This window comes from Sphingomonas pseudosanguinis (assembly GCF_014196255.1).
Lineage (GTDB): Bacteria > Pseudomonadota > Alphaproteobacteria > Sphingomonadales > Sphingomonadaceae > Sphingomonas > Sphingomonas pseudosanguinis.
The window spans coordinates 1-113,043 of sequence record NZ_JACIDH010000010.1 but is presented as its reverse complement, the minus strand read 5'-3'; the positions used below and the strand labels follow the sequence as shown (position 1 = coordinate 113,043).

111 protein-coding genes, 1 tRNA gene, 2 other RNA genes and 1 pseudogene (1 of these 115 only partly in view) are annotated in these 113,043 nt (G+C 66.9%); 52 read left to right on the top strand and 63 right to left on the bottom strand.

Features of this window, described 5'->3' with window-relative positions; translation table 11 throughout:
- The 4 genes from dnaG to GGR48_RS11980 all read left to right on the top strand — a co-directional run.
- Window positions 1–345, top strand: the final stretch of a protein-coding gene (dnaG, locus tag GGR48_RS11995) for a DNA primase (protein WP_183952119.1). The gene continues 1,503 nt to the left of window position 1, outside the view; the window shows 345 of its 1,848 coding nt (coding positions 1,504–1,848); the start codon falls outside the window, past its left edge; the stop codon is at window positions 343–345.
- Window positions 346–487: 142 nt separating this feature from the next.
- Window positions 488–2,515 (top strand): RNA polymerase sigma factor RpoD, encoded by a 2,028-nt coding sequence (gene rpoD, locus GGR48_RS11990; RefSeq protein WP_183952118.1) that lies wholly within the window; start codon window positions 488–490, stop codon window positions 2,513–2,515.
- Between the two features lie 136 nt (window positions 2,516–2,651).
- Window positions 2,652–3,110, top strand: coding sequence for a GNAT family N-acetyltransferase (locus tag GGR48_RS11985; protein WP_183952117.1), 459 nt, complete (start codon window positions 2,652–2,654; stop codon window positions 3,108–3,110).
- Window positions 3,111–3,183: 73 nt separating this feature from the next.
- Window positions 3,184–3,825, top strand: a complete 642-nt coding sequence (locus GGR48_RS11980; RefSeq protein ID WP_183952116.1) for a peptidylprolyl isomerase — start codon at window positions 3,184–3,186, stop codon at window positions 3,823–3,825.
- Between the two features lie 224 nt (window positions 3,826–4,049).
- Here GGR48_RS11980 and rplS read toward each other — a convergent pair whose 3' ends face one another.
- The 4 genes and pseudogenes from rplS to GGR48_RS11960 all read right to left on the bottom strand — a co-directional run bounded on the left by rplS (window position 4,050) and on the right by GGR48_RS11960 (window position 5,818).
- Window positions 4,050–4,442 carry a 50S ribosomal protein L19 gene (gene rplS, locus GGR48_RS11975; RefSeq protein ID WP_175310865.1) on the bottom strand — a complete coding sequence of 131 codons (393 nt, stop codon included), beginning with the start codon at window positions 4,440–4,442 and terminating at the stop codon, window positions 4,050–4,052.
- Between the two features lie 15 nt (window positions 4,443–4,457).
- A pseudogene (gene trmD, locus GGR48_RS11970) lies at window positions 4,458–5,173 on the bottom strand (tRNA (guanosine(37)-N1)-methyltransferase TrmD); the annotation flags it as partial.
- The gene (locus GGR48_RS11965; protein ID WP_183952114.1) at window positions 5,170–5,553 is read right to left on the bottom strand and encodes a PIN domain-containing protein; all 384 of its coding nucleotides are present in this window, start codon (window positions 5,551–5,553) and stop codon (window positions 5,170–5,172) included. The pseudogene trmD and the gene GGR48_RS11965, both read right to left, overlap by 4 nt.
- Window positions 5,546–5,818 carry an AbrB/MazE/SpoVT family DNA-binding domain-containing protein gene (locus tag GGR48_RS11960; RefSeq protein WP_183952113.1) on the bottom strand — a complete coding sequence of 91 codons (273 nt, stop codon included), beginning with the start codon at window positions 5,816–5,818 and terminating at the stop codon, window positions 5,546–5,548. Before GGR48_RS11960 ends, GGR48_RS11965 begins: the two co-directional genes overlap by 8 nt.
- A gap of 86 nt (window positions 5,819–5,904) precedes the next feature.
- Here GGR48_RS11960 and GGR48_RS11955 point away from each other — a divergent pair, with 86 nt between their 5' ends.
- Window positions 5,905–6,813, top strand: a complete 909-nt coding sequence (locus GGR48_RS11955; RefSeq protein ID WP_183952112.1) for an NAD(P)/FAD-dependent oxidoreductase — start codon at window positions 5,905–5,907, stop codon at window positions 6,811–6,813.
- On the opposite strand, the gene rimM is transcribed toward GGR48_RS11955, so the two are convergent.
- The 4 genes from rimM to ffh form a co-directional block, all read right to left on the bottom strand.
- Window positions 6,803–7,291, bottom strand: coding sequence for a ribosome maturation factor RimM (gene rimM / locus GGR48_RS11950; RefSeq protein WP_183952111.1), 489 nt, complete (start codon window positions 7,289–7,291; stop codon window positions 6,803–6,805). The genes GGR48_RS11955 and rimM overlap by 11 nt on opposite strands.
- Window positions 7,269–7,409, bottom strand: coding sequence for a hypothetical protein (locus tag GGR48_RS11945; RefSeq protein WP_183952110.1), 141 nt, complete (start codon window positions 7,407–7,409; stop codon window positions 7,269–7,271). The genes rimM and GGR48_RS11945 overlap by 23 nt, the downstream gene beginning before the upstream one ends.
- Window positions 7,410–7,518: 109 nt before the next feature.
- Window positions 7,519–7,902 carry a 30S ribosomal protein S16 gene (gene rpsP, locus GGR48_RS11940; protein WP_183952109.1) on the bottom strand — a complete coding sequence of 128 codons (384 nt, stop codon included), beginning with the start codon at window positions 7,900–7,902 and terminating at the stop codon, window positions 7,519–7,521.
- A gap of 57 nt (window positions 7,903–7,959) precedes the next feature.
- Window positions 7,960–9,480, bottom strand: coding sequence for a signal recognition particle protein (ffh, locus tag GGR48_RS11935; RefSeq protein ID WP_183952108.1), 1,521 nt, complete (start codon window positions 9,478–9,480; stop codon window positions 7,960–7,962).
- A gap of 244 nt (window positions 9,481–9,724) precedes the next feature.
- Between ffh and GGR48_RS11930 the strand changes: the two genes are divergently transcribed.
- Window positions 9,725–11,272, top strand: coding sequence for a putative bifunctional diguanylate cyclase/phosphodiesterase (locus tag GGR48_RS11930; RefSeq protein ID WP_206362524.1), 1,548 nt, complete (start codon window positions 9,725–9,727; stop codon window positions 11,270–11,272).
- Here the strand turns inward: GGR48_RS11930 and GGR48_RS11925 are convergent.
- Entirely contained in the window at window positions 11,247–11,822 is a 576-nt protein-coding gene (locus GGR48_RS11925) for a DUF924 family protein (protein ID WP_183952106.1), read from the bottom strand. The genes GGR48_RS11930 and GGR48_RS11925 overlap by 26 nt on opposite strands.
- Window positions 11,823–11,844: 22 nt before the next feature.
- On the opposite strand from GGR48_RS11925, the gene mtaB reads away from it, so the two are divergent.
- From mtaB to GGR48_RS11910, 3 genes are read left to right on the top strand one after another with little or no spacing between them, the layout of a single operon-like run.
- Window positions 11,845–13,080 (top strand): tRNA (N(6)-L-threonylcarbamoyladenosine(37)-C(2))-methylthiotransferase MtaB, encoded by a 1,236-nt coding sequence (gene mtaB, locus GGR48_RS11920; protein WP_183952128.1) that lies wholly within the window; start codon window positions 11,845–11,847, stop codon window positions 13,078–13,080.
- Window positions 13,077–14,012, top strand: coding sequence for a signal recognition particle-docking protein FtsY (ftsY, locus tag GGR48_RS11915; protein ID WP_183952105.1), 936 nt, complete (start codon window positions 13,077–13,079; stop codon window positions 14,010–14,012). The genes mtaB and ftsY overlap by 4 nt, the downstream gene beginning before the upstream one ends.
- The gene (locus tag GGR48_RS11910; protein WP_183952104.1) at window positions 14,009–14,623 is read left to right on the top strand and encodes a septation protein A; all 615 of its coding nucleotides are present in this window, start codon (window positions 14,009–14,011) and stop codon (window positions 14,621–14,623) included. The genes ftsY and GGR48_RS11910 overlap by 4 nt, the downstream gene beginning before the upstream one ends.
- A gap of 32 nt (window positions 14,624–14,655) precedes the next feature.
- Here the strand turns inward: GGR48_RS11910 and GGR48_RS11905 are convergent, their stop codons facing one another.
- The 3 genes from GGR48_RS11905 to pspF form a co-directional block, all read right to left on the bottom strand.
- Complete coding sequence (locus GGR48_RS11905; protein WP_183952103.1) at window positions 14,656–16,383, bottom strand: SEL1-like repeat protein; 1,728 nt, start codon at window positions 16,381–16,383, stop codon at window positions 14,656–14,658.
- 255 nt (window positions 16,384–16,638) lie between these two features.
- Complete coding sequence (locus GGR48_RS11900; RefSeq protein ID WP_058753306.1) at window positions 16,639–17,250, bottom strand: superoxide dismutase; 612 nt, start codon at window positions 17,248–17,250, stop codon at window positions 16,639–16,641.
- Window positions 17,251–17,316: 66 nt separating this feature from the next.
- Entirely contained in the window at window positions 17,317–18,363 is a 1,047-nt protein-coding gene (gene pspF, locus GGR48_RS11895; RefSeq protein WP_183952102.1) for a phage shock protein operon transcriptional activator, read from the bottom strand.
- Between the two features lie 175 nt (window positions 18,364–18,538).
- On the opposite strand from pspF, the gene GGR48_RS11890 reads away from it, so the two are divergent.
- Genes GGR48_RS11890 through GGR48_RS11845 form a run of 10 tightly spaced genes read left to right on the top strand, consistent with a single transcriptional unit; the run spans window position 18,539 to window position 22,384 of the window.
- Entirely contained in the window at window positions 18,539–18,691 is a 153-nt protein-coding gene (locus tag GGR48_RS11890; RefSeq protein ID WP_183952101.1) for a hypothetical protein, read from the top strand.
- 29 nt (window positions 18,692–18,720) lie between these two features.
- Window positions 18,721–19,389 (top strand): phage shock protein PspA, encoded by a 669-nt coding sequence (pspA, locus tag GGR48_RS11885; protein WP_183952100.1) that lies wholly within the window; start codon window positions 18,721–18,723, stop codon window positions 19,387–19,389.
- 1 nt (window position 19,390) lies between these two features.
- Window positions 19,391–19,684 carry an envelope stress response membrane protein PspB gene (gene pspB / locus GGR48_RS11880; protein ID WP_183952099.1) on the top strand — a complete coding sequence of 98 codons (294 nt, stop codon included), beginning with the start codon at window positions 19,391–19,393 and terminating at the stop codon, window positions 19,682–19,684.
- Between the two features lies 1 nt (window position 19,685).
- Window positions 19,686–20,069, top strand: a complete 384-nt coding sequence (pspC, locus tag GGR48_RS11875) for an envelope stress response membrane protein PspC (protein ID WP_183952098.1) — start codon at window positions 19,686–19,688, stop codon at window positions 20,067–20,069.
- Between the two features lie 42 nt (window positions 20,070–20,111).
- The gene (locus GGR48_RS11870) at window positions 20,112–20,408 is read left to right on the top strand and encodes a hypothetical protein (RefSeq protein ID WP_058717805.1); all 297 of its coding nucleotides are present in this window, start codon (window positions 20,112–20,114) and stop codon (window positions 20,406–20,408) included.
- Between the two features lie 12 nt (window positions 20,409–20,420).
- On the top strand, window positions 20,421–20,699 hold the full coding sequence (locus GGR48_RS11865; RefSeq protein WP_183952097.1) for a hypothetical protein: 279 nt from the start codon (window positions 20,421–20,423) through the stop codon (window positions 20,697–20,699).
- A 28-nt stretch (window positions 20,700–20,727) separates the two neighbouring features.
- The gene (locus GGR48_RS11860; protein ID WP_183952096.1) at window positions 20,728–20,985 is read left to right on the top strand and encodes a hypothetical protein; all 258 of its coding nucleotides are present in this window, start codon (window positions 20,728–20,730) and stop codon (window positions 20,983–20,985) included.
- Between the two features lie 33 nt (window positions 20,986–21,018).
- The gene (locus GGR48_RS11855; protein ID WP_183952095.1) at window positions 21,019–21,258 is read left to right on the top strand and encodes a hypothetical protein; all 240 of its coding nucleotides are present in this window, start codon (window positions 21,019–21,021) and stop codon (window positions 21,256–21,258) included.
- Window positions 21,259–21,260: 2 nt separating this feature from the next.
- On the top strand, window positions 21,261–21,929 hold the full coding sequence (locus tag GGR48_RS11850) for a hypothetical protein (protein WP_183952094.1): 669 nt from the start codon (window positions 21,261–21,263) through the stop codon (window positions 21,927–21,929).
- A gap of 53 nt (window positions 21,930–21,982) precedes the next feature.
- Window positions 21,983–22,384, top strand: coding sequence for a SufE family protein (locus GGR48_RS11845; RefSeq protein ID WP_183952093.1), 402 nt, complete (start codon window positions 21,983–21,985; stop codon window positions 22,382–22,384).
- Between the two features lie 350 nt (window positions 22,385–22,734).
- Here the strand turns inward: GGR48_RS11845 and GGR48_RS11840 are convergent, their stop codons facing one another.
- Complete coding sequence (locus GGR48_RS11840) at window positions 22,735–23,031, bottom strand: (2Fe-2S) ferredoxin domain-containing protein (RefSeq protein WP_183952092.1); 297 nt, start codon at window positions 23,029–23,031, stop codon at window positions 22,735–22,737.
- Window positions 23,028–23,567, bottom strand: a complete 540-nt coding sequence (locus tag GGR48_RS11835; protein ID WP_183952091.1) for a DnaJ domain-containing protein — start codon at window positions 23,565–23,567, stop codon at window positions 23,028–23,030. Before GGR48_RS11835 ends, GGR48_RS11840 begins: the two co-directional genes overlap by 4 nt.
- Before the next feature lie 185 nt (window positions 23,568–23,752).
- On the opposite strand from GGR48_RS11835, the gene GGR48_RS11830 reads away from it, so the two are divergent.
- On the top strand, window positions 23,753–25,333 hold the full coding sequence (locus GGR48_RS11830) for a SulP family inorganic anion transporter (protein ID WP_183952090.1): 1,581 nt from the start codon (window positions 23,753–23,755) through the stop codon (window positions 25,331–25,333).
- Window positions 25,330–25,968: a carbonic anhydrase gene (locus GGR48_RS11825; RefSeq protein ID WP_183952089.1), complete on the top strand. Its 639-nt coding sequence runs from the start codon at window positions 25,330–25,332 to the stop codon at window positions 25,966–25,968. Before GGR48_RS11830 ends, GGR48_RS11825 begins: the two co-directional genes overlap by 4 nt.
- A 48-nt stretch (window positions 25,969–26,016) precedes the next feature.
- Here the strand turns inward: GGR48_RS11825 and GGR48_RS11820 are convergent, their stop codons facing one another.
- From GGR48_RS11820 to GGR48_RS11775, 10 genes are all read right to left on the bottom strand, one after another.
- A complete protein-coding gene (locus tag GGR48_RS11820; RefSeq protein ID WP_183952088.1) occupies window positions 26,017–28,011 on the bottom strand; it encodes a hypothetical protein in 1,995 nt (664 codons plus the stop codon).
- A 58-nt stretch (window positions 28,012–28,069) separates the two neighbouring features.
- Window positions 28,070–28,452: RNase P RNA component class A (gene rnpB, locus GGR48_RS11815), an RNA gene on the bottom strand.
- Between the two features lie 391 nt (window positions 28,453–28,843).
- Window positions 28,844–29,533 carry an N-acetylmuramoyl-L-alanine amidase gene (locus GGR48_RS11810; RefSeq protein ID WP_183952087.1) on the bottom strand — a complete coding sequence of 230 codons (690 nt, stop codon included), beginning with the start codon at window positions 29,531–29,533 and terminating at the stop codon, window positions 28,844–28,846.
- A gap of 70 nt (window positions 29,534–29,603) precedes the next feature.
- Window positions 29,604–30,491, bottom strand: a complete 888-nt coding sequence (locus tag GGR48_RS11805; protein ID WP_183952086.1) for a CheR family methyltransferase — start codon at window positions 30,489–30,491, stop codon at window positions 29,604–29,606.
- A complete protein-coding gene (cheB, locus tag GGR48_RS11800; RefSeq protein ID WP_183952085.1) occupies window positions 30,491–31,555 on the bottom strand; it encodes a chemotaxis-specific protein-glutamate methyltransferase CheB in 1,065 nt (354 codons plus the stop codon). The genes GGR48_RS11805 and cheB overlap by 1 nt, the downstream gene beginning before the upstream one ends.
- Window positions 31,556–31,592: 37 nt before the next feature.
- Window positions 31,593–31,958 (bottom strand): response regulator, encoded by a 366-nt coding sequence (locus GGR48_RS11795; protein WP_183952084.1) that lies wholly within the window; start codon window positions 31,956–31,958, stop codon window positions 31,593–31,595.
- A gap of 82 nt (window positions 31,959–32,040) precedes the next feature.
- Complete coding sequence (locus tag GGR48_RS11790) at window positions 32,041–32,469, bottom strand: chemotaxis protein CheW (RefSeq protein ID WP_183952083.1); 429 nt, start codon at window positions 32,467–32,469, stop codon at window positions 32,041–32,043.
- On the bottom strand, window positions 32,469–34,793 hold the full coding sequence (locus GGR48_RS11785) for a chemotaxis protein CheW (protein WP_183952082.1): 2,325 nt from the start codon (window positions 34,791–34,793) through the stop codon (window positions 32,469–32,471). The genes GGR48_RS11790 and GGR48_RS11785 overlap by 1 nt, the downstream gene beginning before the upstream one ends.
- Window positions 34,794–34,853: 60 nt before the next feature.
- Window positions 34,854–35,498, bottom strand: a complete 645-nt coding sequence (locus GGR48_RS11780; protein ID WP_183952081.1) for a histidine phosphotransferase family protein — start codon at window positions 35,496–35,498, stop codon at window positions 34,854–34,856.
- Window positions 35,495–35,947 (bottom strand): M67 family metallopeptidase, encoded by a 453-nt coding sequence (locus GGR48_RS11775; protein ID WP_183952080.1) that lies wholly within the window; start codon window positions 35,945–35,947, stop codon window positions 35,495–35,497. The genes GGR48_RS11780 and GGR48_RS11775 overlap by 4 nt, the downstream gene beginning before the upstream one ends.
- Before the next feature lie 17 nt (window positions 35,948–35,964).
- Between GGR48_RS11775 and GGR48_RS11770 the strand changes: the two genes are divergently transcribed.
- Together GGR48_RS11770 and rpoH are read left to right on the top strand one after the other, a co-directional pair.
- Window positions 35,965–36,912 (top strand): RluA family pseudouridine synthase, encoded by a 948-nt coding sequence (locus GGR48_RS11770; protein WP_183952079.1) that lies wholly within the window; start codon window positions 35,965–35,967, stop codon window positions 36,910–36,912.
- 67 nt (window positions 36,913–36,979) lie between these two features.
- Entirely contained in the window at window positions 36,980–37,885 is a 906-nt protein-coding gene (gene rpoH / locus GGR48_RS11765) for an RNA polymerase sigma factor RpoH (RefSeq protein ID WP_007404166.1), read from the top strand.
- A 358-nt stretch (window positions 37,886–38,243) separates the two neighbouring features.
- Here rpoH and GGR48_RS11760 read toward each other — a convergent pair whose 3' ends face one another.
- The 4 genes from GGR48_RS11760 to GGR48_RS11745 form a co-directional block, all read right to left on the bottom strand.
- A complete protein-coding gene (locus GGR48_RS11760) occupies window positions 38,244–38,849 on the bottom strand; it encodes a hypothetical protein (RefSeq protein WP_206362523.1) in 606 nt (201 codons plus the stop codon).
- A complete protein-coding gene (locus GGR48_RS11755; RefSeq protein ID WP_183952077.1) occupies window positions 38,840–40,093 on the bottom strand; it encodes a PAAR domain-containing protein in 1,254 nt (417 codons plus the stop codon). Before GGR48_RS11755 ends, GGR48_RS11760 begins: the two co-directional genes overlap by 10 nt.
- A 31-nt stretch (window positions 40,094–40,124) precedes the next feature.
- Complete coding sequence (locus tag GGR48_RS11750; protein WP_206362522.1) at window positions 40,125–40,577, bottom strand: DcrB-related protein; 453 nt, start codon at window positions 40,575–40,577, stop codon at window positions 40,125–40,127.
- Window positions 40,578–40,761: 184 nt separating this feature from the next.
- Complete coding sequence (locus GGR48_RS11745; protein ID WP_007404127.1) at window positions 40,762–41,418, bottom strand: alpha/beta hydrolase; 657 nt, start codon at window positions 41,416–41,418, stop codon at window positions 40,762–40,764.
- A gap of 89 nt (window positions 41,419–41,507) precedes the next feature.
- Here GGR48_RS11745 and GGR48_RS11740 point away from each other — a divergent pair, with 89 nt between their 5' ends.
- The 8 genes from GGR48_RS11740 to GGR48_RS11700 all read left to right on the top strand — a co-directional run bounded on the left by GGR48_RS11740 (window position 41,508) and on the right by GGR48_RS11700 (window position 47,198).
- Complete coding sequence (locus GGR48_RS11740; RefSeq protein WP_420854075.1) at window positions 41,508–42,575, top strand: cysteine desulfurase family protein; 1,068 nt, start codon at window positions 41,508–41,510, stop codon at window positions 42,573–42,575.
- On the top strand, window positions 42,572–43,849 hold the full coding sequence (locus GGR48_RS18170; RefSeq protein ID WP_338110531.1) for a cysteine desulfurase family protein: 1,278 nt from the start codon (window positions 42,572–42,574) through the stop codon (window positions 43,847–43,849). The genes GGR48_RS11740 and GGR48_RS18170 overlap by 4 nt, the downstream gene beginning before the upstream one ends.
- A complete protein-coding gene (locus tag GGR48_RS11725) occupies window positions 43,846–44,151 on the top strand; it encodes a 2Fe-2S iron-sulfur cluster-binding protein (RefSeq protein WP_183952075.1) in 306 nt (101 codons plus the stop codon). Before GGR48_RS18170 ends, GGR48_RS11725 begins: the two co-directional genes overlap by 4 nt.
- Window positions 44,152–44,248: 97 nt before the next feature.
- Entirely contained in the window at window positions 44,249–44,563 is a 315-nt protein-coding gene (locus GGR48_RS11720) for a hypothetical protein (protein ID WP_183952074.1), read from the top strand.
- 74 nt (window positions 44,564–44,637) lie between these two features.
- Window positions 44,638–44,735: signal recognition particle sRNA small type (gene ffs / locus GGR48_RS11715), an RNA gene on the top strand.
- Window positions 44,736–44,853: 118 nt separating this feature from the next.
- Window positions 44,854–46,545, top strand: coding sequence for a DNA polymerase III subunit gamma/tau (locus GGR48_RS11710; RefSeq protein WP_183952073.1), 1,692 nt, complete (start codon window positions 44,854–44,856; stop codon window positions 46,543–46,545).
- A 1-nt stretch (window position 46,546) separates the two neighbouring features.
- Window positions 46,547–46,870 carry a YbaB/EbfC family nucleoid-associated protein gene (locus GGR48_RS11705; RefSeq protein ID WP_058718319.1) on the top strand — a complete coding sequence of 108 codons (324 nt, stop codon included), beginning with the start codon at window positions 46,547–46,549 and terminating at the stop codon, window positions 46,868–46,870.
- 73 nt (window positions 46,871–46,943) lie between these two features.
- Window positions 46,944–47,198 (top strand): hypothetical protein, encoded by a 255-nt coding sequence (locus tag GGR48_RS11700; protein WP_076716850.1) that lies wholly within the window; start codon window positions 46,944–46,946, stop codon window positions 47,196–47,198.
- A gap of 527 nt (window positions 47,199–47,725) precedes the next feature.
- Here the strand turns inward: GGR48_RS11700 and mtgA are convergent.
- The 3 genes from mtgA to GGR48_RS11685 form a co-directional block, all read right to left on the bottom strand.
- On the bottom strand, window positions 47,726–48,400 hold the full coding sequence (gene mtgA / locus GGR48_RS11695; protein WP_183952072.1) for a monofunctional biosynthetic peptidoglycan transglycosylase: 675 nt from the start codon (window positions 48,398–48,400) through the stop codon (window positions 47,726–47,728).
- 167 nt (window positions 48,401–48,567) lie between these two features.
- A complete protein-coding gene (locus GGR48_RS11690; RefSeq protein WP_183952071.1) occupies window positions 48,568–48,732 on the bottom strand; it encodes a hypothetical protein in 165 nt (54 codons plus the stop codon).
- On the bottom strand, window positions 48,732–49,640 hold the full coding sequence (locus GGR48_RS11685) for a threonine ammonia-lyase (protein WP_338110532.1): 909 nt from the start codon (window positions 49,638–49,640) through the stop codon (window positions 48,732–48,734). Before GGR48_RS11685 ends, GGR48_RS11690 begins: the two co-directional genes overlap by 1 nt.
- 195 nt (window positions 49,641–49,835) lie before the next feature.
- Here GGR48_RS11685 and GGR48_RS11680 point away from each other — a divergent pair, with 195 nt between their 5' ends.
- The 4 genes from GGR48_RS11680 to GGR48_RS11665 all read left to right on the top strand — a co-directional run bounded on the left by GGR48_RS11680 (window position 49,836) and on the right by GGR48_RS11665 (window position 53,561).
- A complete protein-coding gene (locus GGR48_RS11680; RefSeq protein ID WP_183952069.1) occupies window positions 49,836–51,071 on the top strand; it encodes a type III PLP-dependent enzyme domain-containing protein in 1,236 nt (411 codons plus the stop codon).
- A gap of 186 nt (window positions 51,072–51,257) precedes the next feature.
- Window positions 51,258–52,307, top strand: a complete 1,050-nt coding sequence (locus GGR48_RS11675) for a 1,9-bis(guanidino)-5-aza-nonane synthase (RefSeq protein WP_183952068.1) — start codon at window positions 51,258–51,260, stop codon at window positions 52,305–52,307.
- The gene (locus GGR48_RS11670) at window positions 52,307–52,453 is read left to right on the top strand and encodes a hypothetical protein (protein ID WP_183952067.1); all 147 of its coding nucleotides are present in this window, start codon (window positions 52,307–52,309) and stop codon (window positions 52,451–52,453) included. The genes GGR48_RS11675 and GGR48_RS11670 overlap by 1 nt, the downstream gene beginning before the upstream one ends.
- 115 nt (window positions 52,454–52,568) lie before the next feature.
- A complete protein-coding gene (locus GGR48_RS11665) occupies window positions 52,569–53,561 on the top strand; it encodes an alpha/beta hydrolase (protein WP_183952066.1) in 993 nt (330 codons plus the stop codon).
- 567 nt (window positions 53,562–54,128) lie between these two features.
- Here the strand turns inward: GGR48_RS11665 and GGR48_RS11660 are convergent.
- The 12 genes from GGR48_RS11660 to GGR48_RS11605 form a co-directional block, all read right to left on the bottom strand.
- Complete coding sequence (locus GGR48_RS11660) at window positions 54,129–56,012, bottom strand: XrtA/PEP-CTERM system amidotransferase (protein WP_183952065.1); 1,884 nt, start codon at window positions 56,010–56,012, stop codon at window positions 54,129–54,131.
- A gap of 6 nt (window positions 56,013–56,018) precedes the next feature.
- A complete protein-coding gene (gene xrtA, locus GGR48_RS11655; protein ID WP_338110530.1) occupies window positions 56,019–57,524 on the bottom strand; it encodes an exosortase A in 1,506 nt (501 codons plus the stop codon).
- Window positions 57,521–58,675 (bottom strand): TIGR03087 family PEP-CTERM/XrtA system glycosyltransferase, encoded by a 1,155-nt coding sequence (locus GGR48_RS11650; RefSeq protein WP_183952064.1) that lies wholly within the window; start codon window positions 58,673–58,675, stop codon window positions 57,521–57,523. The genes xrtA and GGR48_RS11650 overlap by 4 nt, the downstream gene beginning before the upstream one ends.
- On the bottom strand, window positions 58,672–59,709 hold the full coding sequence (locus GGR48_RS11645; protein ID WP_183952063.1) for a FemAB family XrtA/PEP-CTERM system-associated protein: 1,038 nt from the start codon (window positions 59,707–59,709) through the stop codon (window positions 58,672–58,674). Before GGR48_RS11645 ends, GGR48_RS11650 begins: the two co-directional genes overlap by 4 nt.
- Window positions 59,706–60,572 (bottom strand): XrtA system polysaccharide deacetylase, encoded by an 867-nt coding sequence (locus tag GGR48_RS11640; protein ID WP_183952062.1) that lies wholly within the window; start codon window positions 60,570–60,572, stop codon window positions 59,706–59,708. Before GGR48_RS11640 ends, GGR48_RS11645 begins: the two co-directional genes overlap by 4 nt.
- Window positions 60,562–61,920 (bottom strand): ExeA family protein, encoded by a 1,359-nt coding sequence (locus tag GGR48_RS11635; RefSeq protein WP_183952061.1) that lies wholly within the window; start codon window positions 61,918–61,920, stop codon window positions 60,562–60,564. The genes GGR48_RS11640 and GGR48_RS11635 overlap by 11 nt, the downstream gene beginning before the upstream one ends.
- A 19-nt stretch (window positions 61,921–61,939) precedes the next feature.
- Complete coding sequence (locus tag GGR48_RS11630) at window positions 61,940–63,640, bottom strand: porin family protein (RefSeq protein ID WP_183952060.1); 1,701 nt, start codon at window positions 63,638–63,640, stop codon at window positions 61,940–61,942.
- Between the two features lie 2 nt (window positions 63,641–63,642).
- Entirely contained in the window at window positions 63,643–64,782 is a 1,140-nt protein-coding gene (locus tag GGR48_RS11625; RefSeq protein ID WP_420854074.1) for an AAA family ATPase, read from the bottom strand.
- Window positions 64,779–66,287 (bottom strand): XrtA system polysaccharide chain length determinant, encoded by a 1,509-nt coding sequence (locus GGR48_RS11620; protein WP_183952059.1) that lies wholly within the window; start codon window positions 66,285–66,287, stop codon window positions 64,779–64,781. The genes GGR48_RS11625 and GGR48_RS11620 overlap by 4 nt, the downstream gene beginning before the upstream one ends.
- A gap of 15 nt (window positions 66,288–66,302) precedes the next feature.
- Window positions 66,303–66,941 (bottom strand): XrtA/PEP-CTERM system exopolysaccharide export protein, encoded by a 639-nt coding sequence (locus tag GGR48_RS11615; RefSeq protein ID WP_183952058.1) that lies wholly within the window; start codon window positions 66,939–66,941, stop codon window positions 66,303–66,305.
- Between the two features lie 118 nt (window positions 66,942–67,059).
- Window positions 67,060–68,274 carry a pyridoxal-dependent decarboxylase, exosortase A system-associated gene (locus tag GGR48_RS11610; RefSeq protein WP_183952057.1) on the bottom strand — a complete coding sequence of 405 codons (1,215 nt, stop codon included), beginning with the start codon at window positions 68,272–68,274 and terminating at the stop codon, window positions 67,060–67,062.
- A complete protein-coding gene (locus GGR48_RS11605) occupies window positions 68,271–69,770 on the bottom strand; it encodes an AMP-binding protein (RefSeq protein ID WP_420854073.1) in 1,500 nt (499 codons plus the stop codon). The genes GGR48_RS11610 and GGR48_RS11605 overlap by 4 nt, the downstream gene beginning before the upstream one ends.
- A gap of 513 nt (window positions 69,771–70,283) precedes the next feature.
- On the opposite strand from GGR48_RS11605, the gene GGR48_RS11600 reads away from it, so the two are divergent.
- From GGR48_RS11600 to GGR48_RS11575, 6 genes are all read left to right on the top strand, one after another.
- Window positions 70,284–70,556 carry an acyl carrier protein gene (locus tag GGR48_RS11600; RefSeq protein WP_183952055.1) on the top strand — a complete coding sequence of 91 codons (273 nt, stop codon included), beginning with the start codon at window positions 70,284–70,286 and terminating at the stop codon, window positions 70,554–70,556.
- Window positions 70,553–71,248 (top strand): alpha/beta hydrolase family protein, encoded by a 696-nt coding sequence (locus tag GGR48_RS11595; RefSeq protein ID WP_240456126.1) that lies wholly within the window; start codon window positions 70,553–70,555, stop codon window positions 71,246–71,248. Before GGR48_RS11600 ends, GGR48_RS11595 begins: the two co-directional genes overlap by 4 nt.
- The gene (locus tag GGR48_RS11590; RefSeq protein WP_183952054.1) at window positions 71,236–72,060 is read left to right on the top strand and encodes a hydrolase 1, exosortase A system-associated; all 825 of its coding nucleotides are present in this window, start codon (window positions 71,236–71,238) and stop codon (window positions 72,058–72,060) included. Before GGR48_RS11595 ends, GGR48_RS11590 begins: the two co-directional genes overlap by 13 nt.
- A 74-nt stretch (window positions 72,061–72,134) precedes the next feature.
- Entirely contained in the window at window positions 72,135–72,992 is an 858-nt protein-coding gene (locus GGR48_RS11585; RefSeq protein WP_183952053.1) for an SDR family oxidoreductase, read from the top strand.
- A 23-nt stretch (window positions 72,993–73,015) separates the two neighbouring features.
- Window positions 73,016–73,537 carry a ferritin-like domain-containing protein gene (locus GGR48_RS11580; RefSeq protein ID WP_183952052.1) on the top strand — a complete coding sequence of 174 codons (522 nt, stop codon included), beginning with the start codon at window positions 73,016–73,018 and terminating at the stop codon, window positions 73,535–73,537.
- A 28-nt stretch (window positions 73,538–73,565) separates the two neighbouring features.
- Complete coding sequence (locus GGR48_RS11575; protein ID WP_183952051.1) at window positions 73,566–74,432, top strand: manganese catalase family protein; 867 nt, start codon at window positions 73,566–73,568, stop codon at window positions 74,430–74,432.
- 179 nt (window positions 74,433–74,611) lie between these two features.
- Here the strand turns inward: GGR48_RS11575 and GGR48_RS11570 are convergent, their stop codons facing one another.
- Window positions 74,612–74,989 carry a hypothetical protein gene (locus GGR48_RS11570; protein WP_183952050.1) on the bottom strand — a complete coding sequence of 126 codons (378 nt, stop codon included), beginning with the start codon at window positions 74,987–74,989 and terminating at the stop codon, window positions 74,612–74,614.
- 224 nt (window positions 74,990–75,213) lie between these two features.
- Window positions 75,214–76,182 (bottom strand): thioredoxin-disulfide reductase, encoded by a 969-nt coding sequence (trxB, locus tag GGR48_RS11565; protein ID WP_183952049.1) that lies wholly within the window; start codon window positions 76,180–76,182, stop codon window positions 75,214–75,216.
- A gap of 122 nt (window positions 76,183–76,304) precedes the next feature.
- Between trxB and GGR48_RS11560 the strand changes: the two genes are divergently transcribed.
- From GGR48_RS11560 to fdhD, 3 genes are read left to right on the top strand one after another with little or no spacing between them, the layout of a single operon-like run.
- A complete protein-coding gene (locus tag GGR48_RS11560; protein ID WP_183952048.1) occupies window positions 76,305–78,593 on the top strand; it encodes an FdhF/YdeP family oxidoreductase in 2,289 nt (762 codons plus the stop codon).
- Complete coding sequence (gene mobA / locus GGR48_RS11555) at window positions 78,590–79,096, top strand: molybdenum cofactor guanylyltransferase (protein WP_183952047.1); 507 nt, start codon at window positions 78,590–78,592, stop codon at window positions 79,094–79,096. Before GGR48_RS11560 ends, mobA begins: the two co-directional genes overlap by 4 nt.
- A gap of 52 nt (window positions 79,097–79,148) precedes the next feature.
- Entirely contained in the window at window positions 79,149–79,910 is a 762-nt protein-coding gene (gene fdhD, locus GGR48_RS11550; protein ID WP_183952123.1) for a formate dehydrogenase accessory sulfurtransferase FdhD, read from the top strand.
- Window positions 79,911–79,937: 27 nt separating this feature from the next.
- On the opposite strand, the gene GGR48_RS11545 is transcribed toward fdhD, so the two are convergent.
- The 4 genes from GGR48_RS11545 to GGR48_RS11530 form a co-directional block, all read right to left on the bottom strand.
- Window positions 79,938–81,128 (bottom strand): diguanylate cyclase domain-containing protein, encoded by a 1,191-nt coding sequence (locus GGR48_RS11545; RefSeq protein ID WP_183952046.1) that lies wholly within the window; start codon window positions 81,126–81,128, stop codon window positions 79,938–79,940.
- Between the two features lie 350 nt (window positions 81,129–81,478).
- Window positions 81,479–81,555: transfer RNA gene (locus GGR48_RS11540), tRNA-Met, on the bottom strand.
- Between the two features lie 56 nt (window positions 81,556–81,611).
- Complete coding sequence (locus GGR48_RS11535) at window positions 81,612–82,115, bottom strand: 2'-5' RNA ligase family protein (RefSeq protein ID WP_183952045.1); 504 nt, start codon at window positions 82,113–82,115, stop codon at window positions 81,612–81,614.
- Between the two features lie 17 nt (window positions 82,116–82,132).
- A complete protein-coding gene (locus tag GGR48_RS11530) occupies window positions 82,133–84,055 on the bottom strand; it encodes a potassium transporter Kup (RefSeq protein ID WP_183952044.1) in 1,923 nt (640 codons plus the stop codon).
- A gap of 387 nt (window positions 84,056–84,442) precedes the next feature.
- Between GGR48_RS11530 and GGR48_RS11525 the strand changes: the two genes are divergently transcribed.
- Window positions 84,443–85,720 (top strand): threonine ammonia-lyase, encoded by a 1,278-nt coding sequence (locus GGR48_RS11525; RefSeq protein WP_221211491.1) that lies wholly within the window; start codon window positions 84,443–84,445, stop codon window positions 85,718–85,720.
- A gap of 146 nt (window positions 85,721–85,866) precedes the next feature.
- Window positions 85,867–86,664 carry an arginyltransferase gene (locus GGR48_RS11520; RefSeq protein ID WP_183952043.1) on the top strand — a complete coding sequence of 266 codons (798 nt, stop codon included), beginning with the start codon at window positions 85,867–85,869 and terminating at the stop codon, window positions 86,662–86,664.
- A 175-nt stretch (window positions 86,665–86,839) separates the two neighbouring features.
- Here GGR48_RS11520 and GGR48_RS11515 read toward each other — a convergent pair whose 3' ends face one another.
- The 4 genes from GGR48_RS11515 to GGR48_RS11500 all read right to left on the bottom strand — a co-directional run bounded on the left by GGR48_RS11515 (window position 86,840) and on the right by GGR48_RS11500 (window position 92,266).
- Entirely contained in the window at window positions 86,840–87,601 is a 762-nt protein-coding gene (locus tag GGR48_RS11515) for a transglutaminase family protein (RefSeq protein ID WP_183952042.1), read from the bottom strand.
- Complete coding sequence (locus GGR48_RS11510) at window positions 87,601–88,536, bottom strand: alpha-E domain-containing protein (RefSeq protein WP_183952041.1); 936 nt, start codon at window positions 88,534–88,536, stop codon at window positions 87,601–87,603. The genes GGR48_RS11515 and GGR48_RS11510 overlap by 1 nt, the downstream gene beginning before the upstream one ends.
- Window positions 88,536–90,035, bottom strand: a complete 1,500-nt coding sequence (locus GGR48_RS11505; RefSeq protein WP_183952040.1) for a circularly permuted type 2 ATP-grasp protein — start codon at window positions 90,033–90,035, stop codon at window positions 88,536–88,538. Before GGR48_RS11505 ends, GGR48_RS11510 begins: the two co-directional genes overlap by 1 nt.
- 206 nt (window positions 90,036–90,241) lie before the next feature.
- Complete coding sequence (locus GGR48_RS11500; protein ID WP_183952039.1) at window positions 90,242–92,266, bottom strand: protein-disulfide reductase DsbD family protein; 2,025 nt, start codon at window positions 92,264–92,266, stop codon at window positions 90,242–90,244.
- 67 nt (window positions 92,267–92,333) lie between these two features.
- Between GGR48_RS11500 and GGR48_RS11495 the strand changes: the two genes are divergently transcribed.
- Window positions 92,334–94,052 carry an alkaline phosphatase family protein gene (locus tag GGR48_RS11495; protein WP_183952038.1) on the top strand — a complete coding sequence of 573 codons (1,719 nt, stop codon included), beginning with the start codon at window positions 92,334–92,336 and terminating at the stop codon, window positions 94,050–94,052.
- Window positions 94,053–94,185: 133 nt separating this feature from the next.
- Here GGR48_RS11495 and GGR48_RS11490 read toward each other — a convergent pair whose 3' ends face one another.
- From GGR48_RS11490 to GGR48_RS11460, 7 genes are all read right to left on the bottom strand, one after another.
- Complete coding sequence (locus GGR48_RS11490) at window positions 94,186–94,785, bottom strand: DUF1989 domain-containing protein (protein WP_183952037.1); 600 nt, start codon at window positions 94,783–94,785, stop codon at window positions 94,186–94,188.
- Window positions 94,782–95,501 carry a guanitoxin biosynthesis heme-dependent pre-guanitoxin N-hydroxylase GntA gene (gene gntA / locus GGR48_RS11485; RefSeq protein WP_183952036.1) on the bottom strand — a complete coding sequence of 240 codons (720 nt, stop codon included), beginning with the start codon at window positions 95,499–95,501 and terminating at the stop codon, window positions 94,782–94,784. Before gntA ends, GGR48_RS11490 begins: the two co-directional genes overlap by 4 nt.
- Window positions 95,502–95,592: 91 nt before the next feature.
- Window positions 95,593–96,768: an EAL domain-containing protein gene (locus tag GGR48_RS18400; protein WP_183952035.1), complete on the bottom strand. Its 1,176-nt coding sequence runs from the start codon at window positions 96,766–96,768 to the stop codon at window positions 95,593–95,595.
- 209 nt (window positions 96,769–96,977) lie between these two features.
- On the bottom strand, window positions 96,978–99,575 hold the full coding sequence (gene metH / locus GGR48_RS11475; protein WP_183952034.1) for a methionine synthase: 2,598 nt from the start codon (window positions 99,573–99,575) through the stop codon (window positions 96,978–96,980).
- 143 nt (window positions 99,576–99,718) lie between these two features.
- Window positions 99,719–100,765 carry a homocysteine S-methyltransferase family protein gene (locus GGR48_RS11470; protein ID WP_183952033.1) on the bottom strand — a complete coding sequence of 349 codons (1,047 nt, stop codon included), beginning with the start codon at window positions 100,763–100,765 and terminating at the stop codon, window positions 99,719–99,721.
- Window positions 100,766–101,078: 313 nt separating this feature from the next.
- On the bottom strand, window positions 101,079–102,020 hold the full coding sequence (gene metF, locus GGR48_RS11465; RefSeq protein ID WP_183952032.1) for a methylenetetrahydrofolate reductase: 942 nt from the start codon (window positions 102,018–102,020) through the stop codon (window positions 101,079–101,081).
- Window positions 102,017–102,979: an ArsR/SmtB family transcription factor gene (locus GGR48_RS11460; RefSeq protein WP_183952031.1), complete on the bottom strand. Its 963-nt coding sequence runs from the start codon at window positions 102,977–102,979 to the stop codon at window positions 102,017–102,019. Before GGR48_RS11460 ends, metF begins: the two co-directional genes overlap by 4 nt.
- 125 nt (window positions 102,980–103,104) lie before the next feature.
- Between GGR48_RS11460 and GGR48_RS11455 the strand changes: the two genes are divergently transcribed.
- Window positions 103,105–103,482 carry a hypothetical protein gene (locus GGR48_RS11455; RefSeq protein WP_221211490.1) on the top strand — a complete coding sequence of 126 codons (378 nt, stop codon included), beginning with the start codon at window positions 103,105–103,107 and terminating at the stop codon, window positions 103,480–103,482.
- A gap of 73 nt (window positions 103,483–103,555) precedes the next feature.
- On the opposite strand, the gene mqo is transcribed toward GGR48_RS11455, so the two are convergent.
- Together mqo and GGR48_RS11445 are read right to left on the bottom strand one after the other, a co-directional pair.
- Complete coding sequence (mqo, locus tag GGR48_RS11450) at window positions 103,556–105,280, bottom strand: malate dehydrogenase (quinone) (RefSeq protein ID WP_240456124.1); 1,725 nt, start codon at window positions 105,278–105,280, stop codon at window positions 103,556–103,558.
- Window positions 105,270–105,413 carry a hypothetical protein gene (locus tag GGR48_RS11445; RefSeq protein WP_183952129.1) on the bottom strand — a complete coding sequence of 48 codons (144 nt, stop codon included), beginning with the start codon at window positions 105,411–105,413 and terminating at the stop codon, window positions 105,270–105,272. The genes mqo and GGR48_RS11445 overlap by 11 nt, the downstream gene beginning before the upstream one ends.
- 337 nt (window positions 105,414–105,750) lie before the next feature.
- Here GGR48_RS11445 and GGR48_RS11440 point away from each other — a divergent pair, with 337 nt between their 5' ends.
- Genes GGR48_RS11440 through GGR48_RS11430 form a run of 3 tightly spaced genes read left to right on the top strand, consistent with a single transcriptional unit; the run spans window position 105,751 to window position 108,214 of the window.
- Window positions 105,751–106,641: a 2-dehydro-3-deoxygalactonokinase gene (locus GGR48_RS11440; RefSeq protein ID WP_183952028.1), complete on the top strand. Its 891-nt coding sequence runs from the start codon at window positions 105,751–105,753 to the stop codon at window positions 106,639–106,641.
- Window positions 106,638–107,267 carry a 2-dehydro-3-deoxy-6-phosphogalactonate aldolase gene (locus tag GGR48_RS11435; protein ID WP_183952027.1) on the top strand — a complete coding sequence of 210 codons (630 nt, stop codon included), beginning with the start codon at window positions 106,638–106,640 and terminating at the stop codon, window positions 107,265–107,267. Before GGR48_RS11440 ends, GGR48_RS11435 begins: the two co-directional genes overlap by 4 nt.
- A 5-nt stretch (window positions 107,268–107,272) precedes the next feature.
- Entirely contained in the window at window positions 107,273–108,214 is a 942-nt protein-coding gene (locus GGR48_RS11430; protein WP_183952026.1) for a Gfo/Idh/MocA family protein, read from the top strand.
- A gap of 894 nt (window positions 108,215–109,108) precedes the next feature.
- On the opposite strand, the gene GGR48_RS18395 is transcribed toward GGR48_RS11430, so the two are convergent.
- On the bottom strand, window positions 109,109–111,496 hold the full coding sequence (locus GGR48_RS18395) for a TonB-dependent receptor plug domain-containing protein (protein ID WP_338110529.1): 2,388 nt from the start codon (window positions 111,494–111,496) through the stop codon (window positions 109,109–109,111).
- 332 nt (window positions 111,497–111,828) lie between these two features.
- Between GGR48_RS18395 and GGR48_RS11420 the strand changes: the two genes are divergently transcribed.
- A complete protein-coding gene (locus GGR48_RS11420; protein WP_183952025.1) occupies window positions 111,829–112,860 on the top strand; it encodes a glycosylasparaginase in 1,032 nt (343 codons plus the stop codon).
- Window positions 112,861–113,043 lie beyond the last annotated feature (183 nt).

Genomic DNA, 113,043 nt, shown 5'->3' with positions numbered 1-113,043 from the left:
GAGGCGGAAAGCCTGATCGAACAGATCATGGCGACCACCGACGTCCACCCGATCGACGCGCGCGACTATACCCGCGACCTGGCGTTCAGCTTCTTCAGCAAGGCGAGCGATCCGGCCATTGCGGTCCGCGATCTGGAAAAGATCATCGAGGTCATGCTGGAGGAAAGCGAGACGCGCGCGAACCGCGAGCGCGCGGTGCAGGCGTTCCAGACCGACATGACCGAGGATCGCTTCGCCGAGCAGACACGGTGCCATGCGGCGCATGCGCAGTCGCTCGACCAACTCTATCGCTGGCTGGAGGCGGCGCGCGATCTGGCGGAGAAGCAAGCCGGGGAGGCCGCTTGATACAGGCAACCCCGCGCCCCATATGCGGGGCATATTGGGCGTACGGCGCTCACACTGGAAAATTACGCATGGCCCCCTCACCCGCTTGCCAAACCGGCGGTGTGCGTGAAAGAGGCCGGGCATTGAGACCCGAGGGCATTTGATGGCGAAGGCGAATATGGCGGCGGATACGACCGATACCACGGAAACGGGCGATGCGCCGCTGATCGACCTGAACGAGGCGTCGATCAAGAAGTTGATCGCCCGCGCCAAGAAGCGCGGCTACATCACCTATGACCAGCTGAACGAAGCGCTGCCGCAGGACCAGATGTCCTCCGATCAGCTCGAAGACATTATGGCCGCCCTCAACGAGATGGGCGTCAATATCGTCGAGAATGAGGAACAGGGCGAGGACGGCGAGTCCGAGGAAGAGGCCGACGACGCCGAGACCACGGACGCCGACGGCGATTCCGGCCCTCAGCCCGAGGCGAAGAAGAAGGAAACCGTCGATCGCACCGACGATCCGGTCCGCATGTACCTGCGCGAGATGGGTGCGGTCGAGCTGCTGAGCCGTGAGGGCGAAATCGCCATCGCCAAGCGGATCGAGGCGGGTCGCGACACGATGATCCTGGGGCTGTGCGAAAGCCCGATCACCTTCAACGCGATCATCGACTGGTCGACTGCGCTGAACGAAGGCACGATGCAGCTGCGCGAGATCCTCGATCTCGACGCCATGCTGTCCAAGGACGCCGGCCCGGAAAATCTGGGTGAGGAAGACGAAGAGGACAATGGCGAGATCAGCGCCAAGAACGCCGGTCCCCAGTTCAAGGAAGAAGAAGAGCCCGAGGAACCCTCGATCGACGACGAGGATGGCGAGGGCGGCGAGCGTCGCGGCCCGCGCGCTGAGGACGAGGAAGAGGACAACACCCTCAGCCTCGCCCAGATGGAGGAAACGCTCAAGCCGCAGGCGCTGGAGAAGTTCGCCAACATCACCGCGATCTACAAGAAATTCTCCAAGATCCAGCAGCAGCGTCTGGAGTCGATGGCGCTGGGCGGCGAGCTGTCGTCGGCGGACGAGCGCAAGTACCACAAGCTGCGCGAAGAGCTGACCGCCGAGGTTGAGAGCGTTCAGTTCCACAACGCCAAGATCGAATTCCTGGTCGATCAGCTCTATGCCTATAACCGCCGCCTGACCGCGCTGGGCGGACAGATGCTGCGTCTGGCCGAGCGGCACAAGGTAAACCGCAAGGACTTCCTCGACCGCTATCTGGGTCATGAGCTGGACGAGAACTGGCTCGACACGGTGCGCGGGCTCGACAAGAAGTGGGGCAATTTCGCTAGCAACGAAGCCGCCACCGTCGACCGCATCCGCAGCGAGATCGCTGAGATTTCGCAGCAGACCGGCATGGCGCTGACCGAATTCCGCCGCATCGTGAACATGGTGCAGAAGGGCGAGCGCGAGGCGCGGATCGCCAAGAAGGAAATGGTCGAGGCCAATCTGCGCCTCGTCATCTCGATCGCCAAGAAATACACCAATCGCGGCCTGCAATTCCTGGATCTTATCCAGGAGGGCAATATCGGCCTGATGAAGGCGGTCGATAAGTTCGAATATCGTCGCGGTTACAAATTCTCGACCTATGCCACCTGGTGGATTCGTCAGGCGATCACCCGCTCGATCGCGGACCAGGCACGGACCATCCGCATCCCGGTCCATATGATCGAGACGATCAACAAGCTGGTCCGCACCAGCCGCCAGTTCCTGCACGAGCAGGGCCGCGAGCCGACCCCGGAAGAGATGGCCGAGCGCCTCTCCATGCCGCTGGAGAAGGTGCGCAAGGTGATGAAGATCGCCAAGGAGCCGATCAGCCTTGAAACGCCGATCGGCGACGAGGAGGACAGCCACCTGGGCGACTTTATCGAGGACAAGAACGCGGTCATCCCGGTGGATGCGGCGATCCAGGCGAACCTGAAGGAAACGGTCACCCGCGTCCTGGCCAGCCTGACGCCGCGCGAGGAGCGCGTGCTGCGCATGCGCTTCGGCATCGGCATGAACACCGACCACACGCTGGAAGAGGTCGGTCAGCAGTTCTCGGTCACCCGCGAACGCATCCGCCAGATCGAGGCCAAGGCGCTCCGCAAGCTGAAGCACCCCAGCCGCAGCCGCAAGATGCGCAGCTTCCTCGACCAGTAAGGTCGGACGCCACGAAACGGAAAAGCCGTCGACCGCCCGGTCGGCGGCTTTTTTGTTGACCCATACCATGTCGCGCCCGCCGGAACCGCGATAAACTGGGGCGACCCGGGCCACGGCGCGCCGGGCGAGGAGTGACATGGATATTCGCCTGGACGATCCGACCTCACCACATGTCGCAGATCTGCTGGCCTATCACCTGCGCGATCTCTGCAGTGTCATGAGCGAATTCGCCTTCGCGCTCGGCGCGTCCGCGCTGGCCGCGCCCGACATCACGTTCTGGACGATATGGGATGGCCCTACGCTCGCCGGTTTCGCCGCGCTGAAGCAACTCGCCGCCGCGCATGGCGAAGTGGAATCCATGCGGGTCGCCCCGGCATTTCTGGGCAAGGGAGTCGGTCGCAAGCTGCTGAACCACATCATCGCCGAGGCGCGGCACCGGCGCTATCACCGGATCAGCCTGGAAACGGGCACCGCACCGCTGCACCAGCCCGCCGTCGCGCTGTATCGCAGCGCGGGGTTCCAGTCCTGCGATGCCTTCGCCGACTATCAGCCTAGCCCGCACAATCAGTTCTTTATGCGCAATCTGATCGCCTGATCGGGGCCGCCACTCGGCGCATCGCATGGGTTGGGGCTCCACAATCGCGGCCGGGGGCGATAATCCCCGGCGGATGAAACGTCTGCTCCCGCTGATCGCCCTGCTGGTCGCTGCCGCGCCCGCCAACCAGAATGTCCCCCGCCCCGGCTATGTTCGGGTGCAGCTCAATACCTCGGAAGGCCCGATCGTCGTCGCGCTCGATGCGCGCCGTGCGCCGGCGACGACGAAGAACTTCCTGGCCTATGTCGATGACGGGCGGTTCGACGGGACGGTGTTCTACCGCGCCGCGCGCGACAAGCGGAACCCGAAGGAGGGCTTCGTCCAGGGTGGCATCCGCACCGATGCGCGCCGCATCCTGCCCCCCTTCCCGCTGGAGACGACCGCCAAGACCGGGATCAAGCATCTCGACGGCACCATCTCGATGGCGCGTGGGCAATCGGCCAGTTCGGCGGGCGGCAATTTCTTCATCACCGTAGGGCCGACGCCGGGCATGGACGCGCGGCCGGGCTATGACGGCTATGCCGCCTTCGGGCGTGTGGTGGCGGGAATGGACACGGTGAAGAAAATCCTCGCCAAGCCCTCGGGCGGTGGCCTGGACGCCATGAAGGGGCAGATGATCCTGAAGCCCGTCGCGATCCGCTCCGCCAAGCGGCTCGACGGCACGCCCAAGCCGACCGGTGAGCCGAAGATGTGGCTGTATAATTTCGGGGGATAAGCGCCCCCTACCCGCCCCACTTCCCAACCTCCGTTCAGCCTGAGCGAAGTCGAAGGCCACGCCGCAACCATAACCACGCGCCATGCAGACGCTCGTGGCCAAGGGCGTCCCTTGGCCTTCGACTTCGCTCAGGCTGAACGGAGCGCGGTCAAAGAAAAAGGGCGGCGACACCGTGGTGCCACCGCCCCTTCCCTGTCGAACCGCTATAGGGTCCGCCGCCCCGATTACTCGGCGGCTGCGGTGCCCTTGGCCGGACGCGTGTCGCGACGCTCGGCGATACGCGCCGACTTACCAGTGCGGCCGCGCAGATAGTACAGCTTGGCACGACGCACGGCGCCCTTGCGGACGACATCGATCGAGTCGACGTTCGGCGAGTAGAGCGGGAAGACGCGCTCCACGCCCTCACCGAAGGAGATCTTGCGGACGGTGAACGACGAGCCCATGCCCTTGTTCGAGCGGGCGATGCAGACGCCCTCATAGAACTGGACGCGGGTGCGCTCGCCTTCGACGACCTTCACACCGACCTTCAGCGTGTCGCCGGGGCGAAATTCCGGGATCTTCTTCGTCTCGTTGAACTTGGCGATCTGCTCAGCTTCGATCTGCTGGATCACGTTCATGACTTCATTCCTCAATCGTCGCCGCGCGCCAGAGGGCGACCGACCCGAACGCCCTCATGACGTTCCCAAAGGTCCGGCCGCCTTGACCGTGTATCCTCGCAAGCCCTGGCATGACGCCATTTTGCGATTTTCGCATGATCCCCCGATCGCAGCACTTCAGGGATCGTGCGCCCTTCCCACTCGGCGGGTCGGGTATATTGCGGATATTCGAGGAGGCCGCTTTCGAAGCTTTCCTCGACTCCGCTTGAAGCCGCGCCCATTACGCCGGGAAGCAGCCGAACGCAAGCGTCGAGGAGCACCAGCGCCCCCATCTCGCCACCCGACAGGATATAGTCGCCGATCGACACCTGTTCGATGCCCCGCGCCTCGAACAAACGCTCGTCGAAGCCCTCGAACCGGCCGCACAGCACGGTGACGCCCGGTCCCGCCGCCAGTTGGCGAACGCGCGGCTGGGTCAGCGGGTGCCCACGCGGCGTCATCGCCAGCACCGGCCGGTCGTCGGCGACCGAGTCCACCGCCGCCGCCAGTATATCGGCGCGCAGCACCATGCCCGCGCCACCACCTGCGGGCGTGTCGTCGACCGAGCGATGCTTGTCGGTCGCGAAGTCGCGGATCTGCACCGTCTCCAGCGCCCAGCGATCCTCACGCAATGCCCTCCCCGCCAGCGAATGGCCCAGGGGTCCGGGAAACATTTCGGGGTAGAGCGTCAATATCGTCGCGCGGAAGGTCACAGCGTCCAGTTCTCGATAGTCAGGCCGGGAATGTCGGCGAAATCGGCTTCGTTGTTCGTCACCAGCGTCAGGCCCGAGGCCAGAGCATGGGCACCGATCAGACGATCAAAGCGCCCTCGCCGGAACGGAATATCCGCATAAGCGGATGCCGCCCTTTGGTCGAACGGCAATATCGGCACACGGTCAAAAAAGCGGTCGAACGCCGCCACGGCTTCGGTGCCGTGGCGCTCCAGTCCACGCATGATCTCCGCATAGGTGATCGCGGAGGCCATGACGCTGCCCGGTTCGCACGTCGCGAGCCGCTGCGCCGCGCGACCGCTGGCATCGCGAAGGACATAGATGCAGATATTCGAGTCGAGCAGATAGCGCGGTTCAATCACGGCCGAGCAGCTTTCCGTCCCAATCCAGTTCGCGCGGCTCCATGTCGAAGTCTTCCCGCTCGATCGGCTTCAACCACGGCATCGAGCCCGCGATGCCGGTCAGGTCGATCGTCTTGCGCGGCGCCTGGACGGGTTCGAACACATAGCGGCCCTGCTCCTCGCGCAACGTCATCTCGGTGCCCTCGGCCAGCCCCAGTGCGGCGGGCAGGCGCAGCGCAAGCGAGTTGCCCGAGCGGAAGACCTTCGCCTGATAGTCCTTACCCATATCGCCTCCGTATATACGCCATGTATATACATGATCCGCGATCAAAGGCCAAGGAACGTTGCGCCGCCTGACGCTTTGCCCCCGCCATGGACGATTGCATCATCATCGGGGCGGGCCCCGCCGGGTTGACGGCGGCGATCTATCTCGCACGCTATCACCTGCGCATCCACATGTTCGACAGCGGATCGAGCCGCGCGGCGATGATCCCCTGCACCCACAATCATGCCGGCTTCCCCGAGGGGATCAGCGGCGAGGCGTTGCTGGCCCGGATGCATGACCAGGCACGTCGTTACGGTGCGCATTGCACGCCGCACCGGGTCACCGCGATCCGGCCCGAAGGGGATCATTTCCGCGTCATCACCGATGATGCCGAATACCGGACCCGCACGGTCCTGTTGGCCACGGGCGTGGTCAATCACCGCCCCAAGCATCTTCTGCCCGATGTGCACGACCCGGCGCTGGAGCGCGGGTTGATCCGCTATTGCCCGGTCTGTGACGGCTATGAGGTCACCGACAAGCGGGTCGGCGTGATCGGGACCAGCGACCATGGCATGCGCGAGGCGCTGTTCCTGCGCGGCTTCACCCGTGACGTGACGTTGATCGCGCCCGATGCCGCGCATGACCTCGATCCCGAATGCGCCCAAGCGCTGGACGATGCGGGCGTACAGCGCGTGGACGGCCCCTGTGGCGGCTGGGCGATCGAGGGGGACCGGATCGCGCTCGACACCGCCAGCGGGCGGATGGCGTTCGACAGCGTCTATCCGGCGATGGGGTCACGCATCCGGTCGGAGCTGGCGGTATCGGCGGGCGCCAAGGCGGACACGAGCGGATGCCTGGAGGTCGACGACCATCAGCGGACCTCAGTTCCCGGCCTGTTCGCCGCCGGAGATGTGGTCAAGGGGCTGGATCAGATCAGCCATGCCATGGGGGAGGCCGGCGTCGCCGCGACGACGATCCGCAATCTGCTGAACGAGCAACGCCCGATCAGGCGATGAAGGCGCGCTCCACGATCAGGCGATCCTGATCCCATTCGGGCACCGCCTGCGCATTCATCGGCACCATGAAACGGCGGCCATCGGGCCGTTCGATTTCCAGCACGTCGCCCGCACCGAAATTCTCGATCAGCGCGACATGGCCCAGCTCTTCGCCATCGCTGGCGATCGCCGACAGGCCGATGATGTCGGCGTGATAATATTCGCCCTCCTCCAAGGGAGGCAGGGCAGAGCGCGCCACCGTCAGTTCGGTCCCACGCAACGCCTCGGCGGCGTTGCGATCGGTGACTTCGGCGAAACGGGCGATGACGCCGTTCGAGCCATCCCGCGCCGACTTGAGCGTCAGCGCGCCGTCATTGAACGAACGATAGTCCGACAGATCGTCGGCAAAGACCTTCAGCCGAACCTCGCCCGTAATGCCGTGCGCGCCGATGATCACCGCCAGCGTGACGCGCGGCTCACCCGTTGGGCGATCCGGCATTGCCGTCGGGGGTGTCGTCGTCGCCTTCGGCGGGGTCTGGCGCGGAGACGCCTTGGTTGGTCGCGTCGTCATGATCGTCGGGTGCGGTCCGGGGGTCGGGTTCGGTCGGCGGGGTCATGCGTCATCCTCCTCAAGCCATTGGCTTTCAGAAACGCACGGCCCCGCATTCCGATGCCATGGGCGGGCTCGATCGTGACCGACCGTGGCCCACCCAGGACCAAGACCAATTAGGCCTCGGCGGTTTCGGCCGGCGCGTTGGCGGCTTCCTCGGCGGCCTTCAGCTTCTCGGCACGCTCCTCGGCGCGCTCCTTGGCCTTCTCGCCCGGCTCGGCCTTCTTCGGGTTGTTGCGCGCGGCGCGCTCACGGACGCCGGCGGCATCCAGGAAACGGGCGACGCGGTCGGTCGGCTGCGCGCCATTGGCGAGCCAGTGCTTCGCGCGCTCGGTGTCGAGCTGCACGCGCTGCTCATTGTCCTTGGCGAGGAGCGGGTTGTAGTTGCCGATCTTCTCGATGAACTTGCCGTCGCGCGGCGCACGGGCGTCGGCCACCACGATGCGGTAGTAAGGGCGCTTCTTCGAGCCACCACGCGACAGACGAATGCTGAGAGCCATATTTCAGTCCTTGGAGTAAAAAGTTCAAATTACCGGCAATTCCGTCCGGCGCGGGGGTTATTTCTTCTTCAGAAGATTTTCGAAACCGGGGGGCAGCTTGGGCATCCCGTCGGGCAGCTTGCCGCCGCCCATACCGCCGAGACCGCCACCGGGCAGACCGTTCGAGCCCGCCTTGTTGAGCATCTCGCCCATCTGCGGGCCGCCCAGCGCATTGCCCAAGCCGCCAAGGCCGCCCTTGCCGAGCATCGACATCATGCCCTTGATGCCGCCCATCTTCTTGATCTTCTTCATCGCCGTGGACATTTCCTGATGCATCTTCAGGAGCTTGTTGACGTCCTGCACGGTGGTGCCGGACCCCTTGGCGATGCGGATCTTGCGCTTGGCGTTGACCAGCTCGGGCTTGGCCCGCTCCTTGACGGTCATCGAGGTGATGATCGCGTCCATGCGAAGCAGGATCTTGTCGCCACCGGCATCATTGAGGGCATTCTGCGCCTTCTTCATGCCCGGCATCATGCCCGCCAGCGCACCCAGGCCGCCCATGCGGCGCATCTGGGCCAGCTGGCCGCGCAGGTCGTTCAGATCGAACTGACCCTTGGCCATTTTCATGGCCATGCGCTCGGCATCTTCCTGCTGGATCGTCTCGGCGGCGCGCTCGACTAGCGACACCACGTCGCCCATGCCGAGGATGCGCCCTGCGACACGCTCCGGATGGAAGGCTTCCAGCGCATCCATCTTTTCGCCGACACCGGCGAACTTGATGGGCTTGCCGGTAACCGCGCGCATCGACAGCGCCGCACCACCGCGCGCGTCGCCGTCCATACGGGTCAGCACCACGCCGGTCAGCGGCACCTGCTCGGAGAAGCTGGTTGCGACGTTGACCGCATCCTGGCCGGTCAGCGAGTCGACGACGAGCAGAATTTCCTGAGGCTGGGCGATCTCCGCCACCGCCTTCATCTCATCCATCAACGCCTGATCGACGTGCAGGCGACCGGCGGTGTCGAGCATCAGGACGTCATAGCCCTGCAGCTTGGCGGCCTGGAGCGCGCGGCGCGCGATCTCGACTGGCTGCTGCCCGGCGATGATCGGCAGGGTCGATACCTCGACCTGGGTGCCCAGCGTCGCCAGCTGTTCCTGCGCGGCCGGGCGATTGACGTCGAGCGACGCCATCAGAACCTTCTTGCGTTCGCGGCCCATCGCACCGCTCGACAGCCGCTTGGCGATCTTGGCGGTGGTAGTGGTCTTACCCGAGCCCTGAAGGCCGACCATCATCACGACGGCGGGCGGCGTGACGTCGAGCAGCAGCTCGCTGGCATCCGCGCCCAGCATCGCGACCAGCGCGTCATGGACGATCTTGACGACCTGCTGGCCCGGCGTGATCGAACGAAGGACGTTCTGGCCGATCGCCTGTTCGGTGACCTTGTCGACGAAATCGCGCGCGACGGGCAGCGCGACGTCGGCTTCCAGCAACGCCACGCGCACTTCGCGCATCGCGGTGCGGACATCCGCCTCGGTCAGCGCGCCACGGCCGCGGAGGCGGTCGAATACGCCGCCAAGCCGATCGCTCAAGCTGTCGAACATCGCCTCACCTCGTCAAACCCGAGCCGGAGAGTCCGGCCCAAAAACCTGTGTCGCACCGCCAAACGCAAAAGCGCCGGCGGGCGAAACCTCGCCGGCCAGCGTGCACCCTTGGGCGCTTCACTTTCACATTCCGAAACGGAACTTGGAGGCGCCCTTACGGCAGAATGCGGCCCGGCGCAAGTCGAGGGCGGCGAGGCGCGCAATTAACCTCTTGTACATAACTGACATGGCACCACTTTCTGCCATGCAAGGGCCGCCCGCCACCCCCATTCCAACGCCCGTTCCGGCACGCCTGTTCGCGCTGGGACTCGTTGGCGGCGCGCTCATGGTGGCGGTCGCGATCCTGCTGATCCAGTTGGGCCTCGATCTGCCCGCGAAGACCATTTTGTTCCTGACCGCCGCCGGGCTGACCTTCCTCTACTGGCGGATGCCGCCGGCGCATCGGCACGAGGCCGATCGCGTGGATCAGGCCGACGCGCTGACCGGATTGACCAACCGCCCGCATTTCCAGCGCGCCGGGCAGGCGATGATCGATACCGCCTTTGCCCGCAAGCGCGGCGTCACGCTGTTGCTGCTCGACATCGATCGGTTCCGTGCCATCGCCGGGTCGTTCGGGCACGAAGCCGGCGACGCGCTGCTCCAGCATGTCGCCAAGACCCTGCGCAGCGAGGCCTCGTCCGACGCCATCGTCGCCCGGTTCGAGGGCGATTGCTTCGGATGCCTGATCCCGGTCGACGCGCGCGGACGCGACCGCGTCAACCGGCTCGCCGAGCGGCTGGCGATCCGCATCGCGCAGCCGATCCGGCTGGCCGATCAGGATTTCGCGCCCCGCGCGGCCATCGCGCTGGCGCATGTCGAGGGGCCGACCGCGACGATCGACCAGCTGGTCCGCCGTGCCGATCTGGCCCTGATCGCCGCCAAGGCGCGCGGCGACGGGCGCCCCTTGTGGTTCGACCCCGCGATGGAAACCGCCATGGCCGAACGCAACATGATCGTCAGCGATCTGCGCGCCGCTTTGGCGCAGGGCGACATCCAGCCGCGCTTCGTGCCGCAAATCGATCTGGGCAATGCCCGGCTGACCGGGTTCGAGGTGCTGGCGCATTGGGAGCATCCCACCTTGGGTGCGATGGCGGCCGATCGGTTCATGCCGGTGGCCGAGGCGTCGGGCCTGTCGGGCGACGTCTCGCTGGCGCTGATGCGACAGGCGATGGCGGCCGCGCGCGACTGGGACCCGTCGCTGACCCTGTCCTTCCCGCTCAGCACCGCGCAGTTTCACGACGCCTGGCTGGCGCAGAAGGTCATCAAGACGCTGACCGAGAGCGGCTTCCCCGCCCATAGGCTGGAGGTCGAGATCACCGAAAATGCGCTGTTTGCCAATCTGGCGCTGGCGCAATCGATCGTCGTCAGCCTGAAGAACCAGGGCATCGCGCTGGCGCTCGACGAATTCGGCAGCGGCTATTCCAGTCTGGCGCATCTGCGCGCGCTGCCGTTCGACCGGGTCCGCATCGACCCCAATTTCATCAGCGACATGGCCGCCGATCCGGAACTGATGAAGATCGTGACCGCCATCGTCCAGCTGGGCGACACGCTGAACCTGCCGATCGCCGCCAAGGGGCTGCGCGATGCCGAGACGCAGGACCGATTGCGCCTGATCGGCTGCGCCCAGGGTCAGGGACCCTTTTACGGTCCGCCGATGGACCTGGGCCAAGTCCGTCAATTTCTGGCCGAACGGCGGTTGCTGGCGGGCAGCACCGCGCCGCCCTTCCCTACCATCCCGCGTCTGGCCGGCTGAGATAATCCTGTTCTTCGGGCGTCGAGGCGCGGCCCAGCACGGCGTTGCGGCTGGGGTAGCGGCCATAGCGGCGGATGACCTCTCGGTGATCGCGCGCGAAGGACAGATTCTCCTCGCGCCCCAATTCGGTGAACTTGGCGACGCTCAGATCCTGCATCGCGCGCGATTCCGCGTGCATCAGCGGCATATAGACAAAGGCCAGCCGCTCCGGGGGATAGCGGTCCTCCCACCCCGCATCGATCGCGGTCACGCACAGCTCCAGCGCCAGCGGATCGGCGGCATAGCCCTGCGCCGATCCCCGATACAGATTGCGCGAAAACTGATCGAGCAGCAGGATCGCCGCCAGCAGCGTATCGGGGTCCTCGCGCCAGCCGATCGCGTCGGTCGCCAGCACCTGATCGCGTACCGCCCCGAACCGATCGGCGATCTCCCGGTCCAGCGCATCGTCCTTCGCGAAATGCTTTTCGGGCGGGAGCGCGAACCAGAAGTCGATCACGGCACGCGCGGTCCCGTGGACTTGTGCGGCATCCATCCCTAGATCGGCGGTCATGTCGTCCCTTTCTGGCCCTGAAATTGCTGGTCCTGAGATCATCAGTCTGGGCTGTCGCCTCAACATCGCCGAGAGCGAAACGATCCGCGCGCTGGCCGCTGGTCGGGCGGACATGGTCGTCGTCAACAGCTGCGCCGTCACCAACGAGGCGGTCAAGCAGACCCGCGCCGCGATCCGCCGCGCCGCCAAGGCCCGTCCCGACGCGCAGATCGTGGTGACGGGATGCGCGGCGCAGATCGACCCGGCCAGCTTCGCCGCCATGCCCGAGGTCGCGCGTGTGCTGGGCAATGCCGACAAGCTGCGTGCCGAAAGCTGGGCCTCCGCCGAGCCGATGCTGGTCGCCGACCTGTCGCGCGTGGTCGAGACCGCGCCGCATCTCGCCGCCGCCTTTGCCGGCCATGCGCGGGCGTTCGTCGAAGTCCAGAATGGCTGCGACCATAGCTGCACCTTCTGCATCATCCCGACCGGCCGGGGACCCAGCCGATCGGTCCCCGCTGGGCTGGTCATCGACCGCATTTCCCGCGCGGTCGAGCTGGGCCATAGGGAAGTGGTGCTGACCGGCGTCGACCTGACCAGCTATGGCCACGACCTGCCCGGCCAGCCCAGCCTGGGCCTGCTGGTCGAGCGTATCCTGAGCCATGTCCCCGCCCTGCCCCGGCTGCGGCTTTCGTCTCTCGACTCGATCGAGATCGACGACCGGCTGTTCGAGCTGGTGACGGGCGAGGCGCGGGTGATGCCGCATCTCCATCTGTCACTTCAGGCGGGCAACGACCTGATCCTCAAGCGGATGAAGCGCCGCCACAGCCGGGCGCAATCGGTGGCGATCGTCGAGCGCCTGCTGACCGCACGGCCCGAGATCGCGATCGGCGCCGACCTGATCGCGGGCTTCCCGACCGAGGATGAGGCGATGGCGGCGGACACGCTGGCGTTGATCGACGACTGCCAGATCGTCCACGCGCACATCTTCCCCTATTCGGCGCGTGACGGCACACCCGCCGCGCGGATGCCGCAGGTGCCCCACCAGCTGCGTCGCGAACGGGCCGCCCGCCTTCGCGAGGCTGCCGCGCGCCGCCGTCGCCACTGGCTGGCGACCCAGCTCGGCCAGACCCGCGACGTGCTGGTCGAACGACCGGGCACGCGCGGCCACGCGCCCGACTTCGCCGACATCCACTTTTCTCCCGCCGCCGAACCGGGCAGCATCGCCCGCGTTCGGGTCACGGCGGCGACCGAAACCCATCTGATCGGACAATTGGCATGAGTTCTTCCTCCTCCTGGCACGAAAAGCTGCTCGGCGGTTTCCGTCGCACCTCGGACCGGCTGGTCGGCAATCTCGCCGGCCTCGGCACCGCGCGGCTCGACGAGGGCACGCTCGACGAGATCGAGGAAGCGCTGATCGCCTCCGATCTCGGCCCCGAAACGGCGGGCCATATCCGTACCCGTCTGGCCGAGGGCAGCTTCGAGCGGAACATGGAGGACCTCGGCATCCGCCTGGTCGTCGCCGAAGAGGTGGAGAAGGCGCTGGCCAAGGTCGCCACCCCGCTGGAGATCGACGCCTTTCCCCGGCCGCAGGTGATCCTGGTCATCGGCGTCAACGGATCGGGCAAGACGACGACCATCGCGAAACTCGCGCACCTGTTCATGGAGCAGGATTACGGCGTGATGCTGGCGGCGGGCGACACCTTCCGCGCCGCCGCGATCGGCCAGCTCGCCACCTGGGCCGAGCGGGTCGGCGTGCCGATCGTCTCGGGCAAGGAAGGCGGCGACGCGGCGGGCATCGTCTATGAGGCGGTGAAACAGGCGACCGCGACCGGCATCGACGTGCTGATCGTCGACACCGCCGGACGCCTCCAGAACAAGCGCGAGCTGATGGACGAGCTGTCCAAGATCCGCCGCGTGCTCGGCCGCCTGAACCCCGAGGCGCCGCATGACATCCTGCTGGTGCTCGATGCCACCACCGGCCAGAACGCGCTCAACCAGATCGAGGTGTTCAAGGACGTCGCGGGCGTCACCGGCCTGGTCATGACCAAGCTGGACGGCACCGCGCGCGGCGGCGTGCTGGTTGCGGCGGCCGAGAAATACGGCCTGCCCATCCACGCCATCGGGGTCGGCGAGGGCATGACCGACTTGCGCCCCTTCGACGCCAATGAGGTCAGCCGCATCATCGCCGGCATCGAGGGAGGCCGCAAATGAGCGCGTCCGAAAAGGAAGCCAGCCCTGTCCTGAAGGCCGGCATCGAATATGGTCCGCTGATCCTGTTCTTCCTGGTCAATTTCCTGGCACCGCTGGGGCCGCTGACCCGCGTGCTGGTCGCGACCGGCGTCTTCATGGCGGCGACCGTGGTGTCGATGGTCGTCAGCAAGGTGAAGCTGGGCCGCATCTCGCCGATGCTCTGGCTGTCGGGCGCGCTGGTCGTCGTTTTCGGCGGGCTGACCCTGTATTTCCACGACGAGCGCTTCATCAAGATGAAGCCGACCATCGTCTATGCCATGTTCTCGGCAATGCTGTTCTTCGGCCTCGTCACCGGGCGGCCGCTGATCCAGATGGTGCTGGGCAGCGTCTATTCGGGCCTGACGCCCGAGGGGTGGCGCAAGCTGACCCGCAACTGGGCGCTGTTCTTCGCCTTCATGGCAGTGCTGAACGAGGCGGTATGGCGCAATTCAACCTGGGATTTTTGGGTCGGGTTCAAGCTGTGGGGCGCGATGCCGCTGACCATCGGCTTTGCCATCGCCAACATCCCCATGCTGTTGAAGCATGGCCTGAACGCGGAGGCCGCAAAGGTCGACGAACCGCCGGTGGAGTGACGCGCTCGACCAGACCGACTCGGCCCTGAGAGCTATAGCGCGCCGCTTAGGGCCAGCGCCTTTTCCTTGTCCTTCGCGGTCATCCGCGCCTCGACCGCCGCCATCGCCGGGGCGGCCTCCTGCTTGCCTTTCGCCGCCGCGACCTTCAGCCACGCCCAGGCGCGGGGCAGGTCGCGCTCGCCACCCCGACCATTGGCCAGAAGCGCGGCATAGTTGAACATGCCGTCGGGATCGCCCTGCTGCGACGCCAGTTCAAACCAGCGGCGCGCAGCGGCCTCGTCGCGCGGGACGAAGGTGCCGGTGCGAAAATACTCACCGATCGCCACCCGTGCCTCGGTCGATCCCTTGAGCGCCGCCTGACGGTAGAGGCCGAACGCCACCTCGCGGTCGACGGGCACCCCCTTGCCGCTTTCATAGGCTGTCGCCAGCGCATAGGCGGCATCCGGATCGTCATGCTTCAACGCCTCGCGATACCAGGCGATCGCGCGCGGCAGATCGACAGCGATACCGTCATCGCCATCATGCAGCATGTCGCCCACCGCCACCTGCGCGGCGGCCAGATGCCGCTTGGCGCCGCGTTCGTAATTGGCGAAGGCCGCCTTGGGATCGCGGGGCACGCCCAGTCCGAAATATTGGATGTCACCCAACATCTTGTACGCCGCGACATGGCCGACAAAGGCCGCGCGTCGGTACCAGCGGCACGCCTCCCCCATATCGACCTGCGTGCCGTACAGCCCCTGACGATAAATGGCGCCCAGCATCATCGCGGCTTCGCCCGATGCGGTGTTCAATTCGGGATTGGCCGGATCGAAGACCGGCCGATGGAAACGTTCGACATATCGGGTCAGGGCCGCGCGCTGCAGCGCCTCGATAGCGCGCTTATTTTCATCACCCTTGCCGAATCCGGCCAGCAACAGCTTCGCGACGAACAGCGCGGCTTCGTCGCCACCGTTCAGGTTGCTCAGATTCCTGGCCGCCTTCTCGAAATAGGGCAGCGCTTCGGCATAGCGCCCCTGGTCGAACAAGGCGAAGCCCATGGGCAGGTCGGTATCGCGCATCGCATATTCGGCAGCAGCGACCTCCACGCTGCGGCTGGTCGCCGACATGTGGGGCACCTGTGTCAGTTCGTTCGGCCCACCGAGAAGCCGGACGCAGTTCGCCGCCGCCGCGCTGTCCGCCGACAAGGCTCCCAGACCATAGGCCTGTGCGCGTTGCAGCGAGGTCGCGCCCGACCCCGGCCCACCCGCTTCGAAACCACCGGGCAGCGCCCCCGCCTCGGCCGCGATCGACGCATCCGCGCCGGGCAGCGCGATGTCGCCACCCGCCGTCATGCCGAAACGGGTCTTGCCCAGTTGGGGAAGCGGGGAGCCGACCGGAACCTTGGGCGGCGCCGTATAATCCGGATTGCGCGGCATACGCGTCGGCTGAACGATGGGCGGCAGCGCGTCGGGATTTTGCCGCAGGATCAAGTTGTAAGCCGGCAAACGGCTGATCACCGAACAGATCGCCCATTTCGGCGCCTCCGCCGCAGGCAGGCGCTTCCCCCGCACGACGATCGTCTTGTCCGCGCCCAACTCGACCGGGTCACGTTCATCGGCCGCCGGCTTTTTCGCCGCAGCGTTCTTGGGAGCGGATGACGTCGCGACATCGGGCGACGATAGGCCGACCCGCGCGAAGACCGGCCCCGCCGCCGAGAAGCATATGCCCATGGCCGCGACACTTCCCAGGAACCCGCCAAGTGCCCGATACTTGGATCGCATCACCGCCTCCTTATCCCCGACGCGCCGAGTCTTATCAAAGACTCTTCGAACAAGCCTATACATCAATTTCGGTATACAGAGAAATACGCTGGCGACTTCGAATAAATAAACCATCGTCGCTTAATACGGGCGCAGAGGAAGGGTTGGCAATTACCGCGCGATTACAAAGACTTTGACACGAGGAAGACATGAAACGAAAAAGGGCGGCCCCATCGGTGCCGCCCTTTCCTTATCCGAAACGGATCGACGTAAAAGTTACGCGACCGCCGCCTCGTACCGGCGACCGGCCTCGTCCCAGTTCACCACATCCCACCAGGCCTTCAGATAGCCCGGGCGGTCATTCATATAGGTCAGGTAATAGGCGTGCTCCCACACGTCGTTACCCAGGATCGGCGTGCCCTTGTCGGCGACGACGTCCATCAGGGGGTTGTCCTGGTTCGGGGTCGAGGTGACCTTCAGCTTGCCCTCGGCGTCCGCGATCACCCAGGCCCAGCCCGAACCGAACTGGCCCGCGCCCTTGGTGTTGAACTCTTCCTTCAGCTTGTCGAGACCGCCGAACGCCTCGATCGCCTCGGCCAGCTTGCCCGAGGGCTGGGTCGTGCCGGGCTTGGTCATGATCTTCCAGAAGAAGTCATGGTTCCAGAAGCCGCCGCCATTGTTGCGGACGGCGGCCGGGGCCGACGAGATGTTGGCCAGGATGTCCTCGATCGACTTGCCCTGCAGCGACGTGTCGGCCGCGACCGCTTCGTTCAGCTTGTTGGTGTAGGCAGCGTGATGCTTGTCGTGGTGGAAGGTCATCGTCTCCTTGGAGATGACCGGCTCCAGCGCGTCATAGTCGTACGGAAGGGGCGGCAGTTCGAAAGCCATCGTAAATGCTCCTTTGGGGTTTGCCTGTGGCAACGCCTGGGGCCTCAAATGGCTCCCCTGAAGGAGTTACGCAACCGTTCCGATCAAATCGTGCCTGCGAAGCGCATGGCGAAGCTGATCATAGGACAGGCCCAGCGCCTCCGCGGTGGTCCGCTGGTTGAAGCGGTTCTCGGCCAGCGCGCGGGTCAGCAGCTCGCGCTCGAAGCGGGCGACACGCGACTTGAAGTCGGATGGGCCGACATCGCACGCCGCCACCTCATCGCCGTCGCTGACCGGCTCGTTGGCGGCGGGTGCACTCCCCTGCTCGCTCTTCGCCGCAGCGGGCGATTGTCCCTGCGGCCGATAGGGCGAGCGGAAGGGATCGATCTCGATCGCATCGACCGGCCCTTCGCGATCCCAGCGATAGACCGCACGCTCGACGACATTGCGCAGTTCGCGGACATTGCCGGGCCAGCGATGCTCCATCAGCGCATCGGTCGCCGCCGCGCCGAAACCGGGCCAGTCGTTCCAGCCGATCTCGGCGGCCATGCGCCGGCCGAAATGATTGGCCAGCACCATGATGTCGCTCTTGCGCGCGCGAAGCGGCGGCAGCGTCACCACCTCGAAACACAGCCGGTCGAGCAGATCGGCGCGAAACTGATGCGCGGCGACTTTGTCGGGCAGATGCTCGTTGGTCGCCGCGACGATACGGACATCGACGCGCAAGGGGCGTGACGAACCGATCCGCGTCACCTCGCCATATTCCACCGCGCGCAGCAGCCGGTCCTGTGCCGCCATCGACAAGGTGCCGAGTTCGTCGAGGAACAGCGTGCCGCCATTGGCCTCCTCGAACCGCCCGGCCCGCGCCTTGGTGGCGCCGGTGAACGCGCCCGCCTCATGTCCAAATAATTCGGCCTCGATCAGCGTCTCGGGCAGCGCGGCGCAGTTCATGACGACCAGCGGCTGGTCCCATCGCCCGCTCAGGCGGTGGAGACGTTCGGCGACCAATTCCTTGCCCGTGCCACGCTCGCCGATGACCAGCACCGGACGATCGAGCGCGGCGGCGCGACTGGCCCGTTCCAGCGCATCCAGAAAGGCCCCCGATTGGCCGATGACCTGACTCGTCCGATCCATTCCCAACAGGTGGCGGATTTTCCCAACGCTTGGCAAGCGCGCAATCGTTGTTGGATCGCAACTATTTTAGAAACCCACGGATTTCCGCCGTTTTTTAAATTGGCACGGCTCCTGCAATGCTTCTGACATCCCGCCGATGAGCGGACTGAAACAAAAAGATCAGGGAGTTTCCACCATGTTCGCCACCACCTTCACCCGCCAGATCGCCGCCATCGCCTGCACCGTCGTGATGAGCGCCACCTGCCTGATGGGCGCCCTCGCCCCCGCGCATGTCGCCGCCGCACAGAACCAGACTCCGGTTGCAGCGATCGAGGCGCCGATCGCATAACCAAGCCATTCGCCATCAAGGAGTATCCGATGGGCATTTTCTCCCGCACCCGCGACATCGTCGCTGCCAATTTCGCCGACCTGCTGGACAAGGCGGAAGACCCCGCGAAGATGATCCGCATGATCATCCTCGAAATGGAGGAGACGCTTGTCGAGGTGCGCGCCTCGGCCGCCCGCACGATCGCCGACCAGAAGGAAATCCGCCGCCATATCATGAAGCTGGACCAGCTTCAGGACAGCTGGACCGAAAAGGCCGAGCTGGCGCTGTCGAAGGACCGCGAGGACCTGGCCAAGGCCGCGCTGATCGAGCGCCAGAAGGCCGCCGACATGGCCGACCAGCTGAAGGCCGAAGTCCAGGTGCTCGACGATGCGCTGCGTGCCTCGGAAGAGGACATCGCCAAGCTGCAGAACAAGCTGCGCGAGGCGCGGACCAAGCAGAATGCGGTTCAGACGCGTTTGGAAAGCGCCAACAACCGCTATCGCCTGCGCGAGATGTGGAACGGGCCCAAGACGCATGACGCGTTCAGCCGCTTCGACATCCTCGAGCGCAAGGTGGACGAGGCCGAGGGCCGCGCGGAAGCGCTGGGCCTGGGGTCGAACCCCAAGACGCTCGAGGACGAGATCGCCGAACTGCGCGCCTCGGACCGGGTCGATGCCGAACTCGCCGCGCTCAAGGCGCGCCTGAACAAGGGGGAGTGAGATGGAAGACATCATCACCCCCGGCATCGCGATGCTCACGCTGTTCATCGCGCTGCCCTGGCTGATCCTGCACTATGTCACCAAGTGGAAGCAGGCGCCCAAGATCACCCATGAGGACGAGCAGCTGCTCGACGAGCTTCACATGCTCGCACGGCGGCTCGAGGACCGGGTGAACACTGTCGAACGGATCGTCGCCGCCGACAATCCCAACTTCAAGCCCAGCCTGTCGCAGTCCGAATGGCGCCCCGAACCGCGCCTCGGCCAACAGGATTACAGCCTCGACCGGAGGAACTGACATGACCGCCAGCCGCACCAACTTCTACCTCGACAAGCAGAATGCCAAGTTCAAGGGCGTGTGTTCGGGGATCGCCGACTATACCGGCGTCGATGTGATGTGGGTCCGCATCGCCGCGGTCCTGCTGACCGTCACCGGGGTCGGCATGCCCTGGGTCCCGCTCGCCTATCTGCTGATCGCCTGGATGGCGACCGCCAAGCCGCTGGGCCTTTACCAGTCGGACGAGGACGCCAAGTTCTGGCAGGGCGTGCGCAGCAATCCGCGCCGCTCGACCGCCGAGGTCCGCTCGAAGTTCCGCGATCTCGACCGTCGCCTGGCCGATATCGAACTTCACTACACCAGCCGCAACCGCCAGCTGGCCGACGAGATCGACCGCCTGCGCTGAAGACCGCGCTGATACATCAACTATCCTATGGGAGTATGGATTATGTCTTGGGGAGGACCGGGTTTCGTCCTGGCGATCATCGCAATGTCGACGATCGGTTGGGTCGTGACCACCTGGATACGTGCCAAGCACGGCTACAGCCTGGAAAATGATTGGGGCGGGATGACGCATAAGAGCGACATCGCCGATGGCCGCAAGGTCGAATTGCTGACCGCCGAGAACCAGAAGCTGGTCGGCCAGGTCTCTCGACTGGAGGAGCGGATCGCGGTGCTGGAACGGATCGCCACCGACCCCGCCGAGCGGACCGCGCGCGAAATCGACGCGCTGCGCGATCGCTGAGGGAGAGGCACGATGGAAAACCTCTTCGCCATCCTTGTCGTTCTGATCCCCATCCTGGGTATCATCGGTGGCGTTTTTCTGAAGCCCTGGCTCACGCTACGCGAAAAGCAGCTGGCCACCGAAGCCTCGATGGTAGCGGAAAAGGCGGCGCAATATGCGGCCCAGACCGAAAAGCTGGAACAGCGGGTGCGCGTGCTGGAGCGGATCATCACCGATCGCGGCCTGGCGCTCAGCAACGAGATCGATGCCCTGCGCATCGGCGGCGAAGCGCCCGCCCGCATCGAACACTGACATAAGATTTTAGAGGGGAGTTACCGCTATGTCCGGCGGACAGTTCATGGTTGTTCTGATCGTCGCGATCGTCATGGTCGCCAGCATCTTCAAGGCCAAGCATCGTCGCTCGCCCGGTCTCGACATGGTCGAACATCTGCGCGGCGAAGGGAACCGCGACACCCAGGCGCTGCGCGGCGAAATCCAGCAGCTGAAGGAGCGCATCCAGGTACTGGAGCGCGTCATCACCGACGAACGCAAGAGCATCGATCTCGACCGTGAGATCGAGCGGCTGCGCGATCGCTGATCCACCCATTGATACGGACAGGGAGCCCGGATCATGACCGACACCAATCTCTACATCGTGCTCGCAACCGCAGGCCTGGCGGGGCTGGCAATGATCGTTACCGCCGGACTGGCCGGCTGGCGCGGCTGGTTGCAGCTGAAGAGCCGCGAGTTCGAGCGTAACCACGACATGCCCTACCCGCCCGCCGCCTCGGCCGCGTCGCGGATCGAGATGGCGGACCTGAAGGAGCGCATCCGCAAGCTCGAAGCCATCGCCGCCGGCGTCGACCTCTGATCATGGTCCGCTTCGCCGCCATCCGTCGCTGGACCGCCCGGACCCTGTGCGGCGGGGCGGTGATCGTCGCGGGGATCGTCCACGTCCCCGCCGCACTCGCCTTTCCCTATCGCGCCGACTTCGGCACCACGACGGTGCTGGCGGAGCGGCCGATCGACCGGGCCGCGATGGGCCGGGTGCTGGCACGGGCCGACCGGCTGCTGGCAGCCAGCCCGCTCGACCGGCCGGGGCTGGCGCGACAGGTGGTGCTGACCGATGGCGGCTGGCGGTGGCGGATGCTGGCGATCGGGGTGAGCGACGCGATCGCCTTTCGCCGCCCCTTCGCCCACGCGCTGATCTTCAACCGTCATTCGGTCGCGGCCGACCGGGTGACCAACGGCGCTCCTCTTGGCGGTGTGCGGACGCTATCGGGTACGATCGCGCATGAGATGATCCACCGGCTGGTCGCCGACCATATCGGCGAATGGGCCGCGCTGCGCCTGCCCGCCTGGAAGCGCGAGGGCTATCCCGACTATGTCGCGCGGGAAACCAGCATCCGCCCCCAGGACGAGGCGCTGATCCGCGCGCGCGATCCGAAGGCGCGGGTGCTGGCCTATTACGAGGGACGTCGCCGCGTGGCGGCCGAACTGGCGCGCAATGGCGGTTCGGTGGACGCCCTGCTCGCGCCCTGAACGCTTAGCCAGCAACGGTTGTGGCGGCGCGCCGTTCGCGGTAGCGCGGCGTCATGTCCGATCTTGCCGAAATCCGCGACGAATATGAATTCCTCGACGCCGACGATCGCTATCGCCTGTTGATCGACCTCGGCCGCGCGCTGGAGCCGATGCCCGAGGCGCTGAAGACCGACGCGACGCTGGTGCGTGGGTGTTCGGCCTCGGTCTGGGTCTATCCGATGAAGAGTGACGCCGCGGGGCTGCACTTCCTGGCCGACTCCAATGCCGCGATCACCAAGGGGATCATCGCGCTGGTGTTGAAAACGGTGCAGGACAAGACGCCGGCGGAGATACTGGCGACCGACATCGAGGGCGAGCTGGCGCCGTTCGATCTGAAGAACCAATTGAGTTCGAACCGGACCCAGGGGATTCCGAACATGATCGCGCTGATCCGGGAGACGGCTGGGCGGTATTGAGGTTTTGGGGTGTGGACTCGGTGAGACACCGTGCCCTCCCCCATCCCCTCCCGCTTGCGGGAGGGGAGCGGCCAGAGGCACAAGTGGCGCGCGGTCTTCAACTGTTGAAAACCGGGTTAGGTTTGTCGAAATAGCCTGACGCCAACCGCTTGGCACGCCCCTCCCGCAAGCGGGAGGGGATGGGGGAGGGTTCAGGGTCTCACCGAGACCGACCTATGAAACACCCCGGAACCATCCCATTCCCGTGGCCTTCGACTGCGCTCAGGCTGAACGGAGGTTGTTAAAAGGTACGAGCCCCTCGCTCCGCTCAGCCTGAGCGCAGTCGAAGGCCACGTCCGAACGCCCGCCCGTCAACCACCCCGCCCTAACCGCGCCGCGATCGCCTCGACATCCTCGTCCGGCGTCACCACCAGCCATTCCCCAGGCCGACGCCCATCGACCAACGTCACCGCATGTTTCGGGCACAGCCCCAGGCACTTGGTCTCGACCACCCCGACCGAGGCCTTGCGCCCCTTGCCGAATATCCGCCGGAGCGCCTTGACGAGCGGCGTCTTGCCCTTGGGCCCGAACCCGCCGCCGACCTTTTTCGAGCATTTGCCGCAGACCAGGACCGTCGCTTCCCATTCCGACTTGGCGCGACGGATCATTCGGGCTTCCAGCTGCGGCGTTCCTCGGCGGCGCGCAGGACCTCGTAGGCCGCCTGCACCTGCTGGAACTTCGTCGCGGCGTCGGGATCATTGGGGCGGATGTCGGGATGGTTCGCCTTGGCGAGGCCTCGCCACGTCGCGCGGATCAGATCGAACTCGGCGTCCGGCTCCAGCCCCAGCGCGTCAAGCGCGCGCATCTCGTCGCGCGAGCGGGTGCCGTCGCCCGGCCCCGCCCAGGCTTGGTGCTTGGACTGGGCATAGCCCGCGCTCGTCCGCCGCTCCGAGGCTTCGCGTGCGGCGGCTTCCTCGGCGCTCAGACCCTGAAAATAGTCCCAGCCGCGATTATACTCGGCGGCATGCGCCTCGCAGAAATACCAGCGGTCGGGGCTGTTGGGGGACTTGGGGGCCGGACAATTGCCCGGCTGGTCGCAGCCATGCCGGTCGCAGATACGCACGGGCTTGGCCTCGCGCGACGCGCCATAGCTGCGCCAGCGAGGAAAGCCCCAGTCATTGGATCGGGTAGAAGATCGCGCCACCGGGCCGATTTAGGCGACTTGCGCGCCGGTGCAAGCATCGAGCGATGCGCTTTGTGAGACAGCGCCGGCCGCCCCCTACTGAATCGCTTGACCGCCAATGGTTCCCTCGTACATGAAATATAAGTCATCATATAGTCATGTCCGTACCGGACATATGCGGACGCCCAGCTGTATCAGGAGCCGCCGTGGCCCAAAGTCGTTCCTTTCTGGCCACCGCACGGGCGGATGTGCCGGCGTCGATCGTGGTGGCGCTCGTCGCCCTGCCACTCTGTCTGGGCATCGCGGTCGCCTCCGGCGCGCCGCCCTTCGCCGGGATGATCGCCGGCATCGTCGGCGGCCTGGTCGTCGGCTTCCTGTCCAAATCGCCTTTGTCCGTTTCCGGCCCCGCCGCCGGCCTGACCGTGATCGTGTTCGAGGCGATCGAGCGGCTGCCCAGTTTCCAGGTCTTCCTGCTGGCGGTGATGCTGGCGGGCGTGTTGCAGCTCGCCTTCTCCTTCACCCGCGCCGGCGTGCTGGCCGAGTTCGTGCCCTCGGCCGTCATCACCGGCATGCTGGCCGCGATCGGCCTGATCCTGATCCTGAAGCAGGTGCCCCACGCCATCGGCTATGACGGCGATTTCGAGGGCAGCTTCGAATATGCCAGCCGCGCCGGCGGTAACACCTTCACCGATCTGTGGACCAGCGTCAGCCAGGACATCGCCCCCGGCGCGGTGCTGATCGGCGCGGTGTCGCTGGCCTTCCTGTTCTGGTGGGATCACGCCAAGCCCAAGCAGGGTCCGCTGCGGCTGCTGCCCGGGCCGCTGGTCGTGGTCGTCATCGGCGTGGTCGGCAACATGCTGCTGGGCGCGTTCCAGCCCGCATGGCAATTGACCGGCAGCCATCTGGTCCGCGTGCCCGTCGCGGGCGGTGCGTCGGAGTTTCTCGGCCAGTTCCAGCTGCCCGACTTTTCGGCGATCGGCACCGGCGCGGTGTGGACCACCGCGATCACGCTGGCGATCGTCGCCAGCCTGGAATCGCTGCTGAGCGTGAAGGCGGTCGACGAGCTCGATCCGCGCCGCCGCACCACCGACAAGAACTGGGAGCTGATGGCGCAGGGCGGCGGCAACATCGTCTCCGGTCTGCTCGGCGGCCTGCCCGTCACCTCGGTGATCGTGCGCTCCTCGGCCAATGTCGATGCCGGGGCAGAGAGCAAGATGTCGGCGATGCTGCACGCGACCTGGCTGCTGCTGTCGGTCGCGCTGATCCCGGTGCTGCTCAACCAGATCCCGCTCGCCGCCCTCGCCGCCGTGCTGATCGCCACCGGCTACAAGCTGTGCAAGCCCAAGCTGTTCACCGATCGGTTCAAACAGGGGTGGAGCCAGTTCATCCCCTTCATCGTCACCATCCTGGCGATCCTGCGCACCGACCTGCTGATCGGCATCCTGGTCGGGCTGGTCGTCGGCTTCGTCTTCGTCGTGGCGCGCAATTTCCGTCCGGCGCTGACCTATGCCTATGACGATGGCGACTGCCTGATCCGGGCGCGGCGCAACCTATACTTCATCCACAAATATGAATTGCAGAAGTCGCTGGCCAAGGTGCCGGACGGCGCCAATCTGCTGATCGACCTGTCCTCGACCTCCTATGTCGATCTCGACAATGTCGACATCATCAACGCCTTCATCAAGGGCGCCGACTATCGCGGGATCAGCGTCATCGTACGCGGCGACATCGCCGAGCGGACCGCCCCGCTGATCAATGCCCCATCGACGGGAGTGCGCTACGCATGAGGGAATATAAGCAGTTGCTGCTCGCCAATAAGGCTTGGGCGACCGAACTCCTCGAGGAGAAGACCGACTTCTTCCAGCGCCAGACGGTGGGGCAGAAGCCCGACTTTCTGTGGATCGGCTGTTCGGACAGCCGGGTGACCCCCGAGCAGATGACGATGACGCCGCCGGGCGGCATGTTCCTCCACCGCAACATCGCCAATCTGGTCCATGACGACGACCTGAACCTGTTGTCGGTCGTGCAATATGCGGTGGATGTGCTGAAGGTCCGCCACGTCATCCTGTGCGGCCATCATGGCTGCGGCGGCGTGCTCGCCACGCTGAACGGCGGGACGGAGGGGCCGGTCGACCGGTGGCTGGGCAATGCCCGCGACGTGCTTCACCGCCACCAGGACGAGATCGCGGCACAGCCCGATGAGGCCGCGAAGGTCAACCGCCTGGTCGAGGTGAACGTGATGGAGCAGCTGCGCCATCTCGCGCGGCTGGACACGATCCAGAAGGCCTTTGCCGAGGGCCGCGAGCTATGGCTGCATGGCTGGGTCTACGACATCCGCGACGGGCATATCAAAACCCTGCTGGAGATCGACGCGACCACCGATCTCGACGGGATCGAGCGGCCGGGCAAGGTGCTGGTCTGATCGGACAGGCCGGGCCGCCCGATCGCGGCCCGGCCATCGCCGCCGGTCTCAGCCCGGCAGCTGGAAGCGCACGCCGGTGACGCTCGCGCCGCAGCCCAGCCCGCCATCGGGACGATAGCTTTTGTCGAAGCGGGCACCCTGCATCATCTTTTCCGACGCGGTCGAGAAGATGAAGGGCGGATAGCTGACGAGGGTGCGGACATTCTGCGCGCGGCCGGCGGCGTCGATGTCATACTGGTTCCTCACCCAGCCCTCGAACCCCCAGCGCAGCGCCTCCTGCGGGAAGGAGGACGAACCGTTGTTCAGGAACACCGGCTTGGACTGGGCATCGAGCGTGGCGCATTGCGAGGCGGCAAGCCCCGTCTTCTCGAAGGTCTGGCGTGCCAGTTCGCTGTTGCCGCGCCGCTGCGCGATCGAGGCCAGCCGGATCAGCGCGCCGACCTTGAGCGGATCGCGCGCCGGCAGCGCGGCGTCGTCCACCACCTGCTGCAGATAGGGATCGCTGTCCTTCCACGGGATGGCGTCGGCAATGATCAGGCGCAGCGCATTGCGCGCCTGAACGTCATCGACATAGGGCTTTTCGGTCAGCATCGGCGATACGACCGTCGCATAACGTCGGTCGCGCCAGAATTCGCGTCCCTGCAAGGTGCGCGTGACAACGGCGAACCGCAGCCTGGCCATGGCGGGCATATCCGACTGCGCCGCCGCCAGCGCATCCGCCTTGGCCACCAGTGCCTGCCGTTCCTCGGCACCGAGCACCGGATTGCGCATCAGCGTGTCGCTCGCCGCCAGAATGGCGGGCGCCTGCCCCGAGCTTTCCGCACTCTTGAGCGCGGCGCGTTGCGTCTCCAGCGCCGCCCCGCCGCCCCGCGCGCCGACATCCGACCCGGCGCGCGCAATGCCCTTTGTCTTCAGCCAATCGCCAAAGGCGCTGTCGAAATCCTGCCAGATCGACGGCCGGGCGAACGATGTCGAACAGCGCATTTCCAACCGCACGCTATAGCGGAAGAAGGGCGGCAGCGTCTTCAAATCCTCGGGCGTCCATACCCATCCGCGAACGGCGCGCGCGAAGGCCAAGGCCTTCTGCCCCCCGCCCGAGGAATATATGGGTTCGACGTTGAAGGTGGTACCGTCGTCTCCGACACCGAATTGCACGACGGCCACATCGTCGGGCTTCAGATCGGCGTCACCGCCACAGGCCGGCGGCTCCATCAGATTGGCCGCGACGAAATTGCCCTTCGTCGACCGCCCGGCCCCGGTGTAAGCCATATATTCGCGCGCGGTGTCGGCATCGTGAGCCAGGAGCGCGGCGATCGCCGCATCGGACCGCGCGGCAACGTCGCGCAGATCGACCTTGTTCAGGGTCAGCCCGCCCAGCAGATTGACGACGCGCGGCCCCATCCTGTTCGCCTCGGTGAAACGACCGGTGTTGAGGAGCAGCCGCAGCCGCGCCTGGGCCAGCGCCGCCTGGTCCGTCTTGCCCAGATTCATCCGGGCGGCGATGGCGTCGGCGCGGTCGAGCGCCCCTTGTGCGGCGGCGGGATCGGTGAAGACCTGCATCCGCGCACCGGCCAGCATCGCGCCGACCCGGGTCGCGTCATCGGTCGCCGCCGCTTCGGCCTTGCCATATTCGGCGGTCGCATCGGCATAGTCGAGCGAGTCCGCCGCGATCTTGCCCAGCATCATGTGCGCGTTGAAGCGATCCTCGGCCAGCGTCGTATCCGTGGCGGGCAGTGCGGCCAGACCGGTACGGATGGTCTTGGCCGCCTCGTCCAGCCGTGCCAGCCGGTATAGCGCGCCGCCCTTTCGCACCGTGCCGATTGCCCAGGTCCGCGTCCCCGGCTCGAACCGCGCGGCAAAGGCCGTCCAGGCGGCCAGCGCGGCATTGGCGTCGGTGCCCTGGTCCAGCGCGGTGGCGGCGTCATATTGCTGCTGCGCGCTGGGCTTCGCGGCGGGCGGCGTCGCCTGCTGCGCGATGGCGGCCGTACCTGTGGCGACGACCAGTCCGACCAGACCGGCGCGCGCGAAAATCGTCGATGTCATGATTCCCCAAAGCCCTCCCAAGCTCTCGCGGCAAGGAAGCTGCCCTATTTCGGGGCGGAAAGCCAGAGGGCCTGTAAGCCGGGTTCTGTCCACCGGCCGAGGCCGGATGGGCGACCATTCTTCTAGGACGATGCTTGCACATCGCCTCAAGCAACCAACCCGGATAGCGGGCGGGAACGCGCCCCGACGCCTTGCGGCGCCATGCCATCCCTATTCGGTCTTGCTCCCGGTGGGGTTTGCCATGCCGTTTCCGTTACCGGACCCGCGGTGCGCTTTTACCGCACCCTTTCACCCTGACCTGGCCGAAGCCGTGGCCGTCTGCTCTCTGTGGCACTGTCCCTGGGGTCGCCCCCGCCGGGCGTTACCCGGCACCGTTGTTCCGCGGAGCCCGGACTTTCCTCGCCCCCGGTTTCCCGAGGCCGCGGCCGCCCGGCCCTCTGACTGCGGGCGGCTGTAGCGGGAATGGGGCGCAGGGCAAGGGGTTTGTGGTCGGCAGGCTCGCGCGGGCTTCGACTTCGCTCAGCCTGAACGGCTGTTGGGGTGAAGGCTGAGCGGCTGTTCGGGTAACCCCCTTCCCCGCCCCGTTCAGCCTGAGCGAAGTCGAAGGCCAAGGGAATCGCTCTCAACTATCCCGTGAGCGCGCGGCTATAATAGCGCCGACGGGATCAATTGACCCTCCCCACCCATGACCGGGACCGTGCCCAAGATGAGGGACTTGCAACGCCGGTTCCGCGTGGGCTTCGACTTCGCTCAGCCTGAACGGAGGGTAAAATGGGGCCTTACCCCAACAGCCGTTCAGGCTGAGCGAAGTCGAAGCCCACGCCCCGCCCCGTCAATCATCTCCCTGGGGACGCGGCAGCAGCAGTGCCAGCAGGATCATCCGGCATTCCGCATCGATCTCGCCGTCGATCAGCTCGGGGCGGAAGCGCCGCTGGAACGCCATGATCGCCGCCATCCGGTCGGTCACGTCATAACCGAACCGCTCCAGCGCCAGGCAGAAGCCCGCCTCGGTCCACATCGGGTCCATCAGGTTCTTGGTCGGACGCGGCAGCGCGAGCCGCCGCCGGGCGAGCGCCCCCCAGGGGAACAGCTCGCCCGGATCGCGCTTGCGCGCCGGCGCGATGTCGGAATGGCCGACGATATTGCCGCGCGTGATGCCGTGGCGCTTCTGGATGTTGGCGACCAGTTCCATGACGGCGGCGATCTGTTCGTCGGGGAACGGGCGATAGCCCCAGTCATGGCCGGGATTGACGATCTCGATGCCGATACTGGCCGAATTGACGTCCTCGATCGCGCGCCAGTGCGACTTGCCCGCGTGCCAGGCGCGGTTCTCCTCGGCGACCATGCGCAGCACGGTGCCGTCCTCGGCGACCAGATAATGGCAGGACACCTTGGCCTCCGGATCACGCAGCCGCGCGATCGCCGATTCCGCATCCTGCATGCCCGTATAGTGCAGGACGATCATCGATATGGGCAAACTCCGCTCGTCGAAATTGGGCGACGGCGTGTCGACGATCGTCATGCAACCTCCTGAACGGCCCCGGTCCGCTTGGGTCCCGTCTAGCGGCATCGATCGCCGATGGATATGCCGATCATGCCGGGCGCGGCACGGTGTCCCCATCGATCTTTTCATAGAGACCGCGCCCGCCGGGGTTCAGCCGGAAGAGGTCGGTCTGGCCGATCACCGTCTCACCGGCGCCCAGGATCAGCCCGCCGGAAGGGCGCATTGCCGAAGCCAGGGTCTGGAAGGCGCGCTGCTTGGGCTCCGCCGCGAAATAGAGCATGACGTTGCGGCACAGCACCAGGTCGAAGCCGCCGCCGGGCGGCGGGTCCGACACCAGGTTCATCTGGCGAAAGGCGATGTGACGCAGCAGTTCGGGCCGGACGATCCATTCATTGTCCGCGCGCCCCTCGAACCAGCGGACCAGATGGCGGATGGGCAGGCCGCGCTGCACCTCGAACTGGGTGTAGCTGCCCGCCCGCGCCCTGGCCAGCGCGGCCTCGGACACGTCGGTCGCCACGATCTCGGGGATGGGTGTGCCGATGCGTTCGTGCCGTTCGGCAAAGGCCATCGCGATCGACAGCGGTTCCTGCCCCGTCGAACAGCCGACGCTCCAGATGCGGGCGCGGCGACCCGTCTTCTCGACGGTGGCGATCGTCTCGACGATCGTGTCGAAGACATGCGGATCGCGGAAGAAGGAGGTCTCGCAATTGACGAGCGCATCGACCACCCGCCCCGCCAGCGACGGATCGCTGCCATCGAGGATCGCGATGACGAGCTGGTCGAGCGTCTCGAGCCGTCGCTCGCGCATCAGCGGCAACAGGACGGTGTCGACGCGGGTCGAGCGATGGCGGACGATCTGTTGCCCCGTCCGCGCCTCCAGCAGGGCGGCGAGCACGTTGAGCGCCTGGATCGACGCCATGGGCGGCGCCGGCGGGGCGATCGCCTTGGGCGGGACCGATCGCAGGCCGGACGCCATCACCGCTGCACCGCCTGCGCCAGCATCGCGCCGATGGCTTCGGGCGGCAGCACCATGTCGGCCAGGTCATGACCGACGACCACGCCCGGCATGCCCCAGACGACCGAACTCGCCTCGTCCTGCGCGATGATCGTCCCCCCCGCCGCCTTCAGCGTCTCCGCCCCCTCCAGCCCGTCGCGGCCCATGCCGGTCAGCACGATGCCGAGCGCGCGCCGGCCCCAGACGCGCGCCATGGCGGCGAACATCGGATCGACCGAGGGCAGGCACCCGCTACGCGCGCGTCCGTATTGCAGGCGGATCGCCGCACCGCCATCGGGCAAGGCGGCGAAGGTCATGTGCGCGTCGCCGGGCGCCACGACGATGCGCCCGGGACGCAGCCGCTGGCGATCCTGGGCGACGTCGCAGGGCCGGCGCGCGACCGCGGCCAGCTGCGCGGCGAAATAGGACATGAACGACGCGGGCAGATGCTGGGTCACGACGATCGGCACCGTCATCGTCGCTGGCAAGGGCGCGAGCAGCTTGGCGAGCGCATGGATGCCGCCCGTCGACGCGCCGATCCCGATGATGTCGGGCAAGGCGCCGCGCGTCGCCGGCAGGGGCGCGACGGGTGCGCGGGCAAGGGTCGTCACGCCGTTCGGCACCGCCAGCGCGTCGAGCTTCTGGCGCAGGGCCTCGCCGAATTCGGACAGCCCTTTCGGCTGGGGCTTCACCAGCGTGTCGGCCGCGCCGTGCGCCAGCGCCTGGACCGTCGCCGCGCCGCCATCGGGGGTGGAGGACGAGACGATGATGATCCGCGCGCCCCGCCCGGCGGCGAGCAGCCTGGGCAGCGCGGTGATGCCGTCGATGCCGGGCATCGCGACGTCGAGCAGGATGATGTCGACGTCATGCTCCGCCAGAAAGGCCAGCGCGGCATCGACATGGGTGACCGCGCCCACGACCGCGAAGCGCGCCAGGGGTTCGATCTGTCGCGCGATCAGCGCGCGCGCCACCGCCGAATCGTCGACGATCAGGATGCGGGTGCCGGCATCCGGCATCGCGGGTCTGGGATAGGGGAAAGAGGCCATGCGAGGGCGGCTCCGCGCAAAAGTCCGGGCGTCGACGTCAGATCATGCCGACGAGCTGAAGCTTGCTTTCCAGCGTCTCGCGGTCGAACGGCTTCATGATATATTCGTCCGCACCCGCATCGATCGCCGCGCGGATATGCGCCATGCCGTTCTCGGTGGTGCAGAAGACGATGCGCGGACGCGGCTCGATCCGGGCCTCACGCAGCGCCCGCAGGAAATCCATCCCGCTCATCACCGGCATGTTCCAGTCGAGCAGAACCACGTCGGGCACCGATTCGAGACAGGCCTCCAGCGCCTCGCGACCGTCCCCCGCTTCGCGAACCTCCAGGTCGAGCGTCTCGAGGATATGGCGCGCGACTTTCCGGATCACCTTGGAATCGTCCACGACCAGACAGGTTTTCATGCGGCACGCCTTCTACTGCAACCGATCCCGCCGGGACCTTGCGGCATTTTAGCCGGGCGAAAGTAAGGACCGGGTTAATCGGTCAGCACACCAGCGCGCTTCCCTGCGGCACCAGTCGCGCCAGATTGAGGATCAGCAAAGGCTCGCCGTCGCGCACCACGATGCCGTCGGCCGCCCGGCCCCAGCGGCCATGCGCGGGTGGCGTGTGCGGCATCGGGCTGGTCTCGAAGGTTTCGATGTCGTCGAGTTCGTCCACCAGCATCGCGTAATAATGACCGTCCTGCCGGGTGATGACCGCGCGCCGGACATGATCCGCCACCGGCTCCAGGCCCAGCGCCAGCCGGGTGTCGACCACCGTCACCACCCGGCTGCGCAGCGCCGCCAGGCCCCGGATCGACAGATCGACGCGCGGCACGTCGACCACCTCGCCGATATCGACCACGGCGTCGACCTGATCGGCGTCGAACACCACACCCTGCCCGGCGATGCGGGCGATCAGGAACAAGGGCATCAGCGGCCTCCCCGGCGGGCATGGCCGGCCAAGGCGGCGATCAGCGCGGACCGGTCATAGCGATAGATGCTGTCGGGATCGGCCGGCCCGTCACGGTCACGCCGCAACCGGACGACCGGCGCGCTGACCAGCGTCGTGGTGGAGGCGTCGTCGTCCATGACCAGCCGGACATCGGCCGCCTCGCCATCGGGCAGACGCAACGCGCAGCGATAGCCATGTGCCTCCAGCGCGGGACGCAGGAACCGGTCCATCCACTCGGCACCCGCCCCGTCGAGCAGGCAGAGCGGCGCCGCGCCTTCGGACTGGGCCGGCGTGGTGGCCATGAACAGCGCCAGCGGATCGATGATCTCGATCGCCTGCCCCTCCCACACGGTCACGCCAAGGATCGCACCGCCACCATCGGCGGGCGCGACATCGGCGGGCAGCGGAATGATCTCGATCGCGCCGGCCATCGCATAGGCGCATTCGGCCTCGCCATCGGTCAGGCGCAACACCTCGATGGTCGCGTCCCCGGCCGCGCTCGCCAGCGCCTCGTGGCTGACGGCGTGGAGCGGCATCGTCGTCTCGCCGACGATCAGGCGGAGCTGCCCGCCCGACCGGTGGATGGCGCCGGGTGCGACCTTCTCGACCCGGTCGATCGCTCCCAGCGGAATGGCCCGGCGCGATCCGTCGAGATCGTCGAACAGCAGGGCCGGGGTCGCCCGCTGGACCTCCGCTGTCGCCGCGACATCCGCGCCGCGATCGAAGCGCAGCCCGGCCGCTTGGGCAAGGCCGCCGCCATCCAGCAGCAGCATCGGCAGCCCGCTGTCGGGCAAAGTCTGTCCGGCATAAAGGCCGGTGGCCATCACCGCCGGCGCGGCGGGCTTGACCACCACCTCCTCGGTATCCAGCACATCGTCGACGCCCAGCGCATAGTCGCCGTCGCGGGTCGCGACGATGACCAGCGTCGTCGGCGCGTCGTCCCCCATGCGCAGGAAGGTCCCCAGCGGCAGCATGGGCAGCCGCCGCCCGCGCACGGTCGCGATCTGAACCGGGCCGACGGGATCGATCCGCACCTGGTCGCCGCGCACGCGGACGATCTCCTCGATCGACTGGCGAGCGAGCGCGAAACGCTGCCGGCCGACCGCGACGACGATGGTCGACATGATCGACAGGGTCAGCGGCACCTGAATGGTGATGGCCAGCCCGCGCCCCGGCCGGTTGTCCAGCGCGATGCGGCCGCCGACATGCTCGATATTGGCGCGCACCACGTCCATGCCGACGCCGCGCCCCGACAGGGTGGAGACGGTGTCGCGGCTCGACAGGCCCGGCGCGAAGACCAGGTTCAGCCGGTCCGCCGCGCTCATCGCGGCGACCTGGCCGGCACTGTGCAGATCGCTCGCCACCGCCTTGGCGGCGATGCGGCCGACGTCGATGCCGGCACCGTCATCCTCGATCTCGATCAGGATCTGGTTGCCCGACTGTCGCGCCGTCACGCAGATCTGGCCGGTGGGCGGCTTGCCGCATCGCCGGCGCTCGGCGGGTGACTCGATCCCGTGGTCGATCGCGTTGCGGATGATGTGGACCAGCGGGTCGCGCATCATCTCGATCATCTCGCGGTCCAGATCGACGTCCGACCCCTCGATGCGCAGATTGACCGCCTTGCCCAGCTCCGCCGCCGTGTCGCGCACCATGCGCGGCAGCGCGGCGAACAGCGCATCGACCTTCTGCATCCGGGTGCGCGTCACCGTATCGCGCATATCGGCGACGGTCAGCGACAGCCGGTCGAGCGCCGCCTCGACACGTGGGTCGAGCACGTCGTCGCGCAAGCGCCGGGCCAGTTCGTTGCGCGCCAGCACCATGTCGGACATGCCGCTCATCATCCGGTCGAGCAGATCGACGTTCAGGCGGATGCTGCGCGGCGCGGCGCGGGCCGCCGTCATCACCCGGCGCGGGCTGGGCGCGGCGATCGGCATCTCGACCTGCGAAAGGGCGGCGATCAGCGCCTCGTCGTCCGAATTATCGAGCGGCACCCCCGCCGCGATCGCCTCGACCACCGCGCCGATCCGGTCGACGATCGCCAGCACACCGTTGACCAGCGCCGTATCGGGCACCCGCCCGCCGTCGCGTACCGCCGCCAGCGCATCCTCGGCGGCATGGCTGAGCCGCGACAGACGCGGCAGGTCGAGAAAGCCGCAGCTGCCCTTCACCGTATGGACGAAGCGGAAGATCGCATCAAGCCGCCCCCGATCGGCAGGGTCCGCTTCCCACGCGACGATCTCGCCGGACAGCGCGTCCAGCGTTTCGCGGGTTTCGGCAATGAATTCCTGCAGCAGGTCGTCCATATTTCCCCGGGACACCGAGATTTCGGACCCCGTCTTGCCGCCACAAGATTAAAAGGGCGTTTACCCAGCCCGGATCGCGGCCCCCAGGATCATGGTGTTGGGCGCGGGCTCGGTGACCAGCGTCATGCCGCCATGCTCGACCGTCAGCGTGTGGATCAGGAAGGCGGGTGCGGTGCGCGAGCCGAGCGGCTCGATCCCCTGCCCCTCCATCAGGGTGCGGCGGATTTCGGGGTCGAGCAGGATGCGCGGCCCCTCCAGCCGGATCGCGATCTCGATCGCCTCGCGCCCCGCCTCGGCACCGATGTCGATCGTGCCGCCGCGCGCCAGCGCCTCGACCGCGATCAACGCCAGATTGACCAGGATGCGCACCGCCGGCTTGGGCAGCGACGGCGCCTCGACCAGCCAGCCCAGCGTGGTGCGGCGATTGTCGACCAGCAGCCCCTCGATCGCCGCCTTCGCCTCGGCCATGTCGACCCGCTCGCTGAAGCCGCCGCCAGCGCCAAAGGCCAGGCGGAAGAATTTCAGCTTGTTGGCCGAGGCGCGCGCGCTGTCGGCCAGCAATTCCATGCACCGCGCGCGCATCGCCGGATCGGTTTCGTCGGCGAGCAATTCCAGCCCGTTGTTGAGCGCCCCCACCGGCGACAGAAGATCGTGGCACAGTCGCGAACAGAGCAGGCTCGCGAAATCCACCGGGCTGACGGTCATGCAAAATCCCTTGACGAAGTTTCCCTTTTTGACGTGGGCGGGCCGTCGGCGCAAGCAAGCGTGAGCGGATCGAACCGGCCATGGCGTCGGCCCGCCGCGACGGCACGCCAGGCGGTGACCGCCCCGCCGCCGATGATCAGCCAGATCGTGCCATCGGGGGCGGCATCGGCGGCGTCGCGCGGCGACGGCGCGGCGAGCCCGTTCGGGTGCGAATGATAGTGGCCGATCACCGCCGGGCCACCGCCGCGCGCGGACCGGTGCGCGGCGATCAGCGCGGCCGGATCGATCTCGAACCGGTGCCAAGGTTCGGGCGAGACATTGGCGCAGGGCACGACCGCGGAGATGCGGTTCTCCTCCCCCAGCAACAGCCCGCATACCTCGCGGTCGGCCGACGCGGCGGCGGTTATCAACAGGAAGTCGAGCGCCTCGCTTGAAATCGTTACGGTCATGCCCAATTTACTAAGCCATGGACCGGGGGGTTTCCATCATCGATGCGCGGATCGCGCCCACAGCGGATGGCTGGCGGTTGGACCGTGCGCTGGCCGATGCGGTGCCGACGTTATCGCGCGAACGGCTGAAGGTGTTGATCGCCAGCGGCGCGGTGACGCGCGACGGCGTGATGGCGCGCGACCCCGCCAAGCGCGCGGCGGCGGGCGATCTGTTTCAGGTTGCCGTCCCTGCCCCGACGCCTGCGCATAACGAGGCGCAGGATATTCCGCTCGTCATCGCCTATGAAGACGAGCATCTGATCGTGATCGACAAGCCGGCCGGGCTGGTCGTGCATCCCGCCGCGGGCAATCTGGACGGCACGCTGGTCAATGCGTTGCTGCATCATTGCGGCGGATCGCTGTCGGGTATCGGCGGCGTCGCGCGGCCCGGCATCGTCCACCGGATCGACAAGGATACCTCCGGCCTGATGGTCGCGGCCAAGACCGACCGCACGCATGAGGGGCTGGCCAAGCAGTTCGCGGCGCACTCGATCGACCGCCGCTACCGCGCGATCACCGGGGGTATTCCCCGTCCCGCCGATGGCTCGGTCGATGCCCCCCTCGCGCGCAGTCCGCAGAACCGCAAGAAAGTGGCGATCGTGCAGGGCGGCAAGCGCGCCGTGACGCACTATCGCACCATCGAAAAGCTTAACAACGCCGCGCTGGTCGAATGCCGGCTGGAGACGGGCCGCACGCATCAGGTGCGCGTCCATATGCAGTCGCTGGGTCACGCCTTGCTGGGCGATCCCGTCTATGGTAGAACAAAGGGTGCTCAAAAAGCCCTGCTCGATGAACTCGATTTCCGGCGCCAAGCCCTGCACGCGGCGCATCTGGGCTTTATTCATCCCATAAGTGGTAACGCTTTGGCGTTTGAGAGCCCGATGCCGCCCGACATGCAGGAACTGTTCAGCCGGCTTCACGTATAGCAGAAGACCGCCTCGCGCCCGGCGACGGGACGGACGGAATGACGCTCCAGAAAGGGAGATAAGGATCATGGCAAAAGGCAGCAACGTCCCGGCGACGATTCCTGCACTGGGCGGGGAGCAGTCGCTCAACCGCTATCTGGCCGAGATCAAAAAATTCCCGATCCTTGCCCCGGAGCAGGAATATATGCTCGCCAAGCGCTTTCAGGAGCATGGCGACCCCGAGGCGGCGGCGCAGCTCGTCACCTCGCACCTGCGTCTCGTGGCGAAGATCGCGATGGGTTATCGCGGCTATGGCCTGCCCACCTCCGAACTGATCTCGGAGGGCAATATCGGCCTGATGCAGGGCGTGAAGAAGTTCGAGCCCGATCGCGGCTTCCGCCTCGCCACCTATGCGATGTGGTGGATCAGGGCCTCGATCCAGGAATATATCCTGCGCTCGTGGAGCCTGGTGAAGATGGGCACCACCGCGGCGCAGAAGAAGCTGTTCTTCAACCTGCGCCGGATGAAGTCGAAGCTCGACGCGTTCGAGGACGGCGACCTGCGCCCCGAGGACGTGACCAAGATCGCCACCGATCTGGGCGTCAACGAGGACGAGGTCATCAGCATGAACCGTCGCATGGCGATGGGGGGCGACACCTCGCTCAACGTCTCGATGCGCGAGGATGGCGAGGGCCAGTGGCAGGACTGGCTGGCCGATGACGCGCCGCTCCAGGACTCGGTCGTCGCCGAGCAGCAGGAGGCGGATGTCCGCCACGACATGCTGGTCAGCGCGATGGACGACCTGAACGACCGCGAAAAGCACATCCTGACCGAGCGTCGCCTGACCGACGATCCCAAGACGCTCGAAGAGCTGAGCCAGGTCTACGGCGTCAGCCGCGAGCGTGTCCGCCAGATCGAGGTGCGTGCCTTCGAGAAGCTGCAAAAGGCGATGATGCGCATCGCCGGCGAAAAGCGGCTGCTGGCGGCCGCCTGAGCATGACCGGCCGCACCGTCGTCATCGGCGGCGGCGCGGCCGCCATAGTCGATGGCGGCGGTGCCCTGTCGCGGGCCATTGTTAGGCTTGCACGGATGACGATTTAAAATCGCCCCCCTCAGGAAAACCTGCGCGAAGTCTTTTCCACTGTCCCGTAAGTCCAAGCCCCGGGCTTCATAGCGATGATCTTGAAGGAAAAGCGCTGCCGCCCATGCGGCGCCGGGACAGGCGGATCGACATAAGACAGACGGGCATGGCAGAACATTGATCGGCCTCAAGCCCAAAGCAAGGGGTCGGCTTGAGCCAAGGGGACTGCGTTACGTCATACCCCAGCGCGTGAAACCGCACTCATAGGGGATTAGTCAGCCAGATCGGGCCATGCGTCCAGAAGGGCGTTGCGGGTTGCCGGGCGCGCCGCCATCACCTTGCGAATGAAAGGCAGATTGGCGTCGAAGACCGGCACCTGCCACACCGCCTCGCCTCGCGCCGACAGCCAAGCCTTTATGATCCATAACAGGGCGACCTCATGGCGCCCATCCACGATCCGGGCTGCCAATGACGGCGCGAAGGATGGCGGCAGAGGGTGACGTGCCAGGGCCTGGGCAGCGAAGGCCGAATCCCGGTCCTCGGCCCCATCGAGTAGCGCCAGCAGCGGCGAAAGATGGTCGGCTTCCTGCGTCAATGTGAACAGCGTTTCGCGGCGCGCCACCTCGAAGGCGATGCCATGGACGCCGTCTTTCGCTTCCGCCCCCTCCAGCCGCTCCACGGTGGCCGCATCCCCGATCAGCCGCAGACCGTCGAGATCGGTCGTATCCCCCTCTACCCCCCGCGCCTCCATCATGCCGCGGGCGCGCGCTAGATCGTCATCACTCATGCCCTCAAAGTGGAAGGGGAAGTAACCCTCCGCCTTGTCACGGCCCTGGGCATGGAATTGCGCGATGAAAGCGGGCCAGGTCACTGCCAATCTCCAGAGTCCGGCAAGACGATTTTCTCCTCAAAATTGGTGATGCGACCCGACACCTTGCCGGCCTCGATCTCAGGCATTTCGTATTTCCGAAAGATATAGCCGCCTCCGGCCTTGCTGGGCGACTGGAGCGCCTCAACATTGCCACTCAAGCCTCGCGTGTAGCGCGCCGAGGTTTGCCCCCAGACCTGTTCGCCGCCCTTGTCCCAGGGCATCGCCGTGTTGAGATGATCCCAGTCGTCGATGACGCGCCCGCCGGGCGTTCCCTCTAGCGTGGTGCCACCATGGGCCTTGGCATATTGCCCCGCCGCGACCTTGTTGCCCGACCACAAGAAACCGGGCTTTCCGTCGGTCGAGACATCCAGCCGCCGAACGACTCCATCCACATCGCCCGCGTCGACATGGCGGGTCAGGATCGCGCGAGCTTCGTCGATCCGGCCTTCCTTGGAAAGTGCTGAAATCCGCCCCCGATCATGCGCGATGCTGCCCTCCCGCGCCAGCTTCGGGCCCGACACGACCATTCCCATGCCGACCAACCCTTGGAGTAGATCGCGATAGCCCGGACCGATGGCGTCGCCGACCATGCCGACACCTTCCATGCCCGCATATCCGGCTGCCCCGATCACGGCAAAGGCTCCGAAGGCCGCCGCCCCCGCCATCGCGGCAAACACGCCCGCCCCGACCAAGCTCGCGATCCCCAGTATTTGCAATCCGGATCGCGTCCACGACTCTAGGTCAAAGACGAAACCGGTCTGCGCCGTCTCGCCGCCGATCAGGACATTGGGGGATGCGCTCTTGATATGCGCGCCGCAAGTCAGCTTCGACTTCAGTCGCGACGCGGGCTGACCGTTGATGAAGACGGTTGCGGATCCTTCGCGAACGATCACCGATCCGGGCCATGGCGGATGGTTGAACGGTAAGCCATTGCAACTTGATGCGCTGGACAGTTCAGCGCGTATGGCCCCGCGGCCGTTGACGAAGACATTGGGCGAGCCGACCGTCAGGACGCCCGTGGTAGGTTCGGGCAGGTCGAAGATCGTCGCCAGCCCGGATGCGATCTGGTCGCCCGCCAGACCGCCACCCGCGATCGCTCCCGCGATCGCGACTGCCGCGAGGCCGCCGGTAAGGCCGACCGCGCCGACGACCGCAATGCCAGCGGCGACACCGACCAACGCCCCGCCCACCATGGCCAACATGCCGTAACCATGGGCGATCTCATCGTCGACGCGAGCGGCTGGTTCCATCGGGCCGGTCAGCGAGCCTGGCGGGGCCACGTCATGGGTAGTGGGGCGTCGCGGCCGGCGGATCGAAACGCAGGCTGGCCATGACCCGGCGCCAGTCATCTTCATGATAAGCGATGTCGGCGGGTGTCGCAGTCAGGGTGCAAATGACCGCTGTGAAATCACCGTCGAAGAAGATTTGCCGCAAATGTGCCGTTCGCCCGTCCTTCTCGAACTGAAATTCGAGCCATCCGGCGTCTCGCTCGTTCGCATGAAACAACGCGCGCTTCACCTCGTGATAGCCGGGTAGGCTGCGGCTCACGGCATCGGCCTGCTTCTCGAAATAGGCAGGAAATGGCATGACGCCCTTGCCTGGGTCCTTTGTCAGTACGAAGCTGGCCTCCCCGCCACCGCCAGGAGCGGGCGGCAAGCGAAACGCCACGATCGACTGGTCATGCCAATGCTCCGGCACGTCGAATACGGCCACGCTTGTGCGATAAACGGACATCGCCCGCGATAGTGTACCAATCGCGCCGGAAGTACAAGGCCAGCCTGACCGCGACGCATTTAACGCTTGGCCCGAATTTCGAAAGATATCATGGTCGTCTGGGCTGATCGATCCGGATGCGCAGAACAACAGGGGGGGCCGGTTTTCACCAAAGCCCCCTTCCCCTTTTAAAGTCCGGACACCCTCACCGGATCGGCGAGTTCGGGTCCAGTCGCATGTCCAGATAGCGGTCTACCGACCCCATCAGCTCGGGCATTTCATGCTCGAAGAAGTGGTTGGCCTTGGGGATGGTGTCGTGGTGGATGGTGATGTGCTTCTGGGTGCGCAGCTTGTCGACCAGCTTCTGGGTCGCCGCCGGCGTCGCGACCTCGTCGGCCTCGCCCTGAATGATGATGCCCGAGGAGGGGCACGGCGCCAGGAAGGTGAAGTCGTACATGTTGGCGGGCGGCGCGACCGAGATGAAGCCGCGGATTTCCGGTCGGCGCATCAGCAACTGCATGCCGATCCACGCGCCGAAGCTGACGCCCGCGATCCAGGTGGTCGAGGCCTCCGGGTGGAAGCTCTGCACCCAGTCGAGCGCCGAGGCGGCGTCGGACAGTTCGCCGATGCCGTTGTCGAACGTGCCCTGGCTTTTGCCGACGCCGCGAAAGTTGAAGCGCAGCGTCGCGAAGCCGCGCCGCTGGAAGGTCTTGTAGAGTTCCTGCACGATCCGGTTGTTCATCGTGCCGCCCGCATTGGGGTGCGGATGCAGGATCATGGCGACGGGCGCGCGCGGACGCGGAGCGGGAGCGAAACGGCCTTCGAGGCGGCCTTCGGGGCCGGGAAAAATGACTTCGGGCATCAAAACTCGCCGATCTGGATGCGCGCTGGTGGAGCGCCGGGAACGTTGCGCTATATAGGCCGACACGCCATTTTCGCAATTGTTCGATCATTTCAAAGACGGAACAAGCCCTGCCCCGCCTCTACCTCGACCATGCCGCCACCACCCCGATGACCGAGGCAGCGCGTACCGCGCTGGCGGAGGGGTGCGCGATCTGGGCCAACCCCTCCTCCCCCCATTCCGAGGGGCGCGCCGCCAAGCGCGCGCTGGAGGACGCCCGCGCCGCCGCCGCCCGCGCGCTGGGCTGGAAGCACGAGATATTGTTCACCAGTGGTGCGAGCGAATCGCTGTCCATCGCACTGACCCGCGCCATGGTGGAGCGGCGCTTCGTCGGGGCGATCGACCATGATGCCGTGCTGCGTGCCGCGCCGGACGCGATCGTGATGCCGGTCGGGCCCGACGGCGTGCTGCGCCTCCCCGACCTGAGCGGCTCCCGCGCGGTCGTGACGGTGCAATGGGCCAATAGCGAGACGGGCGTGCGTCAGCCGATCGCGCAACTGGCCGAGGCGATCCACGCCGCCGGCCATATCCTGCTGGTCGACGCCGCGCAGATGCCCGCTGGCGCGGACCCGGAGGTGATCGAGCATGCCGACCTCGTCGCGCTATCGGCGCACAAGCGCGGCGGCCCGCCGGGGATCGGCGCGCTGCTGGTCCGCGACCTGGCGTTGCTGGCACCGACCGGCGGGCAGGAGCGCGGCTATCGCCCCGGCACCGAGAATATGCCGGGCGTGCTGGGCTATGCCGCCGCGCTGGCCGAAGCGGAGCCGGACCATGCGGAACTGCGTGCGCATCTGGACGATGCGATCCGTCGTTCCGGGGGGATCGTCGTGGCGGACGCCAGCCGCCGTCATCCGGCCATCACCAGCTATCACATGCCCGGCAAGCCATCGGCGGCGCAGCTGATCCAGTTCGACCTAGCGCAAATCTCGGTCTCGGCGGGCAGCGCCTGCGCCAGCGGCAGCCTGAAGCCCAGCCATGTCCTCGCCGCGCTCGGCTGGGATGTGGACGCGGGGCGCGAGGTCGTGCGGGTCAGCTTCGGCCGCACGACAACGCGCGAGGATGTCGACCGCTTCGTCAGCGCCTGGCGTGCCATCGCACTGGGGAAGCGCGTCCTGTGATCTATCTCGACTATCAGGCGACGACTCCGCTCGCGCCCGAGGCGTTGAAGGCGATGCTCCCCTGGCTGGAGCAGGGCCATGCCAATCCGCACTCCCCCCACCGTGCCGGGCGACAGGCACGCGCCGCCGTCGAGGTCGCGCGCGATCAGGTCGCGGCGCTGCTCCCCTCGGGCGGGCGGGTGGTGTTCACCAGCGGCGCGACCGAGGCGCTGAACTGGGCGATCAAGGGCGCAAGCGGCGGGATCGTGACGACCGCGATCGAACATGCCGCCGTGCTCGACACCGCCGCCGCGACGGGGCGACCGTTGACCGTCTTGCCTGTCGACGGCAAGGGGCTGGTCGCAACAGGCCCCGATTACATCGACTCGGATCAGCGCGAGCCCCTCCCCTTCAGGGGAGGGGTTGGGGTGGGGCCTCGCCTCAGGCCGCACGCTGGTGGAGACGCCCCACCCCCGACCCAGTGGCAGGTAAACGATGCCCCGCATCATTTAGGTCATGCCGGGGGCATGACCGACCTGCCACTCCTGAAGGGGAGGGGTGATTCTGGTTCGCATCCTGCTACGCAGGCCCTGCCCCACGGCACCGGCCTGGTCGCCGCGATGCTGGTCAACAACGAGATCGGTACCGTCCAGCCGATCGACGCGGTGGCCGAGCAAGCCCATCAAGCAGGCGCGCTGATGCTGTGCGACGCGGTACAGGGCTATGGCCGGATCGCCATTCCCACGTCAGTCGACATGGTCGCGATGTCCGCCCACAAGATCCACGGTCCCAAGGGGATCGGCGCGCTCTGGATACGCGACGGCATTGCCCTCCCCCCGCTGCTGCACGGCGGCGATCAGGAGGGCGGCCGCTCGGGCACCCTCAGCCCTGCGCTTTGTGCCGGGTTCGGCGCGGCGGCGCGGCTGATGGCGATGCGGACCGAAGAGGATGCCGCCCATGTCGAGCGGCTCTGGACACTGGCGGTAGACCGACTGGGCGCGGACTGGACGATCAACGGATCGACCGACCAGCGTTATCACGGCAATCTCAACATCCGCCGCGATGGGCTGGATGTCGCACGGCTGATGTCCGATTGCCGCGACATCGCCTTTTCGGCCGGCAGCGCCTGTGCCAGCGGGTCGGGGCGGACCAGCCATGTGCTGACCGCGCTCGGCCTGTCGGTGCCCCAGGCGAAATCATCGATCCGCATCGGCTTCGGCCGCTACACCACCGAGGAAGAATTGATCCAGGCCATCGACCAACTGGTCGCCGCCGCCGGAGCGCAGCGGCCATGATCGCGCTGACCTTCATCGCCCGCGACGGTCACGCCATCGCCGTCGAGGCCACCTCCGGCGAAACCCTGCTCCGCGCCGGCCAGCGTGCGGGGCAACCCTTGGAGGGCACCTGCGGCGGACAGATGGCCTGCGCAACCTGCCATGTCCTGATCGACCCCGCCTATCTCGACCGTTTGCCCGCCCCTGCGGCTGAGGAAGAGGACATGCTCGATCTGGTGCCCGATGCCACCCGCACCAGTCGGCTGGCCTGCCAGATCATACTGACGCCCGACATGGCGGGGTGTACCGTCCGCCTTCCCTGAACCTGGGATAACGAACTGGTTCAGCACGCAATCATCGCCGATTCGCCATTCTCTCTTCATGCTCGCTGACAGGCGAGACGACCGGGAGTAAAGCGTTATGAAACTTCTTGCTGTATTGGGTGCCGGCCTGATCGCCGTCACGGGTATCACCGCCGCCGCGCCGGCCGACGCCGCGCCGCATGACCGCTGGGGCCGTGGACCGGGTTGGGATCGCGGTCCCGGCTGGCATCATCGCGGACCGGGCTGGGATCGTGGCCCCGGTTGGCATCGTGGGCCTGGCTGGAATCGCGGACCGGGCTGGAACCGCGGCCCGCGCTGGCATCGCGGTGCCTATAACCGCCCGCGCGTCGTGTGCCGCTGGGAGCGGACCTGGAACGGCCCGGTGCGCCGCTGCTTCAACACCTATCGCTAAGGCGTAAATCTTCGTCGCGCGCGGGGCCGTGGGATAAGGACTTGATCCCCCGGCCCCGTTTCGCCATATGCGCGACCGGGAGTCGGGCGGACGTAGTCGTCGCCAACCCGGTCAGGTCCTGACGGAAGCAGCCGTAACGATTTCGCTGCGGGTCGTCCCGGCTCCCACCCTCCGCACATTGTAAGCGCCATGCCCGATCGACCATCGGCGTATCCGTTGATGACGCCGCGCGCCCGAGCGCCTATGTTGGCCCGCGATGATTTCCCTCACCCCGACTTGTCCGACCCGTCATGGCTGATTCGTTCGACCTGGGCGAACCGCCCCAGCCCGTTCAGACGCCCGCCAAGGCCGAGGCTTACCGCGTTCTCGCGCGCAAATACCGGCCACAGACTTTCGACGCGCTGATCGGGCAGGATGCCATGGTCCAGACGCTGGGCAATGCGATCAAGCGCGACCGGCTGGCCCATGCGTTCCTGATGACCGGCGTGCGCGGGGTCGGCAAGACCTCGACCGCGCGGCTGATCGCCAAGGCGCTGAACTGCGTCGGCCCGGACGGCAATGGCGGCCCGACGATCAGCCCGTGCGGTGTCTGCGAGCCCTGCCGCGCCATCGCCGAAGGCCGCCATATCGACGTGATCGAAATGGACGCCGCCAGCCATACCGGCGTCGACGACGTGCGCGAGATCATCGAGGCGTCGCGCTATGCCGCCGTCTCGGCGCGCTTCAAGATCTATATCGTCGACGAAGTCCACATGCTCTCCAAAAACGCCTTCAACGCGCTGTTGAAGACGCTGGAGGAGCCGCCCGCGCATGTGAAATTCCTGTTCGCCACCACGGAAGTGAACAAGGTCCCGATCACCGTCCTGTCGCGCTGCCAGCGTTTCGACCTGCGGCGGATCACGGCGGACAAGCTGGCTGCGCATTTCGCCGACATCTGCGTCAAGGAAGGCGTGGCGGCCGAGGACGAGGCGCTGATGCTGGTGGCGCGCGCGGCGGAAGGCTCGGCGCGCGATGGTCTGTCGATCCTGGACCAGGCGATCGCCCATGCCGATCTGGAGGGTGGCGGCGTCACAGCGGCGGCGGTGCGCGAAATGCTGGGCCTGTCGGATCGCGGCGCGGTGCGCGACCTGCTGGGGCTGGTGCTGAACGGCGACGGGGCGGGGGCGCTGGCGTCGCTGCGGCGGCAATATGATTATGGCGTCGACCCGCAATCGGTGCTGCGTTCGCTGCTGGAGACGGTGCACGGCATCACGCTGACCAAGGTCGGCACGCCGCCCGACGCCGCGCAGCCGCTGGAAGAGCGCGCGGCGCGCGAGGAATGGGCAGGCTCGCTCAGCTTCCCCGCGCTGCACCGCCTGTGGCAGCTGTTCCTGAAAGGACATGACGAGGTCGCCCGCGCCGCGCTGCCCATCGAGGCGGCGGAGATGGCGCTGTTGCGGGCGATCCATGCCTCGACGCTGCCCGATCCGGGCGAACTGGCGCGGCAGATCCGCGACGGCGGCGTGTCGGCGTCCAGCGCGCCGGCGGTGACGCAAGCGGCGGCGCCCGCCGCTGCCCCCGTCGCCCTCGCCCCGCCGCCTCCGCCCGCCGAGCCCGAACCGCCCAAGCTGCCCGACAGCTTCGTCGCGATGATCGATCGGCTGGACGATATGGGACAGTTGGCGCTGGCGGCCCGGATGCGCCACGGTGCGCGTCTCGTGCGTTATACCCCGCCGGAGATGGTGTTCAGTGGATCGCGCCCGATCGCGGCCGATACGCTGAGCGAGCTGATCGCGGCGCTGAAGACGGCGACGGGCCAGAACTGGCGCGTCACGCTGGAGGACGTCCCCGGCCAGCCGACCCTGCACGAGCAGCAGGTCGCCGCCGAGGAAGCGATCAAGACCGCCGCGTGGGAATCGGACATGGTCCGCGCCGCGCGAGAGGCTTTCCCCGAGGCCGAATTGATGGAATGGGCCGGCAAACGCAGTGTGAACGGAGCATGATGTGAAGAATCTCGACGAAATCCTGGCGATGGCCCAGAACGTCCAGAACGAGTTGGAAAAGGCGCAGGCCAATCTCGACAATATCGAGGTCGAAGGCGTCTCCGGCGGCGGTCTGGTGAAGGTCAAGGCGTCGGCCAAGGGCCGGATCATCGGCATCACCATCGACGACTCGCTGATGCAGCCGTCGGAAAAGGGCATGCTGGAGGACCTGCTCGCCGCCGCGATCAACGATGCGCGGACCAAGGCGGATGCCGCCTCGGGCAGCGAGATGTCGAAGATGACCAGCGGCCTGCCGCTGCCGCCGGGCTTCAAGCTGCCCTTCTGATCCGGTCCCGTCGTTTCGGGAACGACATGGCAGCCATGGCGTTGCTCTCCCCATCAATAAAGGAGGGAATGTCATGGCCGATGAACGCGTTACCGAAACCTATGGCAATCAGCAGCCGCACACCACGGTGATCGAGCGTCGCAGCGGCGGCGGTGGCGGCATGGCGATCGCCATCGTCCTGCTGATCGCGGTGCTGGTGGGCGGCTTCTACCTGTTCAGCCGGGGCGGCGCGGAAAACCGCCGTGACGCAGCCGTGACCTCCGCTGCCAAGAGCGTCGGGGATACCGCCAAGAAGGCCGGTGACGCGATTTCCGGCGACGCGAAATAAGGTGACTTGCCACCGGCCGGGCTGATCTGCGTCCGGCTGGTGGTGATGGCGGGGGGATTGGCCGCTGCGTCGGGGTCGATCAGCGGTGGTGGGGTTTTTCGGCCGAACGTCAGCGGATCGCGCCCGGCTCCGTAACTGATGCGCCAGTTTCGTCAAAAGCATAGAACTATGGATGGCCTGAATGCCGCACGGTTGTTTACTGCCCGAAATGTGACTGCCGCGCAGGTTGTGCCCGCCCCTCCCAGTTTGCGCGGGTGAGGCAGGCGACAACGCGGGGGCGATATACGAAAATCACCGCACGGGTCTGGGAGTAGTTCGATTGTGGTGCGATGTGGGGTCAAGCGAGAAGCCTCGCAGCGCGTGGCAACCGCCCTCCCCCATCCCCTCCCGCCTGCGAGAGGGGCGTGTTCCTGTCAGATGACAAGCGCCATTCGATACGTTTTAAGACCACCAGATCGCACCAGGCACGCCCCTCCCGCAGGCGGGAGGGGATGGGGGAGGGAACGGTGTCTCACCGAGCCCCCACCCTACCGAATACAACTATCCAACCCCTGCCGCCGAACGACCCCGACATAGCGCGCAATGACATTGCCATGCCGCCGGACGAACCCGGTCGGCGCCACCGCCTCGCGCTTCTTGGGCAGCGGCAGCACCGCCGCGATCCGCGCCGCTTCGGTGGGCGACAGTCGGGAGGCGTCATGCCCGAAATAGCGCATCGCCCCGGCATTGGCGCCATAGGTGCCGATCCCCGTCTCGGCGATGTTGAGATAGACCTCCATGATCCGCCGCTTGCCCCACAGCGTCTCGATCAGGAATGTGAACCAGGCCTCGAAGGCTTTGCGGACATAGCCGCCATTCTGGAACAGGAAGGCGTTCTTCGCGGTCTGCTGGCTGATCGTCGAACCACCGCGAATCCGGCCGCCCTTGGCGTTGCGATAGGCGGCGCTGGCCATCGCCTGGAAATCGAATCCATTATGCGAGCAGAAACGCGCATCCTCGCCGGCGATGGCGGCGCGCGCCATGTCGGGGTCCATCTCGGACAGCGGCATCCAGTCCTTGGTCACGCCATGCCCGCCGATCACATCGCCCAGCATGGTGAAGGTAATGGGCGGCGGCACGAAGCGATAGATGCCGACCCACACGACACTGAGAATGACAAAGGCGAGCACGGCCTTCATGGCCCAGCGAGCGATGCGGAACATCCGCGAGGCTTTAGCGGGCTTTGTGGTGGAGGTCACGATCCTCCCCGGTACGGGGAGGTGGCAGGGCGAAGCCCTGACGGAGGGGGGCGCCACACAAGACACATACTTGTGGAAAGCCCCCTCCCCCATGCTTCGCATGGTCCCCCTCCCCGTGCCGGGGAGGATCGTCATATCGTCCAGATCAGCACATTGCCGACGAGCACGACCGCCATTACCAGCATCAGCACACCCTTGCGCCGATCCCCGCGCCGGATCGTCGCGATCCCGCCCGCGACGCAGGCGAAGGCCGCCAGCATCGCGATCCCCGGCGCGGCCTGTGCGATGTCCTCCATCAGCCCGCCAGCACGCGCGCATAGGCGGCGCGATCGACATTGCCGCCCGACAGCAGCACGAGCATGCCGTCCTCCGCCGCGACCTTGCCCGCCAGCAACGCGGCCAGCGCCACCGCGCCGCCGGGTTCGACCACCAGCCGCAGCCGATCGGCGGCGAAACGCTGCGCCGCCGCGACCTCCGCCTCGCTGACCGCGACACCCTCCGCACCGCGTCTCGCCAGCACCTCGAAGGTCAGTGGCGACACGCGAGTCGTCTGGAGCGAGTCGCAGGCGGTCGGCGGCGGGTTGTCGCCCACCGGCTCGATCCACCCCGCCTCCAGAGAGCGACGCATATCGTCCCAGCCTTCGGGTTCGACCACCGTCACCCGCGCCTCGGGCAATGCCAAAGTCAGCCCAGCGGCCAGCCCGCCGCCGCCACAGGGCGTCACGACATGGGCGGGCGCAGCCAGACCCAGCGCAGCCATCTGCGCCGCCGCCTCGATCCCTGCGGAACCCTGCCCCTCGATCACCCAGGGGTCATCGAAACTCGGCACCAGGGTCGCACCGCGCGCCTCGGCAAGCCGACGCGCGATCTTCTCGCGGCTTTCGGTCGCGCGGTCGTAATCGACGATCTCCGCCCCCAGCGCGAGCGTGCCCTCGCGCTTCGACACGGGCGCATCGGCGGGCATCACGATCGTCGCCGCGATTCCCAGACGACGCGCGGCCCAGGCGATTCCCTGCGCATGATTGCCCGACGAAAAAGCGACCACGCCCCGCCCCCGCGAATCCGCGTCCAGCGCGGTCAGACGGTGCCACGCGCCGCGCAATTTGAAGGCCCCGATCGGCTGTAGATTTTCCGCCTTGAAAACCACTGTTTTCCCATTGATCTGAAAGGGAAATATCGGGCTCGGCGGCAGGATGCGGGCGATCTTTTCGGCGGCGTCGCGGACCCCCGCTTTTGTCGGCTGTCTTAAGATTGTCACTTTTTATCTCCGACGCCCCTTCTACCGCTTTACAATCGAAAAAGCGGACCCTATTTCGCGCCTCCGCTGCCCCATGGGACTTCCAACCGCAAGGCAGCTTTTTGTCACCGTATGCCGTCAGGCAATTGGAGGTCCCTTGAGTTGCACCAGAATCATCGCGCGCTGGGGCTAGCTGCCCACTCGACCGCCGTCCCCTCCAATTTGGAGCGCGGCATCGACATCGCCAAGCGTCGTCCGGCTGATCCGGTCACGCTGCTTCGCCCGCACGCCGCTGCGCGCGCCGCCCGATTCTTCGTCGAGAAGTTTCCGGGCCGGCCGATGTATGCGGTGAAGGCGAATCCGTCTGCAGATCTGATCCAGATCCTGTGGGACAATGGCATCACCCATTTCGACACCGCCTCGATCGCGGAAGTTCGTCTGGTGAAGTCGGTCGCCCCGCAGGCCGTCTGCTGCTTCATGCATCCGGTAAAGTCGGAAGAGGCGATCGCCGAGGCCTATTTCACGCACGGCGTCCGCACCTTTTCGCTCGACTGCCTGGAAGAGCTGGAGAAGATCGTCCGTGCCACGAACGGCGCGATCGACCTGACCCTGTGCGTCCGCATGCGCGTGTCGTCCGAATATGCCAAGCTCAGCCTGGGATCGAAGTTCGGTGTCAGCCTGGAAGAGTCGAAGGACCTGCTGATCGCGACCCGTCAGGTCGCCGACGCGCTGGGCATCTGCTTCCATGTCGGCAGCCAGACCATGACCCCCGACGCCTATTCGGCGGCGATGGAGCGGGTGCGTGCGGCGATCGTCGCGGCGGCGGTCACGGTCGACGTGATCGATGTCGGCGGCGGCTTCCCTTCGGCCTATCCGGGCATGACCCCGCCGCCGCTGGAGCGTTTCTTCGAGACGATCCACCGCGCGTTCGAGAGCCTGCCGGTGTCCTATTCGGCCGAACTCTGGGCCGAGCCGGGCCGGGCGCTGTGCGCCGAATATTCGTCGGTCGTGGTGCGCGTCGAGCGTCGTCGTGGGCATGAGCTGTACATCAACGACGGCGCCTATGGCGCGCTGTTCGATGCGGCGCATATCGGGTGGAAATATCCGGTCCAGCTGCTGCGCGAGCCGACGTCGGACGCGCGCGACATGGACTTCAGCTTCTGGGGTCCGACCTGCGACGATCTCGACTTCATGCAGGGTCCGTTCCCGCTGCCCGCGGACACGAACACCGGTGATTATTTCGAGATCGGGATGCTGGGCGCGTACGGCCAGGCGATGCGGACGCAGTTCAACGGCTTTTCCTGTCACGAGTTCGTCGTGACCGACGACGAGCCGATGCTGTCGGTCTACCGCGACGAGGCCGAGCAGGTCCGCACCGCGAACGTCGTCAAGCTGTAACCCAGCCCGATTAGCAATCTCTATAACCCTCCCGCTCCGGCGGGAGGGGAATGGGGTGGCATTGCGGTTTCGACCGCGATAAGGCCCCTTCCCATACCCGTTCCCGCGCTTGGCCGCAGGACCGGGCCAGCCGGGTTACCGCGTCCCCAATAACGACGGCGGCTTCTCGATGATGATGGAACCATCATGACCGACACGATCAACGACAACCGCAAGGCCGAGCTGCTCTCCAGCGTGGTCGAGCATATCGACATCACCAAGTTCGACGCCCGCCCGATCATCGATTCGATGGGCAAGATGAGCTTCACCAGCCGCGACCTGGCGCGCGCGACCGGCATCTACAACCAGATGCTGGCCGACAAGGACTGCTCGATCTTCCTCGTCATCGCGGGTTCGACCTCGGCCGGCGGCTGCATGGACCTCTATGCCGAGTTGCTGCGCTCGAACATGATCGACGGCGTCGTCGCGACCGGCGCGTCGATCGTCGACATGGATTTCTTCGAAGGCCTGGGTCACAAGCATTACCAGGCGCTGGAAGTGCCGGACGACAACACGCTGCGTTCGCTCTACATCGACCGCATCTACGACACCTATATCGACGAAGAGCAGTTGCAGGACTGCGACCACACGATCGGCAAGATCGCGGACTCGCTGGAGCCCAAGGCCTATTCGAGCCGCGCCTTCATCCGCGAGATGGGCAAGTATCTCGCCGAGCACGGCAAGAAGGAAAACAGCCTCGTCAAGCTCGCCTATGAGCATGACGTGCCGATCTTCTGCCCGGCGTTCGTCGACTCGTCGGCCGGCTTCGGTCTGGTCAAGCATCAGGTCGAGCGCGCCAAGGAAGGCAAGCCTTACATGGTGCTCGACGCCATTGCCGACTTCCGCGAACTGACCGACATCAAGATCAAGGCGGGCACCACCGGCCTTCTGATGATCGGCGGCGGCGTGCCGAAGAATTTCATCCAGGACACGGTTGTCTGTGCCGAGATCCTGGGCCATGACGACGTCGAAATGCACAAATACGCGGTGCAGATCACGGTGGCCGATGTTCGTGACGGTGCCTGCTCGTCCTCGACGCTCAAGGAAGCGGCGAGCTGGGGCAAGGTCGATACCGCGCTCGAGCAGATGGTGTTCGCGGAAGCGGGTTCGGTGATGCCGCTGCTCGCCTCGGACGCCTATCATCGCGGCCACTGGCGGGAGCGCGTGAAGCGTCGTTGGGGAGCGATTTTCGACTAATGCTGGAATTTCTTGAACGCGAACAGCTGGCCTATGTGATCATCGGCTTCGTCCTGGTTGCCGGGCTGGCCTTCGCAATCCCGTATAGCCGTCGCCGCAAGCGTGAGAAGCTGCGTCGACGTGGGATCAAGAAATACGGCCATTGAGATCGGGGGCGGAACCGCAAGGTTTCCGCCCCTTTTCTTTTTGCTTGCTCCCCCTCTCCCGCCCCGGCAGTTTCGTGGGGGATGAGCGCTCCCATGCGCTGAGGAGAGGGATGCCATGATCGATCGACGCACGTTGCTGGGGGCGATGGCCACCGCGCCGCTCACCGCCCATGCGACGGCCAAGGCCGCCGGCCAGGCGACGGCAACGCCCGCCGCCATGACGCCCTGGCCACCCGCCGAGCATTTCCCGCTCTGGCCCGGCCGTCCGCCGGGTGCGCGCGCCAAGCTGCCCACGCCGAACCCGTCGATGAACGGCCCCGCAGGACGCCAGGAATTGTGGCTGCGTGGCACCGCCAATCCGATCGTCGCGGTCTTCCGCCCCGAACGCCCCGATGGCCGTGCGGTGCTGACCATTCCCGGCGGCGGCTATGGGTTCGTGTCGATTCAGAATGAGGGGATCGACGTTGCCAAGATGCTCAACCCGCACGGGATCACCGTCTTCGCGCTCTCTTATCGCCTGCCCTCCGAAGGCTGGGACCGGCAGGCCGACGTCCCGCTCCAGGATGCGCAGCGCGCAATGCGGCTGATCCGCGCCAATGCCGGCCGCTATGGTATCGATCCCGCCAATCTGGGCATTGTCGGCTTCTCGGCGGGCGGGCATCTCGCCGCGTCTCTGACCGTGGGATATGACGACGCGGTCTATACGCCCGTCGACGCCGCCGACCGACAATCGGCCAAGCCACGCTTCTCAGGGCTGGTCTATCCCGTCGCCAGCCTGTCGACGCCGAGCACCCATTCGGGATCGCGCGACAATCTGCTCGGCCCCAATCCGGACGCGGCAACGAAGGCACGCTACGACACGCCACGCCGGATCGGCGCGAGCACGCCGCCGCTATTCCTGGTCCACGCCGTCGATGACGGGCTGGTCCCGCTCGACCAGTCGATCGACGTCCTGACCCAGGCGCGTGCGGCCAAGGTACCCGTCGAGGCGCATTTCTTCGAGCGCGGCGGCCACGGCTTCGGCGCGATGAGCGCGCCCGAAGGATCGTCGGCGCGTCTGTGGCCGGACCTGTTCGACCGCTGGATCGCGCAGACGTTGAAGGGGTAATCGCCGGAGATTGGCGGCGGCTTCGCCTCGCTCCATGTACGCCAGACGGCCCGGCCCGGCGTGCGCTTCGACTCGCTTAGCGTGGACGGAGGTTGGGGAGTAAGCGTTGCTCGCGCGTTGAGAACATCCGTCTCTACCAGCACAACACTCCCCCGCCCCGTTCAGCCTGAGCGCAGTCGAAGGCAACGCCAAACGGTCACCGCGTAGCGTGCGCTTCGACTTCGCTCAGCGCGAACGGGGGTTGGGGATTGAGCGTTGCTCGCGCGTTGAGAGCATCCGCCTCTGCCAGCACCACACTCCCTCGCCCCGTTCAGCCTGAGCGCAGTCGAAGGCCACGCCAGACGGCCACCGCGTAGCGTACGCTTCGACTTCGCTCAGGCTGAACGGCGGTTGGGGAATGAGTGTCGCTCGTGTCTTGGGAACCCCAGCCTCCGCCAACGCCCCCCTCCCCCGCCCCGTTCAGCCTGAGCGAAGTCGAAGGCCATGCCAAACGGCCACCGCAGGGTCTACGCTTCGACTACGCTCAGCACGAACGGAGGATGAGCGGCAGGGCGGCCAGCCACAACCTCAAAACAGCCGCTTCAGGCTCCGCTCCAGCATCAGCATCTGCCACAGCGTCCGGCCGTGATCCGCCCGCCCGGCGCGGTGGTCCGCGGCGATACGGCCCAGTTCGGCCAGCTCGAACCACCCCGTCTCGCGTAGCAGCCCTGATTGCGACAGGCTCGCGGCCTCATCCGCCAAAGCCCCCCGGAACCACGCGCTGATCGGCGTGACGAACCCCATTTTCGGCCGGTACAGGATGTCGCGCGGCAGATAGGGCTCAAGCGCCTTCTTCATCAGCCATTTGCCCTGCCCGCCCCGTACCCGCATCGCGGCGGGCAGACGTGCGGCATATTCGACCAGCCGATGGTCGAGCAGCGGCTCGCGCGCCTCCAGCCCCACCGCCATCGAGGTGCGGTCGGTCTTGGTCAGGATATCGCCGGGCAGCCAGATCTTCAGATCGGCATATTGCGCACGGTCGATGGCGTCACGGGCGGGCGCGTCCCGCATGGCGGCAACATAGCGATCCTCCGCCCGGTGCCCGCCCAACGCCGCACGCGCCTCCGCCGAGAATAGCCGCGCCCGCCATTCCGGGCTGGTGACACCGACCGCGCGGGCATAGGCCTCCGCCCCGTCCATCCCCAGCGCCTGCAACGTGGTCTTCGCGCGCAAGGGACGCGGCGCCCAGTCGGCCTTGGGGTAATAGCGCCCCAGCGTACCGAACAGACGACCGCGCAGCTCGGCCGGCAACAGCCCCCGCACCCGCTCCTCACCCGCATGGAAGACATGGCGGCGATAGCCCGCCAAAGCCTCGTCCGCGCCGTCGCCCGACAGCGCCACGGTGACATGCTCGCGTGCCAGCTGGCACAGCCGATAGCTTGCGAGCGCGGAGGCATCGGCGAAGGGCTCGTCGAATTGGCCGACCAGCGTGTCGATCAGCGCGAAGTCGTCGGCGCGCACGACCCGCTCGACATGATCGGTGGCGAAACGCTGCGCGATGGTGCGGGCATAGCCGCGCTCGTCATGCCCCGCCTCTTCGAAGCCGATGGTGCAGGTCCGCACGGCGCGCGGGGACGCCTCCGCCATCAGCGCGACGACGCCCGAACTGTCGACCCCGCCCGACAGGAACGCGCCCAGCGGCACGTCGGCGACCATGCGGCTGGTGACCCCCGCGCGCATATGGGCGAGCAGCCCCTCGCCCAGCGTCGCCGCCGAACCACTCTCGCGCTCCGAGAAATCCACGTCCCACCATTGCCGGGGCCGGGGGATCGACCGACCCCGCTCGATCAGCAGGAAATGCCCGGCGGGCAGCTTGTGCACGCCCGCCACGATGCTGGCATCGTCGGGGACATAGCCCAGCGCCAGATAATCCTCGACCGCGCGGATGTCCGGCCGCCGCCGGAACAGCGGATGGGCGAGGATGCCCTTCATCTCGGACGCGAAGGCGATCGCGCCATCGGGCAGCTCGGCCCAGTGAAGCGGCTTCACCCCCAGCCGGTCGCGCGCCAGGAACAGCGTGCCCGCCTTGGCGTCATGCACGGCGAAGGCGAACATGCCGACCAGCCGGTCGAGCATCGCCGGCCCCCAATGACGCCAGCCGTGCAGCAACACCTCGGTATCGCCATCGGTGTGGAAGACCGCGCCGCGCTCGCGCAATTCGTCGCGCAGGGCGCGGTAGTTATAGATCTCGCCGTTGAAACAGACCGCGACCTCGCCATCGACCATCGGCTGGGGCGATCCGGCGACATCGATGATCGACAGCCGGGCATGGGCGAAGCCGACACCCGGCGCGGTCCACACCCCCTGCCCATCGGGTCCGCGATGCGCCTGCACGCCGATCATCGCGCGCAGCCGAGCGGGATCGACCGGCTTGGGCGTGGCGGGGTGGAACAGGCCGGCGATGCCGCACATACGGCGTCAGCGCTGCCCGGTCAGGCGGTCGGCGAAGCGGTCGATCGGCCCCAGCGCGCGGACGAAGGTCTCGATCGCCTGGGGGTCGTCGCCCTCGCTCGACACATGCACCGCGACCGCCATCTGGCGCTGGCCCAGCAGCCGGGCCTTCATCGTCTCAATCTTTACCTGTCGCATATTGGGCGTCAGGCTATCGCCGATCCGATACCAGGTCGCAACATCGCGCTGCATCGACTGGCCGAGCGGCCCGGTCGTGATCATCCGCATCGCGCCGCCCCCGGCGATCGGCCCGAGATCGGCGACGCGTATCCAGCGATCATCCTCCTGCAACACGCCCGTGCCGAACGCGCCGAGCTTGCCGCCCTCGCGCTGGCGGGAGAAAACGGCGACCGCCAGATCGACCTGATGCCCCTGCCCGTCCGTATAGGTGCGCAGCATGGTCGCATCGGCACCCGGATAATGCGGCGCCCAGTTGCTGCGCTGCTGCGCCGGGGTCCAGCCGGGCACGTCGGGCAGCGCCATCTGCGCGGGCAGCAACGCCGCGCGGCTGCCGGCATAGCCGCTCCAGCTCGGGAAGACGGCGGTGATCGCCAGCGCCAGTACAGCCGCCAACAGCGGGTCGATGCGATGCCCGGGCGTGGCCGACAATTTGGCGGGGTCGAAGGCGGGATCATCGGGCGAACGATCGAAGAACTGCCAGCCGATCGCCAGCACCGCCGCCATCACCAGCGCGAAGAACACCCAGCCGAAGATGATATGGTCGACGCCCCCCGCCACCTCGATCGAGGTCAGGTCGGCGGCGAAGATCGTGCCCCAGGCGCGCACGCCATTGGCCAGGATCGGCACGATCACCGACACGATCATGAAGATCGCGCGCCGCCAGGGCGACCGGAAGCAGAGATTGGCGACGAGCGCGGCAAAGGCGATCATCGCGAGCACGAACTTCGACCCCGAACAGGCCTCCGCCACCTCGAACCAATAGCGGCCGGCATGAATCAGGACGCCGTCCGCCGACGCCGGGATGCCGCTCCAGTCGAGCAGCGGCATGACGATGGCGACGGTGATCTGCTGCAACGGCTTTTCCAGTTCCGCCCCGAACGGCACCAGGAACCAGGCATAGACCAGCGGGAAGAGCAGCCCGCGCGCGACCATCGGCCCCAGCAGCGTGACGACCAGTCCTTCCAGCGTCGCGACCAGCCCCATCTGCCGGACGAGCGCCACGGTCGCGGACTCGCCCAACAGCCAGAGGAACCCGCCGGCCGCGACCAGGATCAGTCCGGGCCACCAGGCGGCGGGCGTCAGCTTCGACAGTTCGGGCCGCCGCTGCCACACCAGCCAGCCGACGACCGGGCCGATGAACAGGCAATGGCCATAGGTCGTGCTGGTCCACCAAATCTCGACCAGATGGGTGACGTCGCGCCAGAACAGGGCGAGGATCAGCGCCGCCGCCGTGCCAAGCAGCGCCAGATGATAGGGCCAGCGTCCCGGCCGCATCCGATCCCCCACAGTCACACAATATCCTTCAACAGCTGGTCGAGCGGTGCCAGTCTCGCGTTCCAGTCATAGCGGTCAAGCACTTGCGCACGCGCCGCCGGATTGGCGGCGGGGCCGGATAGCGCGGCGATGACCTTGTCGGCGAAGTCCCGGTCGCCGTCGGCGACCGCGATGGTGCCGCCATGATCGATCCCCTCGGCCGCCGCACGCGAGGCGACGATCGGCCGCGCCATGGCCATCGCCTCCAACACCTTGTTCTGGATGCCGCGCGCCAGCATCAGCGGGGCGACACAGACGGCCGCGGCGGCCAGCCAGATACGGGTGTCGGGCACTTCGCCGGTGACGATCACCGCCTCCCCCGCCAGCCGGCGCACCGCCGGCGTCGGCGCGCGGCCGACGATCGCGAAGCGCACGGCGGCATGCGCTTGGCGGACCAGCGGCAATATGGCTTTGGCGAAATGCGTCACCGCGTCGATATTGGGCTGATAATCCATCTGCCCGGTGAAGACGATCAGCGGCCCCGCCTCGGCGACGGGGGTGACGAGGGCCGGGTCATGGACGGCGGCATCGATACCGTTCTCGACCGCGACGATCCGACCTTCGCCGCCACCAGCGCGGAACAGGGCGGCCTCCGCCTCGCTGACGAACAGGGTCGCCGCCATGCCGGCCGCCACGCGACGCTCGAAACCGCCGAGCAGCCGCGCTTCGCGGGCCAGCATGATTCGCTTGAGGCCAGCGGCACGCTCGGCGAGCGCGGCGAACTTGGCGGAGTCGACATCGACCATGTCCATGATCGTCGGTTCCTCGCCGGCATATTGCGCCATCTGACCGGAAAAGATGTAGGCCGCCGCCACCCCCTGCCGTCGCACGGTCCGCACGGCTTTCGTCATGGCGGGATGGGCGAAGGCGGTAAGCGATACGGGGGCGCCCGTCGCCAGTGCCTGAAGCGCGGCGACCGGGGTCGATTTGGACCGGCGGATGATATGGCAACCGGCCAGCAGATCGGTAAAGGCGGCGGGCGGATCAAGGTCCGCCTCGCTCTCGCCAAAGGTGCACAGGTGCACGCGCCAGTCGCGGCGGAGATGGCGGAGGATGTGATAGCTGCGAATCTTGTCGCCACGATCGGGCGGGAACGGCACACGGTGGGCCAGGAACAGTAGGTCCCTCACCCCAGGCCCCGTGCGATCGGTGGCCCGGCCAGCTTCGCCGCCCAGACCGGCAGGCGTTTCCACACCGCGATCATCAGCGCATATTTGGGATTGAGCGGGTTGATCGCGCGCGGTCCATGGACACTCCGGCTGGCATAGGCCAGCGGGCGCCCCTCGAACCCCCAATTCTTCTTGAACGCCGCCGCGCCGGTGCCGACCTTGGACCGACCGAAATCGAAACTGTGGCAGCCACGCGCACGGGCATGGCGCATCAGCGCGAAGTACATCAGGTCATTGGCGCGCAGGCCCCGTGCCGCCTGGGTGCCGCCGCCCCAATAGGGATAGACGGTGCCAGCGTGATACAGGCTCAGCACGCTCGCCACCGCCCGGCCCTGATGCCGCACGGTCAGCACATCGGCGTCGAGCCGCGCCACCGCCTCGCGAAACAGCCTGGCCGGAAAGACCGGGGTGCCCAGGTTGCGGACGGACTCGGCATAGATGCGGTAATGCTCGGCCAGCATCGCGTCGCTCGATCCGGTTTCGACGATCAGGTCGTTGGCCAACGCCTTGCGCACCTCGGCGCGCTGCTTGCGCGGGATCGCCTTCAGTTCAGCTTCGTCATCGGCTGCGATAGGGCGGACGAAGCCCAGATAGCTGTCGGTGTCGACCGCCCAGCCGCCTGGGGCCGGACCGCCACGCAACTCGACCGACTCAATCCCGCGCGCGCGCGCCGACTGCCAAGCGACTTCCGCCAGCAGGTCCGCGCCCTCGCCCAGCACGCCGCCATCGACGCCGAACCCGGTCGAAACCATCGCCGCGCCGAACAAAGGCGAGCGGATTTCGCTCAGCGGCAGGACCCCGGCGATCGTCCCGTCCAGCCGTTCGGCGATAAGATAATGCGCCTTCTGCCCGCATCCCGCCGCGCCCGCCAACAGCCAGCCGGTCAGATGAAAGGGCGTGCCCGCCTCGGCCGACCGGACGAAGGCATCGATCCGCGCGCGTTCGTCCTCGCGCCCCAGATCGGCGACGCGGACGGCCAAGTCCGGTGCGGTCATGCGAGCCGCGCCGCTTCCTCGGCCGCGACCGCATCCACCCGGCCCCAGTCATGCCGGCCGAGCAGCCCGCGCAGCTTGCCCGCCATCGCCCCCAGCCGGCTGTAATGCCGGACCTTGGAGCGCAGCGGCGCATCGGCGACGCGCGGCTGGTCTGGATCGATCTCCCAGGGGTGGAAATAGAAGATCGCGCCGTGCCGGTCGCGATTGACCTGCCCGACCGCGACATCGGTCAGCTTGGCGGGCAGCATGCGGAAAAAGCCGCCGCCGGTCGCCAGCCGCCGCTTGCCCCACTCAGCCACCGTCACCGGCAATTCGATCAGATCGGCATCGGCGAGCGGCCGCCAGGCGTAACGCGGCGATTCCGCCCAGCCATAATGGTCGTGCCGCAACGGCGCGACGCTGGAGGAGTAACGATAGCCCGCCTCGGCCAGCACCGGATGCGCCCAGGGCGTGCGCTTGTCGATCGAGAAGCTGGGCGCGCGATAACCGGTCACCGCCTGCCCGCCGGCATCCTCGATCGCCGCCTTGGCGCGGGCGAGGTCGGCGCGGAACTGGTCGGCGGTCATGGTGAAGACGCGCTGATGGTCCCAGCCATGGCTGGCTATCTCGTGCCCGGCCGCGACGATGCGCCGGATCAGGCCGGGATGGCGATGCGCGACCCAACCGAGCGTGAAGAAGGTCGCGCGCGTGCCCGTCTCGGCGAACAGCGACAGCACCGCATCGGTATTGGCCTCGACCCGGCTGTCCAGCCGGTCCCAATCCGCCTTGTCGATCGTCTTCTCGAACGCGCCGACCTGGAACCATTCCTCGACATCGACCGACATGCCGTTCAGCGGCGCGGCCGCCTTCCGCTCAGGCGGCATGGCCCCACGCTCCTGCCGGGCGGATGGTCGCGCCTTCCTGCTTGGCCTCGCCACGATCGTCCTGGTCGGTCCAGTCGACCAGCAGGGTCAGGACACGGCGCAGCGCCGCCTCCTGCTGCTCCAGACGGGCTTCGAGCCGGGCGACGCGGTCCTCCAACGCAGCGGTCGCGCTCGGCTGGGCCGGTTCGGCGGGCTTGGCCGGTTCGGCCTGTTCGGGTGCGGACGGCGCCATCGGACGCAGCGAGACGGGTTCGGGCGCGGGCGGTGGGGCCACGACGCGGTGCGCCCCGCGTTCGGTGTCCATGCCGGCCGCGCGGACGATCGGCTCGGGCGCGGCATGGCCATTGGCATACAGGCCGGAGCGAAGCGTGCCCGCCGTCGCGGCGATACCCGCCGCCGTGCCGTTCAGCGCGCCCAGCGTGCCGGCACCAAAGACCGGCGGGTCATAGGAGGCCGGGGCGGCGATCGGCGCGACGCGGGTGATGATCGGATCGGCCTGCGATTCGGGTTGCGACGAGGTGATCCGGTCCGCCCCCATATCGGCGGCCATGTCGGCGGCGACGCTGCGCACCGTATCCTGCCCGATCAGCTCGACACCCTCGATCGCCGCCTGGAGCAGCACGCGGCCGGCCAGCACGTTCAGCCGACGCGGCACACCGCCCGAGGCATCGTAGAGCGCATCGAACGCGTCGCCCGCGAAGTCGGGACGCCCGGTCCAGCCCGCCACCGCCAGGCGGTGGGCGATGTAATCGGGGACTTCCTCCGGGTCCATCGGATCGAGGTGATGGATGGCGATGACCCGCTGGCGCAGCTGCTCGACCGCGCCCGAGCCCAGCAGGCGGTCGCGAAACTCGGGCTGGCCGACCAGCAGGATCTGGAGCAGCGCATGGCCGCCCGCCTGGAAATTGGAGAGCATGCGCAGCTCTTCGAGCGAGGCGAGCGGCAGCGCCTGCGCTTCGTCGACGATCAGCAGCACACGGCGGCCCTCGCGCGCGACGCCGTTCAGCGCGCGCTCGGTCGCGGCCAGCAGCGCGGCCTTGGACAGGCCCTGCGCATCGACACCCAGCTGCCCGGCGACCACGCGCAGCAGGTCATCCGGATCGATCGCGGTCGACACGATGTGGAGCACGCGGACGCGGCGCGTGTCGAGCGTCTCGACCAGATGGCCGACCAGCGTCGTCTTGCCCGCGCCGACATCGCCGGTGATGACGATGAAGCCCTCACCCTGCGCCAGGCCATAGCCCAGATAGGCCATCGCCTTGCCATGCGTCGCCGTCTCGAACCAGAAACGCGGGTCCGGGGTCAGCTGAAACGGGCGTTCGCCCAGACCGAAATGGGTCTCGTACATTATCGTGCCTTTCGGCCGGTCAGAATTGATACCGTGCGGCGATCAGGGCCTGCGCCGACAGGGCGTTGGTCAGGTCCCCGACCGAGAAGTGGTACAATCCAACCGACGCGGTTGTTCCCAGCCGACCGAAGTTGTGGAAATAGCTGGCCGTCGTGCCAACCGATACCACGTCCTCGGCGCCCGCCAACCTACTGGCATAATAGTTAACGAAGCCATTCACGTTAAGCCCCGAGTCACGACTTAACGACCGTCCGAAGAAAATCTGCGCGTACCAGCTTTCGTCATCAGCCCCACCGACGATCAGCCCCGGCGCGGCGTCGGGCGCGAACAGCCGGCGGTTGCTATAGCCCAGTCCGAAGCCCAGCGTGGAGCGGCCCCGCGCCATGGTCAGCGTCGCATCCACGCCGCGCGCGCGGTAGACGGCGGTCTGCACCGATTGCAGCACGTCGTTCAGGCACCCGCCCGGCGTCGCCCCGCTGGTCGAGAAGACGCAGCCGTTGAACTGCTGCGAAAAGGCGTCGCGCGTCTCGACGAACTGAGTCGGCAGCCCCGACAGGCCGTTGCGCATCTGCCGACCGAACGTCTGGATGCCATCATAGACCGAGGCACGGAAGAAGACGCCGCGCGCCGCCTCATATTGCGCGGTGCCGGTGATGCTGAGCGAGCCGTAGCGTTCGCCGATATGACCCTCGACCGAGGTGCGGCGATTCGGCCGCCAGATGACGCCCGCGTCGTAATAGACGCCGTCGGTGCGATAGGCGATCCGGCGCGGGCTGTCGGGCGCGATCACGAAGCGGCCGCTGCTGTCGACCAGCGGGCGTCCCGCCGCATCGACCGCCGCATCGCGCTGGCTGCTCTCGATCCGTTCATAACCGACACCGGCGGTCAGCGCGACATATGGCGAGACGGGATAGAGCACGTCGCCGCGCGCGAACCAGCCCTCGTAACGCTGCGCCAACTGGCGGGCGTCGTCGCGCTCGTAGAGGCCGCTGGCGCTCAGGCCGACGGGCAGGATGGTGCCGGGACGCGTCGAGGCGTTGACCGTCGCCATGTGGTTCCAGCTGTCGCTGAAATAGTCGAGCCGGGGTTGATTGGAGGCGAGGCCGCCCAGCCCCGGCGTCTCCGCGCGGGTATAGCCCAGCCGGTAATTGGCCAGCAGCTGAACCGGCCCGGCGCGGGTGCGCAGGACGGGGCCGACATAAGCGGAGTAGAGCTGCGAGATATTGCCCGGATTGCCGACCAGTACGCCCGGCGCGGCCCCGCGAATATCGGACCGCGTCCGCGTCGCCAGCGCGCCGCCGTCGATGCTCAGTTCGGGCGTGATGCGATACAGCCCGCGCGCCAGTCCGCTATGCACGTCGCCGCCGCCATAGCCGTCATTCCACGCGATGCGATGTTCGTAGCGATAGCTGACCTGCCCCTGCGCCCGCGCGGTATCGACCTGCGCGTTGACGCCCGCCGCCAGCGTGGTGAAGGTCACCGAATCGCCGCCGTTCAGATCGGCGCTGAACAGCTGCCCCACCTCGATATAGGGCGACACGCGCGCACGGGGTCGGTCGGGGCCATCGGCGGCCGGCGCGGGTGCCGAACCGGCGGGCGGCGCATTGCCCGCACCGGGTGCGACGCCCGACGGCGGCGGCAGGTCCTGCGTTTGGGCAAAGGCCGCGGCCGGCAGCATCGCTAGCCCCAGACAGCCCGTCAGGATCGGCCGCGCCACCATGCTCAGCCGACATCCTTACCATAATAGCCGAAGCGCCGGCTGCCCGGCACGAAGGCGACGCTGTTGAGCACCAACTGGATATGCTCGCACGCGTCGAGCAGGTTGATCGCGGCGGTCACTTCGCTTTCGGGCGTCTTGTCGGCGCGTACGACCATCATCACCTGTCCCGCCAGCATCGCCAGCACCGAGGCGGGCGACGCCGCCAGCGCGGGCGGCGAGTCGAAGATGACCAGCCGGCGCGGATTGGCCGACAATAGCCGCTGCAGGACCGTGCGGGTGCGTGCCGAGGCAAGCAGTTCGGTATCGCTCGCCTTGCGCGTGCCGCAGGCCAGCACCGACAGATGCGGGACATCGGTGCGGATCACCAGATCCTCGACATCGATATTGCTGTCGTCGAGCGCGTCGAGCAGCCCCGGCCCCTCGGCCAGGCCCAGCCGGGCGAGCACGTCTGGCTTGGCGACATCGGCATCGACCAGCAGCACCTCGGTATCGCGCTCCGCCGCCAACGACAAAGCGAGATTGACCGAGCAGAAGGTCTTGCCGTCCTGCGGCCGCGCCGAGCAGATCAGAACGGTGCGCGCCTTGTCGGCGTCGCCCGTCTCGATCAGCCGCTGGCTGGTGATGATCAGCTGGCGCTTGACCAGCCGGAACTCCTCGGCGAGCGGGCCGATCGGCGCGCCGGGCACGATCATGCCGTTTTCCGCGAGCAGCGCGCGGTCGACGGTCGCGACGTCGCTGAACCCCGGATTATATTCGCTGGCAAGGAAATCGTCGTCGCCCGGCTGCGCCAGGAACTCGGCCGGAATGCCCGCCAGCGCGGGTTCGGTCACCGCCGGCGCGGCGGCGTCATCCTCTTCGATCAAGCCCGGCGGAGTCCAAGCCGGCTCGGGCATTACGGGCGCGACGAAGGGGGCCACGGCCTCGGGCGGCGCAATGGGTGCGGCTTGTTCGACCGGAGCCGTCGCGACTGGCGGTGGCGCGACCGGTTCGGCAATCGGCGCGGCCTGTTCGACCGGCGCCGGGCGCGGTTCCTCGACCGGCGCGGGCGCACGGACATAGGCCTGGAAGTCGTACACATTGGCCGCCCGTTCGAGCAGCGACGGTTCCCGGCGGGGTCTGGGAGGTTTCACGCTGTTGCTCACGCCGCCATACCCCGCTGCAATAGCTCGATACCCAGGACCATCCCATAGGCCGCCGCGAGCGCCGCCGTCCCACCCAGGAACAGTTTCAGCCGGCTCGCGCGCACCTCGGCCTGCGCGCGGGTGACGACTTCGCCGATCGATCCGATCACCGGCATCCCCATCGTCCGCTGGAGCGACTGGGCGGTGGTGAAGGTCTGGCGCAGCTTGGACAGGGCAAAGGCGCTGCCCACGCCCAGCCCCAGCCCGGCGAGGAACACGCCGGTCAGCAACAGGATGCGGTTGGGCGCGGTCGGCGCGCGCGGATAGGTTGGCGGATCGATGACCGAGAAGCGCATCGAGTCCGTCTGGTTCTGCGCCTGTCCGCGCAGCGCCACCTGCTCGCGCTGGCGCAGCAACTGGTCATAGCTGTCCTTCAGCACCTGATAGTCGCGGTCGATCGCACCCTGCTGCGCCGCCGCCTCCGGGTTGGTCGACAGGCTGGCGTTCAGCCGGTCGAGGTCGCCCTGCAACTGCGCCTTGCGCACCTTCAGACTGGCGAGCTGCGCCTGCTTCTCGGCCGCCATCGACTGTAGCGACATGTATAGCGGATTAGGCTGGCCGCCCGCGCCGCCGCCGGAGCCTTCCGCCCTGGCCGCCGCCTGCGCCGCGCCCAGCTGGCTCTTCAGGGCGATCACATCGGGGTGATTGTCGGTGAAGCCCCGCGCGCGCGCATCCGCCAGCTGCCCCTGCAGCGTCGCCAGTCGGGCGCGCGCCGGACCGACGCTGCCGCCGCCCTCCGCCACGGTGCGCGGCGTCGCCGCCAGCTGTCCCTGCACCGCCGCGACGCTCGACTGGGCGGCGGCGAGATCGCTGTCGACCTGCGCCATTTGCGAACGCGCCAGTCCGATACGATCCGCGACCGAACCGCTGCCCGGCAGGCCGCCCATGAACTGGTTCTGATATTGCGCGCGCTTGGCCTCCGCCGCCTGCAACTGCTTCTGCCGCTCGTCGAGCTGGCGGTCGAGGAAGCTCAGGCTCTGGCTGGTGGTGTTGCGATCGCCGACCAGATTGGACTCGACGAAGATGTCGATCAGCTTCTGCGCCACCTGCTGCGCCAGCTTGGGGCTCCCTTGCGTGACGGTCAGCTTGAAGATCGTGTCCTGCTGGTTCTCGATCTTGATCGACTGGGCCAGCCCGGCGACGCGCGCGGCGACATCGGCATCGGTCGATACCGTGGCGGCCAGATCGGTGCCGCGCACCACCTTTTGCAGGTTGATCGCCGAGATCAGCGTCTGGCGGACCTGATCGACCGATTGCATCTGGGCATTGGGGCCGCTGCCCATGCCGTCGGGCAGAAGCTGCGAGGTCTGCACCGCGATGCGCGCGGTCGACTCGTACCGGCTGGGGATCTGCGACACGAACAGCCAGCCCAGGATGCACACGGCCCAGGCGACCGCCAGCGCCAGCCAGCGCCGGGTCCAGATCGCATGGATCGCAATGCGGATTTCGTCCTGAATGGCGGACACGCGCGCCGACCCTCCTTAGAACATCGACTCGGGGATGATGATGACGTCACCGGGTTCCAGCCGGACATTCGCCTTCGAATCGCCCTTGCGCAGCAGGTCGTTGATCTGGAGCGCATATTCGCGCTGCTTGCCGGTGTCGCGCTCGGTGCGGACCAGCTTGGCCTTGTTGCCCGCCGCATATTGGTTCAGCCCGCCGACCGCGATCATCGCGTCGAGCAGCGTCATATTGGCGCGATAGGGAATCGAGGCGGGCCGCTCCGTCGCGCCGACGATGCGCACCTGCTGGCTGTAGGTGCCGGCGAAATTCTCGACGATCACCGACACGATCGGGTTGGAGACATATTCCGACAGCGCCTTCTTCATGTCGTCGGCCAGCATCGCGGGCGTCTTGCCCACCGCCGGCATGTCGTTGACCAGCGGCGTGGTGATGCGGCCATCGGGGCGCACCTGCACCTTGGCCGACAGGTCGGGATTGCGCCAGACGAAGATGTTCAGCTGGTCGAGCGGGCCGATGACATATTCCTCACCCGGCACGTCCTTCTTGGCGACATAGCCCGCCGGCGGCAGTTCGGGGCCGCTTTTCGCGGTCGAACAGGCGGCCAGCGTCGAGGCGGCGAGCCCTGCGATCAAGAGGGGGCGGGCGAAGGATGCCATGCGAACGTTACTCCTGAACCCTGCACCCCGGCCGGGGCGACAAGGCAAATTGCGCAGCGTCGCTATGCCGTCCAAGAGGTGAACATAGGGTTATGCCCCGGTAGACGCTGCCGATATTTCATCGGGCCAGCACTTCGTCGGCCGGCCCGTGCCCCAGAAACGCCGCAGGGCTGGCACTGGCTCCATAGGCTCCCGCCAGAAAGATCGCGACGATGTCGCCCATATCGGGACGGGGCAGCGCGATGCGGTCGCCCAGCCGGTCGAGCGGGGTGCAGAGCGGGCCGACGACCGACAGCGTCTGGTCCGCCGCCGCGCCCATCGCATGGGCCAGCGCCAGCGGATAGTTGCGCCGCACGACGGTGCCGAAATTACCGCTGGCCGCCAGCTGGTGATTGAGCCCGCCGTCGAGGATCGCGAACCGCTCGCCGCCGCTGTCCTTGATGTCGACGACATGCGCCAGATAGACGCCCGCTTCCGCCACCAGCCAGCGGCCCAGTTCGATCGCGAAGCGCGTGTCGCTTAGTATTTCCGATCGCGCATCCAGCGCCTCGGTCAGCGCCGCCCCGACCCGCTCGATGTCGAGGGGGGAGTCGCCGGCGAAATAGGGAATGCCGAAGCCGCCACCCAGATTGACCAGCGGCGGCGCCTGCCCCGCTGCCTCGGCGAGGCGCGCGGCGAGCGCGATGGTGGCGGCTTGCGTATCGATGATCGCCTGCGGATCGAGCGCCTGGCTGCCGGCATAGATATGAAAGCCGCGCCAGTCCGCGCCGGCCGCGATCAGGTCGCGGACCAGTGCCGGCACCCGCTCGGCATCGATGCCGAAGGGCGATGGCCGGCCGCCCATCTTCATCCCCGACCCGCGCAGCTCCACATCCGGGTTGACCCGCACCGCCAGGCGCGGCGTGCGGCCCAGCCGATCGGCGATGGCCAGCGCGCGCCTCGCCTCGCCCTCCGACTCCAGGTTCAGCGTGATCCCCGCCGCGATCGCGGCGGTCAGCTCGGCATCGCGCTTGCCCGGCCCGGCGAAGCTGACCGGCCGGCCGAGGTCCGTCACCTTCGCCAGCTCGCCCGACGATGCGACATCGAAGCCGTCGACCATCGCCGCCATCGCGGCGAGCAACGGCGGAAAGGGATTGGCCTTGATCGCATAATGAAGGTCGATCGTCGGAAAGGCCGCCCGAAACCGCGCTACCCGCGCCGCGACGATGGCGGGATCATAGACGAACAACGGCCCGTCGCGCCCTTCCATCCATGCGGAGGCACTTCGTCCACCGATGATCAGCGCGCCCTGCTGCGCGGCGAATTCGGGGGGGATGGGACCCATGGGCTTCATGCCGTCATATCCTTGTCCAGAACCGTACGGCGCAGGCCGCTGCGGTCCAGCTTGCCATTGGCGTTGCGCGGCAGTTCGTCGTGCCAGACGATCCGCGCGGGCTGCATGAAATTGGGAAGCTCGGCCTTCAGCCGGGTGCGCAGCGCCGGCTCCGATGCGGCATCGCCCGCCAGCACCAGCACGATCGTCTGGCCCTGCACCGGGTCGGGCACGCCGATCGCCACCGCCTCGCGCGCTTCGCCGCCCGACAATGCGGCTTCCTCGATCTCCTGCGGGCTGATCCGGTTGCCGGCGACCTTGATCATCTCGTCATCGCGCCCGACGAAGCGGAGCAGTCCGTCGGCGCCCAGCACGACCTTGTCCCCCGACCATACCGCCCGGTCATGCCCCGGCGCGGGGCGAAAGCGCTGCGCGGTCCGCTCGGCATCGCGCCAATAGCCTTGCGCGACCAGCGGCCCGGCATGGACCAGCTCCCCCGGCTCGCCCGCAGCCGCCGGGCTGCCATCGGGGCGCAGCACCATGATCTCGGCAAAGGGAATGGCCCCGCCGATCGCATCGGGGTTGGCATCGATCCGCGCGGGGTCGAGATAGGTGGAACGAAACGCCTCGGTCAGCCCATACATGGCGTAGAGATCGGCCGCCGGGAACAGCCTGCGCAGGCCCCGGACCAGCGAGGGGGTCAGCGCGCCGCCCGAATTGGTCAGCCGCCGGATCGGTGCGACCGCCTCCTCGGGCCATTCGGTGGCCAGCAGCTGCGTCCAGAGCGGCGGCACGCCGGCCAGCGTCGTCGCGCCGTGCCGCGCGACCGCCTTCACCACGTCACGCGGCGTCAGATAGTCGAGCGGCGCGACCGCGCCCCCAACGACCCAGGTCGAGAAAAGCTGGTTCTGGCCATAGTCGAAGCTGAAGGGCAGCACGCCCAGCACCCGGTCGTCCGGGGTCAGTCGCAGATAATGCGCGACCGCCACCGCCCCCAGCCACAGATTGGCGTGGCTGAGCATCACCCCCTTGGGCCGCCCCGTCGACCCCGAGGTATAAAGGATCGCCGCCAGCATATCGGGATCGGCCTGCGACCGGGGCAACGCATCGCCCTCCCCCGCCTCGACCGTCAGCCGCGTGTCCGCCGGCACGTCGCCCGGCTCCAGCGTGGCGGCACGGGGGGCGTGGGTCAGCAGCATCGCCGCGCCGCTATCGGCCAGGATATGCGCCACCTGCGCGCGCTTCAGCAGCGGATTGATCGGCACATGGACCAGCCCCGCGCGCGGTGCCGCCAGCGGCATCAGCGCGGCGATCCGCGTCTTGGGCAGCCAGCTCGCCACCCGCGCGCCGGGTTCGAACCCTTGTCCGGCCAACCACCCCGCCAGCCGCGCGACCTGTTCCTCGGCCTCGGCGAAGCTCAGCCCACCGTCGCGGTCCAGCAGCGCGGGGGCATCGGGGGCACCGCGTAAGACATGGTCGATGGGCAGGGCGACGGGTTCGGGGGACATAGCGGTCATCTACAGCCGGGGGTTGTAGAAAGTCGAGCCGAGGGAATGGGACATACGGGGTCCGCATGCGGCCAAGCCCTCCCCCAACCCCCTCCCGCCTGCGGGAGGGGGCTTTGCAGAGCCGAAACGCACTCCCTTCTACTCCCCTCCCGCAGGCGGGAGGGGCTGGGGGAGGGCTTGGGACTCCTGACCGCAGGAATGCCACAAGCCCCCAAATCCTGCCCAACCTTATCCTGGGCACAGCGACATAGCGCGTCCCCTCCCCCAACCCCCCTCCCGCCTGCGGGAGGGGGCTTTGCTGAGCTGAAACGCGTCCCCTTCTACTCCCCTCCCGCAAGCGGGAGGGGCTGGGGGAGGGCTTGGGACTCCGGAACCTGTCGAAATGCCCCGAGGCCCTAAATCCTTCCCAGGCCTTTTGCTGGACATGCTAACGTAGCGTGTCCCGTCCCCGCCCCCCGGTTGCCCAACGCGGCCCGCCGCTCTAACGCAGTCGCAACGACACGAACAGCAAGGCGACAGGGTTTGGAACTCCAGGCGGGCAGTGAGGTGGAAGCAACGGTGCGCGGCGTGCTCGCCGATGTGCTAGGACTGTCGCAGGAGCGTGTGGCGGGGTTCGACGCCGAGACGCCGCTGTTCGGCGCGCTGCCCGAACTGGACTCGATGGCGGTCGCAGGGGTCCTGACCGAGCTGGAGGACCGCCTGGGCATCCTGATCGAGGATGACGAGGTCGATGGTGAGATGCTGGAGACCTTCGGCCAGCTGGTCGCCTTCGCCAACGCCAAGGCACAAGGTTGATCGATTTCTACGACGGCCCCGGCGGGCGCGAGGCGATGCTATGCCTCGGGCCTGCGCAGGGACCGGTCGTGCTGGTCGCCCTGCCCTTCTGGGAGGAGGCGAACCGGACGCGCGTGGTGGCGGTCGCCATGCTGCGCGCGCTGGCCCGGCACGGCATCGGCGGCGTGCTGCCCGACTGGCCGGGCACGGGCGAGAGCCTGGTCGAAACCGAGAAAGCCAGTTTCGCGCAGTGGCGTCTGGCGCACCGATCGGTCGCTGAAATGCTCGCCGCCCGCCGCTGCTACGGCGTGTCGATGCGCGGCGGGACGCTGGTCGATGGCCTGGCCGATCTGGCGGGGCGCTGGCATCTGGCACCGATGACCGGCGAGGCGGTGCTGCGCGACGTCATCCGCCTGCGCGCCGCAGCGGGCTTGCGCGGTGACGAGCATGGCGTGTTCGGCGCGGAATCGCCGGTGCGGGTCGCCGGTAACCGGGTATCGCCGCACTTCCTCGCCGAGCTGGCCGGGGCCGCGCCGTCCGCACCCGAAGCCATACCCTATCGCGTCGTCCGGCTGGGCCATGACCGTGCGCCCGCCGACCGGACGATCGATGCCGTGCCCCCCTGGCGCCGCGCCGAACCGCAGGAAGACCCCGAACTCGCCGCCACGCTGGCCGAGGACATCGCGCAATGGATCGCCACATGCGAAGGCTGATCTCCTTTCCGTGCGAGGGCGCGACGCTGATCGGCACGCTGGACGAGGCGCCGTCCGATACCGGCCTGCTGATCGTCTCGGGCGGCAACGAGCCGCGCATGGGCGCGCATCGCGGACAGGCCATTCTGGCGGCGCGGATCGCGGCGCGCGGCTATCCCGTGTTCCGCTTCGACCGGCGCGGCGTCGGCGATAGCGAGGGCGTGAATGGCGGCTGGGAGTCGAGCGGCCCCGACATCGCGGCGGCGGTCGACGCCTTCGCCCATAGCGCCGATCTTCGCCGCGTCATCGGCTTCGGCAATTGCGATGCGGCCACCGCCGTCGCGATGTTCGGCGCGGAGGCGCAGCTGAGCGCGATGCTCCTGTCCAATCCCTGGCTGTCGGACGAACCCGATGCGTTGCCCCCCGCCGCCGCGATCCGCCGTCATTACGCGCGCAAGCTCGCCAGTCCGGGCGAATGGTGGCGGCTGGCGCGCGGCGCGGTCGACTTGGGCAAGCTCCGCCAGGGGCTGACCAAGATCGCCGCCCCGCCCGCCCCGCTGGGCGACGCCGCCGCGCCGCTGCTCGAGGCGATCCATGCCTGGGGCGAGGATGCCACGATCATCGTCGCACGCGGCGATGCCACCGGGGTGGCCTTTCGCGCCGCCGCGCGCGGGCATGACTTCGCGATGGAGATGATCGCGACGGACTCGCACAGCTATGCCGATGCGATGGATGCCTTGGAACGCGCCATTCTGGTTGGTCTGACGCGCGCCGCATCGGACGAAGCGAGCCTGTCGCACGACGACGTATCGGAACTCAAAAATACCGATTAATACGTTTTAAGATAACGCTTTTTTGCCGGAACGCCTGCCTCGCCCCGCCCATTGGGGCGCTGAGGAGACGGTCCATGAACGAACGCCCCACCCCACCACAATCCGAACAGCAGCAGGACATGCCCGGCCAGACTGAGGCGATGGACCCGCGCCCCGATCATGGCGAGCACAGCTATGTCGGCCATGGCAAGCTGACCGACAAAAAGGCGATCATCACCGGCGCCGGTAGCGGCATCGGTCGCGCGGTCGCCATCGCCTTCGCCCGCGAGGGTGCCGATGTCGTCATATCCTATCTGTCCGAGGACGAGGATGCCGCCGAGACCCAGCGGCTGGTCGAACAGGCAGGCCGCAAGGCGTTGCTGATCCCCGGCGATGTCAGCGACCCGGCGCATTGCCGCACCATCGTCGAGCGCGCGGTGCAGACCTTCGGCCGGGTCGACATATTGGTCAACAACGCCGCGCATCAGGCGACCTTCCAGGCGGTCGAGGACATTCCCGACGAGGAATGGGACATCACCTTCGCCACCAACATCCATGCGATGTTCTATCTGGTGAAGGCCGCGCTGCCGCACATGGGCGAGGGCGCATCGATCATCAACACGACCTCTATCAATGCCGACAAGCCGAGCGAACAGCTGCTCGCCTATGCGACGACCAAGGGCGCGATCCACAACTTCACCGCCGGCCTGGCGCAGATGCTCGCCGAGCGGAACATCCGCGTGAACGCGGTCGCGCCGGGGCCGGTCTGGACCCCGCTGATTCCGTCGACGATGCCGCCCGAAGCGGTCAAAACCTTCGGCCAGCAGACGCCGATGGGGCGCGCCGCGCAGCCCGCCGAGCTCGCCCCGCCCTATGTGATGCTGGCCAGCGATGAGGCCAGCTACATCACCGGTGCGACCATTCCGGTCACCGGCGGCACCCCCTTCCTTTGAACCAAACCACAGGAGTGATGCCCATGGCTTCCCTGCCCCAAGATGTCATCCTGTCGGTGTTCGTCACCGGCCTGAAGAATGCCCATGCCGTCGAGCATCAGGCGCTGGCGCTGATCGACCGGCAACTCGACCACCTGGCCAACTACCCCGACGTCGCCGACCGCCTGCGGCTGCATCGCGGCGAGACCGAGCAACAGATCGACCGGCTGGAGGAAATCCTCGACAGCTTCAACGAAAGCCGATCGATGCTGAAGGATGCCGCACTGACCTTCTCGGGCAATATGGCGGCGCTGGGCCATGTCTTCGCGCCCGACGAGATACTCAAGAACAGCTTCGCCAACTTCGCCTTCGAGAATTTCGAGGCGGCCAGCTACAAATCGCTGATCACCATCGCCGATGCCGGCAACCTCAGTAGCGCGACGTCGCTGCTCACCCGGTCGCTGGACGAAGAGCTCGCGATGGCGGCCTGGGTCGACGAGAACAACGCCGCGCTGACCCGCCGCTATCTCGAACGCCGCGCCGCTGGCGACACCGCCAGCCACTGATCCCGACAGCCAGCAAGCGAGACCGATCATGTATTATCACGATAAACGCCTGCAATATCCCGTCCGCTGCGAGAATCCCGACCCCTTGTTCGCGCGCATGCTGCAACAGGCGATCGGCGGCGTGGAGGGCGAGATCCGCGTCTGCATGCAATATTTCTTCCAGGCCTGGGGCAATCGCGCACCGACGCCGAAGTACCGCGACATGCTGCTCCACACCGCCACCGAGGAGATCGGGCATATCGAGATGCTGGCGACCGCCGTGGCGCTCAATCTCGACAAGGCGCCCGCCTCGCTTCAGGAGGAGGGCGCAGCGGACGGCATCGTCGGCGCTGTGATGGGTGGCGGCAATGCCCGCCACGCGATCGAGGGGACGCTGCACAAGCACATCCTGTCGACCGGCCTTGCCGCACAGCCCGTGGACTCGGACGGCGTGCCGTTCAACATGAGCCATATCTATGCCAGCGGGAACGTCGCCGCCGACATGTATTGCAACGTCGCCGCCGAGAGCACCGGCCGGGTGCTGGCGACGCGGCTCTACAACGCCGCGCATGATCAGGGCATGAAGGACATGCTCCACTTCATGATCGCGCGCGACACCATGCATCAGGAGCAATGGCTGGCGGTGATCGAGGAACTGGGCGCCGAGGGCGCGCTCCCCATCCCCAACTCCTTCCCGCAGGCCAAGGAGCATCCCGAGCATAACTACGACTTCTTCGTCACCTCAGTCGACGGCACCTATCCCGAAGGCCGCTGGACCCAGGGACCGAGCGTCGACGGCAAGGGCGAACTCACCGTGTTCCGCAACGAGCCGATGGGCGAGGAACCGATCCTGGGTCCGGCCCGTCCGGACAGCGGCGCTCAGGCCGAGCAAATCGGGGAAAAGCCGGTGGTGTAACGAGGAACATTCCTCCCCTGTAAGGGGAGGTGGCAGGCCGAAGGCCTGACGGAGGGGGCTTGCCGCACAGGACGTCCCTTGTGGCAAGCCCCCCTCCACCACCGCTTCGCGGCGGTTCCCCTCCCCGTACCGGGGAGGAAGCAGATGCCCCGAACCGTCAGGCTCGGGGCGTCGTCATATCAAGCGCCGACCGGGAGCGTCTTGCCAGTGGACTTGTCCAACGACCGCGCGACGATCAGGTCCAGCGCCGTCGCCACCGCGACGAAGCCGATCGCGCCCCACACCGCCTTGCGCTGTGACGACCGGCGCGCCGCGACCGCCAGCGTGCCCAGATCGAGCATGTCCCCCACCACCCGGTTCCACACCCGCGCCGAATGCGCCGGTGCCTGGACCAGGCCGACCCCGGCGACAACCTCGCGCATGCCATAAGCCTTGACGGTGGTCGCACCGCCCGGAACCGACAGACGATCGGCGATATGGCGCGCGGCGAACAACTCGGCCGCCCCGAGCGCGAGCGAAAACAGGCCGAGGCCCCAGCTGGCGGATTTGGCGTTCATGATGATCCTCCGATGTGATGGATCACCGATCAACGCCACGGCCCGCCGGCCGGTCCACAAATCGATCTAAATCAGGGTGTTAAGCAACATCCTTTGCCGCAAACCTCTCCCCTTCTTTTCAGGGGAGGGGCCGGGGGTGGGGCGGTTCGGCAAGCGCAACGCCGGTGGATAGGCCCCACCCCAACCCTTCCCCTGAAGGAGAGGGGCTTTAAAAAACGAACGGATTATTCCGCCGCCTTGGCCATGTCCTCGAACTCGGCCGCCGCCAGGAACCGCTCGGCGTCGAGTGCGGCCATGCAGCCGGTGCCCGCCGCCGTCACCGCCTGGCGATAGACCTTGTCCGCCACGTCGCCGCACGCGAAGACGCCGGGCACGCTGGTCCGGGTCGAACCCGTCTCGACCGCGATATAGCCGTCCGAATCCAGCTCCAGATGGCCCCGGAACAGCTCGGTCGCCGGGTGATGGCCGATCGCGACGAAGCCGCCCTCGACATCCAGGCGGCTATGCTCGCCGGTCACCGTATCGACCAGATCGAGCGCGACCAGGCCCGCATTGCCGCCGCCGTCGACGAACTCGCGCACTTCCTTGTTCCACAGTATCTTGACGTTAGGGTGCGCGAACAGCCGCTCCTGCAGGATGCGCTCGGCACGCAAGCTGTCACGACGGTGGATCAGCGTCACGTCGTCCGAATGGTTGGTCAGGTACAGCGCTTCCTCGACCGCGGTGTTGCCGCCGCCGATCACCGCGACCTTCTTGCCGCGATAGAAGAAGCCGTCGCAGGTGGCGCAGGCCGACACGCCCTTGCCCTTCATCGCGTCCTCGCTGTCCAGGCCCAGCCACTTGGCCTGCGCCCCCGTCGCGATGACCAGCACCTCGCCCTCATAGACATCGCCGCCGTCACCGATCAGGCGGAACGGACGGCTGGTCAGGTTCACTTCCGTGATCGTGTCCCACATCATCCGCGCGCCGACATGCTCGGCCTGCTTCTGCATCTGCTCCATCAGCCAGGGACCCTGGATGACGTCGGCGAAGCCGGGATAATTCTCGACATCCGTCGTCGTGGTCAGCTGGCCGCCGGGCTGAATCCCCTGCACCACGATCGGCTGCATCCCCGCGCGCGCGCCGTAGATGGCGGCCGACAGCCCCGCCGGGCCGGAACCGAGGATGAGCATGCGGGTGGAATGGGTGGTCATGTCGTCGTCCTGTGAAACGCTGTTTGGCCCCTAGATAGTCGCAGCGGCGACAAAAATGAACCGCTTCTCATGCGGCCAATCCGCGCCTGCTTCGTTAGCCGTTCAAGGTGGAGGTTTGCCCGATGCGTGACGAAGACGATGTGAAGATCACCGATTACACGGCCCCGGCCGGCGGCTGGGGTTCGATGAAGGGCATGGCCAAGGTCCTTCCCAAGGAGGGACTGGGGCCGGATACGCTCGACACGCTGCGGCGCCAGAACAAACCCGGCGGCGTCATGTGCGTCAGCTGTGCCTGGGGCAAGCCGGCCAAGCCGCATATCGCCGAGTTTTGCGAGAACGGGGCCAAGGCGACCGCCTGGGAACTCAGCTCGCTTCGCGTCACGCCGGACTTCTTCGCCAAGCACAGCGTCACCGAACTGGAAGCCTGGCCCGACCATGACCTGGAACAGGCGGGTCGCCTGACCCATCCGATGCGCTATGACCGCGCGTCGGACAAATATGTCGCGGTCAGCTGGGACGAGGCATTCGCGGCGATCGGCGCCAAGCTGAAAAGCTGTGATCCGACCAAGGTCGTGCTCTACGCCTCGGGCCGGGCCAGCCTCGAGACCTCGTTCATGTATTCGCTGTTCGCGCGGCTCTGGGGGCAGCAGAACCTGCCCGACAGCTCGAACATGTGTCACGAGACGACCTCGGTCGGCCTGAAGTCCGCCATCGGCTCGCCCGTCGCGACGATCCAGATGGAAGATTACGACAAGTGCGACGCGATCTTTTCCTTCGGGCAGAATGTCGCGACCAACGCGCCGCGTATGCTCCACAACCTCCAAGCGTGCGCCAAGCGCGGGGTGGAGATCGTGACCTTCAACCCGCTTCGCGAGCGCGGCTGGGAGCGTTTCGCCTCGCCGCAGAACCCGGTGCAGATGCTGACCGGCAGTTCGACCGACATCTCCAGCCAATATCATCAGGTCAAGGCGGGCGGCGACATCGCCGCGCTGACCGGCATCTGCAAGCTGGTGATCGAGGAAGATGACCGCGCGGTGGCCAAGGGCACTAGCCGCATCCTCGACCATCATTTCATCGAGCAGCACACGACGCGGTTTGAGGATTTCGCCAATTACTGCCGCAATGCCGCATGGAGCGAGATCATCCGCGACTCGGGGCTGACCCGCGACGCGATCGAGCAGGCGGCGCGCGTTTATATGCAGTCCGAACGCGTCATCGCGGTCTACGGCATGGGCATTACCCAGCACCGCTATGGCATCGACGCGCTGCACATGATCGTCAACCTGCTCCTGCTGCGCGGCAATATCGGGCGCGAGGGTGCGGGGCCGGGGCCGGTGCGCGGGCACAGCAACGTGCAGGGCCAGCGCACCGTCGGCATCACCGAAAAGACCGAACTCGCCCCCGTCGAGCGGCTGAAGGAATTGTTCGAGTTCGAGCCGCCGACCGAGGACGGCTGGGACACGGTCGAGGCGTGCCGCCAGATCATCGCCGGGACGGCACAGGGCTTCGTCCAGCTCGGCGGCAACTTCCTGCGCGCCACGCCCGAACATGCCAAGATGAAGGCCGCTTGGGCGAAACTGCCCATCACCGTCCATATCGCGACCAAGCTCAACAAGAGCCATCTGGTACCCGGCGAAGAGAGCTATATCCTCCCCTGCCTCGGTCGGTTGGAAACGGACATGCAGGCGGGGGGCCGTCAGGCGGTGTCGATGGAGGATTCGTTCAGCCATATCTATGGCTCGGTCGGCAAGGCGACGCCCGCCGCCGACACCCTGCTGTCCGAACCCGCGATCGTGGCGGGCATCGCCAAGGCGGTGCTGGAGCCCAACCCCAATGTGCCGTGGGACGAATGGGTCGGCGATTACGGCCTGGTCCGCACCGCGATCGAGAATGTCTATCCGGACAAGTTCGCCAACTTCAACGAACGGCTGTTCGAGCCGGGCGGCTTCTGGAAGGGCAATCCGGCATCCCACCGCCAATGGGAAACCGAGAGTGGCAAGGCGGAATTCAACGTGCCGCGCGCCATGGACGCCTCGGGCATCGAACCAGCCGAGGGGCGGATGCGCCTGATCACGCTGCGCTCGAACGACCAGTTCAACACGACCATCTATGGCTATGACGATCGCTTCCGGGGGATCAGCGGCACGCGGATGGTGGCGATGATGAACAAGGCCGACATCGCCAGGCTGGGCCTCACCGACGGCCAGACGATCGCGCTGGAAAGCGATGCGGGCGATGGCGAGGAGCGCGTGGTCGAGGACTTGCGCGTCGTCGAATACAACATCCCCGAAGGCTGCATCGGCGGCTATTATCCCGAGCTCAACTACCTGATCCCGCTGGAGCATCATGCGCTGGAAAGCCATGTGCCGGCGGGCAAGTCGGTGCCGGTGAAGGTGCGCATTCCGGCATGAGTATATTGGGTGCCGTATTGACCGGGGGGCGATCCTCCCGGTTCGGGTCGAACAAGGCCTTTGCGATGCTGGGCGGGGACAGCCTGGCATCGCATGCGCGCGCGGCGATCCGCCCCTATTGCGCGGAGGCGATCCAGGTCGGCGGCGCGGACGGTATCCCCGATCAGCCCGAGCCGGGCCTGGGACCGTTGGGCGGGATCGCGGGCGCGCTGGACTATGCCGCCGCGCACGGCTTTCGCTGTGTGCTGACCATCGGGTGCGACATGCCCCGGTTGCCCGACGGATTGATCGAGGCGCTGATGCGACGTGAACCCAGCTATTGCGCGGATGCGCCCGTGCTGGGCCTGTGGCCCGCCGCACTGGGTGCGCATCTGATGGCGCATCTGTCGCTCGGCCATGACCGGTCGATGCGCGGCTGGGCGCGCGCGATTGGGGCCATTCCCATCGCCTCTCCGCATCCGATCGCCAATGTGAACACCCCCGCCGATCTCGCCGCCCTGTGAGCCTGTCGTGAGCGTCTTGCACGCGCCGGCGCGGCTGCTGACGCTCGGCCGCATGACACCGGACGGTGGGCGGGACGAGATCGAGCGCATGGTCGCGGTCGAATGTCCGGTAGCGATCGAGGTGGACGGGTTCGGCTATGCCGTCATGATGATGACGCCCGAACGGCTGGAGGATTTCGCCACCGGCTTCCTGCTGACCGAGCGGCTGATCGACCGGGCGGACGACATCATCGACATCGAACCCTTCGCCGCCGAGGCGGGATGGATCGTCCGCATCGTGCTGGCCGAGCGGGTGCGTGGCCGTATCCGCGACCGGGTACGCCACCGGACCAGCGACACCAGCTGCGGACTATGCGGCCTGTCGGGCCTGGAGCAGATCGACCGCCCGGTCGCCATCCGCCCCCCGGCACCCCGCGCCACGGCCGAAACCCTGTTCGCGGTGCTACGGGACCTGCGCGCGCATCAGCCGCTCAATGCTGAAACCGGGGCGGTCCATGCCGCCGTCGCCTGTGCCCCGAGCGGCGACATCGTGGCCAGCGCCGAGGATGTCGGCCGGCACAATGCGCTCGACAAGCTGGTCGGCACCTTGGCGCGCCGGCCGGACATGGCGGTGGACTTCATCCTCGTCACCTCGCGGATCAGCTATGAGATGGTCGACAAGGCGCTGGTGGTCGGGGTCGGACTGCTGGTGGGCATCTCCGCGCCGACGAGTCTGGCGATCGACCACGCCCGCGCGCATGGTCTGACCCTGATCGCACTCGCACGCCCCGACGCAATGCTGGTCGCGCATGACCCGCATGGACGTTTTGCCTGACGCGTTCCCTCGTCGCGAAAGGCGGCGTCAGGCCGCGCGCGTCAACGGTTGTCGGTGGAGCGCATCGTCACGGTCGCTGCAGGAACGATCACGCCCATCCTGTTTTGCCCGATAAGCCAGTGTATCCGCTCGCCCCAGCAGCGCATCCAGCGTCTCCCCCGGCACGTAACGCGCGATGCCGCTGCTGACCGTAACGGCCGGCAGGCCATGGTCGGCGACGCTCTGCAAGGCCTGACGGATCGCCTCAGCCAGATGCGACACAGTGTCCTGCGCTTTCGTGTCGTCCGCTACATCCAGCGGCAGGAGCAAGGCGAACTCCTCGCCCCCCATGCGGACCGCAAGCGTGTCCGCCGGCACCAGCCGCCGCAGCACATCGGCAAATGCCATCAGCACCCGGTCGCCCGTGGCATGGCCCCATGTGTCGTTGATCCGTTTGAAGTGATCGAGATCGAGGACCATCGCAAAGAGCGGCCGACCGGTGGCAGCGGCCTGCGCCAATAGCCGTGGGCCCACCCGCGACAGCGCAAGACGATTGGCGAGCCGGGTCAGGGTGTCGGTCTGCGCATCGACGATCGTCTCCTCAAGCGCCTTCTCGATCACCAGCAGCAGCAGGAACAGCCCCGCCGCGACCAGCAGCACACCGGTCGAGATGGAGGACACGAGTATATAGGTGTGAATGGCATCCTGCACGCGCGCGACGAGCGACACGACAAGAAATGGCTTGGCGGCGAAATGCACGCAGATGAGGGCAAAAATTCCCAGGAGGAGCGAAGCGATCGGCCCCCGCCGATCGAGATGCCGCACCGCGATCGCCGACCGCCCCGCCATGAACGCGAAGGGCAGTTGAAAGAGCAGTTCGTAAACCAGGCTTCGCGGCGTCCCGGCCAGCAGGCCAAGACGCAACACCATGCCCAGGCCCCATATCGCCATTGCCTGCCGATGGGGCGACGCGCGGCCGGCCATGACCTCGATACCGCCCCAGATCGCGATGACGGTTCCCAGAAACGCGCCATAGCCGATCAGCGCGACGAGGCTGGAGGGAACGCTCAACTGGTTCACCAACTGGCAAATCGTCGTCACGAAACACAGGGCGTAGCCGAGGAGAAACCATCGGGGCGCCCGCTCCCGAACCTGCGACACCGACACCACGGCATAGGCAATGATGAACAGCATTGCCATGCAGGCATCGAGGGCCAGGGCATAGACAGCAACGCTCACCGGTCGAACCCTGCCTCCAATGGCCCTTCGAAGGACAGCCTACGGCACGATCGCAAAGGAAGCGTTAAAGTCATGGCGGCCATTTCGACGACCAAATCGTATTTTATACTATTTGTTCCGACCATATGGGATGAAGTTTGCTGCTCTGGGTCGAGATCGCATAACTACCCATTCGTCGGCGACATGCTATCAATTCAGGATGCCGTGATCATCAAAGGCAAGCCTTGCAAGCGATGATTGGGAAGCAGCCGTCCTGATGAGGACAAGGCACATCGACACCATGAACGGACGCGCGAGACATCTTGTCCGTATCGAGCCGTCTCTATCGATTTCAGAGAAAATACACCGGGTGGTAGCGAAGGAGGGACTTGAACCCCCGACACGCGGATTATGATTCCGCTGCTCTAACCAGCTGAGCTACTTCGCCATGCCGTGGCGTTCCACCCGGTGGAGGCGCGCCTATAGACAGGGGTTTTTCGGGCGTCAAGCGAACAAATGACGAGAAATCATTTCCCAGGGTCCGCCGCGATACCACCAGGCGCCCAGGCCGATCAGTTCGACCGGACGCGCCCGAAAATCCCGCTCCATCTGCTGGAGCAGCAGCTTGGCGGTGGCGGGGGTCACCTTGTTCTGGATGGTGACATGCGGCCGCCAGCCGCCCGCATCCTGCGGGGCGAGCATGCCGGCAAAGGCGTCGACCAGTTCGCGTCGGATCGCGACGAGCCCCGGCGATTCGATCCGGATGGCCACACCCCGGCCCAGCGACATCAGCCCGGCCGCCTTTGTCTCCGGCGCACGCACGCCGCGCGTCATGCCGTTCAGCCGGTGCTTCAACTCCGCCTCTACGCTGGGCGGCAGGTGATGGAACAGCGTGCAATGCGCGTCGAGCACATTGCGCTCGGGCGGGAAATGCTGGCGACGCAGGCCATCGAACCAACCCTGATCGGCGCGGCCGAACAGGGCGGTGACGATGATCGGGGCCGGCATGGGGGCGATTGGCGCGGTCAGATTTCCACCTGACTGCCCAACTCGACCACACGGTTGGTCGGCAGGCGGAAGAATTCCATCGCGCTTTCGGCGTTGCGCAGCATCCAGGAGAACAGCTTTTCCCGCCATAGCGACATGCCGGGCCGCTCGGCCGCGAGCAGCGTCTGGCGCGACAGGAAGAAGCTGGTGTCCATCATCTTGAACGCGCCGCCGTCCATCTCGACCCGCTTGAGCGCCGCCGGGACGTCCGCCTCCTCCATGAAGCCGAAGCGCAGGATCAGGCGGTGGAAGCCATGGCCCAGATCGTCGAGCTTGGCGCGCTCCGCATCGGGCCAATAGGGCTGGCTCATGATCTTGACGGTCAGCAGGATGATCCGCTCGTGCAGCACCTTGTTGTGCTTGAGGTTGTGGAGCAGCGCATGCGGCACGCCGTCAGGCGAGGAGGTCATGAAGATCGCCGTGCCCGACACGCGGCTGGCGGCGTTGGAGGCCGATTCGATGAAGATGTGGATCGGCATCGTCCCCTCACGCAGCCGCTGGATCATCAGCTTGCGCCCCGTCGACCAGGTGGTGAGGAAGGTGAAGATGATGAACCCGACCAGCAGCGGGAACCAGCCGCCGGCCGGCACCTTGGTCAGATTGGCGAGGAAATAGGCCCCGTCGACCAGGAAAAAGAGCCCCAGGAGCGGCACGGCAGCGAAGGTCGGCCATTTCCACAAACGGGTCAGCGCCACGCCGAGCAGACAGGTGTCGATCAGCATCGCCCCCGTCACCGCGATCCCGTAGGCCGAGGTCAGGTTGGACGAGGAGCGGAAGAACAGCACCAGCAGGATCACCATCACCATCAACATCCAGTTGATGAGCGGGATGTAGATCTGTCCGGCGGTCGCCGCCGAGGTATGCTCAATGCGCAGGCGCGGCATGAAGCCCAGCTGGATCGCCTGTTGCGTGACCGAGAAGGCACCGGTGATGACCGCCTGGCTGGCGATGACCGCCGCCGCCGTCGCCAGGATGACGAGCGGCAGCTGCAACCCCTCGGGCGCCAGCATGTAGAAGGGGCTTTCGAGCGCGGCGGCCCCTTCGCGGAACAGCAGTGCCCCCTGCCCCATGTAATTGAGCATCAACGCGGGCAGCACGAAGCACAGCCAGGACAGCCCGATCGGCCGCCGCCCGAAATGCCCCATATCGGCGTAGAGCGCCTCCGCCCCCGTCACCGCCAGCACCACCGAGCCGAGCGCCAGAAAGCCGCGTACCGGATCGATGAAGAAGAACTGGACCGCATAATGCGGCGACAGCGCGCGCAGGATGCCCGGCGTCTCGACGAAGCTGATGACGCCCAAGACCGCGATGGTGCCGAAATACAGGAGCATGATCGGACCGAACAGCAACCCGACGCGCTCGGTGCCCGATCGCTGGATCTTGAACAGGATGATCAGGATCGTGATCGCGATCGGCAGCACGAAACTGCCAAAGGCGGGCGCCGCGACGGCCAAGCCCTCCACCGCGCTGAGCACGGTGACGGCGGGCGTGATCATGCTGTCGCCGTAGAAGAGCGCGGTGGCGAACACGCCCAGCAGGATGATACCCCGCGACCAGCGCCGCGTCTTGGTCTGCCCCGACACCAGCGCCAGCAGGGCCAAGCTGCCCCCCTCGCCCTTATTGTCGGCGCGCATGATGATCGCGACATATTTGACCGACACCACGATCATCATCGACCAGAAGATCAGGCTGACGACGCCCAGGATATGCGCGGTGTCGAGCGGCAGGGGATGGTGCGGATTGGCGAAGGTTTCGCGAAAGGCGTAGATCGGGCTGGTGCCGATATCGCCGAACACGACCCCGATCGCGCCCAGCGCGAGCCGGGCGATACCGTTCTGATGATGTTGCTGATGCTGGTCCTCGGAGGCGGTCGTCGCGATTCCGGTGGGTGCGACGCTCATCGCGACGTGGCCGGGCTGACGATTGGCGGGAACATCGGCACTGTCCGTGGCAACCCTTCGATCATCGCCGCCCCCTAGCATGGCCCTGAAAGGCCAGCAACGCGGACGCATTGCGCTTGTTTCGCGGCGAGGAGATTTGGTGGCCGGGGCGATGCGATGTTGCAACAGTCGGTCGGCGGCTGGAGGCACCAAGCGCCCGCCGCAAGCACGCCCCTCCCGCAGGCGGGAGGGGATGGGGGAGGGAAAGCCACGGGCGATGGTCTCGGTGAGACTCCCTGCCCTCCCCCGGCCCCTCCCGCCTGCGGGAGGGGAGAAGATGCACGGCTCTAGCATTATACTCTTTCCGAAACGGTTCACCTCCGCCCCCCGATCGGCTAGGGCTGGGTGATGGTCAGTCGTTCCGCCCAAGAGGCAGCTCCGGTAACCCCGTCCGCCGCACCCGTGCAGGCCGCGCCCATCGTCACGATCGACGATGTCCGCGCCGCGCATGCCCGGATTTCGGACCGGATCGTCCGCACGCCGACGATGATCAGCCGCACCCTGTCGCAACTGACCGGCGCCACCGTCTACCTCAAGTTCGAAAATCTCCAGTTCACCGCCGCCTACAAGGAACGCGGCGCGCTCAACACGCTGCTGCAACTCTCCGACGAGGCGCGCGCCAAGGGCGTGATCGCCGCCTCGGCCGGCAATCATGCGCAGGGGCTGGCCTATCACGCCAACCGGCTGGGCGTGCCCGCGACCATCGTGATGCCGCGCACCACGCCGATCGTGAAGGTCGTCCAGACCGAGGGCCACGGCGCCACCGTGGTGCTGGAAGGCGATACCTTCGACGCGGCCTATGCCCATGCCCGCGAGCTGGAGGCGGAGCGCGGCTATACCTTCGTTCATCCCTTCGACGATGCGCGCGTCATCGCCGGCCAGGGGACGGTGGCGCTCGAAATGCTGGAGGACGCGCCCGACATCGACACGCTGATCGTGCCGATCGGCGGCGGCGGCCTGATCTCGGGCATGGCCACGGTCGCGGCGGCCGCCACCCCGCCGGTCGAGGTGGTCGGCGTCCAGGCCGAGCTGTTCCCGTCGATGTACAACAAGCTGAACGGCACCGACCTGCCCTGCGCCGGCGATACGCTGGCCGAGGGTATCGCGGTCAAGGTGCCCGGTGGCTTGACGTCGCAGCTGGTGGCCCAGCTGGTGCGCGAGATCGTGCTGGTCGACGAACGCCATCTGGAAGAATCGGTCAGCGCACTGCTCCAGATCGAAAAGACGGTCGTCGAGGGCGCGGGCGCGGCGGGTCTCGCCGCCCTGATGTCGCATCCCGAACGCTTTCGCGGCAAGACGGTCGGCATCGTGCTGTGCGGTGGCAATATCGACACGCGCCTGCTCGCCAATGTGCTGCTGCGCGATCTGGCGCGCTCGGGCCGGCTCGCCCGCCTGCGCATCCGGTTGCAGGACCAGCCGGGGGCGCTGTTCAACGTGGCGCGCATCTTCGATCGCGAGCGGGTGAACATCATCGAGGTCTATCACCAGCGCGTCTTCACCACCCTGCCCGCCAAGGGCCTGATCACCGACATCGAGTGCGAGACACGCGACGCGCTGCACCTCCACCGCCTGATCGAGGCACTGCGCGCCGCCGGTTACGAAACCACGCAGGTGGAACTGGCCTGAGGACCGGCGGGGGCGGCGTCCCCTGCCCGCCCCCGGCCCCGGTTCTCGACAATCGTCCCGTTTCCGAACAGCTTCTGACCATCCCCTTGGCGGGGAAATTCGTTAAGAAACTCCTGTTCCCGAATCCTTGAAGGAAGTTCCCGGCGGTGACCGCGCCTTTCCGTTTTCCGCGCTTTTTCGTCACCAGCCCCGCCCCCTGCCCCTATTTGGCGGGGCGTGAGGAGCGCAAGGTGTTCACCGAACTCAATGGCGAGCATGCCGGCGAGCTGAACGAGGCGCTGAGCCGTATCGGTTTCCGCCGCAGCCAGGGGGTCGCCTATCGCCCGTCCTGCGCGGGCTGCACCGCCTGCGTTTCGGTGCGCGTCGTCGCCGACGGCTTCCGTGCCAACGGCACCCAGCGCAAGTTGCTGCGCCGTCATGCCGATCTGGAGGTCACCGCCTGCCAGCCTTGGGCGACCGCCGAACAGTTCGAGCTGCTGCGCCGCTATCTCGGCCGCCGCCACCCCGGCGGCGGCATGGCGGCGATGGACGAGAGCGATTATGCCGACATGGTCGAGCTGTCCCCCGTCCAGTCGGTCGTGGTCGAATATCGCGCGCCGACCGGCCCCGATGGCGAGCGCGGGCGGCTGCTCGGCGCGTGCCTGACCGATCGGCAGGGTGACGGGCTGTCGATGATCTACAGCTTCTTCGATACCGAGGATGAGAGCCGCCCGGGGCTGGGCAATTTCATCATCATGGATCACATCCTGCGCGCCCGGGCGGCGGGTCTGCCCTATGTCTATCTCGGCTATTGGGTGAAGGGGTCGCCGCGCATGGCGTACAAGACCCGGTATCAGCCGCTGGAGGCGCTCGGCCCGCGCGGCTGGTCGCTGCTGTCGCCCGACAATCTCGACATCGGCGGCCCGCCCGCCGTCGAAACCGCGATCGAGGCGGGCGAGGAATAGCCGAGGGGACGGGGCCTCTTCCCAACCCCTTCCGTCAAAGCGCGATGACGATGCATATTCAAACTAACCCCTCCCCTTCAGGGGAGGGGTTGGGGTGGGGCCTCTCAACAGGCGCAGAGCTTGCGGCACCGCCCCACCCCCGTCCCCTCCCCTGAAGGGGAGGGGCTTGTCCGCCTTATTGGGTCTCGCCCGTCAACGGCACCAGATCCCCCCAAGCCTCGCCCGCGACCGGTGCGGCGCCGGCGGCGTCCAGTGCGGCGGCGACCCGGACATGCGTGTCGGTCGGAGACAGGCCGATTGCCGGATCGAAGCCGACCCAGCCGATCTCCGCGACATAGGCCTCCGCCCAGCAATGCGGTCGCGCGTCATGCTCCCCGGCGACGAAGCCCGACACGAACCGCGCCGGCAGACCGAGCGACCGCGCACCGGTGCAGAACAGATGCGCGAGATCGCACGGCCCCGCTTCCTCCACACTCAGTAACTCCGCCGCCGCTTTGCCGTCGTTCGCGAAGCGGCGATGGATCGCGGCGTTCAGGCCGTGGAGCATCGCCAGGGGGCCATCACAGTGCCGGACCGCCTCCGCGGCAAAGGCGGTGACCGCCTCGCTCGCCGGCGTGGCGGCGGTGCCGCGCAAGTAGAGCGCCGGCGGCAGCGTCTCGTTGCTGCCGCGAACGATGCCGTGGGCGTCGCTGGTCAGCACGTCGCCGGTGGCGGTGATCGTCACCGCCTCGACCGGCTCTTCGATATAGAGCATCGTCACCGCATTGCCGAACCCGTCGCGGCCCGACCGCATCCGCGCGTCGCAATCGACATCGATCCGCCAATGCACGACCGTCTGGTCGTCGCTATTGTCCGGGGTCAGCCGCAGCATCTGGACCACGGCCTTGCCGCGCAGCGTGGGGCGGTGGACGATCTGGTGCTCGATGGCGATGCGCATCAGGCGAACTTGAACTGGCGGCCGATCGCGCCGTGCAGCTGGGCATTCTCCAGGATGAAGGCTTCGAGATATTGGTGGAGCCCGCCCGCGATCACGTCGCCCGAGCGGGTCTTGCTCATCCGGTTCGCACGCACTCTCGCCATTCGATCCGCCTCCCCATGCTGCCCCGTCCGCCGGGCGAGCTGCCCCAGCACGTCCACCGTTTCCTCGACCGACGCCGCCAGGCTGCGCGGCAGTTCGGCGCGCGCGATCAGCAGGTCGATGACGTTCGAGGGCTTGAGCCCGTCCGAATAGAGCCATCGATAGGCGGTGACGGCGGACACGGTCTGAAGGATCGTCGTCCACTGGTCGCGGTCGACGACGCCGCCGATCCGCTCGCCCGCCGGCAGCAGGATGTGATATTTCACGTCGAGCAGCCGTGCGGTATTGTCCGCGCGCTCGACCGCCTGGCCCAGCCGGATGAACCAGGTCGTCTGGTTGCGCAGCATGCGGTGGACCGCGCCCTCGAAGCCGCGCGTCTCGTTCTTCACCGCCTCGACCAGGCTGAGGACCGCAGTCGGGTCCTCGGCGCCGGGCCGCGCCTCGAAATGCAGCCAGGCGCGGTTGATCGCGCTCCACGCCTCACGGGTCAGCGCGGTGCGCACCGCGCGCGCATTGGTGCGCGCCATGTCGATGCAGCGGACGATCGAGCCGGGGTGACAGGTCTCGACGGTCAGGAAGCGGGCGACCTCACGCCGCCGCAACTCACGCCCGCCCTCGGCAAAGGCGCTGGCGGTATCAGTCACGGCCAGCGCCGATCCCCAGGCCGCCAGCCCCGCCGATCGCGGCGACAGGACATCCAGCCGCACCGTCGCCTCGACCAGCCGGGCGATGAAGTCGGCCCGTTCGAAATAGCGCCCCAGCCAGTAGAGCGAGGACGCGGTCCGCGACAGCATCAGCGGTCCCCCTGCATCTGGATCTGCGACATCTGGGTCTGGGTCTGGGTCTGCACCCAACTATCGGGCTCGGGCGGCATCAGGACGAAACTGTCCTTCGTCCCCCCGCCCTGGCTGGAATTGACGACCAGCGAGCCTTCGCGCAGCGCGACCCGGGTCAGCCCGCCCGGCGTCACCTCTACCCCGTTACGGCCGGTGAGGACGAAGGGGCGGAAATCGACATGGCGCGGCGCGACCCCGCTCTCGACCAGCGTCGGCACGGTCGACAGCGCCAGCGTCGGCTGCGCGATGTAGCGATGCGGCTCGGCGATCAGCGCGGCGCGGAAATGCTCGATCTGCGCCCTGGTCGCGGTGGGGCCGACCAGCATGCCATAGCCGCCCGACCCGTCGACCAGCTTGACCACCAGCTCACTCAGATGGTCGAGGACATAGGCCAGCGACTCCGGTTCGCGACAGCGCCAGGTGTCGACATTCCTCAGCTTGGGCTCGGCACCCGAATAATAGCGGACGATGTCGGGCATATAGCTGTAGATCGCCTTGTCGTCGGCGATGCCGTTGCCCGGCGCGTTGAGGATGGCGACGTTGCCCGCCGCATAGGCCGCGATGAGCCCCGGCACGCCCAGCATCGAATCCGGCCGGAAGACCAGCGGATCGAGGAAGTCGTCATCGACGCGGCGATAGATGACGTCGACCTTCACCCGCCCCGCGATGGTGCGCATCCAGACGATGTCGTCGTCCACCACCAGATCGGCCGCCTCGACCAGCTCGACCCCCATCGAATCCGCCAGGAAGCTGTGTTCGTAATAGGCCGAATTGTAATGACCCGGGGTCAGCACGACGCAAGTCGGCTCGCCGACGCCGTGCGGCGCGACCGACTTCATCGTGGCGAGCAGACGGTCGGGATAGCTGTCGACGGCGGCCACCCGGAACTGGCGGAACAGCTCGGGGCACAGCCGCAGCATCGCCTCGCGATTCTCCAGCATATAGCTGACGCCCGAGGGGGTGCGGGCATTGTCCTCCAGCACGAAGAAATCGTCCGGCCCGGTGCGGACCAGGTCGATGCCGCAGATATGCGCCCAGACGCCGTGCGGCGGGCGCATCCCTGCGATCTCGGGGCGGAACTGCGGATTGCCGAAGATCAGGTCGGGCGGCAGAATGCCGTCGCGCAGGATCTTCCGCTCGCCGTAAATGTCGTCGAGAAAGGCGTTGATCGCCTCGACCCGCTGTACCAGCCCCTCGGACAGGCGCGCCCATTCGTCGTGCAGGAAGACGCGCGGCACGATGTCGAACGGGATGATCCGCTCGGCCGCGTCGCTCTCGCCATAGACCGCGAAGGTGATGCCCAGCTGGCGGAAGGTCGCCTCGGCCGATTGCTGGCGGCGGCGTAGTTCGGTGTCGGGTGTGTGATCGAGCCAGCGTTGCAAGGCGGCCAGTTCGGGGCGCGGCGCCGCAGCATCCAGCCCCCCCATGATTTCGTCGAACGCGGCGATAGTCCCCATCCGGTTGTTACGCTCCCCCTGTCGGCCGGGTTCCATGCTGCACCGCATGATGGGGGTACACAAGGGGGATATTCACTCCTCCCCGGTACGGGGAGGGGGACCAGCCGCAGGCTGGTGGAGGGGGCGTGCGGCACAGGACATCCTTTTCGGATACCCCCCTCCACCACCGCTTCGCGGCGGTCCCCCTCCCCGTGCCGGGGAGGATCTTACGCCCCCAGCTTCTCCAGCATCGACGGCGTCAGCACTTGAGGCAGCACCTGCGGCTCTTTCGCGCCCGGCGCGTAATAGAGGTATAGCGGCACCCCCGCCCGGTTATGCCGCTCGATAAACCGTCCCAGCACGGGATCGCCATCGGTCCAGTCGCCGACCAGCACCGCCACCTTGTTGCGGGCGAACGCGTCGCGGACCGAGGAGCGCTCGATCGCGGCCGCCTCGTTGACCTTGCAGCTAAGGCACCAGTCGGCGGTGAAATAGGCGAAGACCGGCCGCCCCTCCTTGCGCAGCGAGTCCAGCTTGGCCTCGGTAAAGGCGGTGTCGGCCGCCGACTTGGCGACGGCGGCGGCGGGCTTGACCGTCACGACGATCGCGACCGCCAGCACCAGCATGACGAGCGCGGGCCAGAAGGCGCGCCCCTTGCCGCCATGCTGGCGCAGCCCCGTCCACCAGAAGCCGAGCGAGGCGAGTAGCGTGGCGGCGAGGCCCAGCGTCATGCCGGTCACCCCCGCCTCCTGCCCGAGTATCCAGGCCAGCGCGAGCGCGGTCAGGAACATCGGCACCGACAGGATATGGCGCAGCCGCACCATCCACATCCCCGGCTTGGGCAGCCGCCGCCGCAGCGCGGGGATGAAGCCGATCGCTAGGAAGGGCAAGGCGATGCCGATCCCCAGCCCGGCGAACACCGCCAGCGCGGCGGCGGCGGGGAGCACCAGTGCCGCGCCCAGCGCACCGGCCATGAACGGCCCCGAACAGGGCGTCGCGACGAACGCCGCCAGCGCGCCGGTCGCGAACGATCCCATCGCGCCCGAACGCCCGGCAAAGGCGGGCGTCGGCAGCTCGAACAGCCCCGCCAGATTGAAGGCGATGCCCGCGACCAGCAGCAGCAGCACGCCGATCACGCGCGGGTCCTGAAGCTGGAACGCCCAGCCCGCGCTCTGCCCGCCCGCGCGCAGCGCCAGCAGAATGACGCCCAGCCCGACACAGACCAGCACCACGCCCGCCGTGTAAGCCAGCGCCTCGGTCCGGGCATGACGTTCGTCGCCCCCGCCGCGCGCCAGACTCAGCGCCTTCAGGCTCAGGATCGGGAAGACGCAGGGCATGATGTTCAGCAGCAACCCGCCCAGCACCGCCCCCAGAAAGGCCAGCGCGATCGCACCGAACCCCTTGCTCGTATCGGCGGCATCCGCGATCGCCCCCGGCTTGGCGGTAAAGGCCAGCCCCTTGCCCTCGCCGATCGACAGCACGCCTGACACCGGTCCCGGCGTCGGCACGGCGGCGGCCGGGATGGTCAGGATCGCCTGATCACCCTGCCGCGCCAGCGCCTGATCGGCGGCATGGTCGATAATGCCGCTGCGATCGGGGAAGAAATAGGCGTCCTTGACCGCCACGGCGGCGGGGAGCGGCACGGCGATGCGCACCGTCTTGCCCCGGGTCTCGATCACGCCCTCGCCGCCCAGCGGCTTGGGCAAGGCCGCGCGCCAGCGGTCGAACTCGGCGCGCACCGACGGGTCGATCGCCCCGTCGCCGATGGTCAGCCGGGTCGACAGGGTCTGGCTCTCGGGCACGCAGATCGTGTCGGTACACACGAGATAGTCGAGCTTGACCGACACGGGCAGCGCGGTGCCGGCCGTCAGCCCGGCGGGCACGGACAAGTCGACGAGTAGCGCGAAGGGCCGCTCATAGACATAGTTCATCAGGCCCGCGATCTTCAGCTGCCCCGGCACCGGATAGCGCAAGCCCCCCGCCGTGACGCCTGTGGGCAAGGTCCAATGCGCCTCGGTCGGCAGGCCGGCATCGCCGCCATTCTTCCAATAGCCATGCCAGCCCTTGTCGGGCGTGGCGGCGATGGCGAGCGTGACCGTCGATCCGGCACGCGGCGCAGCACTTTCGGGCACCAGCCGCATCGGCAGATGGATCGCGCCGGGCGCCGGCGGCGGCGCGCTGTCGGCCATGACGGGCGCGGCGGCGACCATCATGAACAGCGCCGTCATCAGGATGTAAAACCAACCGCGCATCGACCTTGCCCTATACCCGTTTGGCGTTCCATAGCGCCGCCGTTCCCGCTTTGCATCAAGGATGCCCATGACGCCGCTCCCCGTCGCGCTTCGCACCGCACTCCTCGCCTCGGCCGCGCTGCTCGCCGCCTCGGCCCCCGCTTTGGCCAGCGCCCAGCAGGCCAGCCCGGAGCCCGGCCCCGCGCCCGCCAGCCTGACCAACCGTCCGGCGACGACGCCGCTGCCCCCCTTCCCCACGACTCCGCCCAAGCTGATCGTCGCGATCTCGGTCGACCAGTTCTCGGCCGATCTGTTCGCGCAGTATCGCAACCGCTTTACCGGCGGCATGGCGCGGCTGTTGACCGGCGCTGTCTTTCCCTCAGGCTATCAGAGCCATGCCGCGACCGAGACGTGCCCGGGCCACTCGACCATCCTGACCGGCTATCGCCCCGCGCATACCGGCATCATCGCCAACAACTGGGTCGACCAATCGGTGAACCGCGCCGACAAGATCGTCTATTGCTCGGAGGACGAAAGCGTCGCGGGCAACGACCACAACAACTACACCGTCTCGGACAAGCATCTGAAGGTGCCGACGCTGGGCGAGCGGATGAAGACCGCCGACAGCCGCGTGCGCACCGTCTCGGTCGCGGGCAAGGACCGCGCCGCGGTGATGATGGGCGGCCACAAGATGGACGAGATCTGGTGGTGGGACGGCAAGACCTATGTCTCCTATGCCGGCCGCGCGGTGCCCCCGGTGGTCGAGCGCACGCGCAAGGCTGTGGCCGATCTGGTCGCCCGCCCGCAGGACGCGCTGCCGCTGCCCGGTTTCTGCAAGCCGCTCGACCGGCCGATCACCGTCGGCGGCCAGACGATCGGCACCGGCCGCTTCCAGCGCGCGGCGGGCGATCTGAAGGCGTTCCGCGTCTCGCCCGCCGCCGACGCGGCGGTGCTGGCGATGGCGGCGGGCTTCGTGCAGGATATGCAGCTCGGCAAGGGGCCGGCGACCGACATCCTGTCGGTGGGCCTGTCGGCGACCGACTATATCGGCCATGCGCTGGGCACCCAAGGCACCGAGATGTGTATCCAGATGGCCGAGCTCGACCGTTCGCTGGCGGGCTTCTTCGAGGTGCTCGACCAGACCGGCGTGGACTATGAGGTGATGCTGACCGCCGACCACGGCGCGCATGACATGACCGAACGGCAGCAGATCCGCGCCATGCCGATGGAAAGCCATGTCGCGCCCGAGGCCAAGACCAAGGCGATGGCCGCCGCGATCGCGCGCGACCTGGGCCTGTCCAACACGCCGCCGATCATGATGAGCGCGGAAGGCGACATCTATATCAACCGCGACCTGCCCGCCGCGACGCGCGCCAAGGTGCTGGCCGAGGCGAAGCGCCGGTTCGAGGCATTGCCACAGGTCGCCGCCGCGCTGACCCGTGACGAGATCGCCGCGACGCCCTGGCCGACCACGCCGCCCGAGACCTGGACGTTGAAGGAAAAGGCGCGATCCTCCTATGATCCCACGCGTTCGGGCGATCTGCTGATCCTGCTCAACCCGCGCGTGACGACGATCGAGGAGCCGACGCCGGGCTATGTCGAGACGCATGGCTCGCCCTGGGACTATGACCGCCGCGTGCCGATCCTGTTCTGGCGCAAGGGGATGGCCGGCTTCGAACAGCCGCTGTCGGTCGAGACGGTCGACATCGCGCCCACGCTGGCCGCGACGATCGGCCTGCCGATGACGGGCGTCGACGGGCGCTGTCTGGACCTAGACCCGGGTGTCGCGGATACGTGTAAGCGGTGATCATATCCTCCCCGGCACGGGGAGGTGGCAGCGCGCAGCGCTGACGGAGGGGGGCTTCCTCTAGGGAACAGCCCAGCGGCGATCCCCCTCCACCGCTGTGCGAGCGGTCCCCCTCCCCGTGCCGGGGAGGATTTTAAGGCCGGTCCACCCGGTACTGGATCGGCTTGAACGACCCGCCATTCGACGCCGGCGCCGAACAGGCGGTCAGCCCGATCACCAGATCCATCTGCGCGACGAAGCGGATACGATCCCCCGGCCCGCTCAGCGGCGGCAGGACTTCCAGCTTGCCGGTCTCGCCATTGACCGGCACGTTCATGAAGCAGTTGAACGCCACCGGTATCCGGTCGGGCACGACGCCGTAAGGCGCGAGCGCGGCGGCGAGGTTGCCGAAGCACCCCCGATGGCGCGGCAGATCGGGATAGAAATGGTCGAACGTATCGACCGAGCAGGGCGTCAGCAGGAAGTCATGCATGCCGACCGTGTCCTCGACGATCTCCAGCATCACCCGCGATCGGTTGGAATAGAGCTTGTGCCCCGTGGTCAGCCGGATCGTCTCGGCATAATCGAGCGTCCGGCCCGACGAGATGACCTCGTCCAGATCATCGGCATTGAATGCCAGCAGATCCGCGACCTGCCGCCCGCGCGGATCGATGACGGTCAGGCTGTCGCCCCTCGCCATGCGGAACGCGTCACCGCTGCGCGGCGGGATTTCGACGGGCTGGGCGATGCTCATGACTCCACCCCGCCCTGCTGCCCGGCATAATGAAAGGGACAGCGCCAGCCCGCCTCGACCACGCGGCCGCTATACTGGCGCGCCTCGCTGACCTCGCCGTGGCGCGCGAGCATCGGGTTGCGCGACCCCGCCAGGGCTTCGTCGCGCACCATGATCTTTTCGCGCATCGTCTCGTACTTCCCCTGCGCGCGCAGCGTCTCGAACTGGTCGTGCAGGTTGAAGATCATCGCGGGCCGGGGAAAGCGGCGCGCCGGGCGGCTGGCATGCGGATGCAACCCGACAACGAAGAACGCCTCGCCGCCAAAGGACAGCGAGAAATGCGGGTCCTCCGGATTGGGGCTGACGCGCGGGTCCCAATCCTGGCCCAGCCAGACATCCTTGTCCGACAGCGACTGGATACGCGCCCAGACCGCGCGCTCGAACGCCGCTTCGTCGAGTTCGGTCGGGCCGGCGAAGACCACCGCCAAGCTGCGGAACAGTTGCGGCTCGGCGCGATACTGTTCGGCGAAACGGCGAAGCGTGTCGTGGATGCGCAGGTCGTCCCAGGCGCTGGCGATGTCGCGCGCGCCCAGGATTTCCATCGCGCCGCGCGCCATCGCCGACTTCGCGCCGACGCATGGAAAGTCCGCCGCCGCGATATGGGCGCGCAGAAGATCTGCCGATTCCCCCTCGCTGGGGTCATGCGCGGGAAAGAGACTGCTGACGGTATCTGACATGGGATGCCCCAACGCCGCCTCGACGATGGTCGTTCCTAAAACCAACATCGATCAATCAGTTATAGCATATTTTGATGATAGTTGATGAAGATCAATGTCGCCATTGTGCAGGTGTCCGCCGCTGCTCGTAATCGGGCAGACGTGGCAGGGGTCGGGTAATCCCGCTGCGGATCAGACCGGGCTCGCCATGGAAATAACCCTGCTGCCATATCGCGCCGCTGACATAGGCCAGGTCCGCCATCCCGGCCGTCTCGACGCCTTCGACGATCACCGTACCGCCCAGCGCGTGGACCAGGCCGACGATATGGGGAAGCGCATAACAGGGATCGATCGGGCAGATCGCCCGCTTCACGAACGACCCGTCCGTTTTCACGAAGGCGGGCATCAACTCCATGAGATGCCGGATCGATATATAGCCCGTTCCGAAATCGTCGAGGGCCAGCGTCACGCCGCAGTCGCGCAGCCGTCGCGCGAAGATCACCGCGTCGGCGACATGGGTCAGCGGTTCGGTTTCGGTGATCTCGACGACCAGCCGCTGCGCCAGTCCCGGACGGGCGCGCAAATCCTCGATCACGCTGCCCCACCAGCCATGCAGATGCGCGGAATGGGCCGAGATGTTCACGCCCAGCGTCACCCCCGGATGGGCCTCCAGCTCCTCAATGACATGGGACACCATCAGCCAGTCGAAGGTCGAGGCAAGACCGGTCCGCTCCAGCGCCAGAAAGACGACGCCCGGCGACAGCGCTTCGTTGGGCTCGCTGAACCGCAACAGCGCTTCGTGATAGAGGACCTGTCCGGGATCGCGATAGTCGCGGACGGCCTGCCAGTGCGGGGCGAGCCGCCCCTCCTTCATGCAGCGAAAGAGATAGGCGACGATCTGCATGTCGCTCTTGTAGATCGCGAACCAACGTTCCTGGTGATCGACCTGGATGTCACGCGGAGAGCGATAGCGCGGCAGATTGTCGCACTGCCATGATATGACGGCATGCAGCGCCGCCCTTTCATTGGTGGCGCGTTCGATCGAGATGGGTTCGGCGGACAGGCGATAGGGCAGATCGGCCAGATGCTGGTGATCGACGAAACCCGGCCTGCGCATGTTGCAGACGATCCGGAAACGCCCGCGCGCGTCGTCCTGCGCAACCCGCAGCCCGGCATGGTGGAGCCGCATCTGGACATGGTCGATCACCTGATCCGCGACGGCCGCCCCCCAGCAAGCCTCGATCAACGCGAGATTGCTGATCTCGACGTCGTAATAGCCCTCCGGCACTTTCCCCCGACCCCTATAAGAGGCAGAACACCAAGCCCCAACTCCCCAGTGAACGCATGTGTTAAGACACCGGCGTAACTACCATGTGCTTGATAGGCTATAAAGATGGGGCAGGAGCGTTAACCTTCTTTTTTAAGAGCGATTCCTAATATCGATTGCAACTTATTTTATATATGAAGATCAATCTCGTGGTTGGGATGGTCCCGTGATCAGTCGAGATTGGGTCGCAACCAGCGCGTCGCCTGCGCCATGTCGACGCCCCGTCGGGTCGCATAATCCGCCACCTGATCCTCGCCGATTCGCGCGACGCCGAAATACTCCGCCTGGGCATGGCCGAAGTAGAAGCCGCTGACCGCCGCCGTGGGCAGCATCGCGAAGCTGTCGGTCAGTTCCAGCCCGACCGCCTCTTCCGCACCCAGCAGGTCGAACAGCGTGCGCTTGATGCTGTGCTCGGGGCATGCCGGATAGCCCGGCGCGGGGCGGATGCCGCGATATTGCTCGCGGATCAGCGCGTCGTTGGTCAGTTGCTCGCCCGCCGCATAGCCCCACAGGTCGGTGCGGACATGTGCGTGCAGCCGCTCGGCGAACGCCTCCGCCAGACGATCGGCCAGCGCTTTAAGCAGAATGTCGTTGTAATCGTCGTGATTGCTGCGGAAGCGTTCGATATGCGCGTCGATGCCGTGGATGCCGACCGCGAAGCCGCCGATCCAGTCGCCGGCGGGGTCGATGAAGTCGGCCAGACACATATTGGCGCGACCCTCGCGCTTGGCGATCTGCTGGCGCAGGAACGGGATGCGGGTGTCCTCACCCTCGGCGGTCAGGATCACGTCGTCGCCGTCGCGGCGGCACGGCCAAAGTGCGGCGACACCGCGCGCGGTCAGCCAGTTCTCAGCGATGATCGTGTCGAGCATGGCCTGCGCATCGGCATACAGCCCGCTGGCGCTCTCGCCGACGACCTCGTCGGTCAGGATGGCGGGGAAATTACCCGCCAGTTCCCAGGCGCGGAAGAACGGCGTCCAGTCGATATAGTCGCGCAGGTCGGACAGGTCCCAGTCCTGATAGACATGGACGCCCGGCTGCTTCGGATCGCCCGCCTTCAGCGCCATGTCCGCGACGAAGCCACGCGCCCGGGCTTCCTCCAGCGGCAGGAGCGCATTGGCCCCCTTCCCCTCGCGCGCCTTGCGGACGGCTTCGTAATCGGCGGCGACCTGCGCCACGTAAGGATCGCGCTGGGTATCGGACACGAGCGTCGTCGCCACGCCGACCGCGCGACTGGCGTCGAGGACATGGACCACCGGCCCCGCATAGGCGGGCGCGATGCGCAGCGCGGTGTGGACCTTGGAGGTGGTCGCGCCACCGATCAGCAGCGGCATGGTCATGCCCGCCCGCTGCATCTCCTCGCCGACCGTCACCATCTCGTCGAGCGAGGGGGTGATGAGGCCCGACAGGCCGATCATGTCGGCGTCATTCTCGTTCGCCGCTTCGATGATCTTCGACCAGGGGACCATGACGCCCAGATCGACCACCTCGAAGCCGTTGCACTGGAGCACGACGCCGACGATGTTCTTGCCGATATCGTGGACGTCGCCCTTCACGGTCGCGAGCACGATCTTGCCCTTGCCCTTGGCGCCCGGCTCCTTGGCCGCCTCGATGAAGGGCAGCAGGTGCGCGACCGCCTTCTTCATGACGCGGGCGGACTTCACCACCTGCGGCAGGAACATCTTGCCCGATCCGAACAGGTCGCCGACGACGTTCATGCCGTCCATCAGCGGCCCCTCGATCACCTCGATCGGGCGATCCATCGCCTGGCGCATTTCCTCGGTATCCTCGACGACATGCGCGTCGATGCCCTTGACCAGCGCATATTCCAGCCGCTTGCGCACATCGAAGCCGCGCCATTCGGCCGCCTGCTTCTCCGCCACCGCGTCGGTGCCCCGGAATCGCTCGGCCAGCGCCACCAGCCGCTCGCCCGCGTCCGGGTCGCGGTTGAGGACGACATCCTCGCAGGCCGTGCGCAGTTCGGGGTCGATCGTGTCATACACGTCGAGCTGCCCCGCATTGACGATCGCCATGTCCATCCCCGCCGGGATGGCGTGGTAGAGGAACACCGAATGCATCGCGCGGCGCACCGGCTCGTTGCCGCGGAAGCTGAACGACAGGTTCGACAGGCCGCCCGAGATATGAACGTGCGGGCAGCGCGCCTTGATCTCTCGGCACGCCTCGATGAAGTCGACGCCGTAATTGTTATGCTCTTCGATGCCCGTGGCGACCGCGAAGACATTGGGGTCGAAGATGATGTCCTCCGGCGGAAAGCCGATCCCCATCAGCAGGTCGTAGGCGCGCGCGCAGATCTCGACCTTGCGGTCCTTGGTGTCGGCCTGCCCGACCTCGTCGAAGGCCATGACGACCACCGCCGCGCCATACGCCATGCAGCGGCGGGCATAGTGGAGGAACGCCTCCTCGCCTTCCTTCATGCTGATCGAATTGACGATCGGCTTGCCGCTGACGCACTTCAGGCCCGCCTCGATCACGCTCCATTTCGAACTGTCGATCATGATCGGCACGCGCGCGATATCCGGCTCGGCGGCGATCAGCTTGAGGAAGGTCGTCATCGCGTATTCGGCGTCGAGCAGCCCTTCGTCCATGTTGACGTCGACCACCTGCGCGCCATTCTCGACCTGGCTGCGTGCCACCTCCACCGCGCGGGTATAGTCGCCCGCCAGGATCATCTTCTTGAACGCCGCCGAGCCGGTGACATTGGTCCGCTCGCCGACATTGACGAAATTGGTGGAGGTGTTGGTGGTCATGGTGTCTTCTCAAATCCTCCCCGCTCGCGGGGAGGGGGACCAGCCGGAGGCTGGTGGAGGGGGGTCTCCTCAAATTCTGTCGCTGGTGGATACCCCCCTCCACCAGCTTCGCTGGTCCCCCTCCCCGTGCCGGGGAGGATTGTTCAAGCCGCCATGGTGAACGGCTCCAACCCGGCGAGGCGGGTGACGACCGGCGGGGTCGGGATGGCGCGGGGTTTCATGCCCTTCACCTTTTCCGCGATCGCCTTGATATGCGCCGGGGTCGAGCCGCAGCAGCCGCCCAGCACATTGACCTGACCCTCAACCGCCCATTCGCCGACCAGTCCGGCGGTGGTCACTGGCACCTCGTCATAGGCACCCAGCTCGTTGGGCAGCCCGGCATTGGGGTAGATCATGATGAGCGTGTCGCAAATCTCGCTCAGCGTCTTCACATGCGGCCGCAGCTGCTCCGCGCCGAACGAGCAGTTCAGCCCGATGGTCAGCGGCTTGGCATGGCGCACCGCGTGCCAGAAGGCCTCGACCGTATGGCCCGACAGGTTGCGGCCCGACAGATCGGTCAGCGTCATCGACAGCATGATCGGGATGTCGCGGCCCAGCGCCTCACCCGCCTCGATCGTCGCCATGATCCCGGCCTTGGCGTTCAGCGTGTCGAATACCGTCTCGATCAGGATGAAGTCCGCCCCGCCCTCGACCAGTGCGTCAATCTGTTCGCGGTACACATCCTTCAGGAAATCGAAGTCGATCTCGCGATAACCCGGATCGTTGACGTCCGGCGACAGCGACAGCGTCTTGTTGGTCGGCCCGATCGCGCCCGCGACGAAGCGGGGGCGGCCATCCTTCGCCTGATACTCATCGGCCAGGCGGCGGGCGAGCTTGGCGCTCTCGACATTGATCTCACGTACCAGATGTTCGGCACCGTAATCGGCCTGGCTGATCCGGTTGGCGGAGAAGGTGTTGGTCTCGGCAATGTCGGCCCCCGCCTCAAAATAAGCGCGGTGGATGGACTCGGGTACCTCGGGCTTGGTCAGTGCCAGGATGTCGTTATTGCCCTTCTGGTCGTGGGCCAAACCCAGCGTCCCCGCATAGGCCGCCTCGTCCAGCTTCCAATTCTGGATCTCGGTGCCGAACGCGCCATCGGTGATCAGGATGCGCTTGGCCGCTTCGGCGAGGAATGTGTCGCGGGTCGTCATCGTCTTGCTCCTGCTCTGGCGAGCGGTTGTTTTTTTTAGGGTTGGGAAGCCTCAGGCGTCATCGCCCGTGGCCCTGCCCTCCCCCACCCCAGTTTCAGGTAAACGGTGCCCCGCACCGTTTAGGTCATGCCGGGGGCATGACCAACCTGAAACTCGCTTGCGAGAGGGGCGTGCCTGGGTCTGCCATTGACCCTCTACTTATCGTCTCCCCTCCCGCAGGCGGGAGGGGTCGGGGGAGGGAAAGCCACAGGCGACACAGCCTGCCGAACCACCCTCCCCCAACCCCCTCCCGCCTGCGGGAGGGGGCTGATCGTCACGCCGCCACGACCGCCTCGGCCTTCTTCCCCCGCACGCCCAGCAAATGGCTGATCGCATAGGCCAGCTCGGCACGGTTCAGCGTATAGAAGTGGAACCCCTTCACCCCGCCCGCATAGAGACGACGGCACATCTCGGCGGCGATGGTCGCGGCGACCAGCTGGCGCGCGCCGGGATGGTCGTCCAGCCCCTCGAACAGACGGTCCATCCAGTCGGGAATACGCGCCCCGCACATGGCGGCGAACTTGCGGGTCTGCGCGACGTTCGACACCGGAAGGATGCCCGGCACGATCTCCGCCGTAATCCCCGCCGCAGCGGCGGCATCGCGGAAGCGGAAATAGGCTTCCGGCGAGAAGAAGAACTGCGTGATCGCCCGGTTCGCCCCGGCGTCGATCTTGCGCTTGAGGTTATCGATGTCGGCCTGTTGATCGGCCGAGTCCGGATGGCATTCGGGATAGGCCGCGACCGAAATCTCGAAGGGGTGCAGCTTCTTCAGGCCAGCGACCAGATCGGCGGCATTTTCATAACCGCCCGGATGGCTGACGAAACGCGCCCCCTCGGCGGGCGGATCGCCGCGCAGTGCCACGATATGCCGCACGCCCGCCGCCCAATATTCCTGCGCGACCTGATCGATCTCCTCGCGGGTCGCCTCGACGCAGGTCAGGTGCGCGGCGGCGTCCATCGTCGTCTCACGCTGGATGCGCGCGACGGTGGCGTGGGTGCGCTCACGCGTCGAGCCACCCGCGCCGTACGTGACCGAGACGAAGCGCGGGTCGAGCGGCTCCAGCGTGCGGATCGCGTCCCAGAGCTGCGCGTCCATCTTCTCCGTCTTGGGCGGGAAGAATTCAAAGCTCACCGCGATATCGCCGCCGACATCGGCGAACAGCGGTTCCTCATGCGCCAACGCGGCCTCGGCCCGCGTCAGGATCGTGTTCGTCATGCCGCCCTCACCCTATTCGTCTCGACGGGCCGAAGCCCCTTCTTCACACCCAGCCAGAGTTTGACGGTCAGTTCGCCGCCCTCCAGCGTCCTGGTCTCGGCCAACGTCAGCCCGGCGGGACCGAACCAGCTGGCCATCTGCTCATCGGCAAAGCCCAGACGGCTATGCGCCGCCTTTTGCCGCAATTCCTCACGATCATGCGGTGCGAAGTCCGCGATCAACAGCCGCCCGCCCGGCCCCAATACCCGCGCCGCCTCGGCGATCGCCGCCCCCGGCTGCTGCGCGAAGTGGAGGACATGGTGCAGGATCGCGATATCCGCCGCGCCGTCGCCCATGGGCAGCGCATAGAGGTCCGCCTGCCGCAATTCGGTATTGGCGCGCCCGTGCAGCTTGGCACGTGCCAGCCGCAGCATCTCCGACGAACGATCGATGCCCAGCGCCGAGTCCGCCCGGTCGCCGAACAGCTCCAGCATTCGCCCGGTGCCCGTGCCGATATCGATCAGCGCACCCAGATCACCTTCGCCGATCAGGCTCGCCATCGCCTCCTCGATCTCGCTGTCGGCGACATGAAGCGAGCGGATCGCATCCCACTCGCCCGCATGATCCTCGAACCAGGCGGCCGCGCTCGCCGCCCGGTCGGCGCGCACCGCCGCCAGCCGCGCGACATCGGCCACGACCCAGGGATCGGGCGTGTCGGCGGTCCAGCGGTCCAGCGCGGCCGTCATCGGCTCCACCGCCTCACGGTCGCCCAGCGCGACGAAGACCCAGCTGCCTTCTTTGCGCCGCTCGGCCAGTTCGGCGTCGACCAGGATCTTCACATGGCGGCTGACGCGCGGCTGGCTCTGACCCAGCACCTGCGCCAGTTCGCCGACGGACAGCTCCATCGAGCGGAGCAGCGCCAATATGCGCAGCCGCGTCGGATCGCCCAGAGCGCGAAAGATTTCGAGCGCGTTCGCCATGGATCATGATATAAAGATATCTTTATATGCGGTCAACGGAGCGAACAGATTTCGGCCGGCACGGACCCGAAACGGATAATCTGCGTTGGCACGCCGATCATATGTTTGAAACGGGAGTGTTTGCCATGAAGAAGGCCCTGATCCTCGCCCTGACCGGTGCCGCCGCATTGTCGCTGACCGCGTGCAGCGAGAATGCCCAGCAGCAGACCGAGCAGGCCGCCGACGCCATCGGCTCGGACGTGAAGGCGACGACGCAGAATGCCGCCGACGATGTCCAGGCCGCGACCGCGCGTGCGCTGAATTCGGCCGAGAACACCATGGACCGCGCCGGCGACAAGCTGGACCGCGCTGGCGACCGCGCCGCCGCCCAGGCCGACCGCGCCGGCGACAATCTCGACCGCAATCTCAACCGTGCGGGCGACAAGATCGAGCAGGGTGCCGACAATGCCCGTCAGGCGACCGGCAACGCCCTGGTCCGCGCGGGCGAAGACGTCCGCCGCTGATCGCGACGTCAACGTAGAAAGGGCCGGCCGTGGCGTATCACGGCCGGCCCCTTTTTATGCCCGCGATCGGCGCTTACAGCGCCAGATCGGGATGCCGGTTGGGGCTGACCCGCGTCGCCTCGGGGCGCGGCGCCTCGGTGGTGGCGGGCGACGAGACCGGTGGCGGCGCCATCGTCAGCTGCAAGGTTTCCGCCGTCGCCTGCCATTCATGCGCCAGCAGGTCGCGATCCTCGTTCAGCGCCGTGCCATAGCTCGGCACGATCTCGCGGATCTTCGCCTGCCAGGCCGGCGTCGCCAACCGATCGGGGAAGACCTTCTTGATCAGGTTCAGCATGATCGACGGTGCGGTCGATGCGCCCGGCGAGGCACCCAGCAGCGCGGCGATCGATCCGTCCTTCGACGCGACGATCTCGGTGCCCAGCTTCAGCACGCCGCCCTTGTCCGGATCGCGCTTGATGATCTGGACGCGCTGCCCCGCCTGCCACAGCCGCCAGTCGCCGTCCTTGGCATTGGGGAAATATTCCCGCAGCGCGTTCATCCGGTCTTCCTGGCTCATCATCAGCTGGCCGGCGAGATATTCGACCAGCTGAAACTCGTTCCACCCGACCGACAGCATCGGCCGGAAATTGTCGAGCGTCACCGACTTGGGCAGGTCGAAGTACGAGCCTTCCTTCAGGAACTTGGTCGAGAAGGTGGCGAACGGCCCGAACAGCAGCACCTGCTTGCCGTTCAGATAGCGGGTGTCGAGATGCGGGACCGACATGGGCGGCGATCCCGTCGCGGCCTTGCCATAGACCTTGGCGAGATGACGCCGCGCGATGGCGGGGTTCTCGGTCACCAGGAACGAGCCGCCGACCGGGAAGCCGGCATAGTCGTCCCCTTCGGGGATACCCGACTTTTGCAGGATGGGCAGCGCACCGCCACCCGCCCCGCCGAAGACGAAGCGCGCGGTGATGATCCGCTTGTCGCCCGTCTTCATGTCGCGCGCGGTCACCCGCCAGGTGCCGTCCGCATTGCGTTCCAGCGAGCGGACCTCATGCCCCGTGGTCAGCGTCACGCCGGGCTGGCCCTGGAGCGAACGGATATATTGGCGGGTCACCTCGCCCCATTCGCAATCGGTGCCGAGCGTCGAGCGGGTCGCAGCCAGCTTCTGCCCGCCCTTGCGCCCTTCCATCATCAGCGGCACCCACTGCGCGATCTGGCGCGGGTCGGTGGTGAACTCCATGCCGGAGAAGAGCGGGCTGGCGAGCAGCGCGGCGTGACGCTTTTGCAGGAAAGCGACATTCTCATCGCCCCACACCAGGTTCATGTGCGGGGTAGAATTGATGAAGCTGCGCGGGTTCTTGAGCACGCCGGTGCGCAGCTGATGGCTCATGAACTGGCGCGTGACCTGGAACTGCTCGTTGATCTCGATCGCCTTCTTGATCTCGACCCGCCCGTCGGCCTCGTTGACCGGGGTATAGTTCAGCTCGCACAGTGCCGAGTGACCGGTGCCGGCATTGTTCCAGCCATTGGAGCTTTCCTCGGCCACCTTGTCCAGCCGCTCGACCATCTCGATCGTCCAGCCCGGCTCCAGCTCGCGCAGCAGGACGCCCAGCGTCGCGCTCATGATGCCGCCACCGATCAGCAACACGTCGACCTTGTGCTCGGATGCCGCGGCCTCGGCGACGAACGGCGCGACCGACGCGGTGCCCGCCGCCAGCGCGGAGCCCATCATGGCCCGCCGGGTGATCCCGCCCTGGCCGATAGCTTCGGGAGCACGCGCGCGGCCCCGCTGGTTTCGATCGTCATTCCGCATGTTCGACGCCTTCTCGGTTGAGGTCATCCGCACTGTCGGCAACCATGGTCGCGACGAACGGCATGACCGCGATGTCCAAAAACGGGGGCAGCCCTTCCACCAGCCGCAATCGCGCGCGGAAAAGCGGCCACAACCGGCCTTCCGATCCTCACCCTAAAATTCGACTTCCTATACCTGCCACCCGCATACCCGACTCCTGTCGCCGGTCCATGCTGGCCAAATGCGCTGTTCGACGGCTTTGCCGGGACAGTCAACAGGACGGCCCCGCCCCTTGCACGCACACTTATAGATAACGCATCGCAATATCTGCAATGCTGTCGACCTTGTGCAATTTTCCGCTCATCGCTTGGCACGATCGGGGGATGGTTGGTCGGCAAACCGCTCAAAAAGCCGCCCGTACCCGGCTTGCGTGGCCAAATTTATTGTCCTACAAATCCCGCATAAAAATTTCAGGAGAGGCCGTGCCCGCCGTGCCATCAGACGTTACGCCCGCCTATCTTGCGATCGACTGGGGTACGACCAACCGCCGAATCTATGTGATCGCCGACGACGGCACGATGCTCGACACCGTGCGCGACGATCGCGGCGTGCTCGCGATGGCGGCGGGGGATTACCCGGCGGAGATCGCCGCGATCCGCGATCGGCTGGGCGACCTGCCCATTATCGCGGCAGGCATGGTCGGCTCGACACGCGGCTGGCACGAGGCGGCCTATGTCCCCGCCCCCGCCGATCTCGCGATGCTGGCGGGCGCCGCCACCCATATCGCCGAGCAGCGCGTCACCATCGTCCCCGGCGTCTCGCTGCTGACCGATACCCGCGCCGATGTGATGCGCGGCGAAGAGGTGCAGGTGCTGGGCGCGATCGCCGCGGGCCTCGCCCCGGCCGACGCGCTGTTCGCGCAGCCGGGCACGCACAACAAGTGGGTCCATAGCCGGGACGGCCGCATCACCGACTTCGCGACGACCATGACCGGCGAGCTGTTCGCGCTGGTCAAGGGGCATGGCATCTTGGCCGGCATGCTCGACGGGCCGGTGGCGGACGGCGCGGCCTTTCGCGACGGCCTGACGCGCGGGTTCGGCGCATGCGACCTGACGGCGGCGCTGTTCGGCGTGCGCGCCTCGGTCCTGCTCGGGCGGATCGCGCCGCATGACGCCGCCGCCTATGCCAGCGGGCTGCTGATCGGCAACGACATCGGCGCGGTGCCCGATATGGCGGGGCGGACCGTCCATCTCCTGTCCGGTGGCCTGCTCGCCGACCTCTACACCGTCGGGATCGAGGCACGCGGCGGCCGCGTCGTCGCGCTCGACAGCCATGCCGGCTTCCTCGCCGGTCTTCACGCCATTCGGGAGCATTTGTCATGACCGACCCCGCCCAGAGTTTCGCCAAGGCCTTCGCCGCCTGCCCCCTCGTCGCCATCCTGCGCGGCCTGACTCCCGCCGAGGCGATCCCCGTCGCCGATGCGCTGGTCGAGGCGGGCTTCACCCTGATCGAGGTGCCGCTCAATTCGCCCGATCCCTATGACAGCATCACCGCGATCACCGCCCATGTCGGCGACCGGGCGATCGTAGGCGCCGGCACCGTCCTGACCACTGAACAGGTCGACCGGGTGAAGGCGGCGGGCGGCCGCCTGATCGTCTCGCCCAACACCGATACGGACGTGATTGCACATAGCGTGGCGCAAGGCCTGATCTCGCTGCCCGGCTATTTCACCCCGTCCGAGGCGTTCGCCGCACTGAAGGCCGGCGCGCATGGCCTGAAGCTGTTCCCGGCCGAAGGCGCCTCGCCCACCTTCCTCAAGGCGCAGCGCGCGGTCCTGCCGCGCGACGTCCCGGTGCTGGCGGTCGGCGGGGTCACCCCCGACAACATGGCCGAGTGGCGCGCGCACGGCGCGGACGGCTTTGGCCTGGGCTCCAATCTCTATCGCGCGGGCAAGCCGGCGGCGGATGTCGCCGTGTCGGCGCGCGCTTATGTCGAAAAGGCACGCTGATACCGATGACCGACACGATCCGTCTCGCGCTGGTCGGCATGGGCAAGATCGCCCATGACCAGCATGTCCCCGCCATCGCGGGGAACCCGGCCTTCGAGCTGGTCGCGACCGTCAGCCGCTCCCCCAACGGGGTCGAGGGCGTGCCGCACTTCCACGACATCGACGAACTGGCCAAGAGCGACATCGCCGTCGATGCGGTGGCGCTGTGCACCCCGCCGCAGGTCCGCCACGCCATCGCCGCCGCCGCGCTGGAGAATAACTGGCACGTCTTCCTCGAAAAGCCGCCGGGCGCGACGCTGGCCGAAGTGGCGGTGCTGGAGGAGCTGGCGGCCAAAGCGAACGTCACCCTCTTCGCCAGCTGGCACTCGCGTTACGCGCTGGGCGTCGAGCCGGCGCGCGAATGGCTGTCGGCCCGCAAGGTCACGTCCGCCGCGATCACCTGGCGCGAGGATGTGCGCCAATGGCATCCGGGCCAGGCCTGGATTTGGGAAGCGGGCGGCTTCGGGGTGTTCGATCCGGGCATTAACGCGCTGTCGATCGCGACGCACATCATGCCGCAGCCTTTCTTCATCGAGCAGGCGACGCTCGACTTCCCCGCCAATCGCGACGCGCCGATCGCTGCCGATGTCGCCTTCCGCACGACGGACGGCAGGCCGGTGACGCTCGACCTCGACTGGCGACAGGAAGGCCATCAGAGTTGGGACATCGTCGTCGAGACGACCGACGGCACGCTGAAGCTGGCCGAGGGCGGCGCGGTACTGACCCTGCCCGACGGCTCGACGCCGCATCATGAGGAAGGGCTGCACGGCGAGTATCCGGGGCTGTACGCGCGGTTCGCCGAATTGGTGCAGGGTGGCCGCTCGGACGTCGACATCGCGCCGCTGCGCCACGTCGCCGACGCCTTCATGCGCGGCAAGCGGCGTGAGGTGGAAGACTTCGTGGAGTAATTCCCTGGGCCTTCGACTTCGCTCAGGCTGAACAAATTTGGGAATGGTACCAGCCTCCGTTCGCACTGAGCGACGTCGAAGTGCACGCCAACCCCAGCGAAAAAGAAGGCCGGTTGTCCAACAGGACGACCGGCCTTTTCGCATCGGAAACGGGACACCGAAGCGCCCCGCTCCTATCGTCAGAAGTTGATCGTCGTCCCGATCGCGATCTGACGGCCCAGCGCGTCGTAACGCTGCGGCGCGGTGTTGCTGCGCGACAGGGCGACCTGATACGAGTTCGGGATGATCGGCGGCGTCTTGTCGAACACGTTGTTCGCGATGATCCGGAAGGCGAACCGGCGTGCGACATTCCACGTCAGCGCCAGGTCGAAGAAGCTCTGCGGCGCGATGCGGGCGAACGTGTTCTGGAACCGCTCGGGCGTGCCGCCGATATCGGCATTGCCCGAATTGTTCGCGGTGGTCAGCGAGCCGGTATAGCGCCAGTTGAACGAGGCGTTGAACGTCCGGTCGGGCGTGGTCCAAGTGGTGCGCAGCGTATGCGCCCATTTCGGGACCAGCTGGCCGCACGAGATGCCGTTCGAGAAGTAGCCCGCGCAGTTATACTGGCTGCGCAGCGGCGAGTCCTGGCCACCGGCCAGCGTCGACAGCGAGCCGTTGAAGCTCCAGTCGAAGCGCCCCGCCTTGTTCAGGTCGAGCGAATACTGCCCCTGGAAGTCCCAGCCATAGGCCAGCGTGCGGTAATAGTTGGTCGTCCCCTGCCGCACGAAGCCCGACGACGGATTGCCCGCCGGCGCATTGCCGATCGACCCGGTGGTCGGATCGCGGACGATGCCGTTGCAGAAGAACGGGTCGCCATTCGACGCCAGACAGCCCTGCAGATAATAATCCGCGCCGTTATAGCCCAGCGAGTTGACGATCCGCACCTGATAGCGGTCGGCCGAGAAGACCAGACCCGGAATGAAGCTGGGCTTCACCACCAGACCATAGGTCAGCGTATAGGCGGTTTCCGGATCGGCGGTGAAGCCGCCCGAACGCACGGTGCAGCCCTCGGTCGGGCACAGCAGCGAGGCGCTGCCGTACAGATTGTCCGCCAGCCCCGTCTTCGAACACAGCTCGCGCGAGCCGATCGGCGCGGTGGTGACCGTGCCGTCCGCCTGGGTGCGCGAAAACCGGTGCGCAGAAATCGGTCAGCGTCGTGTTGCGACCGAAATTGACCTGCGTCGCCTGCCGGATCTCGATCACCGTCGGTGCACGCTGCGCCTTGTTGTACGAGGCGCGGAAGGTCAGGTCGGCGACCGGCGCGTACAGACCCTCGATCTTCCAGGTCGAGAAGGTCTTGGGGTTCGAACTGTACTTCGACACGCGGAAGCCGCCATTGGTCTGCAGCAGATGCGCGAACGGCTTGTTCTGGATCAGCGGCGCCTGGAGCTCGATATTCGATTCCCAGACATCCTGGCTCAGCCGCGCGTCCTGCTCGCCGAACTGGTCGACGAAGCCAGCGTCGGCGGTCGAGATCAGGCGATCCTTGCGATATTCGGTGCCCAGCGACACGGCCAGGCCGTCATCCGCCCAAGGCGTCTTGATGCCATAGCCGGTCAGGTCGCCATTGACGACCGCGATGGCGTCGAACAGCTGGGTGACCGTGCGGCGCTGCCCGGTCGCGCCGTCCGAGAACAGATAGTTGGTCAGCGCGGTGCTGCCCGATCCGGCGCGGAACGCGTCGAAGGGGACGCAGGATGGATCGGTGCCGTTCACGACCGAGCGGCAGGTGGCCACGCCGTTGACGTTGACGACATCGAGCGCACGGTTGACGCGGTCGTTCTGCGACGTCGGCCCGAGATACCAGTCCTGCTGGTTGCGGGCATAGACGCCGCCGACATCATAGGACCAGGCCTCGCCGATCTTGCCGCGCACGCCGCCGGTGGCGCGGAAGCCCATATTGACGAAGCGGTCGGCCTGCGACGGCTGTCCGTCGAAGCGATAGCGCACGTCGAGCGGCACATAGCCGGTGGCGCCGGTGCAGCCCAGCGCCCCCGCTTGGCCCGCCGACAGGAAGGGGTTGTCGCAATTCACCTGATAGGGCGTCGTGCCCGCAACGGTGTACGAATAGACGCGACGCGGCGTCGGGTTTTCGGAGGTGTCGCGGAACCAGATGCCGTCGCCGTAAATCTCGGCCTCGGGCGCGATCTTGAAGTTGACGAAGCCGCCCGCCGTGTAGCGCTCATTGGCGCGCTGGAAGGACACGTCGTCATAGGGGTTGGCGGCCAGACCCGCCCCCGGACCGAAGGGCACGAAGCTGCGCGTGCCATCGGGATTGTTGACATATTGCGCGTTGGCATTCGGCCCCGACGTGGGCGAGACGAAGCCGCTCCGCGAATAGGTCGACAGCGGCGAGCACGACAGCGCCGAGTCCTTCGACAACTGCGCGATCGGGCAGGCGGCGTAGGAGCGCGCGCCGTTGCGCACGAGATCGGCCTGGCGATAGTTGAAGAAGCCCGAGATATTCAGCCGGTCGTCGAGCAGCTTCTTGCCCGCCGTCACCGTGATGTCCGAACGACCGCCGTCATTGGTCAGGCCACGCGGGCTGCTGAACCCGGCGGCGTTGGCGATCGGCGTGACCAGGTTACTGGTGTTGTTGTGGTTGTAGAAATTGTAATTGCCGTCGACACGCAGGCCCTCGAAATCCTTGCGCAGGACGAAGTTGACCACGCCCGAAATGGCGTCCGAGCCATAGACCGACGACGCGCCGCCCGACAGGACGTCGACACGCTCGAGCAGGCTGGCGGGGATGATACCGGTGTCCTGGCCGTTCTGGGTGCCCAGACGCTTGCCGTCGACCAGCACCAGCGTGCGCTCAAAGCCCAGGCTGCGCAGCTTGATCCGCTGGCGGCCGTCGGAATCGGCATAGTTGGACTGGGCGTCGGGGGCGACCTGCGGCAGGCGGTTCAGCACCTCCTCGACGTTCAGCGGCGCCTGCGCCTGGATGTCCTGGCGCGTGACCGAGGTGATCGGCGCGGCGGAGGCCAGATTGGGGCGGCTGATCCGGGTGCCGGTCACGATGACCTCGCCCCCGCTGGAGGCCTGCGGCGTGCCGGTGATCGCGGCGGAGCGGGTGGCGGCGGCGTTCGCGCTGATCGACGCGTCGCGATCCTGATCGGTGCCACCTTGCGCGGCGGCGTCCTGGGTATCCGTCGGGCCGACCTGCTGCGCGAAGGCGGGTGCCGCGAACATCATGGTCGCGGCCGAAAGCGCCAACCAGGATGCGGATTGATGGATCTTCATAAATCTCCCCTTTGCCCCGAATGATCTCGTGTCGGGCTTAGGGAAAAAGACAAATCAGTTACGTTAATAGGTCAATACCTAAACCATACCTATTTGCAGCCAAGGCATACATTGCCGGCCGACGTGACCAAAAAGTCACATCAACAAACGATTTCAATATCTTGGATCATAATAGCGATCGCCAGCGGAGACCACCCAGCGCAAAGAGCGCCGGTCAGCGACGAACAGCAAATCGGATTGGTTCGCAATCGGTCTATGCCCCGCTTGCGCTTGGCCCAGCGTGGCCGCACTATCGGCGTCGAACAGCAATATCGCAGTCGGGACATGACGGGATGATGAACGGGACGAAGGATGGGCGGCGGGCATTCCTACGCGGGGCGGGTATCGTGGCGGGGCTGGCGGCGGCGCCGGGCCGCGTCTTCGCACAGGCCGCCGCCCCACGCGCGACGATCCTGTCGACCTGGGACTTCGGCGCGCCGGCCAATGACGCCGCCTTCGCCGCCGGCCGCGCGGGCGGCTCGCTGATCGACATGGTGGAGGCGGGCGTGAAGGTGCCCGAGGCCGATCCGAACAACCACTCGGTCGGCTATAGCGGCTATCCCGACCGCGACGGGCATGTGACGCTCGACGCCGTGATCATGGACGATGCCGGCGGCGTCGGCGCGGTCGCCGCGCTGGAGGATACGGTCCACGCCATCTCGGTCGCGCGCGCGGTGATGGAGCATACGCCGCACACCTTCCTGGTCGGCGAGGGCGCGACGCGCTTCGCCCGCGACCGGGGCTTCCCCCGCGTCAACCTGCTGACACCCGAGGCGGAAAAGGCGTGGCGCGAGTGGATGAAGGCGCAGAATTATCGGCCGGTCGCCAATAGCGAGACGGGCACCTATGGCGCGGGTCGCCCCGGCACGCCCGGCGGCGCGCTCGACCATGACACGATCGGCATGCTCGCGCGCGATGCCAAGGGGCGGATGGCGGGTGCCTGCACGACCTCCGGCATGGCGTTCAAGCTGCGCGGACGGGTCGGCGACTCGCCGCAGGTCGGCTCGGGGCTCTATGTCGAGCGTGGGGTCGGCGGCGCGACCTCGACCGGGCTGGGCGAGGAGGTGACGCGGGTATGCGGCACGGCCCGCGTCGTCGCCTCGATGCGCGGCGGCATGGCCCCGCAGGCGGCGTGCGAGGAGGCGGCCAGGCACATCGCCGCCCTGCGTGGCGACGCGATCAAGGGGGTGCAGGTCGGCTTCCTGGCGATGGACCCGGCCGGGCGGATCGGAGCCTTCTGCCTGTTGCCGGGCTTCACCTATGCGGTGACCGATGCCGTCGGGCGCACGCGAGTGGAAAAGGCCCCGTCGCTGTTCAAGGCATAAGAGGGCGAGCAGCGACTTCCCTCGTAAGCGATGATACCCCTCCACCAGCTTCGCTGGTCCCCCTCCCCTTGCAGGGGGACTGTTCACTGTGGCTGCTTTTCGGGTTCTTCTTCGTTCTGGTGATTTGGGACAGGGAGGATGGCATGCGATGTCCGGTGTGTGAGGGAACGGACCTGATCAAGC

Coding starts and splice junctions, on each gene's coding strand:
- GGR48_RS11470 (WP_183952033.1), bottom strand. CDS start 100,765: ATGACGACCCGCGACACATTCCTCGCCGAAGCGGCCAAGCGCATCCTG.
- gntA (WP_183952036.1), bottom strand. CDS start 95,501: ATGTCAGATACCGTCAGCAGTCTCTTTCCCGCGCATGACCCCAGCGAG.
- GGR48_RS11690 (WP_183952071.1), bottom strand. CDS start 48,732: ATGGAGGACATCGCACAGGCCGCGCCGGGGATCGCGATGCTGGCGGCC.
- pspA (WP_183952100.1), top strand. CDS start 18,721: ATGGGCATTTTCTCCCGCACCCGCGACATCGTCGCTGCCAATTTCGCC.
- GGR48_RS11790 (WP_183952083.1), bottom strand. CDS start 32,469: ATGCCCTTGTTCCTGATCGCCCGCATCGCCGGGCAGGGTGTGGTGTTC.
- fdhD (WP_183952123.1), top strand. CDS start 79,149: ATGACACCGGACGGTGGGCGGGACGAGATCGAGCGCATGGTCGCGGTC.
- GGR48_RS11870 (WP_058717805.1), top strand. CDS start 20,112: ATGTCTTGGGGAGGACCGGGTTTCGTCCTGGCGATCATCGCAATGTCG.
- GGR48_RS11530 (WP_183952044.1), bottom strand. CDS start 84,055: ATGAGCGTCGCACCCACCGGAATCGCGACGACCGCCTCCGAGGACCAG.
- GGR48_RS11585 (WP_183952053.1), top strand. CDS start 72,135: ATGAACGAACGCCCCACCCCACCACAATCCGAACAGCAGCAGGACATG.
- mtgA (WP_183952072.1), bottom strand. CDS start 48,400: ATGTTCCGCATCGCTCGCTGGGCCATGAAGGCCGTGCTCGCCTTTGTC.
- GGR48_RS11945 (WP_183952110.1), bottom strand. CDS start 7,409: ATGACCCCGCCGACCGAACCCGACCCCCGGACCGCACCCGACGATCAT.
- GGR48_RS11960 (WP_183952113.1), bottom strand. CDS start 5,818: ATGGGTAAGGACTATCAGGCGAAGGTCTTCCGCTCGGGCAACTCGCTT.
- GGR48_RS11910 (WP_183952104.1), top strand. CDS start 14,009: ATGAGCGCGTCCGAAAAGGAAGCCAGCCCTGTCCTGAAGGCCGGCATC.
- pspF (WP_183952102.1), bottom strand. CDS start 18,363: ATGGATCGGACGAGTCAGGTCATCGGCCAATCGGGGGCCTTTCTGGAT.
- rpoD (WP_183952118.1), top strand. CDS start 488: ATGGCGAAGGCGAATATGGCGGCGGATACGACCGATACCACGGAAACG.
- GGR48_RS11420 (WP_183952025.1), top strand. CDS start 111,829: ATGATGAACGGGACGAAGGATGGGCGGCGGGCATTCCTACGCGGGGCG.
- rpoH (WP_007404166.1), top strand. CDS start 36,980: ATGGCAAAAGGCAGCAACGTCCCGGCGACGATTCCTGCACTGGGCGGG.
- GGR48_RS11430 (WP_183952026.1), top strand. CDS start 107,273: ATGACCGACACGATCCGTCTCGCGCTGGTCGGCATGGGCAAGATCGCC.
- GGR48_RS11745 (WP_007404127.1), bottom strand. CDS start 41,418: ATGCCCGAAGTCATTTTTCCCGGCCCCGAAGGCCGCCTCGAAGGCCGT.
- GGR48_RS11805 (WP_183952086.1), bottom strand. CDS start 30,491: ATGGCGTCCGGCCTGCGATCGGTCCCGCCCAAGGCGATCGCCCCGCCG.
- GGR48_RS11710 (WP_183952073.1), top strand. CDS start 44,854: ATGGCTGATTCGTTCGACCTGGGCGAACCGCCCCAGCCCGTTCAGACG.
- GGR48_RS11590 (WP_183952054.1), top strand. CDS start 71,236: ATGCGAAGGCTGATCTCCTTTCCGTGCGAGGGCGCGACGCTGATCGGC.
- GGR48_RS11570 (WP_183952050.1), bottom strand. CDS start 74,989: ATGAACGCCAAATCCGCCAGCTGGGGCCTCGGCCTGTTTTCGCTCGCG.
- GGR48_RS11850 (WP_183952094.1), top strand. CDS start 21,261: ATGGTCCGCTTCGCCGCCATCCGTCGCTGGACCGCCCGGACCCTGTGC.
- GGR48_RS11460 (WP_183952031.1), bottom strand. CDS start 102,979: ATGGCGAACGCGCTCGAAATCTTTCGCGCTCTGGGCGATCCGACGCGG.
- GGR48_RS11750 (WP_206362522.1), bottom strand. CDS start 40,577: ATGTCCGTTTATCGCACAAGCGTGGCCGTATTCGACGTGCCGGAGCAT.
- GGR48_RS11930 (WP_206362524.1), top strand. CDS start 9,725: ATGCAAGGGCCGCCCGCCACCCCCATTCCAACGCCCGTTCCGGCACGC.
- GGR48_RS11490 (WP_183952037.1), bottom strand. CDS start 94,785: ATGAGCATCGCCCAGCCCGTCGAAATCCCGCCGCGCAGCGGTGACGCG.
- GGR48_RS11820 (WP_183952088.1), bottom strand. CDS start 28,011: ATGACATCGACGATTTTCGCGCGCGCCGGTCTGGTCGGACTGGTCGTC.
- GGR48_RS11980 (WP_183952116.1), top strand. CDS start 3,184: ATGAAACGTCTGCTCCCGCTGATCGCCCTGCTGGTCGCTGCCGCGCCC.
- GGR48_RS11455 (WP_221211490.1), top strand. CDS start 103,105: ATGAAGAAGGCCCTGATCCTCGCCCTGACCGGTGCCGCCGCATTGTCG.
- mobA (WP_183952047.1), top strand. CDS start 78,590: ATGAGTATATTGGGTGCCGTATTGACCGGGGGGCGATCCTCCCGGTTC.
- ffh (WP_183952108.1), bottom strand. CDS start 9,480: ATGTTCGACAGCTTGAGCGATCGGCTTGGCGGCGTATTCGACCGCCTC.
- GGR48_RS11615 (WP_183952058.1), bottom strand. CDS start 66,941: ATGGCATCCTTCGCCCGCCCCCTCTTGATCGCAGGGCTCGCCGCCTCG.
- GGR48_RS11780 (WP_183952081.1), bottom strand. CDS start 35,498: ATGACCGTCAGCCCGGTGGATTTCGCGAGCCTGCTCTGTTCGCGACTG.
- GGR48_RS11720 (WP_183952074.1), top strand. CDS start 44,249: ATGAAACTTCTTGCTGTATTGGGTGCCGGCCTGATCGCCGTCACGGGT.
- GGR48_RS11890 (WP_183952101.1), top strand. CDS start 18,539: ATGTTCGCCACCACCTTCACCCGCCAGATCGCCGCCATCGCCTGCACC.
- GGR48_RS11640 (WP_183952062.1), bottom strand. CDS start 60,572: ATGCCGCCTGAGCGGAAGGCGGCCGCGCCGCTGAACGGCATGTCGGTC.
- GGR48_RS11575 (WP_183952051.1), top strand. CDS start 73,566: ATGTATTATCACGATAAACGCCTGCAATATCCCGTCCGCTGCGAGAAT.
- GGR48_RS11785 (WP_183952082.1), bottom strand. CDS start 34,793: ATGGACGACCTGCTGCAGGAATTCATTGCCGAAACCCGCGAAACGCTG.
- GGR48_RS11670 (WP_183952067.1), top strand. CDS start 52,307: ATGCTGGAATTTCTTGAACGCGAACAGCTGGCCTATGTGATCATCGGC.
- GGR48_RS11630 (WP_183952060.1), bottom strand. CDS start 63,640: ATGGTGGCGCGGCCGATCCTGACGGGCTGTCTGGGGCTAGCGATGCTG.
- GGR48_RS11795 (WP_183952084.1), bottom strand. CDS start 31,958: ATGAAAACCTGTCTGGTCGTGGACGATTCCAAGGTGATCCGGAAAGTC.
- GGR48_RS11605 (WP_420854073.1), bottom strand. CDS start 69,770: ATGACCGCTATGTCCCCCGAACCCGTCGCCCTGCCCATCGACCATGTC.
- GGR48_RS11525 (WP_221211491.1), top strand. CDS start 84,443: ATGGTCAGTCGTTCCGCCCAAGAGGCAGCTCCGGTAACCCCGTCCGCC.
- trxB (WP_183952049.1), bottom strand. CDS start 76,182: ATGACCACCCATTCCACCCGCATGCTCATCCTCGGTTCCGGCCCGGCG.
- GGR48_RS11700 (WP_076716850.1), top strand. CDS start 46,944: ATGGCCGATGAACGCGTTACCGAAACCTATGGCAATCAGCAGCCGCAC.
- GGR48_RS11435 (WP_183952027.1), top strand. CDS start 106,638: ATGACCGACCCCGCCCAGAGTTTCGCCAAGGCCTTCGCCGCCTGCCCC.
- GGR48_RS11755 (WP_183952077.1), bottom strand. CDS start 40,093: ATGGAACCAGCCGCTCGCGTCGACGATGAGATCGCCCATGGTTACGGC.
- rplS (WP_175310865.1), bottom strand. CDS start 4,442: ATGAACGTGATCCAGCAGATCGAAGCTGAGCAGATCGCCAAGTTCAAC.
- metH (WP_183952034.1), bottom strand. CDS start 99,575: ATGACCACCAACACCTCCACCAATTTCGTCAATGTCGGCGAGCGGACC.
- GGR48_RS11905 (WP_183952103.1), bottom strand. CDS start 16,383: ATGCGATCCAAGTATCGGGCACTTGGCGGGTTCCTGGGAAGTGTCGCG.
- cheB (WP_183952085.1), bottom strand. CDS start 31,555: ATGGCCTCTTTCCCCTATCCCAGACCCGCGATGCCGGATGCCGGCACC.
- GGR48_RS11610 (WP_183952057.1), bottom strand. CDS start 68,274: ATGAAGCCCATGGGTCCCATCCCCCCCGAATTCGCCGCGCAGCAGGGC.
- rimM (WP_183952111.1), bottom strand. CDS start 7,291: ATGCCGGATCGCCCAACGGGTGAGCCGCGCGTCACGCTGGCGGTGATC.
- GGR48_RS11510 (WP_183952041.1), bottom strand. CDS start 88,536: ATGCTGTCGCGGACCGCGTCCTCGCTCTACTGGCTGGGGCGCTATTTC.
- GGR48_RS11865 (WP_183952097.1), top strand. CDS start 20,421: ATGGAAAACCTCTTCGCCATCCTTGTCGTTCTGATCCCCATCCTGGGT.
- GGR48_RS11505 (WP_183952040.1), bottom strand. CDS start 90,035: ATGGGGACTATCGCCGCGTTCGACGAAATCATGGGGGGGCTGGATGCT.
- GGR48_RS11840 (WP_183952092.1), bottom strand. CDS start 23,031: ATGATCCGTCGCGCCAAGTCGGAATGGGAAGCGACGGTCCTGGTCTGC.
- mqo (WP_240456124.1), bottom strand. CDS start 105,280: ATGCGGAATGACGATCGAAACCAGCGGGGCCGCGCGCGTGCTCCCGAA.
- GGR48_RS11900 (WP_058753306.1), bottom strand. CDS start 17,250: ATGGCTTTCGAACTGCCGCCCCTTCCGTACGACTATGACGCGCTGGAG.
- GGR48_RS11560 (WP_183952048.1), top strand. CDS start 76,305: ATGCGTGACGAAGACGATGTGAAGATCACCGATTACACGGCCCCGGCC.
- GGR48_RS11925 (WP_183952106.1), bottom strand. CDS start 11,822: ATGACCGCCGATCTAGGGATGGATGCCGCACAAGTCCACGGGACCGCG.
- GGR48_RS11665 (WP_183952066.1), top strand. CDS start 52,569: ATGATCGATCGACGCACGTTGCTGGGGGCGATGGCCACCGCGCCGCTC.
- GGR48_RS11495 (WP_183952038.1), top strand. CDS start 92,334: ATGACGCCGCTCCCCGTCGCGCTTCGCACCGCACTCCTCGCCTCGGCC.
- pspC (WP_183952098.1), top strand. CDS start 19,686: ATGACCGCCAGCCGCACCAACTTCTACCTCGACAAGCAGAATGCCAAG.
- GGR48_RS11725 (WP_183952075.1), top strand. CDS start 43,846: ATGATCGCGCTGACCTTCATCGCCCGCGACGGTCACGCCATCGCCGTC.
- GGR48_RS11535 (WP_183952045.1), bottom strand. CDS start 82,115: ATGCCGGCCCCGATCATCGTCACCGCCCTGTTCGGCCGCGCCGATCAG.
- GGR48_RS11775 (WP_183952080.1), bottom strand. CDS start 35,947: ATGACCGTAACGATTTCAAGCGAGGCGCTCGACTTCCTGTTGATAACC.
- GGR48_RS11770 (WP_183952079.1), top strand. CDS start 35,965: ATGGACCGGGGGGTTTCCATCATCGATGCGCGGATCGCGCCCACAGCG.
- GGR48_RS11860 (WP_183952096.1), top strand. CDS start 20,728: ATGTCCGGCGGACAGTTCATGGTTGTTCTGATCGTCGCGATCGTCATG.
- GGR48_RS11500 (WP_183952039.1), bottom strand. CDS start 92,266: ATGCGCGGTTGGTTTTACATCCTGATGACGGCGCTGTTCATGATGGTC.
- GGR48_RS11955 (WP_183952112.1), top strand. CDS start 5,905: ATGGACGATTGCATCATCATCGGGGCGGGCCCCGCCGGGTTGACGGCG.
- GGR48_RS11660 (WP_183952065.1), bottom strand. CDS start 56,012: ATGTGCGGCATCGCCGGCCTGTTCCACCCCGCCACGCCCAAGCCGGTC.
- GGR48_RS11810 (WP_183952087.1), bottom strand. CDS start 29,533: ATGACGATCGTCGACACGCCGTCGCCCAATTTCGACGAGCGGAGTTTG.
- GGR48_RS11635 (WP_183952061.1), bottom strand. CDS start 61,920: ATGTACGAGACCCATTTCGGTCTGGGCGAACGCCCGTTTCAGCTGACC.
- GGR48_RS11825 (WP_183952089.1), top strand. CDS start 25,330: ATGAGGGAATATAAGCAGTTGCTGCTCGCCAATAAGGCTTGGGCGACC.
- pspB (WP_183952099.1), top strand. CDS start 19,391: ATGGAAGACATCATCACCCCCGGCATCGCGATGCTCACGCTGTTCATC.
- GGR48_RS18395 (WP_338110529.1), bottom strand. CDS start 111,496: ATGAAGATCCATCAATCCGCATCCTGGTTGGCGCTTTCGGCCGCGACC.
- GGR48_RS11845 (WP_183952093.1), top strand. CDS start 21,983: ATGTCCGATCTTGCCGAAATCCGCGACGAATATGAATTCCTCGACGCC.
- GGR48_RS11515 (WP_183952042.1), bottom strand. CDS start 87,601: ATGCGCATCGCCATCGAGCACCAGATCGTCCACCGCCCCACGCTGCGC.
- GGR48_RS11985 (WP_183952117.1), top strand. CDS start 2,652: ATGGATATTCGCCTGGACGATCCGACCTCACCACATGTCGCAGATCTG.
- GGR48_RS11675 (WP_183952068.1), top strand. CDS start 51,258: ATGACCGACACGATCAACGACAACCGCAAGGCCGAGCTGCTCTCCAGC.
- GGR48_RS11580 (WP_183952052.1), top strand. CDS start 73,016: ATGGCTTCCCTGCCCCAAGATGTCATCCTGTCGGTGTTCGTCACCGGC.
- GGR48_RS11855 (WP_183952095.1), top strand. CDS start 21,019: ATGACCGACACCAATCTCTACATCGTGCTCGCAACCGCAGGCCTGGCG.
- GGR48_RS11645 (WP_183952063.1), bottom strand. CDS start 59,709: ATGACCGCACCGGACTTGGCCGTCCGCGTCGCCGATCTGGGGCGCGAG.
- rpsP (WP_183952109.1), bottom strand. CDS start 7,902: ATGGCTCTCAGCATTCGTCTGTCGCGTGGTGGCTCGAAGAAGCGCCCT.
- metF (WP_183952032.1), bottom strand. CDS start 102,020: ATGACGAACACGATCCTGACGCGGGCCGAGGCCGCGTTGGCGCATGAG.
- ftsY (WP_183952105.1), top strand. CDS start 13,077: ATGAGTTCTTCCTCCTCCTGGCACGAAAAGCTGCTCGGCGGTTTCCGT.